Raw genomic sequence first — 113105 nt, forward strand, 5'->3', positions numbered from 1 at the left:
CCCTTGGCACTGATTATCAACTACCCATCCAACCCGACGGCACATGTGGCGTCTCTGGATTTCTACAAGGACGTGATCGCTTTTGCGAAGAAGCACGATCTGATCGTGCTGTCCGACCTTGCCTATTCGGAAATCTATTTCGATGAGAAGAACCCGCCGCCATCTGTCCTGGAAGTGCCCGGTGCCATGGATGTATCGGTGGAATTCACCTCCATGTCGAAGACCTTCTCGATGCCTGGCTGGCGTATGGGCTTTGCGGTCGGCAACGAACGTTTGATCGCCGCACTGACACGCGTAAAGTCCTATCTCGATTACGGCGCCTTCACGCCGATCCAGGTTGCGGCCACGCACGCGCTGAACGGCGACGGCTCTGATATTGCAGAAGTGCGCAATGTCTATCGCCGCCGTCGCGACGTCATGGTCGATACATTCGGCAAGGCCGGCTTCGAGGTTCCACCTCCGGCTGCTACCATGTTCGCTTGGGCGAAAATTCCGGAGAAATTCCGTCACCTCGGTTCGCTTGAATTTTCCAAGCTGTTGATCGAGAAGGCCGACATTGCGGTTGCTCCGGGTGTCGGCTTCGGCGAGATGGGTGACGATTATGTTCGCCTCGCGCTCGTCGAGAACGAGCACAGAATTCGCCAGGCCGCGCGCAATCTCAAGCGCTTCCTGTCGACTGCGGATGATACGTTGCACAACGTCGTCTCGCTCAACGCCCACAGATAAGGGCAACCCGCCAAGGTGGCCGGTTCCGGCCACCTCTTTCATTAAAGCAAATCAGGAATATACCCATGGCAGATTCATTGAGAATCGGCATAGCGGGACTCGGCACTGTCGGCTCTTCGCTCGTGCGCATCCTCCAGCAGAGAAGCAACGAACTTGCGATTACCTGCGGACGCGCAATTGAGATTATTGCTGTTTCCGCGCGCGACCGTTCGCGCGACCGCGGCATTGATATCTCGGGTATTACCTGGTTCGATACGCCGGAAGACATGGCGGAGAAGGCCGACATCGATGTCTTCGTCGAACTGGTCGGTGGCGCCTCAGGCGCTGCGGAAAAAGCCGTTCGGGCGGCTCTCTCACGCGGTCTCCATGTCGTGACAGCTAACAAGGCGTTGCTGGCAAAGCACGGCGTGGAACTGGCAAAGATGGCGGAAGAAAAGGGCGCTCTGCTCAACTTCGAAGCGGCTGTCGCCGGCGGTATCCCCATCATCAAGGCGCTGCGTGAATCGCTGACCGGCAACCACGTGTCGCGCATCTACGGCATCATGAACGGCACCTGCAACTACATCCTGACCAAGATGGAGAAGGAAGGCCTGTCCTTCGAAGCCTGCCTGAAGGAAGCGCAGCGGCTTGGCTACGCGGAGGCGGACCCGGCTTTCGATATCGAAGGCAACGACACGGCGCATAAGCTTGCGATCCTGACGACGCTCGCCTTCGGCTCCAAGATCGCGGCCGATGATATCTATCTCGAAGGCATCACCAATATTTCGATCGAAGATATTCAGGCAGCCGCTGATCTCGGCTATCGCATCAAGCTTCTTGGTGTCGCGCAACTGACCGAGTCCGGCATCGAGCAGCGCGTCCACCCGACCATGGTACCGCTCGATTCCGTCATCGCTCAGGTTGATGGCGTCACCAATGCGGTTGCTGTGGAATCCGATATTCTCGGTGAATTGCTGATGGTTGGTCCAGGGGCCGGCGGTAATGCGACGGCGTCCGCGGTGCTGGGCGATGTTGCCGATATCGCCAAGAGCCGCCCAGGTGCCCAGCAGGTGCCGGTTCTCGGTCGACCAGCCAAGTCACTGACGGATTATCGTCGTGCCAAGATGAAGAGCCACGAAGGCGGCTACTTCATCCGTCTGACGGTCAAGGACAAGGCCGGCGTGTTTGCCTCCATCGCGACCCGCATGGCAGAAAACAATATCTCGCTCGAATCGATCGTTCAGCGCTCTCAGGTGCCGACGGAGGAGGGCGCTCAGACCATCATCCTCGTCACCCATGCGACTATGGAAGATGCGATCCGCAAGGCGGTCAAAGCGATCAAGAGCGAAAAGTATCTGGTCAGCGAACCGCAGGTGATCCGCATTGAGCGCACGTGAGGCTTAGCGCCTTGGCTTGGCTAAGGTTGTGTCGGTAATACAGACATTTTGATAAAAAGCCCGGGTGCATGTGCTCCCCGGGCTTTTTCTATTTCATACAAGTTGCTTCGGAGGATGAGAAAAGCGCACACGCCTGCGCCTTGTCGCTCAGCTATGAAGATGTCGATCAAAAAGCTCTTGGCGAAATTTGATCGCCAAGATCGATTCAGGTCAGCGTCGCCGTCTGCTTACGACGCGTAGGCTGGAGCGCGATAGCTTGGGTCCGACGCAATCGGGTATGTTCCGCGGCTGGGGTCTGCCTCATCATCCAAAGCGATGCTCTGGTTTGCGACACGACCCTGGGAGAGGGTTCCTCCCTCGATCAGAGCCATCTGAATGAGATAGGTGAGAAACGTGCTCTCCTTCGGCGTGGCAAGCAAGGCTGCGCGCAAATGGTCCATCACGATATTGGTGTCACTCATAGTCTGCCCTCATATGTCTTAACGCGCTAAAATTAGCGCATCATCGTGATTGCAGCGTGAATCAACCAAGGGTGTCAGGGATATCTGGGCTTACACGGGAATAGTGTCGATCAATCGGATGCGCCGCATCGTGGTGACAGGATAATCGTCGTCGAGAAAACGAGCTGGCGTAAAGTCTGGCTCAAGCAACCGCAACTGTTCGATCGCTCGTGCCGCATGCGCCGTCATCCCCTTTTGGATGTAGAGGGCAATCAGGTAGCGCAGAGGCGCGCGGAAGGCAGGTCGCAGAATGAGCGCGGCCTCCGCATGGCCGATGGCTGCATCATAGTCACTGACAGCAGCGGCTGACATGCAGCAAAAGAACTCGACGAATGCGCGATGTTCCCCACCTCCGGTCAATTCCAGCGCCTTTGTTGCAGACCTGCGGCTTGCCTTCAACTTGTCGAGAACGAGTTCGGCATTGGACAGGATCGCCATGTTGATCGGGTTGAGCGGATCAAGCTCAGCGGCCCGCTCAGCGAGCCTCAGAGATCCGCGGCTGGATCCTCCACCCAGATACTCCAGGTGTGCACCGATACTGAGGATGCCTGGGCTATTGCCGTCCTGGCGCAATGCCTCCTGTACCAGTTCCGTGGAAGTGATTTCGTCACCCAGGAATGCCGTGCTGCGATGCTGGAATTGCGCCATGTTGCGCAGGAAAGCCCGCCACGCGACATATTGCGGACGAGGGTCGCGCTCATAGGCATAGCTCAGATGCCTGTCCGCCTCAGACAGGCTTTGACGGTCGAAGCGGAAGATGAGGTTGCGAGCGTTGCTTGCCAGGAGCGCTGCGCAGTTCGAAATGGCGAGGTCATCTTTCCTTTCACGCAAGGTGATGAGAATGGCCTGAACCAACGTTCCGCACCAATGGTGCAACGCCTCTTCCGAGGAACTGACGAGCTTTTCAGTACGGGAAGCATAGAGCCTGCCGGTCTCCGCATGGCTGATCGTGAAGGTGATATGGCTATGCCGCCCCATCGTCGCGGTCCGGATGGAGACGGCAAGACCGCTGACAGGCTGACGCGCAACAGCCGGCGATGCATGCGGGATATGGGGAAAAATTTGAAAGTCGTCCAAGTCATGAAGCGACGCCGTCGTCAGCGTCATCATGCGGGCGTTGATCAACTCGCTCGCCGACTGATTGTCGGAGTGAAACTGAAAGAAGATGGCTGGCTTCGGCGGTGCTGATTGACGCGGCGCCTCAAAAGCGCTGACTTTGGCCTTTTCAGCAAGTGACGATCGCGTATCGCGAATCCATTCCTCGAACTCCGGATCAGGGACGTCGATATCGGCGAAGGCGTCCTGCTCGTCACTCCAATCGCCCGGTGACTCGACAAGGCGGTAACTGACTTTGAACCGTGACGAGTCGAGCGCGACCTTTTCGCGGTCGGCCTGCAAGATGTCTTGATAGGGCCCGAACGCCTTTCGAATTTCGACAAGCGTTTGACGCAGGCTGTCCGAACCCTTTTTGGCGTCGCGATCGCTCCACAACTTGTCCTGCAGCGATACACGGCTTCTGGAGTGATGCGGCGCCGTCGCCAGGAGAATGAGGAGGCCGCGAGCCTTGGCCGATCGCGGACCCCGGTCATTCCCATCCGGATCAGCGATCCGGAATCGACCAAAGACGTTTAACGACAGCATAGGCGCGCCCTCCGAAGGCAAATCACACCTATGCATATCAGGTCATATTAGCGAAGGAAAAGCCTTCCCGTTGGATCCTGCTCATTTTCGTCCGGCCGTGCGGTGTTGGCATCTGCTGGTGCCAACAGGCGCGCTTCAGCCGGCTTGAACGGGTAGGGCGTGACATCGGTCGTCGACGCAGCGTGATCGGGGAAATCGGTCTTCACCCAGTTGCGAAATGCCGCAATTCCCTTTGAGACCTGCAGCACGTAGTCGAGCGACTGGGTGTTCGCGACCGGCGAGTTCGTTCCAATGTTGCGGAAGTAGGCGGCAATGGCCGCGTCGTCGTAAGGGTTGGCGGGCACATCAGGCAAAAGTGCTGCCGCTTGGGTCGCTTCAGGCGTATCCGGCAGCACGGCCGTGCCCCAGTCATTGGCACGCTGGTGGCAGGTGATGCATGCCGAGGTGGGATTATCGACAGGGCCATTTGCGCGACCGAAGAGGCCGAGGTTCTGGCGGGGAAGCGCATAGAACATGGAGGCGACATCCGGATTGACCCAGCTTTCCTTTGGGGTCGCTGCCTGCTCAAGATAAGCCTTGGCGTTGAGCCCTGGGTCGCTACCCCAAATGAGACCGACAGGCACCAATCGCTCATAAGGCGTGTTGCCCGGCTGCATGGCGTTGTACATGAAGGTCCCGAAGAACCAGCCGTTCGGCGAGCGCTTGTCCTTGACCGAAAGGTCCAGCTGGAGAAGGCGCATGGTCATCACCCCGCCATCCTTCTGCCCGGCAACATCCCATTCTTTTGAGCCCGCAAGATAAGGAACGCTGGAAGGTGTGGCGGTGGTGAACAGCATTTTCGCCGACACCGCACCTTCCGCAAATGCAAAATCCCGGGTCTTGGGGAAGGCGGGATCACCCCAAATCTGACCGAAGCCATAGCACGCCACGTCATTATAAATGCCGACCGCAAAATTGCGCTCCCAGTCCATTTGTAGCGCGTGAAGTTCCTTCGGCCGGGACCACCGCTCGGTCGTCATCCCACGCAACGGCTCGCGCAACATGAAGAACCACGGCGCATCACACCACTGCTCTTCCTTATTGTCCTCGATCCGCCAATCCACATCCGGCCGCGCATTGACCTTGATGACGTAGTTGAGGATCGACTGCATATAGTCCGCAGGATTCTTAAACGGATCTACCGTCAACCAGGGGAGCTTACTGTTGTCGGGCAAGGTCTTGGGAAAATCATAATGGATTTGAAACTTGCGATCCGTCTCGTGCCCCTTCAGCGGCAGGCTGCTGGAACAGTCGAACTTCGCTTTGGCGGCCGCCGCAAAACTAGCGTCGGCAGGCGTCGGACAGTCAGCCAACGCGAAGGAGGCCGGGAAGAAAAGAAGAGCGAAACTAAGGAGGCGTGCTTTCATCATTGAGTCTCCAGCGGACGGACGGGAGGTTGATGTAAGGTGAAGAATTTGGGATTGTAAATACGCAACCTGAAACACGTTTTGCGAGTATTGTGGAGTGTTCTGGTGATGAAAAGTGGGACCAGGATCAGATGTCAGATCTGCTGGATGGTCTCAGTGCCAACCAAATATGCGGCTTCAGACAGGCTTGAAAGCGAAGCTCCACTGTGTCCTGATAGATGGCCGGTTGGTCAAAAAGGCCGACGTTAAGCCTCACCTATGGACGACTTCCATTATGACTCCTCGATACCGAAGAAGCCCAAAGAGGACAGTCATTGTCTCTGAAGTAGCTGATTTTTATGGAAGATTAATGGTGAGAGCGCAGGGATTCGAACCCTGGACCTACTGATTAAAAGTCAGTTGCTCTACCGGCTGAGCTACGCTCTCCCAAATGGGGGCGAAGCGCCCCTCGGAAGTGGGCGGAACATAGGTAGAGGCACGTTTGCGGTCAACCCAAAAAAACAGGATTATATCATCTTTCCGCGTTTTTTTGCCGCAACCGCAAAAAGGTGATTGGTGGCAAGGGTTTGGTGGGGCTACAAGGCATCGTGAACCGTCCGGAGTGCCGCATTGTCCATCGCCGATATTTCCCTCCTCACAGCGCTTTTCGCCGGTGCTTTGTCGTTCCTGTCTCCTTGCGTGCTGCCGCTCGTGCCGCCGTATCTTTGCTACATGGCGGGCATCTCGGTGGAGCAGTTCAGGGATGAGCGCTTCGAGGCAAAGCCGCAGGTTCGCAAGGCGGTGCTTCTGGCGGCGCTGTTTTTCACGTTGGGTTTTGCGACGGTCTTCGTGGCGCTTGGTGCCGGTGCGTCCACCATTGGAATGGTGCTGCGCCAAAATCTCGACATTCTCGCCAAAATCGGCGGTCTGATCATCATCCTGATGGGACTGAACTTCCTCGGCGTTTTCCGGATTGGCGTCTTCTCGCGCGAGGCGCGTTTCCAAAGCGGCGGCAAGCCCGCCACGCTTTCCGGCGCCTATGTTATGGGATTGGCTTTCGCCTTTGGCTGGACGCCATGCATCGGTCCCGTACTTGGTGCCATCTTGGGCGTTGCGGCCTCGCGCAACACGGTCGGCGAGGGCGCGATGCTGCTTGCGGTCTATTCCGCGGGCCTTGCCATCCCCTTCTGGATAGCAGCTGCCTTTTCCGGCAGTTTCATGCGCTTTCTCGCTCGTTTTCGCCGCCATCTGGGGCTTGTTGAAAAGGTCATGGGCGTCCTGCTGATCCTGACTGGTATCGCCTTCATGTCCGGCTTCATCACCAATGTGGCGATCTGGTTTCAGGAGAGCTTTCCAATCCTGATGAAAATCGGCTAGACCCTCTTAGGAGGACGAGCTGCACGGCGAGGGGGCCATGGCTGAAATCGCCGGATTGCTGTTTCCGTTTTTCGGGCTGATCCTGATCGGCTATGTGGCGGCGCGGGTCACGCGCCAGCCCGCCGAAGCACTCGGTTGGCTGAACACCTTCATCATTTATGCCGCGCTTCCGGCACTCTTCTTCAAGCTTGTTGCCCGCACACCGGTCGATCAACTGGCGCGGATGGATTTTGTCGTGCTCAGCCTCGCCGCCACCTACACGATCTTTCTCTGCCTCTTTCTCATCGGCTACTATGTACGGCGCAACAGTTTTGCCGATTGCACCATACAGAGCTTCGCAGGCGCCTATGGCAATATTGGATACATGGGCCCGGGGCTTGCTTTGCTGGCACTTGGAGAGCGCGCGGCTGTTCCTGTCGCCCTCATTGTCTGCCTCGAAAACGCCGCGCATTTCATCGCCGCACCGGCTCTGATGGCCATTGCCGGCGGCGATAAGCGATCCCGCTTGAAACTTGCAGGCGATGTCGCCCGCAAGGTGCTGACGCACCCTTTCATCATCTCGGTAATCGTCGGTTTCGTCGCTGCCGTGCTTTCCTGGCGGCCACCTCAGCCTGTGCAGCAACTGGTGGATTATCTGGCACAATCGGCAGCACCCTGCGCACTCTTCGCCATGGGCGTGACGTTGGCGCTCCGGCCGCTCAAGCGGGTACCGATAGAGATCAGCTATATCGTGCCGGCCAAGCTGATCCTGCATCCGCTGCTGGCTTACGTTCTGATGTCATCTTTTGGCAACTTCGACCCCATCTGGGTGTCGACGGCGGTTCTTCTGGCAGCACTGCCGACGGCCACGAATGTCTTCGTCATCGGCCAGCATTATCAGGTCTGGCAGGAACGCGCATCGGCGACCATTCTGATCTCCACCGTGCTCTCCGTCTTCACGGTCTCGCTCGTGCTTTATGTCATTCGCGCAACGAGCGTCTGAGGCTTCCCATAATCAGCGAGGGCAGGGCCTTGATACCGCGGCCTGGCTCGATGCCCTCGCGCATCACGAGACCGCGGAGCGGCCCGACATTGCCAAGAACGTGAAGTCCCGCCGCACGGGCCATCTGCATCGGCAGCATGCCGGACAGAAGTGACCGGTTGAGAAGATCGACACTGAGCGTGCGGCTGAAAACGTCGGCGCGGCGTCGGCGATCGAATGTCGCGCCGGCGTCTGCCGGGATCGCGCCACCGGTCAATGTGCCGAGCATGTCGGTCAAGACGATGATGTCGCGAAGGCTGAGATTGAGCCCCTGCGCGCCGATCGGCGGAAAGCCGTGCCCAGCCTCGCCAATGAGCGCCACGCGTCCCTTGCCGAAGGCGCGGGCCGTCATGCTGGAAAGCGGCCATGTCTGCACGCCCTCTTCAACGGAAACCGTGCCGAGCATGGACTGCATGCGCTCTTCAACGCGCTTGCTTAACGTTTCCAGCGGCAGCGCTTCAAGTTCTGCTGCCTGCTCTGGTTTGACCACCCATACAAGGCTGGATCGATCGCCGGGTAGCGGAACCTGCGTGAAGGGTCCCGTCGGGGTATGAAACTCTGTTGAGATATTGCCGTGCGGGCGGGTGTGCGAGAAATTGAGAACGACGGCAGTTTGCGGATAGGACCAGCTTCGAACTCCGATCCCTGCCGCCTCGCGAACCTTGGAATGTCTGCCATCCGCGCCGATGACAAAGCTGCTCGAAACCGTCTCTCCGTTTGTCAGCATGAGTGAGACGTCATGAGATCCGACTTCCACCGTATCGACGCTGGCATCGACGAGGGTGATGTTGTTTTCCTGCGCAACAGCTTGCGAAAGAACGCTGAGCAATGCGCTATTCGGCATGTTCCAGCCGAAGGCGGCAAGCCCGATCTCCGACGAGCGGAAGGCGACCGTCGGCGCGCGCAGCAAACGGTCGGTGCCATCGATGATCTGCATCGTAGAGAGCCGCGCAGCGGATGGTTCGATTTTGGACCAAACCCCAAGCCGGTCAAGAAAGCGGATGGACTGATCCATCAGAGCCGTCGTGCGGCGGTCGGTTCTCTCGGATTGAGGCGCAATGAGCGCGACGTTTCGGCCAGCGCGTGCAATGGCAAGAGCTGCGATTTGTCCTGCAAGTCCAGCGCCGACAACGGCAACTTCGAAGTTCTTCATCGTCCTGTTCCATTCCTGCAGTCGAGGCTCAACACATAGTGGCTTTGCGCCGTCGAATCCAGAAGCCATCTGGTCAGAGATTGCCATATCGGCGCAGCCGGATACTGATTAAGTTCGAGGATAAGCATTCCCGCATGGTTGCAAAGAGCGGTGAATGGTCGCATATCGGATAGAGAGAATGAATAAGAGCGGGGCCGTTACGCTGTCATGAAGATCTTCAACTACAGACGCGTACCCTATGCCGAAATCCGGGCGTTCTCCGTTCACATCCTGACAGCCTCCGGTTCCTTTCTTGCCTTCCTTGGTGTCGTCGCCGCCGCTGAACATCGTTTTGTCGACATGTTCTGGTGGCTCGGCCTCGCGCTTCTCGTCGATGGCATCGACGGGCCGATCGCCCGCAAGGTGCAGGTCAAGGAAGTCCTTCCCAACTGGTCCGGTGACACGCTGGATAACATCATCGACTACGTCACCTATGTGTTGCTTCCTGCCTTTGCTCTCTATCAAAGTGGCATGATCGGGGAGCCATGGTCCTTCGTCGCCGCCGGCATGATCGTGGTCTCCAGCGCGATCTATTATGCCGATATGGGCATGAAAACCGACGAGTACTTCTTCTCGGGCTTCCCGGTTGTCTGGAATATGGTGGTGTTCACGCTCTTCGTCATCGATGCAAGCGCCACCACGGCCATGATCATCGTGACGGTATCGGTGATCCTGACTTTCCTGCCGATCAACTTCCTGCATCCAGTCAGAGTGAAGCGGCTCCGGTGGCTGAACATGGCGGTTTTCCTGCTCTGGTGCGTGCTGAGCGGATACTCGCTTCTCCTGCATTTTCAGTCGCCTGATTGGCTTGTTGCCGGGGTCGTCATCACCGGCATCTATCTCTATTGCATTGGCGGTATTATGCAGTTCGCTCCGTCTCTTGGGGCGAAAACCCGCTGAGAAAAACAGTGGTTTAAAACCATCCCTGGATCGTTGTTTTTCAGTTGTACAGCGTCACAAAAAAGGATTTAGTACGCATAAAGAGCAGTGCTCAATTTTAGTGCAAGGGTGTCGATCCGCTCGTTAAGCCTCATAGAAGTGCGGCGATCGGTGAAAAGGGGAACAGGTGACGGAAACGGTTGCGTCTGGGGCTTCGCCCCTCTTGTCCGTGCGCCAGCTGACCAAGCTGTTTGGAACATTCGCCGCATGCAATGCGATCGATCTCGATATTGCACCTGGCGAGATTCACGCTCTTCTCGGTGAGAACGGTGCCGGAAAATCCACCCTCGTCAAAATGCTCTTTGGCGTGCTGGAACCCTCCAGCGGAGAGATCGTCTGGAACGGAAATTCTGTTCGGATCGGTTCACCGGGTGAAGCCCGCAAGCTGGGCATTGGCATGGTATTCCAGCATTTCTCCCTCTTCGAAGCGCTGACCGTCGCTGAAAACATCGCGCTCTCGCTCGATCCCAAGATTTCTCTGAAGGAAATTGCGCGGGAAGCTGAAACACTCTCCAAGGCATACGGTCTGCCGCTCGACCCTTACGCCCATGTTGCTGATCTTTCGGTGGGCGAGCGCCAGCGCATCGAGATCGTTCGCGCTCTTTTGCAGAACCCAAGGCTTATCATTCTGGATGAACCGACCTCTGTGCTGACACCCCAGGAGGCGGACCGCCTGTTCGAGACGCTGGAGAAGCTGAAAGCCGAAGGGCGTTCGGTGCTTTACATCAGCCATCGTCTGGAAGAGGTACAGCGCATCTGCGATCGCGCCACTGTATTGCGCCACGGCAAGGTCACGGGGGCCTGCGACCCACGCCAGGAAACGCCCGCCTCTCTGGCGCGCATGATGGTCGGTTCCGATGTTGCAGGCATTCAGCGCGACGACGAATGCACCATCGGTGACGTGGCCGTTGAAATCATCGGTCTCTCTGTTCCGGCACGCACGCCCTTTGCCGTGTCACTCAAAAATATCGCCATGAAGGTGCGCGCGGGCGAGGTGCTTGCCATCGCGGGTATTGCCGGCAATGGACAGGGCGAGTTGTTCGACGCGCTATCCGGTGAATATCCCGTCTCGAAGGACGACGCGATCTTCCTGCGTGGCAAGCCCGTCGGTCGCATGGGCATCAATGGCCGCCGGTTGCTGGGGGCAGGCTTCGTCCCGGAAGAGCGCCACGGCCATGCCGCCGTGCCGAATATGAGCCTCTCCGACAATCTTCTCCTGGCGCGCTGTCGATCCGACAAGAAGGCATTCCTTAGCGGCGGTTTCCTGAAAGTCGTCCGTCATTCGGTGATCAAGAACGCCGCCAAACGCATCTCCGAACACATGGATGTGCGCAAGAGCGGCGAAGACCCACTCGCCGGTTCGCTCTCCGGCGGCAATCTGCAGAAATTCATCGTCGGTCGCGAGCTCGATCGACAGCCATCGGTTCTCGTCGTCAATCAGCCGACATGGGGTGTGGATGCAGGGGCGGCAAGCCGTATTCGCCAGGCGCTCGTGGACATGGCGAAGGGCGGATCGGCTGTCATCGTGATCAGCCAGGATCTCGACGAGATCTTCGAGGTTGCGTCAAGCATTGCCGTTATTTCCGACGGGCAACTGTCCAGCGCCTATCCGGCAAAGGAAATGACGCGTGAGAAGATCGGCCTGTTGATGGGTGGCGTGCACGCAGGCAGCACAGGGCAGGCAGGGCATACGGAGCAGGTCGTTCATGCGCATTGAACTGGAAAAACGCGCAGGGGTCTCCAAGCTCTTTGCCATTCTCTCGCCGCTCCTGGCTCTGGTGCTGACGCTTATCGTTGGTGCCATCATCTTCGCAGCGCTCGGCAAAGAACCCGTCGGCGCACTCTACAGCTTCTTCATCGAGCCTTTGCTGGAAGTCTGGTCCCTGCATGAACTTGCGGTCAAGGCCGCGCCGCTGATCCTGATCGCGGTCGGGCTTGCCATTTGTTATCGGTCGAACAACTGGAATATCGGCGCGGAAGGTCAGTTCACCATCGGCGCAATCACCGGCTCCATCCTGCCCGTGTTGAACCCCGATTGGCAGTCGCCAATGATCCTGCCGCTGATGCTTGTCATGGGGGCCGCAGGCGGCGCGCTTTACGCCGGTATCCCAGCGCTCTTGAAGACGCGGTTCAACACCAACGAGATCCTGACCAGCCTCATGCTGGTCTATGTCGCACAGCTCTTTCTCGACTGGCTGGTGCGCGGGGCCTGGCGCGATCCGCAGGGCTACAACTTCCCGCAGACCAAGCCTTTCAACGAAAGCGCCGTCTTGCCTGAACTACTGGATTCGGGGCGTGCCCATTGGGGCGTCGTCTTTGCGCTCGTCGCCGCCGTCGCGCTCTGGTTCATGATGCGCTACATGCTGAAGGGCTTCGAAGTCACCGTGCTCGGCCAATCGGCGCGGGCAGGGCGGTTTGCCGGATTTTCCTCTCGCGGCATGGTGTGGTTTTCGCTGCTCCTGTCCGGCGCACTGGCAGGCCTTGCCGGGATTTCGGAAGTCTCCGGCTCCATCGGTCATCTGCAGCCCTCGATTTCGCCGGGCTACGGCTTCACCGCCATCATCGTTGCCTTTCTCGGCAGATTGAACCCACTCGGCATCATTGCCTCAGGGCTGGTTCTCTCGCTGACTTATCTTGGCGGTGAGGCGGTGCAGATGTCGCTGCAGATTTCAGACAAGGTCGTGCGGGTCTTCCAGGGGCTGCTGCTCTTCTTCGTCCTGTCCTGCGATACGCTGATCCTCTACAAAATCCGCATCCGCTGGTCGCGCAGCGCTGCCCGTGAAGGAGCCGCATGATGGATATGTTTCAGGCGATCCTCCTCACCGTCATTACCGCCGCAACGCCTCTGGTCATTGCAGCGCTTGGCGAACTCGTCACTGAGCGCGCCGGCGTCCTCAATCTCGGTGTCGAAGGCATGATCGTCATCGGTGCGGTCTGCGCCTTCGCCGCCTCGCATCTGAGTGGTTCGCCCTATATCGGCATTCTCGCCGGGATCGCGGCAGGTGCGCTGTTCTCGCTGCTCTTTGGTTTCCTGACGCTCACGCTTGTCACCAACCAGGTGGCGACCGGCCTCGCGCTCACCATTCTCGGTCTCGGCGTCTCCGGCATGTTGGGAGAAAGCTTCGTTGGCGTGCCCGGCGTCAAGCTGCCGAACATCGTCTTTCCTGTGCTCTCGGATATTCCATTTATCGGCCCGATCCTCTTCCGCCAGGATTTGATCTTCTACATCTCGATTGCGCTCGTCTTCGGTATCAGCTGGTTCCTGTTCAAAAGCCGCACCGGCCTGAAGATTCGCGCGATCGGTGACAGCCATTCGTCAGCCCACGCGCTTGGCGTAAACGTCATCCGCACGCGCTATTTTGCCGTGATGTTTGGCGGCGCATGTGCGGGTCTCGCGGGCGCGCAGCTCTCGCTCGTCTATACGCCGCAATGGGTGGAAAACATGTCTGCCGGTCGTGGCTGGATTGCGCTGGCGCTCGTCGTCTTCGCGTCCTGGCGGCCATGGCGGGTGCTGGCGGGCGGCTATCTCTTCGGCGCAGTGACGATCGGCCAGTTGCATGCGCAGGCCTTCGGCATTGGAGTGCCGTCACAGCTACTTTCAGCGCTTCCTTATGTAGCAACTATTGTAGTGTTGATTATCATCTCCCATAATCGGCGCACGACGCTGATCAATACACCGGCATCGCTCGGCAAACCGTTCGTGCCGGATCGCTAAAAATCCAAAAGTCATGCCTAACCAAGCAGGGGTAAAAATGAAAAGACTCATCATCGCATTGGCCGCGTCCGCTGCGGCCATCATCGGCGTCGTTCCGGCCGCGCAAGCTGCCGACGCCAAGAAAGTCTGCTTCGTCTATGTCGGTACGCGCACGGATGGCGGCTGGACACAGGCGCATGATATCGGCCGTCAGGAATTGCAGAAGCATTTCGGCGACAAGATCGAGACGCCGTTCCTCGAAAGCGTTCCGGAAGGCCCTGATGCCGAACGCGCCATCGAGCGCATGGCCCGTTCCGGCTGCGACCTGATCTTCACCACGTCGTTTGGCTTCATGGATGCCACGGTCAAGGTTGCTCAGAAGTTCCCGAAGGTGAAGTTCGAACATGCGACCGGCTTCAAGACGGCGGCAAACCTCGCAACCTATAACTCTCGTTTCTATGAAGGCCGTTACATTCAAGGCCAGATCGCTGCGAAGATGTCGCAGAAGGGTGTGGCCGGCTACATCGCCTCCTTCCCGATCCCGGAAGTAGTGATGGGCATCGACGCCTTCCTGCTCGGCGCACGTTCCGTCAATCCGGACTTCAAGGTCAAGGTCGTCTGGGCCAACACCTGGTTCGACCCCGGCAAGGAAGCCGATGCCGCCAAGGCTCTGATCGACCAGGGCGTCGACATCCTGACGCAGCACACCGACACGACGGCACCAATGCAGGTTGCTGCAGAACGCGGCATCAAGGCGTTCGGCCAGGCCTCCGACATGATCAAGGCTGGCCCCAAGACACAGCTGACCGCGATCGTCGACACCTGGGGCGCCTATTACATCAAGCGCACGCAGGCGCTTCTTGATGGCACCTGGAAGTCGGAGTCGGTTTGGGACGGTCTGAAAGACGGCATCCTGACGATGGCGCCTTACACCAACATGCCGGATGATGTGAAAAAGATGGCTGAGGACACCGAGGCGAAGATCAAGTCCGGCGAGCTTCACCCTTTCACCGGTCCTGTGAAGAAGCAGGATGGAACGGAGTGGCTTAAGGCTGGCGAGAAGGCTGAAGACGGCGTTCTGCTCGGTCTGAACTTCTACGTTGAAGGCGTAGACGACAAGCTGCCGCAGTAAGTCGAAGTGTTTACACGAGAAAGGGCGCGCAATCCGTTTTGCGCGCCCTTTCTTATTGAGGCGTCTTCCTCGAAGCTCATGCCGAAAAGCAAAAGCCCGCCGATGGAGCGACGGGCTTTTTCAAGTCTTTACCGCGCATATGGATGCTGCGGATCGGACAAAATCGTTATCAGAAGACTGCGAGATACTTCAGCAGCGAGATAATACCGATGATGATCACGATGACCTGAGCGATCTGCTTTGCACTGCCGCCAACCGGCAGGCGTGCGATAAGCCACAGCACCAGTACGATGACCAGAAAGGTGATCAGAATGCTGACTAGCGTCGAGGTAACCATATGTCCCAGCTCCTATTTCCGTTTCGATGAACGGCCCGATCACCGTTGCGTGAGTAAAAGCCGCAATTTAGAATTTGGTTCCATTGTGCAAAATGAATTTGCGGGAAATGAAGATTGAGAGCACGTCGCACAAAAGTTCCGCGCGGTCTTTCGATACCAACATGCGACAGAACACAGGCGGAAGCGGTGGAAGCGAATCTGAAAGATCGTAACACCGCATAAGGAGGATGATGTGAGCGAGCTACGGGTTAAGAAGCGGGACGTCGGTGCGACAGCGCTTTTGGGACGCAATGGTCATCCGCAAATAGCAACACCGACCGGCGGAAATCTCTCAGTGGTGACGGCCGCGTCGGAGCCTGGCTTCAATCCGCTCGACCTTCTCTATTCCTCGCTCGCCGCTTGCTTGGCCTTGAGCGCGCGCATTGCAGCAAGCCGCATGGGCGTTCTCGATAGGTTCGAGGCGGTCGAGGCGAAGGTGACGGGAGAAAAGTCTGAGGGTGAACCCGCCCGCATTCTCCGCTTCGACATGCGGCTGACGATCAGCGGTGATTTTGACGAGCCGACGAAGCAGGCAATTGCCCATGAAGCGGAGAGAATTTGCACCGTCAGCAATACGCTGCGCGGCGAGGCGTACTTTCATCTGTCTATCGCCTGATACCGCTCCGAACTGCGCTGGCCGTCAATCAGCGCTGCGTCTTTTCCCATTTGCGGATCAGCCGGTCGCGCTTGAGCTTTGATAGGCGCTTGATCCAGAAGATGCCGTCAAGCTGATCGATCTCGTGCTGAATGCAGACGGCGTGAAAACCATCCGCGATTTCTTCATGTTCAGCGCCCGTCAAATCCTGAAACCGCAACGTCACCTGCCGGGGACGTTCCAGTTCCTCTGTGATGCCCGGCATGGAAACGCTGCCCTCGACATGGCGCATCGTCTCTGTCGAACTCTTGATGATCTCAGGATTGACGTAGGTCAGGATCTTGCCGGGCTCAAGCTCCAGCACGAAAACCCTCTGAAAGACGCCGATATGTGCCGCCGTGATCCCAACACCGGGCGCCGCGCGCATGGTGTCGACAAGGTCCTGCTGTAGGATGACGAGGTCGGGGCCAAACGTCGCGACCGGCTCGCATGGGGTGGCAAGGGCAGGGGCTGGGTATCGGACGATGGTACGAACGGTCATGACGTCTCGGAACTCAAAGATGAAGCCTTCGAAGTGGTGGTCGCAAGCGCTTTCGCCATTTCCGTCAGCTCTACGAAGGTCCGCTGTGTTCGGGCTTCGCGGCGAATGATATGGAGCAGTGTGCCGGAGAGCGCGCTGATCTCCCGTAACACCAAAGCATGGGCAATACCAAGTTTGTTTGAAAGGCTGCGACTGTCACTGCCAAGACCGATATGAACCGCGACAATGAGCGCAGCGCCTGTCGGTTGAAGTCCAGCGGGCGCGACCTGGAGCAGTTCGTCCACCGCGGCCATGAAGCGCGTTGCGGTGTCTTCCTCGTCCATTATGCCGCCGCGGCCTCGCCCCGCAGTCGCACCGACACCAGCACGGATTTGGAGGTTGGGGTGAAGCTGCCTTCGCCATAACTATGTAGCGGCACGAGAACGTTGAGCTCGGGATAGTAACCGCCGACGCTGCCCTGGGGTATGTCATAGGGCACCAGACGGAAATCCTTCGCGATCCGTTCGACGCCATCGCCATATTCGCCGATCACATCGACCCGCTGTTTGGCGTGGGCGCCAAGCGTCTCCATATCCTTCGGGTTCATAAAGATCACCTGACGTTCGCCGTAAACACCGCGGTATCGGTCATCAAGGCCGTAGATGGTGGTGTTATATTGATCGTGGCTGCGGAAAGTCTGGAGCACGAAAAGACCGTCTTTCGACAATGCCGCCTGATGCTCCGTCATTTCCGGCAGGGCGCCGGTAAAGAAGACCGCTTTCTTTTCCGGTGTTTGCCATTCACGCTCAGCTGCCGCGTTGCGCAGATGGAAGCCGCGCGGCACCCGCACGCGCTCATTGAATTCGTGGAAGCCTGGAATGACCCGCTCGATCATGTCTCGAATCAGATCGTAATCATCGGCAAGGGCGTTCCAGTTGACGCGATCACTGCCAAGCGTGGCTTCAGCGATACCGGCAATGATGGCAACTTCGGAACGCAGTTCAGGCGATGCCGGCTCATTTATGCCGCCAGAACCATGGACCATGCTCATGGAATCCTCGACCGTGACGATCTGCGGCAGGCCTTCGGAATTGCGATCGATCTCGGTGCGGCCAAGACATGGCAGGATGAACGAGGTTTCTCCCGGCACAAGATGCGAATGGTTGAGCTTGGTCGCGATGTTGACGGTCAGCTTCTGCTTTTTGAAGGCCTCGATGATCAGCGGGCTGTCGGGCGTGGCACGCAGGAAATTGCCACCGAGCGCGATGAAGGCCTGCGCCTTGCCATCCAGCATGGCGCTGATCGCTTCGACCGTGTTGTGCCCACGGTTGCGCGGCATCGTCACGCCGAGTTCCTTTTCAAGCGCATCAAGCAGGGCAGGCGGTGCCTTCTCGTCGATACCAACGGTGCGATCGCCCTGCACGTTCGAATGGCCGCGAACAGGGCAGAGGCCAGCACCGGGGCGGCCGACATTGCCCCGCAGCAGCATCAGATTGGTGATCTCGCGAACGATAGCGACGGAGTGCTTGTGCTGAGTGACGCCCATCGCCCAGGTGGCGATGACGGAACTGGCACTCATGTAGATGGAGGCCGCTTCCTCGATCGCCTCGCGTGTCAGACCAGACTGATCGAGAATGGTCTCCCAACGCGTTGCATCCACGGCAGCGCGGTATGCCTCGAACTCCACGGCATGGTCAGTCAGGAAGTCGTAATCGATGATGGCTGGTTGACCCGCGGCACGCGCCGCCTCATCGGCCGCGAACACCACCTTGCTGATACCGCGAATAGCGGCCATGTCACCGCCCTGGCGTGGCTGATAGTAATTGGTGGCAATCTTGGTGTTACTGCCGGTGATCATCTCCAGCTTGTCCTGCGGATCACTGAAGCGCTGCAGACCCTTTTCCTTGATCGGATTGAAAACGGCAATGCGCGCACCGCGAAGTGCCGCTCGCCTCAGATCACCCAGCATGCGGGGATGGTTGGTGCCGGGATTCTGGCCGATGACGAAGATCGCATCGGTCTTCTCGAAATCCTCCAGAAGCACGGTCCCCTTGCCGACACCGATCGAGGCCTTCAGACCGACGCCGCTCGCTTCATGACACATGTTGGAGCAGTCGGGAAAATTGTTGGTGCCGTAAAGTCGGACCATCAACTGATAAAGGAAGGCGGCTTCATTGGAGGCCCGACCGGATGTGTAGAACTCGGCGCGATCCGGGCTGTCGAGGCCGCGCAAGATGGTCCCGATCTCGCGAAATGCATCGTCCCAGGACACGGGCACGTATCGGTCTGAGGAACGATCGTAACGCAGAGGGTTCGTCAGGCGGCCTTGTTTCTCTAGTTCGTAATCCGACCATTGGCTCAGAGCGGAGACCGTATGGACGGCGAAAAACTCCGGCGGAACGCGTGCCTCCGTGGCTTCCCAGGACACGGCCTTCACACCGTTTTCACAAAATTCGAAGGATGAGCCATGCTCCGGGTCGCCCCAGGCGCAGCCGGGGCAATCGAAGCCATCGGGCTGATTGGTCTTAAGAAGCGCCTTCGCATTGGACAAGGGTGCTCCGGATTCCAGCAGGCGCTTGCCAACGCTTTTCAGCGCACCCCAGCCGCCGGCCGCGGATGAGGGCTTGCCGATGAAATCCATCTTGCCCATTATAACGTCTCTCCTTGAAGGCTTCGTCTCGATCGGTGCCACGACAGACTCACCCGATCCTTAGTTTGCACTGCAGCATAACAGTTCAGATAGGCGCTTACCTAGCATATATCAATTCTCTGCGTTGCACGGATGCGCGTTTCGTTTTCCCATTAGCGACACCCTGTCCGTGTGTTGACGACATGGAGCCAACCGTCGCTGCGGCGCGATGACGGGGAGGAAGAAGATGAAACCAGTTCTTGCCTAACGGGTTGTTGACATTGTTGTTCTAAACGACAATCTCCAGCCCGTTTGCAAAGCAGGCCAATGACCGGAGAAGGGGGCGCAAGTTGACACAAGCCGACCACGATCATCCCGCAACGGAAGAGGCCAAGCGTCCAGAAGTGATGGCCGACATCTATGCCGACGACGGCTCGATCCGGTCAGACTTTCTCGCCATGGTCGGTGCTGCGATCGCCGATCGCGACGTGCTTTTCCTGCGCGAAAACGTCGCCCGCCTGCATGAATCCGAACTGGGCGACCTGCTGGAATCGATCCAGCCGGAGCAGCGCCACGCCCTCGTGCGCCTGCTGGGCACCGACTTCGACATGACGGCACTGACCGAGGTGGATGAAGCAATCCGCCTCGATATCGTCGAGCAGATGCCGAACGAGCAGATTGCTGCCGGTATCGGCGAACTCGATTCGGACGACGCCGTCTACATTCTGGAAGACCTCGACCGCGAGGACCGCGAAGACATTCTCTCGCAGATGCCGTTCACCGAACGTGTCAGGCTCATGCGGGCGCTGGACTATCCGGAAAGCTCTGCCGGTCGCCGTATGCAGACCGAGTTCGTCGCCGTGCCGCCATTCTGGACGGTCGGCCAGACGATCGATTACCTGCGAGAAGAGGAGGAGTTGCCCGAATCCTTCTCCCAGATTTTCGTTGTCGATCCCACCTTCAAGCTCGTCGGCGCGCTCGATCTCGATCGGCTGCTGCGCTCAAAGCGGCAGGTGAAGATCGAAACCATCATGCACGAAACAAACCATCCCATTCCAGCGGAGATGGACCAGGAAGAGGCAGCCCAGCTCTTCGAGCAATATGACCTTCTGTCTGCGGCGGTCGTGGACAGCAACGGTCGCCTCGTCGGCGTGCTCACCATCGATGACGTGGTGGACGTGATCCAGGAAGAGGCGGAGGAAGACTTGCTTCGCCTCGGCGGTGTCGGCGATGAAGAGTTGTCCGACAGTATCGCGAGCACGTCCAAATCGCGTGTGCCCTGGCTTGGCATCAATCTTATGACGGCTTTCCTGGCAGCCTCGGTGATCGAACTCTTCGACGCCACCATCCAGCAGGTCGTGGCACTTGCCATCCTGATGCCGATCGTCGCAGGGATGGGCGGAAATGCCGGCTCGCAGACGATGACCGTTTCGGTGCGCGCTCTCGCCACCAAAAACCTCGATATCCATAATGCGGCGCGCATCATCCGACGTGAGGCAGGTGTGGGCCTGTTGAACGGCGCGCTCTTCGGCTGCGCGATCGGCATTATTGCCGGCATCTGGTTCCATGACGTGAATATTGGCGGCATCATCGCAACAGCCATGCTGATCAACATGCTTGCAGCAGCTTTGGCCGGTATCCTTATTCCGCTGTTCCTCGATAAGTTTGGCGCCGATCCGGCCGTTTCTTCCGCCGTTTTCGTCACGGCAGTGACCGATATTGTCGGCTTTTTCTCATTTCTCGGCCTGGCAACCTGGTGGTTCGGCATATCAGGATGATGATCGAAAATTGACTTTTACGTGAAGGTCAAACATAATGTCCGGCAGCCAGAATCGGACAAAGCCTTGAATAAGTATTATAGCATTACGGAACTGACGCGCGAATTCGGTGTATCCACCCGCACTCTTCGTTTTTACGAGGATGAGGGCCTGATCCATCCGGAGCGCCGTGGCCGTACGCGCTTGTTCCGCGCCGCCGATCGCAGGCTCATTCAGGAAATCCTCCGTGGCCGCCGCATCGGCTTTACGATCGCCGAAATTCGCGAAATCATCCAGGTTTACAAGGAGCCGCCGGGTGAATCCGGCCAGCTCGAGCTTCTGATGAAGAAGGTCGATGAGAAGCGCGCCGACCTTCGCCAGAAGCGCCGCGACATTGAAGAGACGCTTGCCGAGCTCGACAATGTTGAGGAAGCCTGCCTTACACGATTGGCAGAAATCGGCGTCGGAACCTGACGGACCGCTTCGCCTTTTGCTGTTGAGAGTTGGGCACTGAAATCTGTCAGTAGCGCCAATCTGGCGCCCAACTTCATTCTAGCTTCATGCTCCCCATCGTCGTAATTTAATCCTTTGCTAACCACGCTTGAAGACCCTTTGGAACGGTTAAGTCATGTAACTGTTTTATAGCGTTAGTTTTAAATCGGATCTTCAAGCCCGGGCATGATGCTCGCAATGGTGACTGCAACCGACTGTGTATGTCGGTTCTCGTGACGCAGGGCTGATAAAAAATGTTTCCCTGATCAACGGCGACGCCGCGCCATTATCGTGCGTGGCATGGGTATATAGATTTATGTTGGACGAGCATGCGCGTATTTCCGCGCTTAAGAATATGCGCTTACTCGATACTATGCCGAGCGAGCACTTCGATCGTATCACGCGACTGGTGGCAAATTACTTTGGTTTGCCGATTGCAGCCATCTCGTTGACGGACACGGACCGCCAATGGTTCAAGTCGAAAGTGGGCGTCGACCACAACGAGATACCTCGACACAAGGCGCCTTGTTCGCAGGTAGCGGAACACAAGCGTCCTGTGGTCGTGAAGGATTTGCAAAAAGACGATTACTATGCCGACAGCACGCTAGGTCAGGCCGGAATTCGTTTCTATTGCGGCGTTCCACTTGTAACACCGGATGGCTACGGCCTTGGTGCACTCTGTGTCTTGGGGATCGAGCCTTTCGAAGTCACCGATGAACAGATGGCGACCCTCTCCGATCTTGCTGCTATGGTCATGGATCAGATTGAGTTGCACCATTCGATGGGACGGATTGATCCGTCGAGCGGATTGCCGAACCGTCACCAGTTGATGAGTGATCTCTCTGACCTTGCTCTTCACGAAAAAGGTTCAGAGCAGATCATCAGCCTGATTGACCTTGCCCAGACAACGCAGTTCGACCGAATGATGCGCGTCGTCGGCATTTCCTATCTCGATGGTCTGATGACCAAGGTGGCGCGCATTCTAAGGGAGCATCTGGATGGGGGAACATTCGCCTATCATATCGGCCCGACGCAATTCGCATTCATTGTCTCCAGGGGTACGAAGGTCGAAGACTATCGACCGTTCCTGGAGCAGATCATGCGTGCGCTTTATAACGAGGTCGAGTTCCAGATCACCATGACGCCGTCCATCGGCTCGATGGTTTTCCGCCCTGGCGAGACCAGTGCCGAGGAAATTTTACGGTCGTTGCAAAGTGCAGTGCAGGACGCGCGTATTCATCCATCGAAAATCGCCTTTTTTTGCCCCTCTCTCGATGTACAGCATCAGCGCAACTTCATGATCCAGCGCGAGTTTCCACGGGCGATCATCGACGACGCGCAGCTGTCGCTCGTATTTCAGCCGCGGGTGGACGCCGCCAGTGGCCTTTTCAAGAGTGCGGAAGTTCTGTTGCGCTGGACCCATCCAGAGCTTGGCCCAATTTCGCCTGCCGAATTCATCCCGGTTATCGAAGCGTCAGCCTATGCTCGTGAATTGACCATGTGGGTCATCGCGACATCCCTCCAGCAACTTTCCGAATGGAATTCCACAGGTTTTCCCATCAAGCTTTCCATCAACCTGTCAGCCACCAATCTTCAGGAGGCTGACTTCTGGGATCGGCTGAGCGTCGATCTGGCTCGCTTCGGCGTCGATCATGACCAGATCGAATTCGAAATAACCGAGACGGCGATGATGATGGAGACGAAAGGGTCGCAGGACCTGCTCGAAACGCTTGCCGCATCGGGCATTCAGCTATCAATTGACGACTTCGGCACTGGTTACAGCAGCCTATCCTATCTGCAAAAGCTGCCGGTCAAAACCGTCAAGATTGATCGCAGCTTCATCAACGATATGCAGGAAGGCAATCGAGAGCGCGTCCTCGTCCAGTCCATGATCACGCTCTGCCACTCGCTCGGTTACGAGGTCGTGGCGGAAGGTGTGGAGACGCGCGAGCAAGCCGAACTGCTGACCGTCATGGGATGCGATGAGCTCCAGGGCTACTGGTTGTCAAAGCCGATTGCTCCGGACGCTCTCATCCGTTGGATGTCGGAGTGTCACACTGCCCAGCATTACCGTCTTGAAGCGATCAGCGCCTGACTGCGACCTCAAGCTCACCCCGGATTATTGAACCTCCGCCGAGCACTGGGCTGCGACATCCCTAATCTTGCTCTGCTGCTCGATACTGGCTGTATTCGCCATCATCGCGTCGAAGACATTCTCGCTGTGCAGTTTCTCCAGGGTGCAGCCACAAAAGCTTTGGCAGAGATCGAGGTTGTTTTGGGTCTGCATGCAGCTCGCTTCGCAGCTCTTCTTGTAAGCCTCCACCTGATCCACCGGCGGGGGCGGGAAAGTGATCGATCCCAAATAGACCAGCGCGATCAGCACCGGCTGGTGAATGAGGTAGAAGGACAGGCTGTGGCGGCCGAAGAAGGCAAGCAGATTGCGCTTGCCGCTGGGCTTGCGATACCGATCCAGCCACCCGCGCGGCACGGCGATTTGCGCGACACCAAGACCGGCGAGAAACGGCGCCAGGAACGGTAACACCGGCACATAGTCGTTGGAGCGGGGAGGTGCTGTGGCAAATCCGATCCAGGACAGCCAGATTGAGTTGAAGGCATCCGACGAGAAATAGATCGGCGCGAGGAAGGCCAGAACAGCGACGGCCAACGTCACGACCGCAGGCAAGCGCAGAAATATGAGACCGATCAGGCTCGCGACGGCGATATTGTGCAGAATGCCGAAGAAGATCCAGCCACCCGGAACGGCAAAGAATGTCGCAACCGAGATCAGCAACGCTGCACCCGCGACCATCGCAAACCGTTTGCCGAAGGCCGGCCAGTTTATACCCTTTCGATGCGCCAGAAACAGGCTGAAACCTGCGAGAAACAGAAACGAACTGGCAATCGCCCGCGCATAAAGACGCCACAAACCCTCGGTCGGCGTTTCCGGCGGGATATAGCCGAACATCGCGAGATCCCAGGTGAAGTGGTAACTCGCCATGGCGATGAGCGCGATGCCGCGCCATGTGTCGAGAAAGCCGATACGGCCGGACTTGGTAACCGTTGCGGTTGCCTCATTCATTCTGTGATTTCCTTCGCAACGGTGAGGGGGCTTTGCCTGCGCTTCGCCCGCAAAGTGGGGCGATTTCATGACAGGCGATTAATGATCGTCCATGATAGCGAGACGCGCTTCCGAGTAGAACTGGCGTCTCAACAGCGCGACGATGATGATGACGGTCATGACGATGAAGACATAGGCGTTGATAAACCAGCCAAGATAACCGATCGACAAGAAGAAGGTCCTGAGGCCGTCATTGAAATTCTTTGCCGCAATGACATTCATGCGGATGACGTTTTCCGCCGCGCGCTCGGCCGCTTTTCTATCCGCATTTGCCTCATGCATCATCGGCATTCCACCGAAGAGGATGGTGCAATAGTTGAACAGCCGATACGACCAACCGAACTTGAAGAAGGCATAGCCGAAAAGACAGGTCAGCCCGATAACCTTCAGTTCGAAAGCGGTTCGTCCGCCGTAATAGACGAATGGCATGTCCCGAAACACCGATTCGACTCGGTCGGTGGCGCCGAGGAGCGCGAAGCACCCGCCGATCGCGAAAATCGAGGTCGACGCGAAGAAGGCCGTGCCGTTTTGAAGGCCTGCCATGATCTGCGTATCGATCATCTTCAGATCGCGCGAAAGAGAGTTGTATATCCACCGTCTGCGCCGGTCGGCCATGGCTCGATTAAGGCTGGTTCTGCCAAAGGGCGATCGTGCGGTCGTGATATAGGCGTAGGACACCCACAGAACCAGGAATATGACGAGCGCGATGTAGTCCATTGTCGTCATGTCGGTCCCGCCCGTAACCCGCTTCTCGCCTTTTCCGCCAGGCAATGACCTGGAGTGTTTTCGAAGGTTGTCATACCAAGAAATGATTGCAAGGCAATCGAGACATGCTCGCAGAAAAATCCGATCCATTTTAGCGGGCGCTAACCATCCGGTAAGCTTATACCATTAGACAGATCGGCGGGGCTCCGGAGCAGGTATTGAGTACCGGGCCTCTTCTTCTCATTTCCGTTCATTCCATGAGCGGAAAACCCTTGGTCGGAGCATTCTTCATCCGCTTTGTCTGGCTGGTCCTATGTGGGATGAGATTAAAGCACTGCTTAGCGAAGGCGCCTGGCGAGTTCACTCTACAATTCCATCTGTTGTATTTCGATTGAGGACCGCGGGTAGTGCGTCTCTAATGTTTATTGCTGCTTGGACGAACTTCTCGAACTCGTTCATATCAAAGGGAAAGTATTGATGGCTTCCAGGCGCGTTGGCTGCCAGAACCACATACTCACCGCCGCCATCGCGCTTGAGACGGAAGGACATTACGCACGTTCCGTTCATGATAGGAACGTCAGAGCGCCGTATTATCTCTCCTGTCAGCACCCTCTTTATGGACCTAAATATCCCTGCCTTCTCCACCTGCCAAATCCAAGCTGGGGCCACAGAGCAAACTGCATCCCTTGTGCATTCCCGCTGAGAATACCGAAGGGTTCCTACCAAATGCAACGGCATAGAAAAGGAAGGAGTAAAAACCTTTCGTTGCGGATGGCTTTGACACAGCCGGGACTTATCGTTCATCACGGTCCAAAGAGACATCAAATTTGACAAGAGCCGCATCGCATCCTACCTTCATTTCAGCGATCCGACGCTTTCCCCATGAGAGCCGATGTCGACTTGACCGCGCAGCGCGGACGGGCATCAGTCTTTTATGACGGTTACCGCGACGATCCAGCATGATCGACCGGGAGAACGCCTCCATATCTACGAATCGTTCTCTTTTCATGTCTGGCGCCTCAAGGCTTTCGGCACAGTCCGAACTGGCGGTCGGATCGCTCTCAATTTTTCTCCCTGCAGGTTCTGAATGAGCGACATATCTCGTGCCATGCTGGTGCTCGGCGGCGCACGCTCGGGCAAGTCCGCTTTTGCTGAACGGCTGGTGCTCTCGTCTGAGGGTGTCGCTCATTATGTGGCAACGGGCCGCGCCTGGGATGAGGAAATGAAATCTCGTATCGCCAGCCATCGTCTTCAGCGCGGGGATCAATGGATCACGCATGAGGAACCGTTGCATCTGGTCGACACGCTGGAACGACTGGATGACGCGTCCAACACCATCCTCGTTGATTGCTTGACCCTTTGGGTCACGAACCTGATGATGGAGGAGGGGCTGGACGTTGAGGCGGCTTTTCCTCCACTCGTTGAACATGTGGCAAAAGCCAAAGCGAAGATCGTCTTCGTTTCGAACGAGGTAGGCCTCGGCATCGTGCCCGAGAATCGCATGGCGCGAGACTTTCGCGATCACGCTGGTCGGCTGCATCAGAGGATCGCTGCTGTGGCCTCGGAAGTCTATTTCATCGCGGCTGGCTTGCCTTTGAAGATGAAAGGCTAGGTCGCCTATCGCACGCCCGGATTTGCCTCGGCGCGGCCCTCCAACTCTTTAAATCTACGCGTCGTGCTGATCCGAACATCGAGTTCTGTTTTCGGCCCTATGCTGTGGTATCTCTCTCAGCCTCCCACAAATCCGCCACAGAGGCATCGTGATTTGCTGCGTCTGCATCGTTTTGATGCCGACTGCTTGATGCGATTTTATCCAATCAAATCGATCCGGAGCCAGCAGCAAATGTCATCCTCCGCCTTCAAAGCCCTTCTCTGCGGCCTAGCCGTCTCCATCTCCGGGCAAGCCCTTGCCGCGCAAGCAAGTTGGCCGGACACGCCTGTCGGCCGTCTCGCGGCGCTGGCCACCATTCAGGATCTGAGCGTCCAGCTGCTCAGTCAGGACAGCGCGACATTGACACTGGAGCATTGGTGCGCCGACCATAAGCTCGCCGAACACGCGAAAATCTCGGCGGTCCGCCTCAAGGACACGAAGACAGCGCCGGATGAGGTGCGCCACCAATTGAACGTTACCGCCTCCGACCCGCTCGGCTACCGGCACGTTTTGCTGAAATGCGGCGATCTGGTGCTTTCGGAAGCGGATAACTGGTATGTGCCGGATCGGTTGACGACGGACATGAACCAGACGCTGGATACCACGGATACGCCCTTCGGCAAGGTCGTGCTACCACTTCATTTCCAGCGCCACACCGTGTCCTCCCAGCTAATCTGGCAGCCTCTTCCAGAGCATTGGCAAATGGGACAGGCAATTCCCGCCGGCCACAGCACCGCACTGGATATCCCCCAAACTCTGATCACCAATGAAGCCGTTCTCACAAAGCCGGATGGGACCCCGATCAGCTTCGTCATCGAGAACTATAAGGCCGCGCTCCTGAGCTTCCCGCCGCCCGCTATCGCTCGTTGATCGGGTGACCTCGCGGCCGTCCTTTGAGGCTGCGGTCTTGATTTGGATCAAGGTCGCTTGCCGTTGCGGGTGGCAAAGCTGCAAACGACGCGAAAGCATGTTTGCCGCTGTGATTCCGGTTCCTTCGCTCCGCGTCATATCTGATGTGACGTTGGGGGAAGCCAACAATGAACTCTACTTTAGGAATAGCGATGGTGGCCGTAGGGGCCTTCCTCGCTTTGCTCGGGGCGGCCTTCGCTCACGACAATCTTTTCGCCGCCCATATGTGGGTGCTGTTCTTCGTGCTCCTTGTCGGCACGGTCGTGATGCTGCGCCGTGTCTCCTTCGCGCCTGTCGATCCGGCAGTCCAGGCACGCAGGAAGACCGAATATTTCGATGACGTGATCCGCTATGGGGTGATCGCCACGGTCTTCTGGGGCGTCGTCGGTTTTCTGGTGGGCGTGATCGTTGCGCTTCAGCTTGCCTATCCGGACCTGAACATCCAGCCATGGTTCAATTTCGGCCGCGTCCGTCCGCTACATACCTCCGCCGTCATCTTTGCCTTTGGTGGCAATGCGCTGATCGCAACCTCCTTTTACGTGGTGCAGCGCACCTGTCGCGCCAGACTGTTCGGCGGCGACCTCGGCTGGTTCGTCTTCTGGGGCTACAATCTCTTCATCGTCATGGCAGCGACCGGTTACCTGCTCGGCATCACGCAGGGCAGGGAATATGCCGAGCCTGAATGGTATGTCGATATCTGGCTAACCATCGTCTGGGTGGCCTATCTGATTACCTTCCTTGGCACCATCTTCGTGCGCAAGGAACCGCATATCTATGTAGCGAACTGGTTCTACCTTTCCTTCATCGTTACCATCGCGATGCTCCACATCGTCAACAATCTGGCGGTGCCGGTGTCGTTCCTTGGCGTGAAGAGCTATTCGGTCTTCTCGGGCGTCCAGGACGCGTTGACGCAGTGGTGGTACGGCCACAATGCCGTCGGCTTTTTCCTGACCGCCGGCTTCTTAGGGATGATGTACTACTTCATTCCCAAGCAGGTGAACCGCCCGGTCTATTCCTATCGCCTGTCGATCATCCACTTCTGGGCGCTGATCTTCATGTATATCTGGGCTGGTCCGCACCACCTGCATTACACAGCGCTTCCCGACTGGGCACAGACGCTCGGCATGGTGTTCTCGATCATGCTTTGGATGCCCTCATGGGGCGGCATGATCAACGGTCTGATGACGCTCTCTGGCGCATGGGACAAGCTGCGCACCGACCCGATCCTGCGCATGATGATCATGGCCGTTGCCTTCTACGGCATGGCGACGTTCGAAGGGCCGATGATGTCGATCAAGGCCGTCAATTCTCTCAGCCACTATACGGACTGGACCATCGGCCACGTGCATTCAGGTGCGCTTGGATGGAACGGCATGATCACCTTCGGAGCGGTCTATTTCCTCGTCCCGAAACTGTGGCATCGCGAACGGCTCTACAGCCTGGTGCTGGTCAACTGGCACTTCTGGCTGGCCACGCTCGGTATCGTCGTCTACGCCGCCTCCATGTGGGTTGCCGGCATCCAGCAGGGCCTGATGTGGCGTGAGTATGATGCGCAGGGTTTCCTCGTCTATTCCTTCGCTGAAACCGTCGCTGCCATGTTCCCATACTATTTGCTGCGCGCAATGGGCGGCCTGCTGTTCCTCAGTGGCGCAATCGTCATGGCCTACAACATCACCAGAACCATTCTCGGCCATATGCGCGAAGAGAATACCGGCACGGCTGCAGCGCCCAAGCTACAACCGGCCGAGTAAGGAGATCGATCATGTCTATTCTGGACAAACACGGCATTATCGAGCGCAACGCGACCTTGCTTCTCGTCGGATCTCTGGCGGTCGTCTCGATTGGCGGCATCGTGGAGATCGCGCCGCTTTTCTATCTCGAAAACACGATCGAAAAGGTAGAGGGCATGCGGCCTTATTCGCCGCTGGAGCTTATGGGGCGCAACATCTACATCCGCGAAGGTTGCTATGTCTGCCATAGCCAGATGATCCGCCCCTTCCGCGATGAGGTGGAACGCTACGGCCATTACAGCCTTGCTGCAGAAAGCATGTACGACCATCCGTTCCAGTGGGGATCGAAAAGAACCGGACCGGATCTCGCGCGCGTGGGGGATCGCTATTCGAACGAATGGCATGTCCAGCATTTGAGCGCGCCGCGCTCCGTCGTGCCGGAATCGGTCATGCCAAGCTACGCCTTCCTGAAGACGACACCTCTGCAGGTGTCGAATGTGGCGATGGAGCTGAAAGCCAACCGAGCTGTCGGCGTGCCCTATAGCGACGACATGCTGCAGAACGCCGAGGCCGACATGAAGGCGCAGGCGGATCCGAACGCCGACACGACGGCCCTGGAGGCGCGTTATCCCAAGGCAAAGATCGGAGATTTCGACGGTGATCCGACGAAGTTGACCGAAATGGACGCGCTGGTCGCCTATTTGCAGATGCTCGGCACGTTGGTCGATTTTTCGACCTACGACGACGCCGCCGGCTACCGATAGGAGGAGCACGAGATGGAAACCTACACCGCCATGCGCCACTTCGCCGATAGCTGGGGCCTGCTCGTCATGACGCTCTTCTTCCTCTGCGTCGTCCTTTTCACCTTGCGTCCCGGTGGCGGAAAGGCCGCCAGCGACGCCGCCAAGATTCCTCTCAAGGAGGATTGATACCATGTCGGACAAACAGATAGACCAGATCAGCGGCGTCGAAACCACCGGCCACGAGTGGGACGGCATTCGCGAGCTGAACAACCCCATGCCCCGCTGGTGGGTGTGGACGTTTTACGCCACCATCATCTGGGCCATCGGCTACACCATTGCCTTTCCCGCCTGGCCGCTGATCAGCGGTGCGACGCATGGCGTTCTTGGCTGGAGTAGCCGCGCCACTGTGGCAACCGAGATGGCCAATGCCAAGGCAGGCCAGAACGCCTACCTCGACAAGATCGCATCCTTGTCACTGGAAGATATCCAGTCCGACAGCGAACTCATGCAGTTTGCCGTTGCCGGTGGCGCAGCGGCCTTCAAGGTCAACTGCATCCAGTGCCACGGCTCTGGTGCTGAGGGCGGCAACGGCTATCCCAACCTCAACGATGATGACTGGCTGTGGGGTGGTAAGGCAGAGGATGTCTACACGACCATCACCCACGGCATACGCTTCACCGAGGATCCGGAAACACGCGTGTCGGAAATGCCGGCTTTTGCCGACGTGCTGAAGAGCGATGAAATCCGTGCCGTCGCGGCCTATGTCGTCAGCCTGACAGGAACGCCGCATGATCCGGCCATGATTGATGCGGGCAAGCAGATATTCGCCGACAACTGCGCCTCGTGTCACGGTGATGATGCCAGGGGCAACCGCGATATGGGCGCCCCGAACCTCGCTGACGCAATCTGGCTGAAGGCACACGGCGAAGAGGGCATCGTCGCTCAAATCCGGGCACCCAAGCATGGTGTCATGCCCGCCTGGGGCGAGCGTCTGGGAGATACCACGGTCAAGCAACTGGCGCTCTTCGTCCACTCGCTGGGTGGTGGTGAATAGCGCGACTTAAAAGGCAATAGGGGCCGCGTCGTGCGGCCCTTTTCATTGATGCTCCAGAAGGCCCTTCAAAGTCTTCAGATCCGCCAACACGGCGGCGGCATCCCGGTCGTGATCCTCTTCCGTCATGCCCGGCAGTCGTAAAACGGTAAAGGCGATTTCCGCCCCGTCACCATTCGGTGTCACCCGAAGCGCATTGTAGACTTGCATCCCATCCGGCAGCGTCACCGTGTGGTCGATGACGCCAAAATCATTCGGGTCAGCAAAGCGCACGCAGACGTCTCCCAGCGGCCCCGAGGCGATCCAGTCTTTACCATCCTGTCGCAATCCACTTGCCAGACCCGCCGCCCAGCGCGGCATCCTGTTGGGATCTGAGGCGAGGGCATAGACCTCCCGCCATGGCCGATCGATTGTCATGTGCACGATCCGTGAGATCATCGTTGCCATCATTCTTCTTCCGTTCACAGCGCCTGCGCCACATTGTCCCGACTTGACCTAAGTCAAGGATGATGGACCCCCAAGATGTCAAAACGCAAGGACAGAAACGGACCTTGCGATTATGAACCTTTATACCCCCCGCGACCCCGGCAATGGCTCCGAGCCTGTCGAGAGATTGAATGCCGAACCGGTCAATTCTGCGAAAAACAGGAAGCCGCTTTACGAGGCGCGCAAGAAGATCTTCCCGAAGCGGGCGGAGGGACAGTTTCGTCGTTTCAAATGGATCGTGATGCTGATCACGCTCGGCATCTATTATCTGACGCCCTGGATCCGATGGGACCGTGGTCCCTATGCGCCTGATCAGGCGGTGCTCGTCGATATTGCCAGCAGGCGTTTCTACTTCTTCTTCATCGAGATATGGCCGCAGGAATTCTACTATGTTGCCGGGCTTCTGGTCATGGCAGGTTTCGGCCTCTTCCTCATCACGTCAGCAATAGGCCGCGCCTGGTGCGGCTATACCTGTCCTCAAACGGTGTGGGTCGATCTCTTCCTCGTGGTAGAGCGCGCCATCGAGGGCGACCGAAACGCGCGCATGAGGCTCGAGGCCGCTGCGTGGAGCTTGGACAAGCTGCGAAAGCGCGTCTCCAAGCATCTCGTCTGGCTGGCGATCGGTGTGATGACGGGCGGTGCCTGGATATTCTACTTCGCCGATGCTCCGACACTGCTGAAGCAGTTCATGACGGGCGAGGCGCCGATGGTCGCCTATTACACCGTGGCGATCCTGACGGCGACGACGTACGTCTTTGGCGGTCTGATGCGCGAGCAGGTGTGCACCTATATGTGCCCCTGGCCCCGCATCCAGGGTGCGATGCTGGACGAGCATTCGCTGGTTGTCACCTATAACGACTGGCGCGGCGAACCCCGCTCGCGTCACGCCAAAAAGGCGGTTGCCGCAGGTGAGCCGGTGGGCGACTGCGTGGACTGCAATGCCTGTGTTGCCGTCTGTCCGATGGGGATCGATATCCGCGACGGGCAGCAGATGGAGTGCATCACCTGCGCCCTTTGCATCGATGCCTGCGATGGCGTCATGGACAAGGTCGGTAAGTCGCGCGGCCTGATCGCCTATGCCACGCTTCAGGAATACGATGCAAACATGGCCCTGGCGACCGGCAATGGCGCGCATGACATTCAGCCGAGTGCGGTCCGCAATCCAGATGGCAGCTTCGTCAATGCCGTACGCCATTTCAATTGGCGGATCATTTTGCGTCCACGTACGATCTTTTACATGACAGTCTGGTGTCTGGTCGGTGTCGTCATGCTGGTGACGCTGGCCACCCGCGAGCGCCTTGCGGTCAACGTCATTCACGATCGCAATCCGCAATATGTGCTGGAATCGGATGGCTCGATCCGCAACGGATATACCGTCCGGCTTCTCAACATGATCGCGCAGCCGCGCACCATCACCTTGTCACTGGAAGGGTTGCCAGGCGCCGTGATGAAGATCAACGGTCTGGTCGATCAGCCTGCGCGAAGCTTCGACATCAAGGTCAAGCCGGACGAAGTCACAAGCCTCAAGCTCTTCGTCACCACGCCCGCCGGTGCCAGCAAAACAGCAAGCGATTTCACCTTCCTCGCGTCGGACGCTGAAAACTCAGAGACCGCACACTACAAGGCCGTCTTCAATGGACCGGGAGTAAAGAAATGACGATCGAGCGACAGGAAAAGCCAGGCTTTATCTTCACCGGCTGGCACATGCTCACCATCATGGTGCTGTTCTTCGGCACGGTGATTGCGGTCAATGTCACCATGGCGTGGAACGCGGTTTCGAGTTGGAGCGGGCTTGTGGTGCAAAACACCTATGTTGCCAGCCAACAGTTCAACGGCAAGGCGGAAGCCGCCAAGGCGCGTGCGGCAAGCGGCATCGTCGGCAAGCTCAAACTCGATGGCGATACCATCGCTTACGAGGTGACCCACCCCACCAAGGGGCCTGTCGAGACCGACGCCGTGACGCTCAATTTCCGCCGCCCGGTCGGAGAGAAACAGGATTTCTCTCTGGTTCTGGACAAACGATCGGTGAATGGGTTTGCGGCCCATCACCAGTTGGCGCCAGGAGACTGGATCGTCGAGGCTGTCGCCGTGAAGGATGGCAAGATCATCGTTCATGAAGGCAAACGCATCGATATTGCCGGGGGCGTCAGATGAGCTGCTGCGCACCAGGCACCGAAAGTGCTCTCGACCATGCGGGATTGAGAAAGGCTTTGCCGTCGTCGGAGGAGATGATGCTCGCCAGTCGCGATCTCGGGCAGGGGTTACGACAGATCGATCTCTCGGTGCCCGGCGTCTATTGCGGCACCTGCATCACCACGATCGAAACCTGTTTGAAAAGACTGCCCGAGGTGGAGCGCGCCCGCGTCAACCTGTCCTCGAAACGCGTTTCCATCGTTTGGCGGGAGGAAGTCGCCGACGTCCGCACCGATCCGGGCATCCTTGCCAGGGCAGTCGCCTCGACGGGATACGACACCCATCTTTTTACCAGTGCCGAAGAAGCCTCCGACGAACTCAGGAACCAGTTGATCCGGGCCGTCGGTCTAACGGGTTTTGCAGCCGCAAACATCATGCTGCTGTCCGTGTCGGTTTGGTCCGGCGCGGATGCTTCCACACGCGACATGTTTCACTGGATATCCGCCCTGATCGCGGCACCTGCGCTGATCTATGGTGGCCGGTTCTTCTATCAGTCTGCCTATCGCGCTCTGAAGCACGGCCGGACCAATATGGATGTGCCGATCGCTCTTGCAATCACGCTGTCCTATGCCGTCTCAGTCTGGGAAACGATGCATAGCGGCAGCCATGCCTGGTTCGATGCGACCGTCTCGCTGCTGTTCTTTCTGCTGATCGGCCGCACGCTCGATCACGTCATGCGCGACCGCGCCCGGTCAGCCGTTGCCGGTCTTGCCAGACTGTCACCGCGCGGTGCTATGGTTCTCCTCAACGGTGGAAAGCGCGAATACCGGGCAATTGCCGAGTTGGTTCCGGAAGATACCATCCTTATTGCAGCGGGCGAAAGGGTGCCGGTGGATGGCGTGACCATAGCGGGCACCAGCGACCTGGACATGTCCATCGTCAACGGTGAGAGCGCCACCCGCATTGTCCAGCCAGGCGAGAGTATTCAGGCGGGTACCCTGAACCTCACCGGTCCACTGACCATCAGGGCAACGGCGCTTGCGCGTGAGTCCTTCCTGGCGGAGATCATTGGCTTGATGGAAGCGGCCGAAGGGGGCAGGGCGCGTTATCGGCGCCTGGCAGATCGCGCTGCGCAATACTATTCGCCTGTGGTTCACCTCCTGGCGCTCATATCCTTCGTTGCCTGGGGCATATTTGGCGGCGACTGGAAACAGGCGATGCTGATTGCAATTGCCGTTCTGATCATCACCTGCCCGTGTGCCCTTGGCCTCGCTGTTCCTGTCGTGCAGGTTGTTGCAGCGGGAGAACTGTTCAAGAATGGAGTCATGATCAAGGATGGCTCGGCCATGGAGCGGCTTGCCGAGGCCGATACCGTGCTCTTCGACAAGACCGGTACATTGACGCTCGGCGAGCCCCGCTTGCTCGGTATGGCGGATGTGCCGGACGATGCCCTGCGGCTTGCCGCAGGCCTTGCCGCCAATTCTCGTCACCCTCTTTCCCAGGCGCTCTACGGCTCGGTTCGAGGCGCGCTCCCAGTGTTCGATGCTGTCAGCGAGACACCCGGATGCGGCGTGGAGGCGAAGACAGACAAAGGCATCTACCGGCTCGGCAACAGACGCTTTTGCTGCCCGACCGAGGTGCCGCGAAGTGATGCAGAAACCGCGTCGGAGGTGGTGTTGTCACTGGAGGGTGAAGAAGTTGCGTGCTTCCGCTTCGAGGATCAGACGAGGCCCGGCACGTGCGAGACGATCAAAACCTTGCAGGGTTTCGGGTTCAGCGCAGAGATCGTCTCCGGAGACAGACCAACCGCCGTAGAGGCGTTGGCAGGCAAGCTCGGGCTCGAACGTTGGCACGGCGGCTTCGCTCCGGCGGACAAGGCGCGGCGCTGCGAGGAGCTTGCCGCCGAAGGTCGTAAGGTGCTGATGGTGGGCGACGGGATCAACGACGCCCCGGCGCTGGCCGCAGCCCATGTGTCCATTGCTCCGGCATCGGCAGCTGACATTGGCCGGCAGGCCGCAGACTTCGTCTTCGTCCGAGAGGATCTAAGGTCCGTGGCCTTCGCTGTCGATATTTCGCGACGGGCAGGGCGGCTCATCCGGCAGAATTTTGCGCTGGCGATTGGCTATAACGTCATCGCTGTTCCGATTGCGCTTGCAGGTCTCGCCACGCCCATGATTGCAGCCATTGCCATGTCGACGTCCTCGATCATCGTGGTCACCAACGCGCTTCGCCTCAGTGGCTTCGAACGGAAAGCGACACGAAGGCTTGAGCAGCGGGCCGCCGAAATTGGGATGGCAACTGGAGCGCAGATCGCATGAACATGTTGGTGTTCCTGATTCCCGTCGCGTTGCTTCTCGGCGGGCTCGGTCTGTCCGCGTTCCTCTGGTCGCTGAAAAGCGGTCAGTATGAGGACATGGACGGCTCCGCCTGGCGGGCGCTGGAGGATGGTGACGACAAACCTTCCGCGTGACGGTTTTGGGGACGGCGACACCAAAGGTGACCGCTGTCATCAAAATTTAACCGTTTCAATTGGGTCTCACCTTGCCGTTTGAAGGCTGGAGTGCCAAAACAGGCGCCATCAAATGCAAAATGGAGACACATCCGTGGAACAGGCAGAAATCGGTTTGATCGGTCTTGGCGTCATGGGCTCGAACCTGGCGCTCAACATCGCGGAAAAAGGCAACAAGATTGCCGTTTTCAACCGAACCCCGGAAGCGACGAAGAAATTTTACGCCGACGCCGGCGAATTGCAGGGACAGATCATCCCTTGCGAAACTATTGAAGACTTCGTTGCAGCCATCCGCCCGCCGCGCCCGATCATCATCATGATCAAGGCCGGCGATCCCGTCGATCAGCAGATGGAAATTCTCAAGCCCTATCTGGAAAACGGCGACATCATGATCGATGCGGGCAACGCCAATTTCCGTGACACGATCCGTCGTTTCGACACTCTCAAAGACAGCGGCCTGACCTTCATTGGCATGGGTGTTTCCGGTGGTGAAGAGGGCGCTCGCCATGGTCCGTCCATCATGGTCGGCGGCACCGAAGAGAGCTGGAAGCGCGTCGAAAAGGTGCTGACATCGATCTCGGCCAAATATGATAACGACCCTTGCGTTGCCTGGCTAGGCAATGATGGCGCCGGACACTTCGTCAAGACCATCCATAACGGCATCGAGTATGCCGATATGCAGATGATCGCCGAAATCTACGGCATCTTGCGCGATGGTCTGAAGCTCAGCGCCGGCGAAATTGCCGATGTCTTCGGCACGTGGAACAAGGGCCGCCTGAATTCCTATCTGATCGAGATCACCGAGAAGGTGCTACGCGCCGCCGATCCGGTCACCGGCAAGCCGATGGTGGATCTGATCCTCGACAAGGCAGGTCAGAAGGGCACTGGCAAGTGGTCCGTCATCGAGGCCCAGAACATGGGCGTCGCGGCAACGGCTATCGAAGCTGCCGTCGCTGCCCGTATTCTTTCGTCGCAGAAGGACGAGCGCGAAGCCGCTGAGAAGATCTTCGGCGTTCCGAAGGCGCTTGCCGCACCCGCCGACAAGCAGGCCTTCATCGACGATCTGGAAAACGCACTTCTTGCTGCAAAGATCGGCGCCTATGCGCAAGGCTTTGCCGTGATGGCTGCGGCTTCCAAGGAGTTCAACTGGGACCTGCCGATGCCCACCATCGCCCGCATCTGGCGCGCTGGCTGCATCATCCGCTCGCAGTTCCTGGATGAAATCACCTCGGCCTTCACCAAAGATCCGCATGTGGCAAACCTGATCGTGACGCCTGCCTTCTCCAAGATGGTTCAGGACACCGACGCACCGTTGCGCCACGTCGTTTCGCACGCCATCCTGTCTGGCCTGCCTGTTCCGGCTCTTGCCTCCGCACTCGGTTATTTCGACGCCTACCGCCGTGGTCGTGGCACAGCCAACCTCATACAGGCGCAGCGCGACTTCTTCGGCGCGCATGGTTTTGAGCGGACCGATGGCGTCGACAAACCACACGGCCCGTGGGGTAGCGGCCTCGATATCTTCTCGAAGTAACGAACAAAGGCTCGCTTCGGCGGGCCTTTCTTTTTCGGGGCGATGTAGATCTACGTGGACTCAGGCATCATGGCCGAGGTTGACCCGACCATTGGTCTTTCAACGGATTGCCAGTCCCGACACGCGGCCGAGAATTTAGGCTGTCTCACTCTTTGGAAGCGACCGACAACGCGCTGCACTGACGTAGCGCGGCGCGTGCTAACGGCAAATTCAATGTGCGGCCTTGCCCTGGCTGGCTGCCAGCATTCTCGATGCGCTGATCACGAGTTTGCGCTCTGCTCGCTCCTGTTGCGGCGTGCGGTTATAGATTTCGCGATAACACTTGGAAAAGTGCGAGGCCGAGACGAAGCCACAGGCGACCGCGACTTCCACGACCGGCATGGCCGATTGTACCAGAAGGTGACGCGCCCGGTCCAGCCTGATCTCAAGATAGTAGCGCGCGGGTGATCGGCCCATTTCCTGGCGGAACAATCGCTCCACCTGCCTGCGGGAAAGATCGGCACCTTCGGCAATATCGAGAAGCGAAAGAGGCTCAGAGAGGTTGCTTTCCATCAGCTCGATGATCGAGAGAACCTTGTCGTTCTGCACGCCAAGACGGGCGCGGAGCGGCAGGCGTTGGCGATCGTGTGGATTGCGCACGCGGTCCGTCAACTGCTGCTCGCACACGCGGTTCACGAGGTTTTCGCCGAAATCCTGACCGATCAGGTTCAGCATCATGTCGAGCGAAGCCGTTCCGCCGGCGCAGGTATAAATATTGCCGTCCACTTCGTAGAGATCGGCATAGACTTCGACTTGCGGAAAAGCCTCGGAAAAACCTGGGAGATTTTCCCAGTGGATCGCACAGCGCTTGCCATTCAGCAGTCCCGCCTGGGCAAGCACATGTGCGCCCGTACAGAGACTACCGACAGCAATGCCGCGATTGTTGACTTCACGCAGCCAGGCATTGACCGACTTGTTCACATATTGATCGATGTCGATCCCGGAACAGACCAGCACCATGCTTGGGCGGTTCTCGCCGCCGATGCATTTGCGCTCTTCAGCAAGAGAGGTGTTTGCCTCGAGCGCAATACCGCTGGAGGAGGTCACCTTGAGGCCGTCAATGGAAGCAAGGCGCCATTCATAGGCGTCGTAACCGAGCATACGGTTGGCGATACGCAACGTTTCCACCGCCGCCGTAAACGGAAGCATGGTGAACTGAGGAACCATAAAAAATACGATTGAACGTTTCTTGGGAGTTTTGCTCATGACGACCATGCCCCATTTTGCGGAAAAGCAATTTCTTGCTTGGAAACTATCATCTGTATGTTCTGAATGCGACGGCCTGAAGGAGAAATACGACGCGGGTTCGTCCACGTCAAAAAAACAATCCGTGAGACTGGCTTGACAAACGGCAATATCTAATTTGCGACATGCCGTTTCGAGATATTTTGCATTTTATTAATATTGTTTTCAATTTTGTCCCGCATGCTCTCATCAATGTCGCCGAATTGCGCGTTCTGTTGAAAAGATGGAATGGCGGACGTCGAAGCCACCGCCACCCATCGGGTGCCACAGCACGTGAACCGCCAAGTCTTGTGTCTGGCGGTCAAGGCTTAAAGCGGAGTATTGCGTATGCAGGAAGCTGGCGTGACGGTATTGGTTGTCGAAGACGAACCAATCATTCGATTTGCCCTCGTGGATGCCCTGGAAGAGAAGGGCTACCGCGTTTTGGAAGCATCCAATGTGCTGGAAGCCGTGGGTGTGATCGGCAAGAACGAGCAGATCGCTGCCGTGGTGACGGATATCGACATGCCGGGCGGTTTGTCCGGCCTTGATCTCGTCGAGACACTAGACAAGTCTCAACATCACATTGCAGTCGTCGTCACCTCCGGGGGACATGCATCTGAAAGCTTGGACCTTCCGGCAGATGCCCGCTTCTTCAGCAAGCCCTATCATTTCGACGACATTCTCTTCGCCGTGCGCTCTGCTATCGCCGCCAAGGCGAAGCTGTTGAAGAAGCGCCGCGGCTTGCGCCTCGTCGGCGCCGCGGCACGCTGACCCTTGAAGGTGCCGCGCCGGTCGGTGAACGACCGGTTCCGCGCATATAGAAAAAGCCGGAGGGTCACTCCGGCTTTCATTCTGAAATCAGACTCTGTGATCGATGATTACGCGGCGCGCAGCAAGACCAGGCTGCGGGCTTCCATCGTATAGTTCTGCGCGTTGGCAATCTGGTTGCCGGTCACGGTTGGGTCGGCTGTGGTCAGCTCCGTCGTCCAGCCATGCTCGACTTCGGGAAGCTTGAACTCGACATCGCCCTCATGCGGATTGAAGAGAATGAGGACATCATTCCATTCGTCGCCTTCCGTGCCGCCTTCTCGGGTCATCCTCAGGCCAAGCGATGTGCTTCCCGCGTCCGCCCAATGTTCCGGCGTCTGCTCTCCACCGCCCGGGTTCAGCCAGGTAACATGCGTGCCGTCATGCCAGCTGTCGCGACGAAGCACGGAATGGGTCTGCCTTAGTTCGATCAGACGGCGGGTGAACTCGCGCAACGTCTCGGCACTTTCCGGCAGCCCTTCCCAGTGCACCCAGCTCAGATCGCTATCCTGGCAATAGCCGTTATTGTTGCCCATCTGGCTGCGGCCGAACTCGTCGCCGGCAAGAATCATTGGCGTGCCGTGAGAAAGCAGAAGGGTTGCGAGAAAATTGCGCTTCTGGCGATCACGAACGGCGGTGATGCCTTCGTCATCCGTCGGGCCTTCGACGCCGTAGTTGAAGCTGCGATTGTCGCTGTGACCGTCCTTGTTGTCTTCGCCATTCGCCTCGTTGTGCTTCTCGTTGTAGGAAACGAGGTCGTTCAGTGTGAAGCCGTCATGCGCAGTGATAAAGTTTACACTTGCCCAGGTCTTGCGGCCGCGAAGATCATAGACGTCGCCGGAACCGAGAACGCGCGCGGCAAAATCGCCGGCCGTGCCATCCTCATCTTTCCAGTATTCGCGCACCGTGTCGCGGTACTTGTCGTTCCATTCCGCCCAGCCGGGCGGGAAGCCGCCGACCTGATAACCGCCAGGGCCGATGTCCCAGGGCTCACCCACGAGCTTCAAGCGAGACAGCACCGGATCCTGGCCGACAGCATCGAAGAAGCCGCTGCGCTGATCGAACCCTTCCGGCTCGCGACCCAGAATAGTGCCAAGGTCGAAGCGGAAGCCGTCGACATGCATATCTTCGGCCCAGTAGCGCAGCGAGTCCGTCACCATCTGCAGCACGCGCGGGTGAGAGGTATTGACGGTGTTTCCCGTTCCCGTGTCGTTAATGTAATAACGGGGCTGATCGGGCAGGGTGCGGTAATAGGAGAAGTTGTCGATCCCCTTGAAGGAGAGGGTCGGTCCAAGCTCATTGCCTTCTGCCGTATGGTTATAGACCACGTCGAGAATGACTTCGATGCCGCCATCGTGGAAGGCCCGCACCATATCACGGAAGCCTGCCATGGCACGCGGGCCGTAGTAACGCGATGCCGGTGCAAAGAAGGCAAGGGAGTTGTATCCCCAGAAGTTCTTCAGTCCCTTGTCGAGCAGATGGGAATCGTCGGGGAAGTAGTGGATCGGAAGAAGCTCGATCGACGTGATGCCGAGGCTTTTGATGTAAGAAACGACATCCTTGTGGCCGAGCCCTTCATAGGTGCCCTTGAGCTCCTCGGGCAGGGCAGGGTGAAGCTTGGTGAATCCCTTGACGTGCGTTTCGTAGAAGATGGTCTTTGACCACGGAATGTTCGGACGCTTGTCGCCGCTCCAGTCATAATCCTTGGGATCGATCACGCGGCACTTGGGCATCTTGGAGGCGCTGTCGGCCTCGTTATAGGACAGATCCTTGTCTTCGCTGTTCAGGTCGTAGCCGAACTGCTCCTGGCCCCATTGGATGTCGCCCACCAGTTCGCGCGCGTAAGGGTCGACCAGCAGCTTGTTGGGGTTGAAGCGGTGGCCGTTTTCCGGATCGTAGGGGCCGTGGACGCGATATCCATAAAGGGCACCGGGCTTCAATCCCGGAACATAGCCGTGCCAGATTTCGTTGGTAAACTCAGGCAGAGTGATGCGCTCGATTTCGGTGTTGCCCGTCTCATCGAAAAGACAAAGTTCGACCCGTTGTGCACATGCGCTGAAGATTGCAAAATTTACGCCGTCGCCATCGAAATTGGCGCCCAGACGCGTGAAATCGCCGGGCTGAATGCTAGAGCCGAACTTAGACATGGGTTTCCTCTTGATGAAGTGACCGAGTGAAACTGGCTTGTCTGTGGTTTGTTCCGCAGCGCAAAAAAATGGCCCGCCGGAATATCCTGGCGAGCCATTTACTCATTTATCTCGACGCAGCGTCGGCAGCATTTGGTCACTTGCGGATGGTGTCGTTGGCAGGCCATCCAATGTCCTTCAATGTGTCTGCGGGCAGGCTCTCGAGAATGCGCAGGTTGCGTCTGCGTTGCCAGGAAGCACGAAGCTCGAATCCAGCGGTGACCACGCGGGATATCCAGGACGGCGGGCGTAGCCGAAGCCAGCTACCGGTCTCCTCATGCGGGATTATCATAGTCATTTTTAACGCTCCTTCCTTTTTGTTTCAGCGTCTGTCGTGAATGCGACACGACACCTATGCGCTTGCCAAAATCATCAATCAATCGAATGACAGTGATGGCATCCATGACATTTTGTGTTGCTTTATTCCGATTGCAGGTGCGATCGTTTCTGCATGTGAGGAAGAATGGACGTCACTTGACATTCAATCAAACGAAATGATATCGATCTATCATTCAGAAAAATTGACGGACACGGTCATGACTGTTTCATTTCGCCAGCCTCTTCCCTTGCTCGATAACGATATCCTCCGCACCTTCGTCGCGATCGCCGAGACGGGCAATTTTTCGACGGCTGCCGAGGCGGTTTTTCGAACGCCCTCCGCAGTGTCCATGCAGATCAAGAAACTCGAAGAGCAGTTGAAGACGACGCTCTTCCTGCGTGATGCACGTTCAGTGACGCTGACCGCACATGGCGAGACCCTGCTGACCTATGCCAGACGAATGATCGCGCTGTCGAACGAGGCCGTGTCTCGCTTCGTCATGCCGGAGCTGTCCGGCGTCGTGAAGCTGGGTGCGCCAGATGATCTCGGTCAGCGCGGATTGCTGCCCGGAATCCTCAAGCGCTTCGCAGAAGCCTTTCCTGCAATCATGGTGGACGTCACGATCGACTCCAGTTCGCAACTCTACAAGCGCATCGATGAGCAGCGGCTTGATCTGGCGCTGGTCAATTGCGCCTCCCATCCTCTACGCGATACCGGCGAAGTCTTGATGCGGGAACGGCTGGTCTGGGCGGGTGCGAAATGCGGCACCGCGCATTTGCGCGATCCATTGCCGATCTCGATCTGGGAGGATGGCTGCATCTGGCGCTCAGAGGCGATCAACGCGCTGGACAAGCGCAATCGTCCGTATCGGGTTGCCTATCTCAGCGGTCACACGATGGCGCAAAGAGCGGCAATCGAAGCCGATCTGGCGATTGCGCCGCTTCCGCGCTCCTATGTTCATAACGACATGGTCATTCTTGGAGAGAAGGAGGGACTGCCGCCGCTTGGCAGTTTCGATATCCGCCTGATCATGACCGACAAAGTGTCCCGTCCAATCCAGGCCGTTGCAGACAGTATTCGCAATGCGTTTCGCGATGTCGCACAGGTCGGCGCAGATCGTGGGTGAAATAGGTTGCGCCCTCACGTTTTTTTGAAAACGCGTGGAACCTGAACAAGTTTGCAGCGTTTTTCGTGCGTCACGGATCACGCCTGCAGGTGCAGGCTCAAGGGGAGTTTTGAAATATGACGACACGTGCACTCGCAACCGTTGCTGCCATTCTCGTTACGGTCGCTAGCCTTAGCTCTTGCGGCAACACAATTCGCGGCGTCGGCCGTGACACAGCGAATGCCGTGGATGCAACGCAGGATGCAGGACGCAGCGTGGACCGCGCAGCGCGCCGTTGACACGATCATGGCACCGCCGCGTGCCGTATAGGTTGACGAAAATGATGAAGCCGACGAGCAATCGTCGGCTTTTCTGTTTTCAACAAGTGCCAAACTGGCTTTTCAAGCGTGTCGCGATCTTTCAGATTCGCTCCTCACGCTTTCGATCCCTGTATTGTCGCATGTCGTTATCGCAAAACCGCTTCGCACTCTTGCGCGACTTGCTTCAGGCCGCTTTCTTAGCCGGCTTCGAAGCGACGGCCTTTGCACCCGCAGCCTTGGCGGATTTGGCCGCAACGGTCTTTGCAGGCACGAGACTTAGGACCTCGAGAGCAAGCGCCTGCGCATTCTCACACGCCTTGTCCAGGTTGCTGACGCGCTCCGGATTCATCATATGCGGAGCACCGCCGGTCACGAACATATCGCGATAGGCAGCGCGTTCTACCAGAGGCGTTCCCATCACGTGCACCATCTTCTCCGCCAGCAACGACTTCACAGCCTGCATGGAGCGGGTGGTGATGATTGGGCTGATGCGCGTCAGAATGACCGAATGCGGAATATGGATGTTACAACGCTCGGCGAGGTCCTTCAGAAGACCGAGAACTTCGGCGCCGCCCACAGCATCCATGGCGCAGCCCTGGACAGGAATAAGCACGTGGTTGGCAAAGCCAATGGCCTTCGCCATGAGTGGTGACCGCCCGCCGGGAAGATCGACGATAACATAACCGCCGCGCTTCTTGCTGCCCTTGATATGGCCTTCGATGGTATCATCGCTCACGTCCGAAATGACGGAAAGGTTTTTCTGGGCTTTCGTCAGCCCGTACCACCTGGACGTCCACTGTTGCGGATCCGCATCCAGCAACGTGACGCGGTGTCCCAGTCGGGCAAGTTCGCTGGCAATGATGACGGCAGCCGTCGTTTTTCCCGCTCCGCCTTTGGTATTTGCAAATGTAATGACTGGCACTGTCTGAACCCCTGATCCTGTGTTCGAGCCGTATCATCGCCCGCAATCGACAACCGCTTCATCATAAAACGGAACGTGTTTTCTTGTTTGATTGTAGTGCTGCGGCCTCAATTCAGGCGGAAAGTCCGTCTGGAAAGAAGGTGGCCTCGTCTCAGATCTTTTGAATCTTGCTTATGCGGCGCACCGGCGCCCACCCAATAGAAACGATGATTCTTTACTTCCGCCAAGGGAAAATATGCGCCGCTTTGTAATATATTTTTTGTCATTGCTTCTTGCAACACAAGCACGCGGTAGTGAATTACCTTCCTACTGTCTCAGAATGGAACACGCCGGCGCGGCTTATACGGTTTGCAGCTTTGACCCGAGCAAAGCCGATATCCGGCTTTTTAGCCGTGACGACGTCACGGGCGCCTCCTATGGCGGCTTTGCTGCATTGTCGTCGGCCCTGTGGCGGCAGCATCAATTCATCGTCTTCGCCATGAATGGCGGCATGTACCACCGCGATCTCTCGCCAGTCGGGCTCTACATAGACAACAAGATCGAGAAGACACCGATCAGCTCTGCCGGGGGCTGGGGCAATTTCCACATGCAGCCGAATGGCGTTTTCTTCATTGCCGACGGGAAAGCTGGCGTGCGCGAAACCAGCGCTTACCTGAATGCCAATCTCAAACCCGATCTTGCCACGCAATCAGGCCCGATGCTCGTCATCGATGGAAAACTCCATCCGCGCTTCCTTGCCGACAGCGACAGTTTCAAACGCCGAAACGGCGTTGGCGTCTCATCCGACGGCATCGTTCATTTCGTCATCTCGGAAGACCCGGTGCGCTTCTATGATTTCGCCACGCTGTTCCGCGACAGATTGAAGACCGACAACGCTCTCTATCTGGATGGCACGATCTCCAGCGTCGATATTCCCGCAGCGGGCAGGCGCGATAGTCTTTTCCCTATGGGCCCGATCATCGCTGTCGTGGAACGGGTACCGGACTTATAGAGGTGACTTGGGATAGGCTTTTTCAAGCCCGCCAGATTTGGCGAGCCCGCTTTTAAACGCATTATAGGCGGGGTGCTGGCTGCTCTTGGCGACCTCGTGAAGGCGGATCTGCAGGCGCGCAGGGGCATTGTCACCAAACCATCTGCCGCATTTTTCCAGCTTCAGAGCATTGAGAAAGCGCGACTGAGATTCCCTGTCTAAAAAGACGAGAAGGCCTTCCAGCAGCGCTTCGTCCTGCTTTGGATTTTCTAAGAGAAGTCTCAACCAGGCCTCGTCGTCCGCGCTCAGCGTCGAAATCTTCGAGGCCACGGTATCCCGGTCTGGAAAGGCTGATGAAGCGCTCTGCATGATTCCCCGCTCTGCTTGAGTGTCCTTCCGGTAGTGCAGAGATAGATGCTTTTCAAGCAGTCTTTGCGGCCTCGTGCAGTGCGCCAAGCCGAGCGCCTCTTTAACGAAAGATCAGTTTCCAACGTAAGGCGTGTCTTGCAGTGTTTACACTCGTGTCCGAATTGAGGTCACAAAGCTGACTGCATCCCGATGGCCATCGCCTATTAAGCGCTTGTTTTTTCATATACCTATGCGCTGGACGTATGGCAGGTCACAGGATTCGCCTTGGTTTAGCCTCTTTTTGCATTTGCGTTCGTCATACATTTTTAATAAATGGTTGCGCCATGGGACGCGCTGCAAGAGCCGCCCGAAGAGTGAACACGCTGGAGTCATCATGGAAGAAACCGCTCAGAAATCCTGCTGGGGTGTTACGTTACGCGCACTTGCAGGCTTCGCTGCTTTTCTCGCATTGACCTATCTTTTTGGTACACCGTAAGCATCTCACTTTTTAAAAAGTTTTTTCGCAAAACAGCGCGGCCTCTCCCAAGAGCCGCGTTGTTTTCGTCTGGCGATACCGCTTGAGCGCCGTGCGTCCCTTTGGACGCACAGAGGACGCTTCATCGTTTTAGACTCCACGCATCGCGCTTTCCCGAAACCGGTCCCGATTCCGGGTCGATGCCGTCGTTGCCACAGCGCTACCGACACAGTTTTGGCCGCTTTTTGATATGGCTCGTGCCGTGCGCTTCCGATAGAGTCGCGCCAATAGGTCTATACATAGGGCATCCCAGAATGTTTCTTTCCGTCTTCGACGTGTTCAAAATCGGCATCGGACCTTCTAGCTCCCACACAATGGGACCCATGTCGGCTGCCAACCGCTTTCTTGAACTGATCCTGTCGGATGACTGGCCCAGGCCTTCAGGCGCAGCAGTATCTGCCATAAAGGTCAGCCTGCACGGCTCGCTTGCCTTCACGGGCATCGGCCATGGATCGGGCAAGGCTGTTGTCTTGGGCCTGACGGGCGAGAAGCCGGATCAGGTCGATCCGGATGCCATGGACGGGATTATCGCTGAGGTGGAGCGCACGGGCCTTGTGAAGCCGGCAGGTCATCCGTCCTATGCCTTTCGTCCGAACGAAGATCTCGTATTCGACAAGAAGAACCCGCTTCCCGGCCACGCCAATGGCATGACCTTCTCTGCCTATGACAATCAGGGCAGGATGCTTTTGAAGCGCATCTATTACTCCGTCGGTGGCGGCTTCGTTGTCACGGACACCGAACTCGACGCCATGCGCCAGCGCGGAAAGACGGTCGATAACGGCCCCAAGGTGCCTTATCCCTTTGCCACCGCGAAGGAGATGCTGGACATGGCAGCGCGCTCTGGCCGCACCATCGCCCAGATGAAGCGCGCCAATGAAGAGACGGTTATGAGCCGCGACGTGCTGAATAGCCGGCTTGACCAGATCTGGGATGCCATGAACGGCTGTATCGAACGCGGCCTGAAGGGCGAAGGCATCATGCCGGGCGGGCTCAAGGTTCGTCGCCGCGCGCGTTCTATCCACGACAAACTGAATGCCGAGTGGCGCAGCAACCGGTTAAATCCCGTTCTCGCCAACGACTGGCTGAGCGTTTACGCCATGGCGGTGAATGAAGAGAACGCAGTCGGCGGTCGTGTCGTGACCGCTCCGACCAATGGAGCGGCAGGTGTCGTGCCCGCCACTGTTCGCTATTTCCGCCACTTCCATGAGGATGCCTCGGTCGACGACGTTCGTGACTTCCTGCTGACGGCAGCGGCGATCGGAGGGATCATCAAGCACAATGCGTCGATTTCCGGCGCCGAAGTCGGCTGTCAGGGGGAGGTGGGCTCCGCGGCGGCTATGGCGGCGGCGGGTCTTGCTGCGGTGATGGGCGGCTCGCCGGCACAGGTGGAAAACGCTGCGGAGATCGCGCTTGAGCACCATCTTGGCATGACGTGCGATCCGGTTGCAGGTCTGGTGCAGGTGCCCTGCATCGAACGCAACGCGCTTGGCGCAGTGAAAGCCGTGACGGCTGCCTCGCTCGCGTTGAAGGGGGATGGAGAACATTTCGTGCCGCTCGACGCCTGTATCGAAACCATGCGCCAGACCGGCAATGACATGAGCGAGAAATACAAGGAAACCTCCACCGGTGGCCTCGCCGTCAATGTCGTGGAATGTTGATATTTGATGACGCGATTGTTTGACGGGCGCTTGACGCGTCCGTCGAAACGGCATTGATAGCGGCATGGCTCTACATTTGATCAAGCTCTGCGTCGGCGCGGATTCCATCGAGGATCTGCGCGAATGGGTATCCCAACGTTCGCTAACCGCTATGGCGGCTGGCCTGGAACCGCACAGCGTCCACACCACTCGCATGATCCCGAAGCGCATGGAAGAGCTGCTCGACGGTGGCTCTCTCTATTGGGTGATCAAGGGACAGGTACAGGCGCGCCAAAAGCTTCTCGATATCCGTTCCTTCACCGGTGGCGATGGCATCACGCGGTGTGATCTGGTTCTGGGACCGGAAGTCATCGAGACCTCGCCTGCACCAAAGCGTCCCTTCCAGGGCTGGCGTTATCTTAAAGACGAGGAAGCTCCACGCGATCTGGGCGGCTCAGGCCTTGCGGACGACATGCCCTCCGATCTCCGACGGGAACTCGCGGAACTCGGACTTCTTTAGCACGACCCTCGCAGTTCTTAAGCGCCGGCACATGTCAAAATAGAAAAACCGGCTCCGGGGGCAACGGAACCGGTTCTGCGGCAGGATCGACACGGGGTAAAGCGACCTGCCTAAACCTTGGAAGCACTTGCGACGAACGTCTTTGCCGTCACGACTTCCGCTTATTAAACTGCACCGGGCTGCGGGGAGGCGTTCCGTCGCTCTGTCCCTTGCAATCAGTTCTTGATGCCGGCGACGGCGCTGACGTTGCGGCCGTCCTGAACCTTGACCCAGCGGCCTGGATTGTTCGAATCCTGGCGCTTGAGATAGGTGTATTCGGTATCCGACCAGTCCATGACCTTGTTGCGGAGGTTGTCGAGAATAAAGTCGCCGCGGTCGGTCCGCACCGTCAGCACCGCATGGCCCGAGCCGTTCGGCTGCAGCACGACGGTGATCAACAGGTTGGAGGCGGAGATGCCTTTGTTCATCAGCATCTTACGCTTCAAGAGCACGAAGTCTTCACAGTCGCCTGCTGTCGTCGGATAGGCCCAGCGCTCTTCGACGCCGTAAATCTCCATATCGGTCGCTGGCGTGATGGTGGTGTTGACCGTGTAGTTCACGTCCAGCATCGTCTTCCAGGTTTCTTCCGTCAACCGAAGCGGGCCCATATCGGCCGAGGTTGGCTGGCATTCGCTCTGGTAGGTCTGGCAGAACTCATAATGCCCGATCGGAGGATTGGCCTTTCCGATGATGCGCATTGCTGCTCCTGGCGATGCTTCTGCCTGCGGGGCGAATGCGCCAATTGCCAGTGCTGCTATGATCAGTCCCAAACGGCTGTGTTTTTTCATTTCTTGTCTCCCCGTTGTGAGGAGGACAATGCCAGCGACACTTTGATCGCACGCAAAAAAGCGCGCTCAAATTCGAGCTTAAATTAAGCAAAAACAACAGCTTATTTGATTCATGTTTGAATGGAATTTGAATAGAATTTTATCGATCCGATTAGCTCGTCAGTCGACCGAAGGCTGCAAACCGCCCACATTCCGGCACCCTGTGAATGGAGTAGGGTTAACGAGCACGGTGATTTCAGCCAGTGTTGAGCAACACTCAACCATTCATTCACTTTGTTTTGGAGGTGAAAGCCCGCTCAAAACGGCTGAAAGCGGCGAAAATTCCTGTTCTGATTGCAGAAAAAATCGTACTTCAACCGTCTTTTTCTGCGCTTTTTTCAGAAATTTCTTTTGAGTCCCACTTTGGAGCAGGTTGATCCCAACCTTTGGAAGGCCTTTGGCCAAGCATACTTACGCAGCATGGAGGGAGTTCGACCGATAAATCGTTGGAACAAGGCTCGGGACTCACGAGCGCTCTCGAGATGGTGACGGCCTGTCGCACCTTATGCGCAAGATCTGCAGCGGAAACTAACGATCGAAAGGCAAGAAAAAACCGGCAAACGCTGGGCGTCGCCGGTCCTTAAATTCGATCGTGAAAAAGTCTCAGAGAAACTCGATCAGTGCGTCCTTGGACTGAACACTGTCGAACTCGATCGCAACGCCTTCCATGAAATGGCGAACGATGCGCCCCCCCATATTGCCGAGGCGGACGGTGGTGCCGAGCGCTGGCCGAGGTTCGATCTCGATAGCGGCACCGGAGAGCGAAAGGTCGATGATGCGGCAGCCGACCGTATTGCCGTCATTCAGGAGAAGCGAGGCATTTGGGTTGCGCGGAGTCAGACGATCATGCCGCCGGTCCTCAGGCAGGCCGAGCGCCTGGCGCTTTGCAATCCACGCCAGTTGAGCGGCGAGTTTCTCGCGCTTGCGTTCTGTCGCTGCAATAGCGATCGAAAAACCGTCGCCAGTGAGATGTGTGACCTTGCCTTCGACGCGACCGATATGCTGCAGATAGATGATGATCCGGTCATTCCGGTTCGGTCTGGCAAAGCACGTCAGCCGCGCACTTTCCGCCGTCATTTCTGTGGCAGTACAGTCAAACTCATCTTCAGTCGGCAACATAAGACGTCCGGAAAGACCGACGGTAACCGGCGGTTCGGCGGTGTCGACTGACTTCGAAACGTGGGCGTGTGCGAGATGTGATGAAAACATGGCCTGCGCTATGTTGCATGAAGAAAAGGACAAGCCCTATTTACTACGCGCGGGTTAACAGACTGTTTTGTCGTACAGCAATATTTGAGGAGAATTACGCGATATCAGCGAAAGCTTCTGCTCCACTGTCTCATTGTGAAGCAAAACTGTTGTAGGCGGAAAATATGCCGGTTTTCATCGTCTCCTTGGCGGGTCTGACGATTTTGAAAAAGAGCCTTATCGACCGTGTTGGCACCTCGCGGCTGCTTTTATTTGGTCGACCCTTCCTATATGGCTGAAACTGGGTCGAACGATATGAAATGGAAATGAAATGACGCATCATGACGGCGGTGAATTGCAAGAGCCGCGAGACGATCGCCCCCCGCCGCAGAAGCAACCGGTGTTCAACCTTCCCTTTATCATCGTCGCTGTCCTTGGTTTCATGATCGCCATCCAGTTAGGTTTGGCCTACCTGATGTCGGACATGACTTATGAGGCCTTCCTCTTCACCTTCGGCTTCATCCCTGCGCGCTATACTATTCCCCTGGCGCAGCAAGGCCTTGAATGGCTCTGGACGCCAGTGACCTATTCCTTCCTGCATGGTGGTATTGAGCACATCCTGTTCAACGGGCTATGGCTGATGGCGTTTGGTGCGCCCGTGGCGCGCCGCATCGGCACACCACGATTTATTCTCTTCTGGATAATTTCTTCGGCGATTTCTGCTTTCGGCCATGCGGCGCTTGATTGGAGCAGCATCACGGTTCTGATTGGTGCGTCCGGCGTCGTCTCAGCCCTGATGGGTGCAGCTTGCCGCTTCGCCTTTCCGCGCCGCGGGCAGCGTTATCATCCTTCCTTCGGCCACCTTCTTCCGCGCCAGGGAATTGTCCAGGCGCTGACCAATAAAACGGTTTTGATCTTCACGATCGCGTGGCTCGCGGGTAATGCGCTGATTGCCGTGGGCTTCCCGCTATTCGGTGATGTCGGAGGCGAGGTGGCGTGGGACGCTCACATCTTCGGCTTCTTCTTCGGCTTCCTTTTCTTCGGCCTGTTCGATCCCAAAATCGCGTCGGGAGAGAAGGCTGCCTCAATCGATTGAAGTTTGATCGAACCTCAAATCCTGTTGCTTTCCCTGTCGAGGGAGCGCAAAAATTTGAAGACGGTGCTTCGTTCTCAGGGAGGAGACTTGGGTGCGATAGCCGGGCTGCAACGGATAAGGGAGGTACGCATGCCGATTTTTGTAAAGGAAATTCTCGATATCAAGGGTAGAGAGGTCGTGACGGTCGATCCCGGCATGTCGATTGCCGATGCTGCCGTGACGCTCTACGAGCATCGGATTGGTGCTGTTGTCGTGACCGACCATATGGACGCAGTCCTGGGCATCTTTACAGAGCGCGATCTCGTGCGTGCCGTGGCCGCAAAAGGCTCCGCAGCCTTGGAGACCAAGGTCTCCGACGTGATGACCAAGAGTGTGACCCGCTGCAACGAGGAAACCACGACAGACGACCTTATGGAGATCATGACCGGCGGCAGGTTCCGTCATTTGCCGGTAGAGGCCAATGGGCGCCTTGCGGGTATCATTTCCATCGGTGACGTGGTCAAGGCCCGCATCAGCGAGATCGAGACGGAAGCCGAGCACATCAAGGCCTATATTGCCGGCTGATCGGCGGTCCGCCTTGAGCAGGTAGGAGGGCAGGCACCCAGCCTGCCTTTCATGGTATCAGGGTTGAAACACCTGCTGCATGCGCTTCAATTCCGGAATTCGAGACCGTGTTTCCTCATAGCCCTGGTCGATCGCCTCGGCCGCCCGGTGAAATTCCGAGAGGCCGATATGGCTGATGCGCGGATGCAGGGTCAGATCCGGCGGATCGCCCGCCAGTCTTGCGCGCGAAATGCGGTCCTGAATAATGTTGAATGCCTGAACCATCACACCTGGCAGCCCCATGCGCGATGTGGCCTTGATCGGCGTTTCGGCTTCGCTCTTGCTGCCGGCACCCGCACCGTGCTTGACCACGGCCGAGCGACCGAAAATATCGTAGTTGAGGTTTACCGCAACGACCAGAGCCTGCTCATAGGCGCGGCAAACCGACACCGGTACCGGATTGACAAGAGCCCCATCGATCAGCGTCCTGCCGTTGCAGCGCACCGGCTCGAAAATGCCGGGCAGGGCATAGGACGAGCGCAGCGCCGTGATCAGATTGCCCTGGTGAACCCAGACCTCGTGGCCGGTGCGCAGTTCGGTCGCAACCGCGATGAACGGATGCTCGAGATCTTCGATGTTGAGACCTTCAAGATGCTCCTGCATGCGCTTGGTTAGACGCATGCCGCCGAACAGGCCGCTACCGCCAATCGTCAGGTCCAAAAGTCCGGCAATGCGGCGCATCGTCAGTGAGCGGGCAAACTCTTCCAGCTCGTTGAGCTTGCCTGCGAGATAGCAGCCGCCGACAAGAGCGCCGATCGACGTCCCGGCAATCATGCCGATCTTGACGCCGGCTTCGTCGAGCGCTCGTAAAACCCCAATATGCGCCCAGCCACGAGCCGCACCTCCGCCAAGCGCAAGCGCGATGCGGTTCGGTGGGAGCTGCGGTTTGGGCGAGGGCGCGATTTTCTCCAGGGTGCCAAGTGTCGTCGCGGACGATGGATTATCGCGGTTCATTCCCCATCCAAGCATTCGACGTCTCCCACTTGCATCTCCCGAGAACCGTGAGTCTCCTCAAGGCTTCGTCGCATGATCGTAGCAAAAGGCAAAGAAATCGAAAAGATTGAGCTCTTCATCAAGGCGAAGAGGATGAGCCATAGGTGGTTTCGGGGTCGAAATGCCGCGTGTCGTCGGTGATGGTATTAACCGCTTTGCCGTCTTCCATCGTCACGGTGCGATAGAAGCAGGAACGACGGCCGGTGTGGCAGGTGGCATCATGTCCGGCGACGGAGACTTTGAGCCACACGGCATCCTGATCGCAATCGGTGCGAAACTCGCGAACCGTCTGGAGATTGCCGGAGGTTTCCCCCTTCTTCCAGATCTTGTCTCGCGAGCGGCTGTAGTAGTGCGCAATGCCCGTTTCAAGCGTGAGCTTCAGCGCCTCCGCATTCATATGCGCCACCATCAGCAATTCACCGTCCTTGATGTCGGTGACGACTGCAGTCACGAGACCGTTCGCGTCGAACTTAGGCGTGAACGGTCCAGATGCTTCCAGCGCCGTCTTATCGGATGGCGCGACCGGGAAAATGGCGGACATGAGATCCCCTGGGTGAGAGGGAGGCAGCCGGTTCAGCGGCTGCGCACCATGGACATGAAGCGGGCCTGCTCGGCAGGGTCCTTCTTGAACGCGCCGGTGAAGCTCGTCGTCAACGTCGTTGAGCCCTGCTTTTGCACACCGCGCATGGACATGCACATATGTTCGGCGTCGATCATCACGGCAACGCCGCGTGGCTTCAACGTGGTTTCGATAGCGGAGGCGATCTGCGCCGTCATGGTTTCCTGGGTCTGCAGGCGACGACCGAAGATCTCGACGACGCGAGCGATCTTGGACAGGCCGAGAACGCGTCCATTCGGCAGATAGGCAACATGCGCCTTGCCGATGATCGGCACCATATGGTGTTCGCAATGGGAGAAGAACGGAATATCGCGCACGAGAATGATGTCGTCATAGCCGCCGACCTCTTCGAAGAAGGTGCCGAGGACGTCCTTGGCATCAAGGTCATAGCCGGAGAAGAGTTCACGATAGGCTTTGGCCACGCGCTTCGGCGTATCGAGCAGACCTTCACGGGTTGGATCGTCGCCAGCCCAACTCAGAAGGACGCGCACGGCATCCTCGGCTTCAGCCTGCGTTGGCCGTGCCTTTGTCACATCGTCCGTCGCGCCTGCGCCAGGAAAATTCTTCACGATTGCATCCATTTTCTATCTCCCGGTATGGTTCAAGGCCACACCTGAACACGCCCTGCAACGACGCTTGCGCGCCACGTTGCTGCTATCTGGTTGTTTTTCCGAATTTTGGCAAGAGTTTGCGCGTCTCGCCTCCATTATTTTATCAAACCTTGATGTACGGTTAATGAGTTAACATATTACAGTGGCCAAATGCAGGAAAGCTTTTCCCAGAGCGACACATCGTTTAGAAAATGATGACAGCGCTGGGAACCTCACGCCCGCGCCTTTACCTGGAATATCGACCATGGACGACATCTATAATAACCGCATCCTGGAATTTGCCGGCAATATTCCGCTCGCTGGCGGCATGGCAGATGCCGATGCGCAAGCGGAAAAGCACTCCAAGCTCTGCGGTTCCAAGGTCAAGGTCTACATCAAGATGGATGGCGACCAGGTCTGCGACTTCTCGCACGAAGTGCGCGCATGTGCGCTCGGTCAGGCATCCTCCTCGATCATGGCGCATCATGTGGTGGGCGCCAGCCGGGCAGAAATCCGCAAGGCGCGCCAGGACATGATCAACATGCTGACGGCGAACGGCGAGGGGCCTGAGGGACGCTTCGAGGATATGCGGGTTCTAAAGCCGGTCAAGGATTACAAGGCCCGCCATGCCTCCACTCTGCTCACCTTCGAGGCGGTCTGTGATTGCCTGGATCAGTTGGAGGCGAAGCAGCCTCTGTCCGCAGCGAGTTGATCTCATGTGCGGACAACCCGGTTGTCATCATAAATCGGACAAGCCTGTAAGCCGCTCCCGCAATTGGGCTGGCCCGTTTCGAAAGACCCCGGGCAGACTACTCGGCATGGGCCTTGTTCGGCTCTATCAACTGACGCTTTCCGGCTTTATCGGAAATTCTTGCCGTCACATTCCGACCTGTTCGGAATATGGATATGAAGCGATTGCCCGTCATGGCCTGTGGTCTGGCGGTTGGCTGAGCCTGTTCCGCGTCGCACGTTGCGGACCGGGTGGAACGAGCGGGTATGATGGCGTGCCAGAAAGTCTCCGATCAGTCCGTTCCTGGCAGCTCTGGAAACTCTGGACTGTCGGAAAGCACAAAGGGTGATGCGGGTTTATGACGGTACCCCAGGAATACATTCAGGCATCGCGAGATTTCGAAGCCGTCCTTGTCGATATTCGCGACAAAGCCTTGGTCAGCACGACGCACCGTGCCTTCACGACGCTTGAGGCGGTGCTTCGTGTTTTCCGGCGGCGTCTGACGGCGGATCAAAGCCTGGCGTTCGCCGGGTTGCTGAAAACGGGCGTGCGAGCGCTTTTCGTCGCTGACTGGACGATGGACGAGCCCGTCGTTCCTTTCGCCGCCAGGCCCAAGATGCAAGAGGAGGTCATGTCGTTCAGGCGAGACCATAATCTTTCACCAGACACGGCTATCCGCGATGTGACGGAAGCGTTGCGTCTCCACATGGACGAGGAGAAGTTGAAGAGCTTTCTCAAATCCGTTTCACCGGATGCGCTCTCTTTCTGGGGTTTTTCGACCGAAATTGAATAGACTTTACTGAACAGGCAAATTTCAGTATCCACGCGCTGCATTGTCAGTCCTTTCGGCTGACCGTTACCCCACCCGCATTCGTTGGCGGGACTGGACAGGAGAATTCAAAGTGTCAGACGCCGTTTCCCTTACATTTCCAGATGGCTCCGTTCGTCAGTATCCCGCGGGTACGACCGGACGTGATGTTGCCGAATCCATTTCCAAGTCGCTTGCAAAGAAAGCCGTCGCCATCGCGCTGGACGGCCAATTGCGCGACCTTTCCGATACGATTGCCAATGGCGCAATCGAGATCGTCACCCGTGATGACAAGCGTGCGCTTGAGCTTATCCGCCACGATGCCGCTCACGTCATGGCCGAAGCCGTGCAGGAACTGTGGCCCGGCACCCAGGTGACCATCGGTCCTGTGATCGAAAACGGCTTCTATTACGACTTCGCCAAGAACGAGCCTTTCACCCCGGACGATCTGCCAAAGATCGAAAAGAAGATGAAAGAGATCATCGGCCGCTCGAAGCCCTTTACGCGCGAAATCTGGTCGCGAGAGAAGGCCAAGCAAGTCTTTGCCGCCAAGGGCGAGAACTACAAGGTCGAGCTCGTCGATGCGATTCCTGAAGGTCAGGACCTCAAGATCTATTATCAGGGCGACTGGTTCGACCTTTGCCGCGGCCCGCACATGGCCAATACGGGGCAGATCGGTACGGCCTTCAAGCTTATGAAGGTTGCCGGTGCATACTGGCGTGGTGATAGCAACAACCCCATGCTGACCCGCATCTACGGCACCGCCTGGGCCACGCAGGAACAACTGGATCAGTATCTGCACATCCTGGCGGAAGCCGAGAAGCGCGACCACCGCCGCCTTGGCCGCGAAATGGACCTGTTTCATTTCCAGGAAGAAGGTCCGGGCGTGGTGTTCTGGCACGGCAAGGGCTGGCGCATGTTCCAGACGCTGACCGCCTATATGCGCCGCCATCTGGAAGGCACCTATCAGGAAGTGAACGCACCGCAGGTTCTGGATGCTTCGCTGTGGGAGACCTCCGGTCACTGGGGCTGGTACCAGGAAAACATGTTCGCGGTAAAATCCGCCTATGCCTTCACCCATCCGGAGGACAAGGAAGCGGACAATCGCGTCTTCGCCCTGAAGCCGATGAACTGCCCTGGTCACGTTCAGATCTTCAAGCATGGGTTGAAGTCTTACCGAGAACTGCCTGTTCGACTTGCAGAGTTCGGTACTGTCCACCGCTATGAAGCGTCGGGTGCTCTCCACGGCCTGATGCGCGTTCGTGGCTTTACCCAGGATGACGCCCACGTCTTTTGCACTGAAGAGCAGATGGCAGCGGAATGCCTGCGCATCAACGATCTGATCCTGTCGGTCTATCAGGATTTCGGCTTCGACGAGATTGTGGTCAAGCTGTCCACGCGCCCTGAAAAGCGCGTCGGTTCGGACGACCTTTGGGATCGCGCCGAGAGCGTGATGACCGAGGTCTTGAAGACCATCGAGGATCAATCTGGCGGACGTATCAAGACCGGCATTCTGCCGGGCGAGGGCGCTTTCTACGGTCCGAAGTTCGAATACACCCTGAAGGATGCGATCGGCCGCGAATGGCAGTGCGGCACCACCCAGGTGGACTTCAATCTGCCGGAACGTTTCGGTGCCTTCTATATCGACCAGGCGTCTGAAAAGCGCCAACCGGTGATGATCCACCGCGCGATCTGTGGTTCGATGGAACGCTTCCTCGGCATTCTGATCGAGAACTTCGCTGGCCACATGCCGCTGTGGTTCGCGCCGCTACAGGTTGTCGTTGCCACGATCACCTCAGATGCCGACGATTATGGTCGTGAAGTTGCCGAGGCGCTTCGGGAGGCCGGTCTCTCGGTGGAAACCGATTTCCGCAACGAGAAGATCAACTACAAGATCCGGGAGCATTCGGTCACCAAGGTTCCGGTGATCGTCGTCTGCGGCAAAAAGGAAGCCGAAGAGCGCACGGTCAACATCCGCCGCCTCGGTTCGCAGGCCCAGACCTCGTTTGCTCTGGATGAGGCGATTGCCAATCTGGTTGACGAGGCGACGCCGCCTGACGTCAAGCGCAAGCGCGCTGCAAAGGCGAAAGCCAAGCTTGCTTGATCTCAAAGAAAACGGCGCCTTCGGGCGCCGTTTTCATAAGATGCTGCTGTGGGGCTTGTTGGGGACTACCGCAGCGGAGCGGATCTGTGGGGAGACGGCTATTCGAAATCGCCCGTAGCGTCTTCCGGTGCCTGGTCCTTCATCAGCACTTCGACATCGGAATCCTGTCCGGCCTTCACCCTGAAATTGCGCTGGTACACCTTGTCCTTGTTACGGGCGATCGCGGTGTACTCGCCATCGGCCAGCACCATGGTGGAAAAGGCGCTGACGCTCTCATTCACCACGTCGCCGGCGCCCGTCAGCACAGACCAGGCCGTATCGGCGATCGCCTCGCCGCCATGCTCGGAGACGAGTTTCAGCGTCACTTGTGCCGCATGGTGCTGCAGCGTTGCTTCGGTCAGCTTGCCGGCTTCCACCTGGATATCGGCGCGCACCACCGCATTGACCGACCCGTATTCCGATACGACATGGTAGGTTCCGGCATTGAGACGGACGATAGTGTTCGGCTTCACATCGGTCATCACCAGCTTCCGCTCTCCGTTTTCGGAGGCTTCAGAGGCGTAGATGGAAAACTTCAACTGATTGGCGGAAATGGTCTTGTCGTTGCCGGCAACGGCATTGAGGACGAAGCCGCCAGCATCGAGAATGAGGACCTGCTTGTCGATCTTACCGGTTTCGGGAACGCTGAGCTTCTTGGTGACACCGGCGCGACCGAAGGCGACGTTGACGAAGTAATCTCCCGGCTCAAGGTGAAACTCGGCTGAACCGCCTTCGGAACTCGCCAGCATCGGCAGCTTGCCATCGGCGCCCGGAATAGGGCTGAAGACCCGCCAGGCAAGCCCCTCCATCATCGGCTCGCCTTGCTGGGTCAGCTTTGCTTCCAGCACAATATCACGGGATTTGGCCGGCTCCGGCTCGCTGGGCGAGGGAACGGCGAACGCGTTCAGCTTCGGCATTTTAGGCGTGCCGCCAAGCTGCTTGAATTCCTTGAAGGCATCCTGCGAGATGGCAATACCGGGTAGCGCGCTAGCCGAGACGAGCGCGATGCACAGACCTACTCCGATTTTGGTAAACGTCATTTCTCTCGACCGGATTGACTTCTTGTTTTTGTGGGACCACTTCAATCCGAACCGCAAGGCTATTTCAAGGCCTGTCTTTACATTGCATGCGAATGGAACGGTGCGACCATGACAACTGACATCAAGCTCATCGACTATCTGAATGTACGACGCTCGACCCCCGCCCCACAATTGACGGAGCCGGGCCCGAGCCGTGAGGAACTCGAGGAGATTCTTCGCCTGACGGTCCGCGTTCCAGACCATGGCAAGATTGCACCCTGGCGCTTCATCGTGATCCGAGGCGAAGAAAGGGTGAGATTGGGCGAAGCCGCATTGGCACTCGCTCTGAAAAAGAACCCTGACTTGAGCGCCGACTTCCAATCGGTGGAAAGAACCCGCTTCACCAGAGCACCGGTCGTCATCGCCGTGGTCAGCAAGGCTGGTCCTCACGTGAAAATCCCGGAATGGGAACAGGTGATGTCGGCAGGCGCCGTATGCCTCAACCTGCTGATGGCATCGAACGCGCTTGGTTATGCCGCCAACTGGCTGACGGAATGGGTGTCCTACGATCCTGAGTTTCTACCTGAGTTGGGCGTGAAGGATGGAGAGAAGGTGGCTGGGCTTATCTATATCGGATCGACGACGTTCCCGCCTGTCGAGCGTCCGCGCCCGGAACTGGCCGAGGTTGTGACCTGGGTCGGTGAAGCGTGATGTTCTACACCACAGACACGAACCAGCATGGCATGGCGCACGATCCCTTCAAGGCGATCGTCGCGCCGCGACCCATCGGTTGGATCGGTTCCAAGGGAAGCGATGGAACGCTGAACCTCGCCCCTTATTCTTTCTTCAACGCCATCGCGGACAAGCCCAAACTGGTGATGTTCTCATCGAGCGGACAGAAGGACAGCCTGCGCAATGTTCGCGAAAGCGGTGTCTTCACCGCAAGCCTCGTCAGCCGCCATCTCGTGGACCGAATGAATGCCTCGTCGGCACCTGTCGATTACGCCGTCAACGAGTTTGCTCTGGCTGGCCTGACCGCACGTGCGGGCGAGGTGGTCGATGCGCCCTATGTGGCGGAGGCTCTTGCCGCGCTGGAGTGCCGCGTCACGCAGATCGTGCAGCCGCATGATATCGACGGCAAGGCGGCCGACTCCTGGGTGGTCTTCGGGCAGGTGATGGGCATTCATATCGATAAATCGATCATCCGCGATGGCCGGATCGATATGGGCCTTGCGCGGCCCGTAGCCCGGATGGGCTATATGGACTACGCCGACGGCGGCGCGGATGTCTTCCAGCTGGCCCGCCCGAAGGCCTAATAGCCTCCATTTACGCCATGGTTAAGGAGCATGGTGAACCAATCGTAAACCTTTTCCCCCTAGGTTTCACCCATGGGAGGTGATCGCCGGCTCGGTAGCGAGTCGCGATAACCTCCGCGGGGTCATAAGAACATTTCTTGGGGTGCAGGGTGGTCGTAGAGGCGTTTCTCAGCTGGACGGATAAGGCGCGTGCTGGCGATAGAGCCAAGGCTGCGAAGGCCTTGGGGGCAGCCTATGTCACCTCATCCTTGCCCAAAGACAAACAGGCAGGCGCCTATATGGCGATGTCCTACCTTCTGGACGATCCATCGCCCAAAGTCCGCCAGGCGCTTGCAGACGCGCTTGCCTGCTCTGACGATGCTCCTCGTCCTATCATTATCGCACTCGCTGAAGACCAGGCCGAGATTGCCTGTCCGGTGATCATCAATTCCCCCGTGCTTCGGGAATCGGATCTTGTCGATCTGATCGGTCGAGGATCGTCGACCACCAGAGCGCTGATTGCGGCACGTGCTGAACTGAGCGCCGGCGTTTGCGCCGCCATGGCGGAAATCGGCAGCGAATGTGAAGTGATGATCATGCTGGAAAACCTATCAGCCCAGATCACACCCTTCACACTGCGGCGTGTCTCGGAGCGTTTCGGAGAAGAGTCCGAAATCCGCAATCTCCTACTGGATCGCAACGATCTCCCAGCCGATGTCCGCCACACCCTCGTCCTTCTGGTTGGAGAGGCGCTGGCCTCTGCTGGAATCGTGGGTCAGGTCATCACCGTGGCACGCGCCCGTCAGATCGTTCAGGATGCATCGGACGCAGCTGTTACGCTGATTGCCGGCGAGGCATCCGGTCAGGAAAGATCATATCTGGTCGAGCATCTGCGCCAGCACCGACAGTTGACGCCTTCCTTTCTTCTGCAGCTTCTTTGCACCGGAAAGCTCGACTTCTTCTCCGAGGCCATGTCCAACCTCTCCGGGCTTGAGGAGCGACGTGTCCGCTCGATCCTTGCAACAGGCAGAAACCATGCGGTCAAGGCGCTCTATCAGTCGACCGGTCTGTCCGGCCGCGCCCTTGAGGTTTTTATCGAGGCGACTCGTCTGTGGCGCCAGGCGGCCGAGATGCCCTATGGTGGAGCGGTCCAGCGGGTCGCCGAAAGGCTTCTCGATACGTTCTCGAATAGTGAGAGCGATCCAAGCGTCTACGAAATGATGTCGATGATTGAAAAGCTTCTGATCGTCGATCAACGTCAGAGAGCACGCTCCTTCGCCGAGGAACTGATCGCCGAGGCCGCCTGATCTTCGGAACAGACAGCTATGACGCATAAAGCGTGTTGCGATCTTTCAGATTCGTTCATACGCTTCATGCCCTTGGTTTATCACATGTGGTTATCGCAAAACCGCTCCACGCGTTTGCATGACATGCTGTCGTCCAACGGCCGCGTGGCAAGCCTTATTTGGATAGGCGTCTGGCAATCCAGGAATAGCTGTCTTCGACCATGCGCACTGGTTTGCCCAGAACCTCCCTTACACCTTCCGTCGAGGGAAGGATTTTTCGTACGCGGCCAATCGCTCGCTGCGCAAGGTTCTCCTCCTCTTGCTCCTCGGTTTGCGGCGTTTGCTTCGGAGTATCCTGCCCGGTGGTTGCCTGCTCGACGGGCGCGTCCGGCATCTGACACACGGCAACGACGACCGGATAAGAGACATTGGTGAATTGGCCAAGCTGCTTTTCCGACTCGGCGTCGCAGAGTTCAACGCTCGTCCAACGCTGTTGCATTGTCGCGATGTAGCGGCAATCGGATGCTGTGTCGTCGCAGCCGAGGATTGTCATCAAGACGAGCGCGGTTCGCATTTCACTTTTCTCCGGACGAAAGAGCTGGTTTACTCAGCGTGTCATTCAATATGATTGCAGTCTTATTGCGGCTGAAGCCGCCCAATTATTATGGAAATAGCATGCCAGTTGAAATCAATCCGGAATCACCCCGTCAGCCAGAAATCGCCCGCCTCATGGATTTGTCGAATGCCTACATGGCATCGCTCTATCCCGCTGAAAGCAACCACCTTGTCGATCTCGAGGCGCTTGAAAAACCCACTGTCTCATTCCTGGTTGCGCGAAATGACGGAGCCATTGTCGGTTGTTGTGCGCTGGTGGAGGCTGGAGACGGCACGGCGGAGATCAAGCGCATGTTCGTCGATCCCGAAGCGAGAGGCCTTCAGATCGGCAAACGCATGATGGCGGCGCTGATTGAACGCGCACAGGCGCTAAAGCTCTCAGCCATTCGCCTCGAAACCGGCATCAGTCAGCCGGAGGCGATCGGCCTTTATCGCAAGGCCGGATTTGTCGAGATCGAGCCATTCCCGCCTTACAAGCCGGATCCGCTCAGCATGTTCATGGAACTTCGTCTTTAAGCGGGGCGCCTAAACGGAGCTGGCGGCCTTCCGCGGCCTTGGAGGTTCCTCCACCAGCTCTATCTCCTCCTCAAGAACGTCATGGACGATCACGGGTTCGCCCGCCGATATTTCGGCTTCGCGCACCCACTCGCGCCAGACGGCAACCAGCAGCGCCATCAGCACGGGACCGATGAAGAGACCAAGGAAACCCATGGTCTTCACGCCGCCGACAAGGCCGAAGAAGGTTGGTAGGAAAGGAAGCTTGATAGGGCCGCCAACAAGGCGCGGACGGATCGTCTTGTCGACGATGAAGAGCTCGACCGAGCCCCAGATAAAGAGGCCGATACCAGCCGCGGGCGAGCCGCTTGCGAGAAGGTAGAGCGAGACCAGCGTGAAGGAAAGCGGCGCGCCACCTGGAATGAGTGCCATGACGCCCGTCAACACACCAAGCGTGACCGGGGAGGGGACGCCGGCGATCCAGTAGGCGATACCGAGAATGATGCCTTCGCCGATCGCGATCAGCGTCATGCCTGTCACGGTGGAGCTGATCGTCGCAGGAACGACGCGTGAGATGCGCTCCCAGCGGTTTGGCAAAATGCGTTCGCCGACAAGGTCGACCTGGCGGGCAAAGCCCACACCGTTGCGATAGACGAAAAACAGCGCGATCAGCATAAAGAGCAGCGTCAGGACAAGGTGGAATGCTCCGTTACCTGCCGCCACGATCGCGCGATAGATGTTGCCGATATTGGCGCCGCTGACGAGCTGGATCACTTCGCCGATCGCGCCAGGTGTGCCGACATAGCGTGTCCACTGTTCGCTCATCCAGACGCCGACACCCGGAAGCGCTGCAATCCACTGTGGAACGGGCGCGCCCGTCTTGTTGACCTCGACGGCCCAGCCGAACCATTCGCGAATCTCACCGGCCGTATAGGACGCAGCAATCACGATCGGCACGATGAGGAAGGTGATAATCAGCAGGATTGCGACCGTCGCCCCGATCGTATTGTTGCCGCCCACACGGGTCAGCAGGCGCCGATAGATCGGCCAGCTTGCAAAGCCGATGACGAGAGCGGCAAGAACCGGAACGAGAAAGCCGTAGAAGAAGTAGATCCCGGCTGCGACAATCAAAAGCAGAAGCCAGCGCGCCGCCGAAATAGAGGGGACCAAGGCAATGCGGGCGTGGGTAGCAGCACCCAGCCACCGGTGTTCTCCATCCGGATGATGATTGTCGGCTTTATTCACTCTAGTCTCTTTCGCATTCCCGGAGCAGCGGGTCACACTGTCACAGGTGAGATATGGGGTGCAATCTATTCCCCCGTTATTTCGCTTTTATGTTGTCGCAAAACATATTGAACGAATTTGGTAAAAATTGAGCAACAAGCTTGGACTTCTGACATGAATGTGAGAATGAGCAGGCACTTTTACAACCTCTGAGGTTTCCTGCTCCGTTCTGGGCTATTCATCATGCTGCGCCGATTCTTTGCTTACTACCGCCCATATCGGGGGCTCTTCATTCTCGACTTCTCCTGCGCCGTGCTCTCGGGTCTTCTCGAACTCGGTTTTCCCATGGCGGTGAAGCTTCTCGTTGATGTCCTGCTGCCATCATCGAACTGGCCGGTGATCATGGCCGCATCCTTCGGCCTGCTGGTGATCTATGTCTTCAATACCGGCCTGATGGCGACCGTCACCTACTGGGGACATATGCTCGGCATCAACATCGAAACCGATATGCGCCGTGCCGCTTTCGACCATTTGCAGAAACTCCCCTTCCGCTTTTTCGATAATCAGAAGACCGGCCATCTTGTCGGTCGCCTGACGAAGGATCTGGAGGAGATCGGTGAGGTTGCGCATCACGGACCGGAAGATCTTTTCATCGCGATCATGACCTTCATCGGCGCTTTCCTGCTGATGCTTTGGGTCAATGTGCCTCTCGCGCTGATCACAGCTGTGATCGTGCCGCTGACGGCCTGGGTCACCAGCCGGTATGGCACGCGCATGACCAACAATTTCCGCTCGCTCTACAATCGCGTCGGCGCCTTCAATGCCCGCATCGAGGAGAATGTCGGCGGCATGCGCGTGGTTCAGGCTTTCGCCAATGAGGATCACGAGCGCGCTTTGTTCGAAAAGGACAATCAGCGCTATCGCCGCACCAAGCTCGACGCCTACAAGATCATGACTGCCAGTACGTCGCTCAGCTATATGAGCATGCGCCTGACGCAGATGGTGATCATGATCTGCGGCGCGTGGCTCGTCCTGCACGGCGATCTGACCAATGGTGGCTTCGTCAGCTTCCTCTTGCTGGTCAACGTCTTCTTCCGCCCGATCGAGAAGATCAATTCCGTGATCGAAACCTACCCCAAGGGCATCGCCGGGTTCCGTCGTTTTACCGAGTTGATCGATACCGAGCCGGATATCGCCGACGCGCCGGACGCGATCACGGCTCCGTCGCTTCGTGGAGACATCGCCTACAAGAACGTCAGCTTTGGCTATGCCGACGGCAAGAGCGTCTTGTCCAACATTGATCTGACGATTGATGCCGGCGAAACCGTCGCCTTCGTCGGGCCTTCGGGTGCCGGAAAGACGACCCTTTGCTCGCTGTTGCCGCGTTTCTACGAGGTCACGGACGGCGCCATTACCATCGACGGCATCGATATTCGCAACATGACGCTGGCATCGCTGCGCAGTCAGATCGGCATCGTGCAACAGGACGTCTTCATGTTCGGTGGTACCGTGCGCGAGAACATCGAGTACGGCCGTCTTGGCGCGAGCGATGAGGATATCTGGATTGCAGCGCGGCGCGCGCGGCTCGATCAGGTCATCGAAGCCATGCCAGACGGCATGGAGACGGTCATTGGCGAGCGTGGCGTCAAGCTCTCCGGTGGCCAGAAGCAGCGTCTCGCGATTGCCCGCATGTTCCTGAAGAACCCGCCAATCCTCATTCTCGATGAGGCGACATCCGCACTCGACACCGAAACCGAACGCGCCATTCAGCAATCGCTTGGTGAACTTGCCGAAGGCCGCACGACGCTCATCATCGCCCATCGTCTGGCGACGATCCGTGACGCTTCGCGCATTGTCGTAGTCGATGCCAACGGCATCGTCGAAAGCGGAAACCATCAGGAGCTTCTTGCCGCGAAAGGACCATACAGCCGGCTTTATGAAGCACAGTTTGGCGCAGGCCTTATCGCGTAGTAGATCGAACATGTGGCTGAGGGCTGTGCCCTCAACCATGCACCTTACGCGGCCGATGCGCCTGCATGCACAGCAAAACGCTGAGAACAACAGAGACGATCGCGACGCTTTCGATCAGCGTCGGTCCACGGCCTTCCCATAGAAAGCCATAGAGCAGGGCGAACAGCGTTTCGAATAGGATCATCTGCCCTACCATTGTTAGTGGCAGGAGTCGGCTCATGCGGTTCCAAAGCGCGTTGCCGAAAATCGATGCCGAAATGCCAAGACCGACGGCAACCATGGTAAACTGCATCCAGTCCGAAGCGGGATGGGCAACACCGCCAAAGGCGAAAGCGGGGACAGCAAGAACAAGCGCGATGCCGCCGGTGACGACACCGGTCATCAGGTTCCATTCATCCGCACTGACAGCATGCAAGCGAACGAGCCAGCGCGCGTTGCCGACCGCGAATGCCGTCCACGATGCCAGCGCGCCGATCGCGGCTGCAAGCCCTATGAGCTTGCGAGCATCCATTGGTGTTCCGTCATGCATCAGCGACTGCCATGAAATGCCGATGATACCGACGGCGCCAAAAAACAGGGATGGCCAGAGCCGCTTCAACGAGACGGCGCCATGGTCCATGCTGCCGATAATGGTGACGGCGACCGGCAGAAAGCCGATGATGATGGAGGTGAAGGCGACCCCACTCAATTGAACGGCGGTCGAGATGAACACATAGTAGAGCAGGTTGCCAACAAGGCTAAGCCACAGGAGGGCTATCCACTCTGCACGGCCGAACTGCGCCGAGACACGTTTGATCTTCGGCGCAATCAGCACAAGCGCGATAACGCCAAAGGTCAGATAGCGGGCGGTGGAGAGTTGCAACGGTGTGAAGCCTGCCGGGATGAGCTTCGGTGCAAGAAAAATCCCGCCCCACAGCGCCCCCGCCAGCATTCCGTAAAATAGCCCCAACCCGGTCTTGTTCATGTCATGTCCTTGCGTCTATGGCGGGCTACGCATCGTGCTTTTCCGAAAATCNTTCGGAAAAGCACGATGCGTAGATTCAAAAAGATTGAGCGTCCTCTGCGCGGCCAAGAAGCCGCGCGGCGCTCTATGTGCCATGCACAAGAAATGCCTGTCTTGACATAAACTCTTACGGTTCAGGAAATGGCGTTGCGCCGATAGGCGGCAGGCGTGGTGCCGAGCGACTTCTTCATTGCGCGCGTCAAGGCTGTCTGATCGGAGAAGCCCGCCCGTGTCGCAATCTCGGCAATCGGCAAGGGCGAGCCTGAAAGAAGCGCGCAGATTTTCTTCATCCGGACATCGGCAAGCAGAGCGTGCGGCGTGGCATCAAAGTAATCGAGAAACAGAGCGTGCAGACGGCTGGTGCTGATCTCCACCTCGGATGCCATGCGCTCCACCGTCCAAGGTTGGAACGGATCGATCTCGATCAGTGCCTTGAGCGTCAGCAGTCGAGACGCGATGTCGGCCCTTTCGTCCGTGAAGCTTCCGACCAGAAGCTCTGCCCACAACCTCGTTGAGGATGAGTTGTCTTCGCCATCGTGAATGGATCGTCGCATATGGCGCGCGATAGAAGACGATCGATTGGTGAGGTCGATGAACGGCCTGTTGCAGAATCTCTCCAGTGTCGCCTCTGGGACGTATCGCTCGTCGAGATCGACGATCAGGGAGCGGTTGTTGTCCGATGTGACAATGCTGTGCTTGATATTGCCGGTAATCAGAACGGCCTTGGAGGTCGAGAGGCGCTGCTGCAACCCGCCAACCTCGATGTCCATGCTGCCTTGCAGTGGCACGACGATCTGGACGAAGGCATGGCGTTCCTCCGGCCATTCCTTTGAATAGGAACGAAGATCGACAGATGCGGCTGGCATGGCGTTCTCCTTCCCTCAAACAAAAAAGTGGCCTCGCGGCCACTTTCTAACATGAAGCATAAAGGACTGAACAGTAGTTCAGGCCTCGGTCTCCTGCTTCACCGTCGATTCGCCGCGCTTGCGCTTGCGCAGAACCGGCTTGTTCTCACGCGCTTCACACTTTGCTACATCGATAAGGTAAGCCAATACCGGCATACTGTTCATCGAGGCGAGTTGCTTGGCGGATTCGAGAAGGTTGATGATGTTGGCAAAGTCGTCCATCGTATCTCTCGGCTGGACCCTAGGTCCGGTTTATGGTTGAAAAACGCGCCAGACACGAAACCGCGCCAAAAATGATCATCTTGGCTCGGTTGCATCTCATGGCTGCAAACAATCTTCTAATTTAATAGCAATCCACCCAGCAGGGTTGCAATAGCGATTTTCTAAGAACTGCTATGCAGGGGTGATGAGGATGATCATCGTCAATGACACTAAAGAAGCCGCCGAAATCATCAAGGGCTCCCGCCGTCTTCTTGTCATGGGGTGCTCCGGCAACGGCAAAAGCACGCTGAGCAACCAGCTGTCCGAACGGCTCGGACTGCCACACATATCATGTGACCGCGACATTTTCTGGCTGCCGGGCTGGAAGCTGAGACCGAGGCCGGAGATTGTTGAGCGCATGACCGCCTTTGCAGCCGAAGACCGCTGGATTATCGATGGCAACAGCCCCGGCACGCTGCCTCTTCGCCTGCCGCGGACGGAGGCTGTCATCTGGTTGCGCTTTCCCCGCTGGATGTCTTTGACCAGCGTCGTCAAGCGCTGGCTTCGTTACCGTGGCAAAGTGCGACCGGAAATGGCCGAAGGGTGCCCGGAAAAGATCGACGCGAAATTTCTCTCCTATATCTGGAATTTCGAAAAGGCTGAGTCGCCTGAGATCGTTCAGCATATCGAGGCTGCCCGGAGGGATTTACCGGTCATCATTCTCACAAGCTACCAGGATACGAATCGCCTGCTCAGTGATCTCGACTCGGCGATTGGCGGTGAACTGAAGCGGTAGAGCGGGGGGCAGGGATGCCGAATTATATTTCTGATATCGTGGAGGCCGCGAGATTATTGGGACGTGCTTCCCGCGTGCTGGTGGTCGGCTCGTCCGGTGGCGGAAAGACAACGCTCTCGCGGCAGGTCGCGCATCACCTTCAAGCCGAATACTTCTCGATCGACCGAGATGTGCGCTGGCTCCCAAATTGGACGCAACGCGAACAAGGAGAGCAGCATCGCATCATCCGAGATATCGTTGCTCATGATCGCTGGGTGTTGGACGGAAGCAATCCCTCCACTTTCGATATTCGCTTGCCCAGGACCGATGTTGTGATCTGGATGCGCCTTTCCCGCCTCACCTGTTTGGCCGGTATTGGGCGTCGTGTCATGCGCAACTATGGGCGCGTTCGACCAGATATGGCTGACGGTTGCGCTGAACCGTTGCCCAATCTCGAATTCCTAACCTATATCTGGACATTCGAGCAACGTCACGCACCGCTTTTCGAACGCAATTTCGATCTTTACGGTCCAGAGGTCCCGATATTTCAGGTGAAATCTCGACGTGAGGCGGACCGCCTCCTTGATCTTATGCGGAGTGCACATTAATTCCGGCTCATGCCGCAATTTGAAACACGCCGCCTTGTCAAACATTCTCCCGACCGGATGTACGATCTCGTCGCCGATGTGGAGAAATATCCGGAATTTCTGCCTCTCTGTGACGGGCTCACCGTGCGCTCCAAGAAAGAGCGTGACGGCAAGACGCTGCTGGTGGCGGATATGACGGTTGGTTACAAGGCCATCCGCGAGACCTTCACCACGCAGGTGCTTTTGAAGCCGGAAGAGCGTGCTATCGATGTCAAATACCTCGACGGGCCGTTCCGCTATCTGGACAATCGTTGGCGCTTCGAGCCGACCGATGATGGCAGATGCTCGGTCTATTTCTTCATCGACTACGAGTTCAAGAACCGCCTTCTCGGCGCTTTGATGGGGTCGATGTTCGATCGTGCGTTCCGCATGTTCGCCGAAGCTTTCGAAGCCCGCGCCGACCGTATCTATGCGGAATGAGATAGTTCCAAAACCATCTCTAAAGCGGTTCTGACGGTTGAAAGACGGACCTGATCGCGGCCAATATCGCCGTAACGCATTTCACGATGAATGAGCCTGCCATCGCGGCTCTTTGCTGCCAGATGCACCAGGCCAACCGGTTTTGCGGCAGAGCCGCCACCGGGGCCGGCAATGCCCGTGACCGCGACCGAGACATGTGCACGGGAGCGAAATAGCGCGCCATGCGCCATCTGGAGCGCAGTTTCTCTGGAGACCGCGCCATAGGCTTTCAAGGTCGGCTCCAAGACGCCCAGCATGTCCATCTTCGCCTCGTTCGTGTAAGTGACGAAGCCGCGGTCGACGACGGCCGAGGAGCCGGAGATCTCGGTGAGGGCGCCTGCGATCAAACCGCCTGTGCAACTTTCCGCCGTCGACACCATATGTCCTGCCTCAGAGAAGCTTGCGATGATGTGACGGGCCCGTTCCTCGATATCCGCTGGGAAGATGCTCATACCGGCCTCTGCTGATAAACCACCGTCGCAGTCGCGATCGCTGCAATGCCTTCACGCCGTCCGACAAAGCCGATCATCTCGTTGGTGGTTGCCTTGACTGAGCAACGGTCGAGCGAGATCCCGAGAATCTCTGCCAGGTTCTCGCGCATGGCCTGGCGATGCGGTCCGATGCGTGGCGCTTCCGCGATCAGCGACACATCCGCATTCATGATCGTGCCGCCATTGCCGCGCACGACCTTTGCCGCGTGTTCGAGGAAAATCCGCGAGGCGGCACCCTTCCATTGCGGGTCCGATGGTGGAAAATGATCGCCAATATCGCCGGCTCCACACGTGGCGAGCAGGGCATCGGTCAGTGCATGAAGCGCCACATCCGCATCGGAATGGCCCTTGAGCTTTTGATCATGGGCAATGAAGATGCCACAAAGCGTCACACCATCGCCGTCTTCCAACTGATGGACATCATACCCATTGCCGGTTCGTACATCCGGAAGTGCGGCAGAAAGTTTTTCGTCAGCCATGGCAATATCCCGCTTCAAAGTAAGTTTGACATTATCGACAGATCCTTCGACGAGGCTGACGGGCAGTCCGGCCCACTCCGCAATCGAGGCGTCGTCAGTGAAATCGTCTCGGCCCGATGAGGCCGCATCACGGTGCGCTGCAAGGATCGCGCTGTATCGAAAGGCCTGTGGGGTCTGGGCGGCAAACAGGCCGCTGCGGGATACGGTCTCCCGCACCAGCGATGCCTCGCCGCGCTTCAACGTGTCTGTGACCGCAAGGGCAGGCAGCACCGCATCGGCTCCGCTTTCGAGACGTGCAGCTACCCGTTCCAGAAGATCGACATCGATGAAGGGGCGGACTGCGTCATGGATCATCACGTGCGTGACGTCATCTGCGCCAAGCGCTTCGAGCCCTGCAAGAACCGATTGCTGGCGGGTTGCACCGCCGGTGACAACGAGCATCCGCTCAGGCGCAGACAGACCAGCCTCGATCGGCTTATAGAGAGCAACATCGTCTCGGTGAATGACGACGGCTATCTTTGCGGCTTTCTGCCAGCCGAGGAACGTCCTTAGCGTGTGCTCGATAACGGGTTTGCCGCCAATCAACCGATACTGTTTCGGACCCTCTTCCGGTGAGCCTGCGCGTTCCCCGCGACCCGCTGCGACAATGACGACACCGATTTTCATATTGGATTTCCGCATTTCCCCTACGCCGTATCTGCTGTTGTTGCAGATTGACATGCGTGATCTAACGTTTCAAAAGCCGAATGACCAGCCGTGATTGGCGCCTGCTATGAGCTGAAACTCGCCTATTGCTTCGTCATTTGAACATGGCTTGCTCTTACGCAACGAAGTTTCATGAAAAAACACGCAAAAAAGCAGCGCGGGTGCTTGGCAAGCGCGAAAACGCTGTCTAAAAATAATGCAACTTTTCTATCTGCATGAAAGATCGCCAATTGCATCTCCCGGCGCTGTCAGACTCATTTCAGATCGGTAGTGTGGCTGTTCGTAACCGGGCAGTGCTTGCCCCTATGTCCGGGGTAACCGATCTTCCTTTCCGTCAACTGGCTTGGCGCTTTGGTGCAGGCCTCGTCGTGACCGAGATGGTCGCAAGCCGTGAGCTTGTCGCAAACAAGGGCGAGTCCTGGGCTCGTCTCAAGAATGCGGGCATGACGCCGCATATGGTTCAGCTTGCCGGACGCGAAGCCCACTGGATGGCTGAGGCTGCAAAAATCGCCGCCGATAACGGCGCCGATATCATCGACATCAATATGGGGTGTCCAGCAAAGAAGGTGACTGGCGGCTATTCCGGCTCCGCGCTGATGCGCGATCCCGATCATGCTTTGACCCTCATCGAAGCCACCGTGAAGGCGGTCGATGTTCCGGTTACGGTGAAGATGCGGCTGGGTTGGGACGAAAAGTCCCTGAATGCTCCGGACATCGCGGCGCGGGCCGAAGCCGCAGGTGTAAAGCTGATCACCATCCACGGTCGCACCCGCATGCAGTTTTACGAAGGCAAGGCAGATTGGAACGCAATCCGCGCCGTCCGCGACGCCATTTCCATACCGCTGATCGCTAATGGTGACGTGGAAACGCAAAGCGATGTCGCCGAGATATTGCGCCGCTCGGGTGCCGATGCGGTGATGGTGGGACGTGGGGCGCAGGGGCAGCCCTGGTTGCCGGCTGTTCTTGCCGGTCACGCAGCACCTGCGCGGCAGGAGATCGCCAATATCGCTGTTGAACATTACGAGATGATGCTCGACTTTTACGGTCTGGAGGCAGGCCTGCGTCATGCGCGCAAGCATCTCGGCTGGTATCTCGATCGCTTCGCTCCCTCAACCACGGTGGAGGAGAAGGTGCAAATCATGACATCAAAGAACACGAACGAGGTCATCGCTGTGCTGCGCGGCGCACTTGAACGCGGCGCGCAGGACGATGCTTCAAGGAAGGCCGCATGAGCGCTGGAAATTCCTCTGCGTCGGGGGGCAACGCCTTGGCAATGGCCGTTCTGAACGCCGTCCAGAACCCCGTCATTCTGGTGGATGCCGAGGGCTTTGTTGCTTTCGCTAATTGGGAGGCTGAGGCCTTCTTCGGTGCCAGTGCCGCTCATCTGGCGCGCTATCGCATTTCCACCTTCATCCCTTTTGGCAGCCCGCTTTTGGCACTGATCGATCAGGTTCGGGAACGCCGCGCGCCCGTTAATGAGTATCGTGTCGATCTGTCCTCCCCACGCCTTGGCCAAGACAAGCTCGTCGATCTGTATGTCGCTCCCGTTGTCAGCGAGCCGGGCTCGGTCGTCGTGGTGTTCCAGGAACGGTCGATGGCGGACAAGATCGACCGTCAACTGACCCATCGCGCGGCGGCTCGCTCCGTCACGGGCCTTGCGTCAATGCTGGCGCACGAAATCAAAAATCCGCTGTCCGGCATTAGAGGTGCGGCACAGCTGCTTGAATCATCGGTTCCGGATGAGGACAGAGCGCTGACACGCCTGATCTGCGACGAAACCGATCGCATCGTTTCTCTGGTCGACCGCATGGAGATTTTTTCCGACGAGCGTCCAGTGGACCGCTTTCCGGTCAATATCCACTCGGTTCTCGACCATGTCAAAGCCGTTGCCAAGGCCGGTTTTGCCCGCAACATCAAGATCACCGAAAATTACGATCCGTCCCTGCCGCCGGTCTATGCCAACCGCGATCAGCTGGTGCAGGTCTTTCTCAATCTGGTGAAGAACGCGGCCGAAGCAGTCGGTAACCAGACGGACGGCGAGATTATTCTGACCACAGCCTATCGTCCGGGCATTCGCCTTTCGGTGGCGGGCAGCCGAGAGCGCATCTCTCTGCCGCTCGAATTCTGCGTCCACGATAATGGCCCGGGTGTGCCATCCGATCTTCTGCCGCATCTCTTCGATCCCTTCATTACCACCAAGACCAATGGTTCCGGCCTGGGGCTGGCGCTGGTGGCGAAGCTGATCGGCGCGCATGGCGGCATCGTTGAGTGCGACAGCCAGAACCATCGCACAACATTTCGCGTCCTGATGCCGGTTTCGCCTGAAGTTGCACCGGACGACAGCATTATACCGAACACAGGGTCCAATCCATGACAGCAACGATTCTCGTGGCCGATGATGATGCGGCTATCCGCACCGTTCTGAACCAGGCGCTGAGCCGCGCCGGTTACGATGTGCGCATCACGTCCAATGCCGCAACGCTGTGGCGCTGGGTCTCGGCGGGGGAGGGTGACCTTGTCATCACCGATGTAGTCATGCCGGATGAGAACGCCTTCGATCTTCTGCCGCGCATCAAGAAGGCTCGTCCCGAGCTTCCAGTTCTCGTGATGAGCGCGCAAAACACCTTCATGACCGCCATCAAGGCATCGGAAAAGGGCGCTTACGACTACCTGCCCAAGCCCTTCGATCTGACGGAATTGATTGCCATCATCGGGCGCGCTCTGTCGGAGCCGAAGCGCAAGCCTGCCAAGCTCGATGACGACATGCAGGATGGCATGCCGCTCGTCGGCCGTTCCGCTGCAATGCAGGAAATTTACCGCGTGTTGGCGCGTCTCATGCAAACCGACCTGACGCTGATGATCACCGGCGAGTCCGGTACCGGCAAGGAACTGGTGGCTCGCGCGCTGCATGATTATGGCAAGCGCCGCAACGGTCCCTTCGTTGCCATCAACATGGCCGCCATTCCACGCGATCTGATCGAATCGGAACTCTTCGGCCACGAGAAGGGGGCCTTCACAGGCGCACAGAACCGCTCGACCGGTCGTTTCGAACAGGCAGAAGGCGGCACGCTTTTCCTTGACGAAATCGGCGACATGCCGATGGATGCACAGACCCGTTTGCTGCGCGTCCTGCAGCAGGGCGAATACACGACTGTGGGCGGCCGCACGCCGATCCGTACCGATGTCCGCATCGTCGCTGCGACGAACAAGGATTTGAAGCAGTCGATCAATCAGGGTCTTTTCCGCGAAGACCTCTATTATCGTTTGAACGTTGTTCCACTGCGCCTGCCACCGCTTCGTGACCGAGCAGAAGACATTCCCGATCTTGTCCGTCACTTCATCCAGACGGGTGAGAAGGAAGGTCTTGAGGGCAAGCGCTTTGAGGGTGAGGCGCTGGAGTTGATGAAGGCTTACGCTTGGCCTGGCAACGTCCGCGAACTTGAGAACCTGATCCGCCGCCTGATGGCGCTTTATCCACAGGAAGTCATTACCCGCGAGATCATCGAGCAGGAACTCCAGTCGGATGTTCCAGACAGCCCAATCGACCGGACGACCGTTCGCAGCGGCAACCTGACGATCTCGCAGGCGGTGGAGGAGAACATGCGGGAGTATTTCTCGAGCTTCGGCGAGAACCTGCCGCCACCCGGCCTCTATGATCGCGTACTTCACGAAATGGAGTATCCGTTGATCCTTGCAGCATTGACCGCCACGCGCGGCAATCAGATCAAGGCGGCAGATCTGCTCGGCCTCAATCGTAATACGCTCAGGAAAAAGATCCGCGAACTCGGCGTTTCCGTGTATCGCAGCTCTCGTACCACCTGAGGATATTGACAATACGAAGATCGTCGTTGCATTTTCGCCACAAACTGTTGCTTGAAAAACACTGTGACGTCATAGATTCGCAATCCGCGACGAATGACGTTTGGCTGTGGCGTCTCTGCCTATCATGGCGGCTTGGGAATGATGATCGATGCGTAAACCTGTCGTCGAAGGAAAAGCCGACGAGCAAGCGGCGGGCATGTTGATTGCCGACCGCCGCATGTCGTTTGCGCTGCCAGGTCTCGTTCTCGCTGGCGTAGCGTTGATCTGCGCCATCGTGACGCTGATTGTGCTCCTCGGGCTGACGCCGATCGCGCCGACCTCCAACGTCGTCATCGCTTCGGTCGTCATCAACTCCATCTTCGTCATTGGCCTGATGTATCTCATCGGCCGGGAAATCAGCCGTCTGTTGAAGGCCCGCCGCAAGGGAAGGGCCGCGGCTCGGCTGCATGTGCGCATTGTCGTGCTGTTTTCGATCGTCGCGATCACCCCGGCTGTGCTTGTGGCGATTTTCGCCAGTTTGACGCTGAATGTCGGACTGGACCGCTGGTTCGCACTGCGTACCCAGGCGATCGTTGATTCCTCCAGCAATATCGCCCAGGCCTATATGCTGGAAAATGCCGGTTATCTGCAGGGCCAGACGCTCTCCATGGCGACCGACCTCGACCGCAACCGCGCGCTCTTCTATCTCGACCGCACCGGCTTCGTCGATCTGATGACGCGCCAGGCCAAAGGTCGTGGCATGCTTGGCGCCTTCCTCGTCCAGGCGGATGGTGACGCGGTCGTGCAGGCCGATATCGCCACGGAACGCCCGCTACCGGCAATCCCGGCAGATGCGCTTGAAAAGGCCGCGGCAGGCCAGCCAACGCTCATTCCGCCGGGCGTGACCAACCTTGTGGGCGCCATCATCAAGCTTGAGGGGATTGGCGGAACGTTCCTCTACACGGTGCGCGCCGTCGATCCCAAGGTCATGTCGGCCATGCGGCTGATGGAGGAGAACCGCGCAGAATACAAGGCAATGGAATCCGGCCGTGCGCCGCTTCAGATTGCCTTTGCCATTCTCTATCTCGGCTTCGCGCTGATTGTGCTTCTCGCCGCAATCTGGACGGCGATCGCGGTCGCCGACCGTATCGTTCGCCCGATCCGTTTGCTGATCAGCGCCGCTGACAGTGTGGCAACCGGCAACCTGCATGTGCTGGTACCGGTGCGCGCCATCGACGGCGACGTCGGTCGCCTGTCGCGAACCTTCAACAAGATGATTTCCGAAATCCGCAGCCAGCAGGAAGAGATCATCGAGGCGAAGGACGATATCGATGATCGCCGTCGCTTTATCGAAGCGGTGCTCTCAGGTGTCACGGCCGCTGTCATCGGCGTCGATGAGAACCGGGTGATCACCATCGTAAATCCGTCGGCAGAAGAGTTTCTTGCTCTTCCGTCTTCCGATCTTGTCGGTGCGCCGCTCTCTGTCGCAGCACCCGAGATCGAGCATGTGCTGGCGGAAGCGTCGGCATCCGGTCGCGCAGATTTTCGTCAGCAGATCAACATTATGCGCCGCGGCAAGGAGCGCACCTTGAGCGTTCAGGTCACGCGCGAGGATGCCCGCGATGGCCGCGAGTCCCATGTCATCACGCTCGACGATATCACCGATCTTGTCATTGCCCAGCGCTCCACCGCTTGGTCGGACGTGGCACGACGTATTGCACATGAAATCAAGAACCCGTTGACCCCGATCCAGCTCTCGGCAGAGCGCCTCAAGCGCCGCTTCGGCAAGCAGATCGATGACAGCGATCGCGCGGTTTTCGATCAGTGTACCGACACGATCGTTCGGCAGGTCGGCGATATTGGCCGTATGGTGGATGAGTTTTCCGCCTTCGCCCGCATGCCGAAGCCGACCAAGGAACGCTCCGATCTGCGCACCGTCCTCAAAGATGCCACCTTCCTCAGGGAGATGGGTGCAAGCCATGTGAGCTTCAAAACCGAGCTCGGCGATAAGCCGCTGGAAGGCATGTTCGATGCCCGCATGCTCGGCCAGGCATTCGGCAACCTTATCAAGAATGCCACCGAGGCAATCGAATCGGTCGATCCTGCAGAGGGTCGCGAGGGCCGTATCCTGGTCCGTGCGGATTTTGACGAATCGAACAACCGGTTCGTGGTGGATGTCATCGACAATGGCAGAGGTCTGCCGGTCGAAAACCGTCACCGCATCCTCGAGCCCTACATGACGATGCGCGATAAGGGCACTGGGCTTGGTCTCGCCATCGTCAAGAAGATCATTGAAGAACACGGCGGTCATCTCGAATTGCATGATGCGCCCGCCGATTTCGATCATGGCCACGGTGCCATGATCAGGGTGCTGCTCCCGCGTGTCGAAGTGGTTGGCAGCGAAACTGACAAGGAAGTTGCATATGGCATCTGATATTCTGGTCGTCGACGACGAGGCCGACATCCGTGAGATCGTTGCGGGCATTCTGTCTGATGAGGGTCACGAGACGCGCATGGCGCATGACAGCGACAGCGCGTTGGCTGCCATCTCGGAGCGCGTGCCGCGGCTGATCTTTCTCGATATCTGGATGCAGGGAAGCAAGTTGGATGGTCTGGCGCTTCTCGATGAAATCAAGAACCGTCACCCTGACTTGCCGGTCGTGATGATATCCGGTCACGGCAACATCGAGACAGCGGTCAACGCCATCAAACGCGGCGCCTTCGACTTCATCGAAAAGCCGTTCAAGGCTGACCGTCTTATCCTGATTGCCGAACGTGCGCTGGAAAACTCCAAGCTGAAGCGCGAGGTTCAGGAGTTGAAGAAGCGGACTGGCGACGCTGTCGAACTCATCGGCGCGTCTCTCGCCGTTTCACAGCTTCGTCAGACGATCGACCGCGTAGCACCAACCAATAGCCGCATCATGATCCTTGGCCCCTCCGGCTCCGGCAAGGAGCTTGTGGCGCGCATGATCCACAAGAAGTCGTCGCGCGCTACTGGGCCTTTTGTTGCGCTGAATGCGGCCACGATTACACCGGAACGCATGGAGATCGCGCTTTTCGGCACCGAGGGGCTACCGGGGCAGCCACGCAAGGTTGGTGCACTGGAAGAGGCGCATCGCGGCGTCCTCTATCTCGATGAGGTCGGCGAAATGCCGCGCGAGACGCAGAACAAGATCCTGCGCGTGCTCGTCGACCAGCAGTTCGAGCGTGTGGGCGGCGGCAAGCGGGTGAAGGTCGATGTCCGCATCATCTCCTCCACGGCGCTCAATCTTGAGAACCTGATTTCCGAGGGGCTTTTTCGCGAGGATCTCTACCACCGTCTGGCCGTTGTCCCGGTCAAGGTTCCGGCACTCTCCGAGCGCCGAGAGGATATCCCCTTCCTGGTGGACATGTTCATCCGCCAGATTTCGGAACAGGCTGGCATTCGTCCGCGCAAGATCGGCGATGACGCCATGGCCGTCCTGCAGACGCATGATTGGCCGGGCAACATCCGCCAGCTTCGCAACAATATCGAACGCTTGATGATCCTGACCCGTCCGGAAGGCGGCGACACGTCTATTACCGCCGACATGCTGCCCTCCGATATTGGCGACATGCTGCCGAAGATTGCCGCACAGGGCGATCAACACATCATGACGCTTCCGCTTCGCGAGGCGCGCGAAATGTTCGAGCGCGATTACCTCGTGGCACAGATCAACCGCTTTGGCGGCAATATCTCCCGCACGGCTGAATTCGTCGGCATGGAACGCTCCGCGCTCCACCGCAAGCTCAAATCTCTCGGCGTCTGATGGGCATGCGCTCGGCAGGGTTTAGAAATAGGCTCGGAGAGGGCGCATGAGGGTTATCATTTGTGGCGCGGGGCAGGTGGGTTACGGCATCGCCGAACAACTGTCGCGCGAAGACAACGAGGTTTCGGTGATCGATACCTCAGCAGCCCTGATTTCGGCGATCACCGAAACGCTCGACGTGCGCGGCTATGTCGGCCACGGCTCGCACCCGGACGTGCTGGCAAAGGCTGGTGCCGATCAGGCCGACATGATCATTGCCGTCACGCTCTATGACGAGATCAACATCGTCGCCTGTGAAGTGGCGCATGCCTTGTTCAGCGTGCCGACCAAGATCGCCCGGATCCGCGATCAAAGCTACCTGGCGCCCGAATATGGTGACCTGTTCAGCCGCGAGAACATGTCGATCGATGTGACGATCTCTCCAGAGATCGAAGTCGGCAAGATGGTGCTTCGTCGCATTGCTTTCCCGGGCGCCACCGATGTGGTGCGCTTTGCCGATGACAATGTCTCGATGCTGGCAATCGAATGCATGGAGGACTGCCCGGTCGTCAATACGCCGCTGCAGCAGTTGAGCCAGCTCTTTCCCGATCTGGTGGCGACTGTGGTCGGTGTTTTCCGCAACGGCCACCTGAAGTCGGTCGATTCCTCAGAACAATTGCGCACCGGCGACCTCGCCTATGTCATATGTCAACGCCAGCACGCTCGCCGCACGCTTGGGCTCTTCGGTCACGTGGAGAAAGAGGCGAGCCGGATCGTGATCGCCGGTGGTGGCAATATCGGCCAGTATGTCGCGCGTTCCATCGAGGAATTGCAGCCGAAGACCCGGGTCAAGATCATCGAATTCGATCGCGACAAAGCGATCGCGGCCTCGGAGAATTTGAATTCAACGATCGTGCTGCACGGGTCGGTTCTCGACCAGAAAATCCTTCATCAGGCCGACATCCAGGACGCCGACCTGATTGTGACGCTGACCAACAACGACCAGACCAATATTCTGGGCGCGGTGATGGCAAAGCAGATGGGCTGCAAGTCGAACCTCGCTTTGCTGAATGCTACGTCCTTCCACGATGCGGCGAAGTCACTGGCACTGGACGCCTATATCAACCCGCGGGCCGTGACGATTTCACGCGTGTTGCAGCATGTACGCAAGGGCCGCATTCGCTCCGTCTATGCGGTACAGCGCGGCAATGGCGAAATCATCGAGGCGGAAGCGCTGGAAACCTCCCCGCTCGTCGGGCAAGCGCTTCGCGAGATCGATCTTCCCGAGGGGATCCGCATCGGCGCAGTCTATCGCGACAAGACCGTTTTGCGCCCGGATGGTAGCATGAAGATCAAGGCGAAGGACCGGGTCATTCTCTTCGCCTCGGCGGACTCCGTGCGCGATGTAGAACAACTTTTCAGGGTGTCGTTGCAATATTTCTAATTTATCGACAAGCGCACTATGTCGGGAGGCCGGCAAAAAGTAGCATGAGTTTTTCGACATTGCGGAACAGAGCGTGATTTGATACCAGAGTTTCACCCATTGGCAGGGGGCACGGCCAGCGGGATTGCATTATTGATAGTTTGATTTCCCGGTCTCCCATCCGGGCAAAAAAGAAAGAAGCGGCGCCATGGCGGAACGTTCTCAAAACCTACAGGATCTCTTTCTCAACACCGTTCGTAAGCAAAAGATTTCGTTGACGATTTTCCTCATCAACGGTGTCAAGCTGACCGGTGTCGTCACGTCTTTCGACAACTTCTGCGTGCTCCTGCGCCGCGATGGACATTCGCAGCTCGTCTACAAGCACGCGATCTCCACCATCATGCCCGGCCAGCCCATGCAGATGTTCGAGACCGAAGAAGGCGCGGCCTGATTCACCGCTTCTGAGACGGACCCAATCTCCCGGTCCTGCAGCGATCGACAACGGAACTCACGATCGAGCTCCGTTGTTTTTGTCGTGTAGCTGCCTATATTTTAAACTGGCACCAGCAATTGAAAGGGCCAGCACATTTCTACACGCGATACGTCGAACGAATCCATCATTCCCGAGCTCGAAAAGCGGCGCGACGACATGCGCGCCGTCGTCCTCGTCCCGCAGTTGAAGCAGCAGCGTGACCATCGCGAGGCGACGGCGACAGCACCTCTGCGGTCGATGGAGGCAAAGCTCGAAGAAGCCAAAGGTCTGGCTCTCGCCATTGACCTCACCGTCACACAAGGCCTGATCGTCCCCGTCAGCCAGCCGCGTCCAGCGACCCTGTTCGGCACCGGTAAGATCGAAGAAATCGGTCATCTGCTCGATGAAACGGATGCGGGTCTCGTGATCGTCGATCACCCTTTGACGCCGGTTCAGCAACGCAATCTCGAAAAGCAGTGGAACTCCAAGGTCATCGACCGGACCGGTCTTATCCTTGAGATCTTCGGACGCCGCGCCTCCACAAAGGAAGGCACACTGCAGGTCGATCTTGCCCATCTCAATTACCAGAAGGGCCGCCTCGTCAGAAGCTGGACCCACCTTGAGCGTCAGCGCGGTGGTGCGGGCTTCATGGGTGGTCCGGGTGAAACGCAGATCGAAGCGGATAGACGTCTTCTCCAAGACCGTATCGTGCGTCTCGAGCGCGAGTTGGAGCAGGTGGTGCGGACCCGCCAACTGCACCGCGCCAAACGCCGTAAGGTGCCTCATCCGATCGTAGCGCTGGTTGGCTACACCAACGCCGGTAAATCGACGCTGTTCAACCGCATCACTGGCGCGGGCGTTCTGGCAGAAGACATGCTGTTTGCCACGCTCGATCCCACGCTTCGCCGTATGAAGCTGCCGCATGGGCGCACCGTTATCCTCTCGGACACGGTCGGTTTCATCTCCGATCTGCCGACCCACCTGGTCGCCGCCTTCCGCGCAACGCTGGAAGAGGTCCTCGAAGCCGATCTCGTTTTGCATGTGCGCGATATGTCGGATCCCGACAATGCCGCACAGGCGGGCGATGTCATGCGCATTCTTGGCGATCTTGGCATTGACGAAAAGGTTGCCGAGGAACGGATCATCGAGGTCTGGAACAAGGTGGACCGGCTCGAGCCGGAAGCACATGACGCCATCATGCAGAAGGCAGAGGGAAGGGCGAATGTCCGTGCTGTCTCCGCACTGACAGGCGAGGGTGTCGATGCGCTGATGGACGATGTTTCTGTTCGTCTGTCGGGCGTCCTGACGGAAACCACAATCGTGTTGAGCGTCGATCAGCTGCAGCTGCTCTCATGGGTTTACGACAATGCCATCGTCGATGGCCGCGAAGACCGCGAAGACGGTTCGGTTGCGCTCGACATTCGGCTTTCGGGAGAGCAGGGGGCAGCCCTTGAGCGGAAGCTCGGTCTCGGTGCCAAGACGCAGTCGGAAGACTGGGAACGGTGACGGCGATATCTCGCCGAAACCGGTCCCATAAAGTGTGACGCCACTATGCGATGGGGGAGCAGGGCGAAACAACAACTTGAAGCGTGGACGTGAACATGAAGGATCGCGGCACGTTTTAGAATCGATAGCAGCATCGCATATCAACTATGTCCTCAGTCACGGTCGCCTCTTGCGAGGCCTTAAGGTTGGGAATGTCCATTAGCTGATAATCGCGTGGCGAATATGATGTGAGCGGATATTGATGTTGCCGGAATTAGATCTTCCAACTGTCCTCATTCTCCACAAGCTTTCCTTTGTCGTTGCCGGCCTTTGCTTCATCTACGTTCGCTCTCAATCCCGCGAAAGCGTCGGTCTTGGCCTTTTGGCGGTGGGCTTCTTTCTTGTTGCGCTGGCGTCGATCCTTGTTGGAGCTGGATCGCTTGTGCAGGCGCGCGCTTATGTTTTCGCAATGGCGGGGATGCTTGCGGGCCTTGTCGGATACGCCGTCTTCTGGATTGGCATGTGCCGCATCAGCAGGCAGAGGAAGAGAAATCGTGAATGGCTGGTTCTGGCTCTGCCGGTCGTCATCTGCCTGTTGATAATCGCCGCAGGCCTGTACGATTTGCCACATAGCAGAACGATCGCGTTCCAGACTACGGCCGCAGCCTTGCTTTTCGCCTCTGCACTTACGGTTCGCGCCGACAACCTTACAGAGCCGCTCCCCGTCAGAAAGCCCCTGGCGATATCGATCCTCATCGCCGCTGTTCTTACACTGCTCGTAGCGGTCGGGATCGCCTTTCCTCTGAAAGCGATGAACATCGCAAGAAACGCATTTTTCGCCTCCATCATTTGCCATTTCGCCATTGCGTTCTTCGTCATGGCGCTCGTCAAGGAACGCACCGAAGAGCGGTTGAGAGGCTTGGTCGGGCTCGATGTTCTGACGGGCGTGCCGAACCGGCACTCCTTCCGTTCGCGGCTTCCAGAGACCGTTCGCTATGGCGATGCGATCGTGATGATCGACATCGACCATTTCAAGCGGATCAATGATACGTTCGGCCATCTCGCCGGCGATGAGATCCTCGCGCGTGTGGCAAGAGAACTCTTCACCCGCATCCGTCCGGTGGACAGCTTTGCCCGCTTTGGCGGCGAAGAGTTCATCCTTTATCAGCCGGATATTGGCAAGGAAGAGGCGCTGGCCTTTGCTGATTCGCTCCAGAAGGTCGTAAGCTCGATCACGCACGTGATGGACGATCAAACCGTGACGGCGACTTTAAGCATGGGCATCGCGGTGGGCGATGAGAAGACGAGCACCGCAATGTCGCTTCTCAAGAAGGCAGACATGGCGCTCTACGCATCAAAAGCCGCCGGCCGTAACCGTTTGACGCTCTATCGCGCCGAAGACTTCGTCAATGAGCAGTTTATGCGGAGAAACAACGACACCTGAAGCATCAGTGTGACGTTCATCCGAGCTGTCGCTCGATCGCTTTCGCCGCCTGCCACAACTCCTCCATTCGCTCTAGGCTTGCTGCCTCAAGCGTTTCCCCGGAGTCGGCAAGCGAGGTTTCAATGTGACGAAACCGGCGGCGAAATTTGGTGTTGGTGCCGCGCAGTGCGTTTTCGGCGTCGACTTTGACATGCCGACCGATATTGACCATAGCGAAGATCAGATCGCCCAACTCATCGCTGATACTCTCGGACCTGCCTTCGGCAAGCGCCTGTCTCAGTTCCCGGATCTCTTCTTCGATCTTGTCGAGGATCGGCTCTGCCGCTGACCAGTCGAAACCCACGCGCGCCGCCTGTTCCTGAAGCTTGAGCGCCTCTGTCAGCGCCGGCTGGCTGCGCTGAATCGAGCCCAGAAAACCTGCCTTCGGATCGTTGCTCACGCCACGCGAGGCCCGTCTTTCTAGCCGCTCCCGCTTCTCGGCAGCCTTGATCTGATCCCATTGCAGCTTCACCGATTCCGGCGTGTCGGCGTCGGAAACAGCAAAGACATGCGGATGACGGCGGATCATCTTCGAGGTCACGGCTTGGACGACATCGCCAAAGGAGAATGCTCCCATCTCCTCGGCGATACGCGAATGGAAGACGACCTGCAGCAGGAGATCTCCAAGCTCTTCGCAAAGATCGTCCATGTCGTTGCGCTCGATCGCATCCGCCACCTCATAGGCTTCCTCGATCGTATAGGGTTTGATCGTCTCGAACGTCTGGACGATATCCCAAGGACATCCTGTCTCAGGCGCTCGCAACGCCTCCATGATCTCGATGAGACGGGAGATATCTGTCGAGGCTTCCATGGCGATGCTTTCCGGACTGTCAGTTCAAGGGGATATTGTTGTCGGACTTGCCCGACTGGTAGCTGTTGGAGAGGTTGTTATAGACCGCTTTGATCCGCGCCGTCTGCTCCTGCAGCTTCGTTTTCAACGGTTCGTCCTCCGCTGCTACCAGATCGGCAATGAAGTATGAGTGCCAGAAGGCGTTGCTGCGCCGATAGCCGCCAGGCTCCAGACCGAAGACTTCCTTCAGAATCTTCAGATCGTGCGGAATGGCGAAAGCGTCGCGGGAATCTTCATGGCTGAAGAAGGAGTAGAAATTGTCGAAGCCCGCCCAGGTGATCGCCGACATGCACATGGTGCAGGGTTCATGTGTGGAAAGGAAGATCAGGTCTTTCGTGTCCGGCTTTTCGCCCAGTTCGTAGAAACGTTTCAGGGTGTGAACCTCGCCGTGCCACAAAGGATTCTCGAGCTCATTATTGGTTTCGGCGACCACCAGCGACAGATCGGACTTGCGCAGAATGGCCGCTCCGAACACCTTGTTTCCCAGCGCAACACCGCGGCTCGTGAGTGGCAAAATGTCATGTTCGATCACGTCGAGAAGGCGGGAGGCCAAAGATTGCTCTGTCAAGATATGCACCCTTATTCTGTGGCAGTCAGGTTCATGGCTGATTACAGCCAGAAACCACGGAGAAATATAGAATTTTGATAGAAAATACCATCCTTTAGAGACGGTGTGGCCGCTTGGTCCCTACGGTTGCTTTTCCTCAAAAACGTCGCTTGCCGAGAAATAATAATCTACGGCATTATGATGTTGGAATTTTCGTGCCTTCAACCTTTTTAATCGATCGGCGATATTGCGAACATGTTTGAGACAACCGCTTCCCGCACCGAAAACCGTCTGACGACCTTCCCCGCCTTCTTCAAGGTTGAGGGCAAGCACGTTGCTGTCTTCGGCAATGGCGACGAGGCTTACGCCAAGGCGCGGCTTCTTTCAAATACCAATGCGCTGATCGTTGCCTTCTCTGACGATCCACAGTCCGACTACGCCGCCTTCCTCGTTAAAGAGCAGATCAAGGTGGTCGCAGAAGCATTCGCAGTGCATCAGGTGGAGGGCATGACGCTGGTCTTTGCTGCCACGGGCGATGAAGCGCTTGACCGTCAGATCGTGGATGCGGCGCGCGCAAAGTCCATTCCCGCCAATGCCGTCGACCAGCCGGGTTACTGCGATTTCTACACGCCGGGCCTCGTATCGCGCGCACCTCTTGCCGTCGCGATTTGCACGGAAGGCGCGGGACCTGTGCTCGGCCAGATCGTTCGTGCACGCATCGATCAGATGCTGGCGCCGTCGCTCGGTCGTCTAGCACGGCTCGCTGTTGAATATCGCGATGCTGCCGAGGCGAGCATTCCTAAAGGCGCGCTCCGCCGCAATTTCTGGCGTCGCTTCTTCTCCGGCAGCGTGGCAGATGCTGTCGCACTGAACGACGTCGATGGCGCTCACGCCGCAGCCGAAAAGCTTCTTCTCTCCCCTGAAAGCCCGGAAGGCTATGTCTGGTTGGTGGGTGCAGGGCCGGGTGCGGAAGATCTGCTGACGCTGCGGGCGCAACGCGTTCTGATGCAGGCAGATGTGATCGTCTACGACGCGCTTGTGCCGCAGGAAATCGTCAATATGGGCCGTAGGGACGCCGAGCGTCTCTCGGTCGGCAAGCGCAAGGGCTGTCATTCCAAGTCGCAGGAAGATATCAACAAGCTGTTGGTGTCTCTAGGCCAGGAAGGCAAGCGCGTCGTTCGTCTGAAATCTGGCGATCCACTGGTCTATGGCCGCGCGGCCGAAGAAATGGCGGCACTGCGTGAAGCGGGAATCGGGTACGAGATCGTGCCTGGCATCACCTCGGCCTTTGCTGCGGCGGCCGACTTCGAGTTACCGTTGACACTACGCGGTGTTGCATCGTCGCTGATCTTCACCACCGGCCATGATCTTGCGGGCGATATCTTGCCGGACTGGGCTCGTCTTGCGGTCTCAGGTGCGACCATTGCCGTCTATATGGGCCGTAGCGTCGCGGCGTCGGTGGCAACAAGACTGATGAGTGCTGGCCTGAACGCCGACACGACGGTTGCCGTCATTGAGAACGCCAGCCGTAGCTATCGCCGCCTGATGCACGGTACATTGAAGGATTTGCCGGATCTCGAGCATCGCGATGAGTTGACCGGTCCGGTTATGGTGATCATCGGCGATGCGGTCGCCGGTGCGAATTTCGAAAGGTCCGAAGCGCTGGCGGTTTCGCCGCTCAGCGCCCCGATCGGACAGGAGTATGCAAATGGTTGATAAGGTACTGACCGCCAATCGTCTGAGCGATGGCATTGCTGTCTGGCTCGACGCGAACGGACAATGGAACGAGGATCTGCAGTCGTCGCTTGTCGCGCGTCATGCGGAAGCCGTCGCGTCGCTGGAAGAAATCGGCAAGCGAGATTTCTCCGCCAACAAGGTCGTGGACGTCAACATCATCGACGTGGCTGAAGAAGACGGCCGCCTGTGGCCGACGCGCCTTCGCGAGCGCATCCGTGCGGCAGGCCCCACCATCGAATACGCCACGGGCTACAAGCCTGCTGACGCAGCATTTATCGCAGTCTGAGGAAGATCATGTACCGTTATGACGAGTTCGACCACGCTTTCGTAAAGGGTCGCGTGGAGCAGTTTCGCGATCAGGTGGAGCGCCGCCTGTCCGGTGAGCTGGCCGAAGATGCGTTCAAGCCATTGCGTCTAATGAACGGCGTTTATCTCCAGCTGCATGCCTACATGCTGCGCGTTGCAATCCCCTATGGAACGCTGAACTCGAAGCAGATGCGGATGCTGGCTCATATTGCCCGCAAGTACGATCGTGGCTATGGCCACTTCACCACGCGCCAGAACATCCAGTACAACTGGCCACGCCTTGCCGATACGCCTGCTATCCTGGAAGAACTGGCAAGCGTGGAGATGCACGCGCTACAGACCTCCGGAAATTGCATTCGCAACGTCACCGCCGACCACTTTGCAGGTGCTGCGGCAGACGAAGTGGCCGATCCACGCCCCTATGCGGAAATCCTGCGCCAATGGTCGTCGGTGCATCCGGAATTCTCTTTCCTGCCACGCAAGTTCAAGATTGCCGTAACGGGTGCAGAGCGCGATCGCGCTGCGATCCAGGTTCACGATATCGGTCTGCATCTCAAAAAGAACGACAAGGGCGACATCGGCTTTGCGGTCTATGTCGGAGGCGGGCAGGGCAGAACGCCTATGATCGCCAAGAAGATCCGCGACTTCCTGCCAGAAGAGGACCTTCTGTCCTACACCACCGCCATCATGCGCGTGTACAACCTTCATGGTCGTCGCGACAACAAGTACAAGGCGCGCATCAAGATCCTCGTGCATGAAACGGGTGCGGAAGAACTGGCGCGGCAGGTCGAGGCGGAGTTCGTTCACCTGAAAAACGGCGAACTGAAACTTCCCGACGCGGATATCGCTGCGATCACCACTTACTTCGCGCCGCCGCAGTTGAAGGACCGTCCAGAAAGCTGGGAAAGCCTTGCGCGCTGGAAGAAGGCGGATGCGGATTTCGCGCGCTGGGTGGATCAGAACGTCCAGCCACACAAGCACCCCGACTACGGCATGGTGACAATCTCGCTGAAGCCGATCGGCGGCATTCCGGGCGATGCATCTGACGGGCAGATGGATGTTGTCGCAGATATCGCCGCAGAATATGCCTTCGATGAAATCCGCATCAGCCATGAGCAAAATATTATCCTGCCGCATGTCGCACTTGCGGATATGGAGCCGGTCTATCGGGCGCTCCAGGGCGCAGGCCTTGCAACTGCCAATGCTGGTCTCATCACCGATATCATTGCCTGTCCTGGCTTGGACTACTGCGCGCTCGCCAATGCGCGCTCCATACCGGTCTCGCAGGAGATCTCCAGACGTTTCGGTTCTCCAGAGCGTCAGGCTGAAATCGGTGAGCTGAAGATCAAGATCTCCGGCTGCATCAACGCCTGCGGTCACCACCATGTTGGCCATATCGGCCTGCTGGGCGTAGAGAAGAAGGGTGCCGAACTTTACCAGATCACGCTGGGTGGTTCGGGTGATGAGAATTCATCGATCGGCGAAATCATCGGTCGCGGCTTCGAGCCGGAGAAGGTGACGGATGCGGTGGAGACGATTGTCGACACCTATCTTGGCCTGCGCTTAACGAAGGAAGAAAGTTTCCTCGAAGCCTACCGCCGTGTTGGACCGCAGCCTTTCAAGGATGCCCTTTATCCTGCAGCCGCAGAAGCTGCCTGAGGACTATGGAAATGACGAAAATCTGGAGCGAACAAGGCTTCGTCGAGAACGATCCCTGGGTCATCGAGAGCGACGACGTCAAGGCAGGCGAGGGGCAGAATGCGGTCCTGTCGCTCGATGCCTTTCTGACGCGAGCAGCTGAGAGCAATGATGTCGGTCTCGGCGTTCTCATCACGCCGGCGGACGATGTGACGAAACTGGCCCCCTTTATCGATCGCATCGCGCTTGTTGCTGTCAGCTTCCCCGCCTTCAACGACGGGCGAGGCTTCAGCCATGCGTCACTCCTGCGCACGCGCTTGAACTACCAGGGCGAGTTGCGGGCTGTCGGTGACGTCTTGATCGACCAGGTGCCATTGATGCTGAGAACCGGTTTCACCAGCTTCGCAGTCACGAACGAGACGGCGATCCGCCGCCTGTCGGAAAACCGTTTGCCGGGCATCGACGTCTATTACCAGCCGACGGCCAAACCTGCTGCGGAGGGTGAGACCTATAGCTGGCGGCGCCGTGCTGCAGTTTGAAGTCTTGCGCCGAAACATGAGTTATTGATACATATTTCTACCTGCATAGCTCCAATGACGTTCCTGTACCTTCAAAAGGCAGTGCGGATGGTGTATTTCCCCGCCTCAAGAATGTCTGGCTTTTTGTGAAATGGACGGAAGAAGAATGAACGCTCCTGCCAAAACGGAAGAATTTGCGGTCAAGATCCCGGACGGCGTCTACGCCGAAACGGTTCTTTCGGTTGAGCATTACACCGACCACCTGTTCCGCTTCCGTATGACGCGCCCGGCTGGCTTCCGCTTCCGCTCCGGAGAGTTCGCGATGATCGGGCTGATGGTCGGCGACAAGCCGATTTATCGCGCTTATTCGATCGCCAGCCCGGCCTGGGATGAAGAGCTTGAATTCTTCTCCATCAAGGTTCCGGATGGTCCGCTGACCTCCCACCTGCAGGCGATCAAGCCCGGCGATACCGTGCTGATGCGCAAGAAGCCGACAGGGACGCTGGTACTCGACGCGCTGACCCCTGGCAAGCGCCTCTATATGTTCTCGACCGGCACGGGCATTGCGCCTTTCGCAAGCCTCATTCGTGATCCCGAGACCTACGAAAAATTCGAGGAGGTTATCCTCACCCACACCTGCCGCGACGTCGCCGAACTGAAATACGGCTTCGACCTTGTGGAGGAGATCAAGAACCACGAATTCCTCAGTGAGATTGCCGGCGACAAGCTGAAGCATTATGCGACAGTGACGCGTGAGGAATATCCCTTCAAGGGCCGTATCACCGATCTGATTGCCAATGGAAAGATCTTCTCCGACCTTGGTGTTCCAGCTCTCGATCCGGCGATTGACCGCGGAATGATCTGCGGCTCGTCGGCCATGCTGAAAGACACCAAGGAGCTTCTGGAGAAGGCTGGCCTGACCGAAGGCGCCAACAACAAGCCCGCTGAATTCGTCATCGAGCGTGCCTTCGTCGGCTGATACCGTTTTGATATCTAGAGAAAAAGGAGGCCACGTGCCTCCTTTTTTGGCTTCAGCGCTGTCTGGACTCAGGCGTCCTCGGGCTCATTATCGGGAACGATGTCTCGCCGGTAGAAAATAAAGAGCAGAATGGCAATTGCCGCGACACCACCGCCGACCAGATGCGAGAGCGCAAACCCGCCCTCAGTCGTCAGCCATCCGGCCACACCGTTGCTGAGCGACGCACCGATACCCTGAACTGTCATCACGCTTGCCAGGCCGACATTGAAGCGTCCGGTGCCCTTCAGAATTCGCTCCACAGCAACCGGCGTCGCAATGCCAAGAAGGCCAGCACCGATGCCATCCAGGAGCTGGACTGGATAGACGACCCAGAACTGTTCGAAGGACGCTGCCAGCAGTCCGCGTATGGGTAGGGCCGCGAGTGCGATCAGGAACACGGCAGAAAGCCCGAAGCGGCGGATCAGCCATGGGGCGAGCGCTGCTACAAAGATCATGGCGAACTGGGCCACGCCCGTGATGATCGCCGTTGTCTTGAAGGGCGAGTTGAGTTCGACGGCAAAATCCTGAGCAATCAATCGGCCCATCGGGGCATTGCCGAAATGGAAGATCAGCAAAATGATGGCAAGCAGGATAAGCCCGCGCTCGTGCCACAACACGCCAAATCCGGAAGGCCCGGGCTCACCCTCATCGTGACCTAGACCACGCGCCACCTTGTGGTCGATCTGGTTGGGGTCGATTGCCGTGATCGCAATCAGCGTTCCGATGGCGGTAATGACCATCAGGCCAATAACGCCGGAAATGCCGAAATAGGAGACAGCGACATAGGTGGCAAACAACGAGGCAAAATTGCCGCCATGGTTCCAGAATTCATTGCGTGAGATTTGCTTGGAGAACAGCTTCTCTCCAACGAGGCCGAGCGTCAAACCAGCAAGCGCTGGACCGACAGTCGCGCCGACAACCGCCGTCATGATCTGACCACCCCAAACGATGGTCTCAGTCGGAAAGAGCAATGTCAAAAGTGCGCCCGCGGTCACAAGAATGACCGGCCCGGCAATGAGCGCCCGCTTCCAGGTGGTTCCATCGACCAGCGCACCGCAAAGTGGTGTTGCGGCAAGGCCAACAAGGCCGCCAACGGTTGCAATGATCCCCAACTGCATCGGCGACCAGCCATTGGTTGCCAGAAACGCGTCGAGGAACGGGCCTAACCCGTCGCGCGCATCTGCCAGGAAGAAATTCAAAATGGCGAGGGCGAATAATGTGCGGTCGCTGATACCGCTGGACCGGCCAAGAGAGGCTCGGTCCGGGGCAGAAGAGGTGAGGGATGTCATCGGCGCGTTTCCGGATGGAGATGAAGCGAGCCCAGAACGCACGAAAACGTTATTGGTTGCTATGGCCCATAACGATCTAAATTAGGAACTCTATGGACGTCTTCGCCGTTCGCATTCCTTGATAGGGAGCGATCACCATGAAACTAAAGACAGCCGGCCTTTTTGCCTTGGCGGCCATGATCTCCACACCCGCCGCAGCGGACGAAACCTCGTTTCTATCCTCGCTTGGCGGAAGCTGGAAAGGCAGCGGCACTGTCACGACGCGCATCGGCTCTCGCCCGGTCAATGTCAACTGCACCTTCCAGACGACAGCATCCGGACCATCGCTACAGATGAACGGCACCTGCCGTGGTTTCGTCGTCGTGCGCCGTGCAATCTCCGCCGACTTGACGGCTCGTGGCACGCGATACAGCGGAAACTATGTCGGCCCGTCGGGGCGCCCATCTGCCCTCAGCGGCAGCCGGCGAGGCGACAACATCAACCTGACTGTCCGCTGGAACCGTGACATCAACGGCGATCGCGTGGCCGGCATGACCATCAGCAAGCTTGGGCGCGACGGCTTGAGGCTGCGCACGACGGATAAGGACGGCGCTAATGGGCCGACCGTCACCACTGCGGATATCAGGCTGACGCGATAAAGTACGGCGGGACATGCTACAGGGTAGCGAGAGCCTCAGGCGGCTTCGTCGAGATCCGCGACCGTGGTGTTTCTGCCGGCATCCTTCGATGCATAGAGGGCAGCGTCCGCGCGCGCATAAGCCTGATGAAAGCTTTCATCTGGCTTTAGCCGCACGACACCAAAGCTCGCCGTCACCGGAGACTCTAGATCAATATCTGGGTAAAGAGAAGACACACCCATGCGCAGGCGCTCAACGCGCTCGAGCGCCTCTCTCCCGTCGCCGGAAGCAATGAAAAGCGCGAACTCTTCACCGCCCATTCTGCCGGTAAGATCGTGATTGCCTGCCGCGTCCTGCAGATGGCGGGCAAAGCGACGGATGACCTCGTCGCCGGCTGCGTGACCGAGTCTGTCGTTGATGGATTTGAAACGATCGAGATCGGTTGCCACGATAAAGCCGGTTTCATTCGATGCCAAGCGCTGGGAAGCGAGCCGCTCCTCAAAGCCCCGTCGGTTGAGCAGATCGGACATGTAGTCGTACTGTGCTTGCTTCTGCAGCTCTCCCGCGAGATCCGCCGCCAGTATAAAAAGCGTCAAGATTCCCGTCGCCATCATGCCCGTCGGCGTGCCGAGCGATAGGACAATGATGAAAGACGCCTCGGCTATTTCACCATTCGGTCTGGCCATCCAAGCCGCAATGCCGACCGACAGGATGTAGAGCCCAAAGAATGCCAGCGCCAAGCGAACCGGTGAAGACAGGCCTTTTGCATGCCTGGGCAGGAAGACGATCAATCCAACGAAGAGCGCATCGGCCGCTGACGTCATCATCCGCGACGCCATGCGCCACTCGAATGGCTGCTCGCTCCAGAACACCACAATGGCGACAGCAGACAATGCCCATAGCAGTGAGATCAAACGATGATCGAGATTGGCACGGGAACGGAACCCGATCGCCAGAAGCGCGAAACTGCCGATCGAAGCCTGACAGGCGAGCATCGCCATGACGCTCTGATAATCCGGCCAGACCACGCCAAACACCCGGACGCCATGTCCGGCCGCCGAAAACATGAAGGACAACGCCCAGAACGCAGCGTGGAATTGCACTCCAAAACGCCGCCATGCCACGAGCAGGGCAGTGCCGAAAAACAGGCTGACGAAGACAATGCTGAGCGATGTGGCGATAGGAGAGAGCATAGCTAAATTTTTAAAGAAACAGATGTCGACTGCTTCTATACGTCCTATGGCGTGATCCGCACAACGGCTATGCCCGACATGTTGAAACGACGGCTATCAAATCGTGAATCATGGCGGGCTCTAACGAAAGAAGCCCGGATCGCTCCGGGCTTCGTCAGTCGATTTTACTCCGCTGCTTCCTGATACTCGCTCATTGGTGGGCATGTGCAGACGAGGTTGCGGTCTCCATAGACATTGTCGATACGGTTGACCGGCGACCAGTACTTGTCCACGCGGAAGGAGCCAGGCGGGAAGCAACCCTGTTCGCGGCCGTAGGGACGATCCCATTCGCCGACAAGGTCTTCGACCGTATGCGGGGCGTTCTTCAACGGGTTGTTGAGCTTGTCAGCACGGCCTTCCTCGATGTCGCGGGCTTCCTGACGGATCGTCAGCATGGCGTCGCAGAAGCGGTCGATTTCAGCCTTGGTCTCGGATTCCGTCGGCTCAATCATCAGCGTACCAGCGACCGGCCAGCTCATGGTCGGCGCGTGGAAGCCGCAGTCGATGAGGCGCTTTGCCACATCATCCACGGTGACGCCGCAGCTGTCATTGAGCGGGCGCGTGTCGATGATGCACTCATGAGCGACGCGGCCAGCCTCTGACTTGTAGAGTACGTCATAGGCGCCCTTCAGACGCGCAGCGATATAGTTGGCGTTGAGGATCGCCACCTTGGTCGCCTGCGTCAGCCCTTCGCCACCCATCATCAGGCAGTAGCTCCAGGAGATCGGCAGGATCGACGGGGAGCCAAACGGCGCGGCGGAGACTGCACCAGCACGACCGTCGCTTGCCGGGTGACCGGGAAGGTAAGGCGCAAGGTGCGCCTTGACGCCGATCGGTCCCATGCCGGGGCCACCACCACCATGCGGAATGCAGAAGGTCTTGTGCAGGTTGAGGTGGCTGACGTCGGAACCGATGTCACCAGGACGGGAAAGCCCGACCATTGCGTTCATGTTGGCGCCGTCCAGATAGACCTGTCCGCCATGCTTGTGCACGATGTCGCAGATTTCGCGAACCGTTTCTTCAAACACGCCGTGGGTGGACGGATAGGTGATCATGCAGCACGAGAGGTTTTCTGCATACTGCTCTGCTTTTGCACGGAAATCGTCGATATCGACGTCACCGTTTTCCTTCGCCTTGACCGGAACGACTTTCATGCCGACCATCTGTGCGGAGGCAGGGTTGGTGCCATGTGCCGACGTTGGGATAAGGCAGACATCGCGATGCGCGTCGCCACGAGCCAGATGGTAATTGCGGATCGTCAGCAGGCCGGCATACTCACCCTGCGCGCCGGAATTCGGCTGCATGGAGAAAGCGTCGTATCCGGTCACAGCGCAGAGCTTCGCGGAGAGATCGTCGATCATTTCCTTGTAGCCCAAAGCCTGATCGGCCGGGACGAAAGGATGGATGTCGGAGAATTCCGGCCAGGTGATCGGCAACATTTCCGCTGTGGCATTGAGTTTCATGGTGCAGGAACCGAGCGGGATCATCGCCCGGTCGAGCGCCAGATCACGGTCCGAAAGACGACGGATGTAACGCGTCATTTCGCTTTCGGCGCGGTTCATGTGGAAGATCGGATGCGTCATGTAAGCACTTGTACGCAATAGATCTTTCGGCAACCGATAATCCGGCTCGAAGTCGGAAATCGAGAAGTTGCCGCCAAAGGCGCGCCAGACCGCTTCCAGCGTTGCCGGGCGGGTACGCTCATCAAGGCTCATGCCGATCTTGGTGGAGCTCACCTTGCGAAGGTTCACACCTTCGGCAACCGCGGCCCGCAGGATCAGCGCCTGCATGTGGCCGACCTCGACCGTGATCGTGTCGAAGAAGGTATCCGGCTCTATCTTGTAGCCAAGCTTCTCCAGACCCTTGGCCATCAGCACCGCCTTCTGGTGCGTCTGCTGGGCGATTGCCTTGATGCCCTGCGGACCGTGGAAGACGCCATACATCGATGCCATGACGGCAAGCAGCACCTGGGCAGTGCAGATGTTGGAGGTCGCCTTCTCGCGGCGGATGTGCTGCTCACGGGTTTGCAGCGACAGGCGATAGGCACGGTTGCCTCGGGCGTCGACAGACACGCCGACAAGGCGACCAGGCATCGAGCGCTTGTGGGCATCCTTGACCGCCATGAAGGCCGCATGCGGCCCGCCGTAACCGACCGGAACGCCGAAGCGCTGCGAAGAGCCGATCGCGATATCGGCGCCCATCTCACCCGGAGACTTTACAAGCGTCAACGCCAGCAGGTCGCAGGCAACGGCGGCGATCGCACCTGTCTGGTGCAGGCGGGAGATCAGGCCTGAGAAATCGCTCACATGGCCATGCGTGCCGGGATACTGGAAGATCGCGCCGAAGACATCGACCGGATCGAGATCTGTGAACGGATTGCCGATGACGACTTTCCAGCCAAGCGGCGCGGCGCGCGTTTCGATCAGCGCGATGGTCTGCGGGTGGCAATTGGCATCGACGAAGAATGCGTTCGCCTTGGACTTCGCCACGCGCTGGCACATGGACATGGCTTCGGCAGCAGCCGTTGCTTCATCGAGAAGCGAGGCGTTGGCAACATCGAGGCCGGTCAGGTCGGAGATCATCGTCTGGAAGTTGAGAAGCGCTTCGAGACGGCCCTGCGAGATTTCCGGCTGGTAGGGCGTGTAGGCCGTGTACCAGGCGGGGTTCTCCAGAATGTTGCGCTGGATGACGGGCGGCGTGATCGTGCCGTAGTAGCCCTGGCCGATCAGCGAGGTCAGAACCTTGTTCTTGTTCGCCGTCTCGCGCATGCGGTCGAGTGCTTCGCGTTCGGTCAGCGCGGCACCCCAGGCAAGCGGTTCCTTCTGACGGATGGAGGAGGGCACGGTCGCGTCGATGAGCGCATCGAGGCTCTTGTAACCGACGACGTTGAGCATCTCCTCCATTTCCGCCGGCGACGGACCGATATGACGACGATTGGCGAAGTCATAGGGCTGGTAGTCGGTGAAATGAAATTCAGTGGGCGTGTTCATTACGCGACCAGCTCCTTGTAGGCGGCTTCATCGAGCAGCGCATCGGCATCGGCGGTGTTGGAAAGCTTCAGCTTGAAGAACCAGCCGGCACCCTGCGGGTCGGAGTTGACGAGCGACGGATCATCGACAATCGCCTGGTTGATCTCGACGATCTCGCCGTCCAGCGGACAATAGACATCCGACGCGGCCTTGACGCTCTCGACGGTTGCGGCTTCGCCGTTCTTGGAGAATGTCGCGCCGACTTCGGGCAGTTCAACGAAAACCAGATCGCCGAGTTGTTCTGCGGCGTGCGTGGTAATCCCGACGGTGGCGACATCGCCTTCGATCTTCAGCCACTCGTGTTCCTGGGTAAATTTCAGCATGGGTTTCTCCGCAAATTAGCGCTTATAGGTGGGTGTGATGAAGGGCAGGGCGGCGACGGTGACCGGCAGGTACTTGCCGCGCACCTCGGCGAAGATCGCCGTTCCAGGTGTCGTGTAGTCGGTGGGCACGTAGCCCATGGCAACGGGGCCTTCCACAGTGGGGCCGAAGCCGCCAGAGGTAACCTCACCGATCTCAGTCTTGCCTTCAGCATCGGCAAACAGCTTGGAATGACCGCGCACCGGCGCCTTGCCTTCGGGCTTCAGACCGACGCGGCGACGGCTCGTGCCGTTGCCAAGTTCGCCAAGAATGCGATCGGCACCTGGAAAGCCGCCTTCGCGGTCACCGCCGGCACGACGCGCCTTCTGGATGGCCCATTCCAACGATGCTTCGATCGGTGACGTTGTGGTGTCGATGTCGTTGCCATAGAGGCAAAGACCGGCTTCGAGCCGAAGACTGTCGCGCGCACCGAGGCCGATGGCCTCACAGTCGGGATGTTCGAGCATGGCTTTGGCAATCTCCTCGGCCTTGTCAGCAGGAACGGAGATTTCGAAACCGTCCTCACCCGAGTAACCCGAGCGTGACACGATGCAGGGAACGTCATGCAGCGGAATTTCGCGCACATCCATGAACTTCATGTCGGAGACGCCCGCCCAGAGTTCCGCGAGAACAGCTTCCGCGCGCGGACCTTGAAGCGCGATCAATGCACGATCGTCCAGCAACGTGATCTCGCAGCTGTCGGAAAGATGCGTCTTCATATGGGCAAGATCGGCATCCTTGCAGGAGGCATTGACGACAACGAACACATGCTCGCCGAGATTGGTGATCATCAGGTCGTCGAGGATGCAGCCATTCTCATCGGTGAAGAAGCCATAGCGCTGGCGACCAGCCTTGAGGTTGAGGATATCGACCGGCACCAGCCTCTCCAAAGCAAGGGCGGCATCGTCCACCTTGCCGGACTTAGCCTTCACGATGACCTGGCCCATGTGGGAGACATCGAAGAGACCGGCCGACGCACGGGTATGAAGATGTTCCTTCAGAACGCCCGCCGGATATTGCACAGGCATGTCATAGCCCGCAAAGGGCACCATGCGGGCACCAAGGGACAGATGCAGGGAATGGAGTGGGGTGACTTTCAGCTCGGCTGTATCGGCCAAGGACGCCTCCGGGGTAGCGCGTTCGCGCGGGCTCATGTTCGTGACACTCTGCGAGCGTCGGGTTCAAGAGCCCCCTCTGTCCTTGTCGCCTGAGATTGTTATCCCTTCGGCGAGCCTGCCCTTATAAGTGCAAGGAGGCTTCTCTCCAGAGTTCCGTTCGACCGTTGGTCCTTTTGCCTGAGAGTTTCCGGGGCGGTTGCTCCTTCGGCACCGCATCGAAGCGGTTTCTCCCAACGGTATGGAAGCTCATTATCTGTGAAGCTCTCAGATTGGCAAGGACGAAATGACGCAGGTGAACAGTTTTTTGTTCAACCTGCGTCATTTGCTTGTCATCCGGTCGACCACGCCGTTTCTCGAAGCGGGCCGAAACTTAAGCGTCCTTTTTCTCCGGGAGCTTCTTGCGATTCGTCGAGGCCATATCTTCAAGTTCTTTTTCTGTCATGGACTTAGCCATGCTTTTTGAAGAACCTTGTAAACGGGATTTCGGCATGTCGCCGCGCTTTGCTGCAAGGGCCGCGCCTGCGGCTTTCTGCTGGGCTTTGGATTTTGCTGGCATGTTTCAACTCCTCGGTGATGCGTTGCGTTCTGCAGATAAAACGCCAGCCTTGGGGAGCTGTTCCGCGACACGCCGAGTGGCTCTTTGATTTTGGATCAAAGCGCGGTATCGGAATGACCATGAGGGTGTTCGCAAGAAACAGGGTAAAGACAATCGAGTCTGTGCTGCGCATGGTCTGCGCCGTACTGATGCTGTCTCTCGGCTTCGCGCATAAGCCGGTTCAGGCTGCGCCTGTCGCCGCACTTGATGAAGCCTACCGGTTGCCGGATGGCACCTTTGCCGAGATCTGCTCCGAGCATCTGCCGCAAAATCAATCGCAGCATGGCAAGCACGAAGGTGGTGCGATCCTCTTTTGCGAGGCTTGCCTGCTGGCATCCTCCATTCTTCTGCCAACGCCACTTGCAGATGATGGCCTCAATCCCAATCCGGCGTCGCTCGAAAATACGCTTCCGCAACAGCAAGAAGCGCTCACTCTTTCAGAACTGCGCACCAACCGTGCCCGCGGACCGCCATCCTCAGCTTTCTGATCCCTTCGCAAACAACGCCGCAGCGCGGCACTTCTAAAAAACGGACTGCCAGATAAAGCAGCCGCAAGGATCGAAAGATGACAACCATCAAGCACGCAGCATTCACAGCATTCGCAGCCGCCCTCTCGACCACCTCTGCCTTCGCCCATACGAGCTTCGTCAACGGCACGGCGGAGGAAGACAGCACCATCGTCGCGGCCCTTCAGGTGCCGCACGGCTGTGAAGGCGGTCTTGCGACGACAGAGGTTCAGGTCGTTTTGCCCGAGGGCTTCATCTCCGCCAAACCGCAGCCGAAAGCCGGCTGGGAGCTGGAGATCATCAAGGGCGACTACCAGAAGACCTACAAGAACCACGGAAAAGAGGTGACGAGCGGGCCAGTCGAAATTCGCTGGAAGAGCGGCAACCTGCCGGATGATTATTATGACACCTTCAACATCCAGGGGAAGATCGCAGGTGTTGCGCCAGGCAAGACGCTTCCCTTCAAGGTAAAGCAGCTTTGCGGCGACAAGGGCACCGCAAGCTGGGATCAGATAGCGGCAGAGGGCCAGGATCCTCATTCACTGGACAATCCCGCACCGGTCATCCGCATCACGGCCAAGCAGAATGGTGAAGGCGAGGGGCATGCGCACCATGATCACGGCGCCATGGCAGATACGAGCGCGTCCGCTGGCGTGGTCAAGGTCGGGGAACTGGAACTGTCTCAAGCATCCACCAAAGCCATGTTGCCCGGACAGCCAGTCGGCGGCGGCTTTGTCACCATCCGCAACACGGGCACCTCTGACGATCGGCTTGTTTCGGTCTCGTCACCCCTGGCAGGTCGCGCCGAAATTCACGAAATGGCCATGGCCAATGACGTCATGAAGATGCGCAAGCTGAATGACGGTATCGTCGTGCCGGCCGGTCAGACGGTGGAGCTTTCGCCGGGCGGTCTCCATTTCATGTTCTTCAACGTCAAGAAGCCGTTTGCCGAAGGCGACAAGGTTCCCGTGACACTGACTTTCGAGAAGGCCGGAGAGGTCTCGATCGAGCTTCCGGTCGGACCCGCCAATCCGGGTGAGGCGAAGCACAATCATAATTGACGGCTCTCAAACGATGGCCGCCGGGATGCATCGGCATCTCGACGGCCATCGACGCGCAAATCGTTCTTACTTCGTAACCGTGAGCTTCGCCTGCATTCCGGCCTCGTAGTGACCTTTGATATTGCAAAAGAGCAGGTAGGTGCCGGGCGTCAGCTTGGCTTTCAACTGGCCGTCCTTGCCGGGTTTCAGATCCGCCACTTCGCCAAGGCTCTTCAGCTTCTTTTCATCGATGCGATGTTTTGCTGTGTTGAGCGGGATCGCCTCGTCGGGCGACTTCAGCTTGACGAGAACCATCTCGTGATCTTCCGAGACGGCGTCGTTGTGAACCATGAAGACGGCTTCTCCAGCTTTGACGCTGGGCTTATCGAGTGTCAGCGTCATCGGCTGCCCGCCTTCGCCGCCTTCATGAACCATGATGGCGGTTGCGGCAAATGCCGGAGCTGCGAGGGTAAAGGCAGCGACCGCTGCCATCGTCAATTTTGCTAGGGTCTTCATGATCAACCTCTGTTTCAGTGATTACGAAAAGAGGTTGGGTGATTTGCCTGACAGGAATCTGAACGTCGTTACGAAGGCCGAAGCTTAAAGCATTGCCCTGAAGCATAGGACTGAATCTGAAAGATCGCGACAGCCTTTAGTCGGAGGTGTCCCAATCTTCCTCATAGGCATGGCGAGCCTGCTCCAATGTCGCCTGAGGGTTTTGCCGCCCGGATGTGAAGAGGGAAAGCGAGGGCGCCGCGGCTGTCAAATTCATCAATGTATGTTCCGACCCATCGTTGCGCGTGATCTGCTTCAATTCCTTGGCAGCCTTTTCGACCTCCGCTTTGCGCGAAGCGCGCTGCGGAGATTTTGCGCCCTCAGACGCATACGCCGCGATATTCGCGGAAACCGACCAAACCTGCCACATTGCCAGACCTCGATAGTAATAATGGACAGCAATGTAACAGGGCGAGATTTATCTTCGGCTAAACCTTCAGGTTGAATTTGATGTGCATTTTAATCATCAACGGAGCCGGACGATTGTCGCCAGCATATTTCTAAATCCATCGCCATGACTTAAAGCTGACGGGTCATCAGCGTTTAGCATTAGGACCGGAGCGTCTTTGCATGTCGAACATTCTTCTCGTCGCAATCGGCGGGGCCATCGGCTCAGTCGGCCGCTATCTGGTCGGGCTTTGGGCGACGCGTCTTGCCGGGCCGAATTTCCCTTGGGGCACGCTGACTGTGAACGTCGTTGGCGCATTTGCGATCGGCCTTCTGGTCGAAATGGTCGCGCGCCGCTTCGACGCTTCCAATGAGATGCGAGCCTTCATCGTCACCGGTATTCTTGGAGGCTTCACCACATGGTCGTCCTTCACGCTGGACACGATGGTGCTGTTCGAGCGTGGCGAAGTCGGCCTATCAGCGCTCTATCTGCTGGCCAGCCTACTGGTTTCTTTTGCTGCGATCTTCGCCGGGCTGGCCTTGGGCCGCGCTTTGTTTTAAAGGCAAGGCAAAGGCCGCACAGGAACGAGGCGGCAGATCAGAAAAGAAAGACTGGAATTGCCATGGCAGGTATCGAGCACATCAAGGTAGAGGCCGACGAGGCCGGAATGCGTCTCGACCGCTGGTTCAAGATCCACTATCCGGGACTGGGGTTCGGCCAGCTGCAGAAGCTGATGCGATCCGGCCAGGTTCGTGTGGATGGTGGACGGGTCAAGACCGATGCTCGGGTTCAACCGGGGCAGATGGTCCGCGTGCCGCCGCTTGATGTCGATGCCAAGGTCAAGAGCGGTCCCATCGGCTCCAAGGATTTGAAGCATTCGGAAGACGGCGATCTTCTCAAGCGCATGTTGCTGCATGAAGACGACAAGGTCTTTGTCTTCAACAAGCCAGCCGGCATCGCAGTGCAGGGCGGCTCGGGCGTAAACCGCCACATCGACGGTCTTCTGGAAGCCTGGACGAGCCAGAAGGGCGAAAAGCCCCGTCTCGTGCATCGCCTCGACCGCGATACGTCGGGCGTTCTCGTCGTCGCACGTACACGCGGCGCAGCACAGAAACTGACTGCGGCCTTTCGTGAGCGCGATACCAAGAAGACCTATTGGTCGTTGGTCAAAGGCGTGCCGCGCAAACACCAGGACAAGATCTCAAGCTGGCTGGTGAAAGAGCAAACGCCGGATGGCGACCGCATGCGCATTGCCAAACACGGCGAGGAGGGTGCCGACCACGCCATCTCCTATTACCGGGTGATCGATACCGCAGCGCAGAACCTCGCCTGGCTGGAGATGGAGCCCTATACCGGCCGTACCCACCAGTTGCGCGTCCACGCGCTGCATATGGGCCATCCGATTATCGGCGATCCCAAATACTATATCGAAGATCCGAACTGGGATTTTCCCGGCGGCATCCAGAAACGCCTGCATCTGCACGCGCGACACATCGACATTCCCCATCCGTCAGGCGGACGCCTCCGCGTCAGCGCGCCTTTGCCGCCGCATATGGTGCAGACGTGGAATCTTCTCGGCCTCGACGTTGCCGATGGTGACAGGGACGATCAATGAAGCTTGTTCTTTTCGATTGCGATGGCACGCTGGTCGATAGTGTTGGTCTCATCCATGAAGTCATGGCGCGCACCTTTGTGCATTTTGGATATCCACGCCCTGAGGTGTCGCTGACGAAGTCCATCATCGGCCTGACGCTCGACATCGCGATTGCCCGGATGCAGGGCAAGACGCATGTGGATGACGAGGCGACGGCCATGACGGCGCATTATAAGGCGATCTTTGCGGAGACGCGCGCTGAAGCTGGCTTTCAGGAACCGGTCTTCGACGGCATCATGGCGATGATCGCGAAGCTCTCCGAGCGGGAAGAACTCTTGATGGGAGCTGTGACCGGCAAATCCCGGCGCGGCCTCAACCTCATCATGGACACGCACGGCTTTCGCAAACATTTCATCGTGTCGCGCACGGCCGATGACTGCCCCTCGAAGCCCCATCCGGCCATGGTCAGCGAATGCTGCAACGAGACCGGGATGGTTCCGGCCGATACGATCGTCATCGGCGATGCGATCTACGATATGCAGATGGCAAAAGCCGCCGGTGCCAAGGCAATCGGAGTTGCCTGGGGCTATGCCTCCGTCGACGCGCTCTGGGCTGCAGGTGCAGATGCGATCGTCAGCCATCCAAGCGAAATTCCCGGCCACATACCGGGCTGATAAGGACAGAAGATGCGTGATTTGCTGAACGATCTTTCGGAGGGCTTGAGCCATCCAGACCCGATCCGCCGGGCGCAGATCCAGATGCAGAAGCCGCTACCCAAGCGTTTCTACAAGGATGTCACCGTTGAGGAGCTGGACGACGGAACATTTACAATCCGTCTCGACGGCAAGACGCTACGCACGCCAGCGAAACATGCACTTTCCGTACCGACGAAAGCGCTTGCCGTCTTGATGCGCGATGAGTGGGATTTGCAGGCCGACGTCGTAGACCCGGCGACCATGCCGGTCTCCCGTCACATCAATACGGCGATTGATGGCATTGCCAATGATCCACAGGCAGTCTTCGAAGATATCCTTCGCTTCTCTTCCACCGACCTCCTGTGCTACCGCGCGGGCGAGCCGGAAGCCCTTGTCGAACGACAGAGCGAGCAGTGGGACCAAGTCATCGACTGGGCTGCGAACACGCTCGGAGCACGCTTCATCCTGATCGAAGGCGTGATGCACCAGGAGCAACCGCGTGAGGCCGTGGCGGCCTTTGCCGTCACTCTGCGCAAATACGATACGCCGATCGAGCTTGCGGCTCTCCACACCATGACCACGCTCACCGGATCGGCGCTCCTTGCGCTCGCCGTGGCCGAAGGGGAGAAATCCCTCGAAGAGGTCTGGGCACTCGCTCATCTGGATGAGGACTGGACTGCCGAACAGTGGGGCGAGGACGAAGAGGCACAGCAACGCCGCGCCGTGCGCTTCACCGACATGCGCGCAGCGGCGCGTGTCCTCGCTGCAGCGCGGTAAAGGTCGTCGTCACGACTTAGAGCATTTTTAACCACGATGGATGAAGATGCACCCTGAGGGTTACCTTAGGGGAGGCGTCTTTCTTGTATCGGCAACTGAAGCGTTTCGGCATGGTTTTGCTGGCGTCGCTCGCACTCATGTCTTTCAGGCTTGGACCTGAAACGGGCGAGCGAGACCGGCTGATCTATGACGTGCGGGGCGCTTTCGTTGCCGCCCGGCCGGATGTCTCGCCGGAGCTTATGCAGTCGATCCATTATCAGGTCGCCAATGCTATCAACGACACGGTGAGGGTGCGTGCGCGACCCCGCGTCGTGCTGACCATCCGGCTCGAATCCTATACCAAAGGCTCCTTGCTTCTAGGCCAACGTGCCTCGGTGAAGGCCGTAGTGCGCGCAGCGGCGGTGCAGACGGGCGAAGTCATCGCCGAGGCGAAATTTACCGTCACGGCAATTGGTATCGATGCCTCGTCGATAGAGCGGGATCTGGCCTTCGGCGTGGCGGAGCGAGTGATATCCGAGTTCAAGCTGAACCGAACCGCACCATCGACACTTGCCACCGCTTTGTTTCCCGGGAGCCGGTAAGCCCACCACGGCGCGCGTCACACGGTGACGCCAACGACCGGCAACTCGTGTCTTCTGATGGCGATCTCGGCAAGAACGAGTGAAGACAGTCCCGCTGCAAAGAATCCGGCTGCGAGGTAAGTGGTGTCGCCGCTGTAAAAGCTGCCGAAACCAACTGCAAACAGTGTGGCAACGAGGCTTGACCCCGACGCGATCAGGGATGCCCCAAACCCCGCCACGTTTCCAAGCGTCTGCATTGCCAATGCATTGAGATTGCCGAACAGGATACCGATCGCAAAGAAGGCGAGGGATAGCAGCGTCAAGAATACCGCGAAGGGCAACACACCCTCTGCGCCCAAAGTCGCAATCATCATCAACAGAGACACCGCCGTTAAACCAATAAAACCGGCACGCGCCATCGTGACCACGCCAAGGCGCTGGACCAGCCTCGCATTGATGAAAGAGGCAAGGCCCACCGCGAGAGCGAGCGCTGCGAAGTACAGCGGGAAGCTCTCAGTCACGCCGTAAGCTTCAAAGAAGAGATCCGCAGCCGTGCTGAGATAGAGGAGCTGCGCCCCGAAAACCAGTCCGGTGGCGATGATCAGCAACGTTACTCTAGGGCTGGAGACAATGCGCCGCGCGTTCAGGAACAGCAGGCGCGGCCGAAATGGAATACGCCGTACCAAAGGCAGCGTTTCGGGATGCCGAGCAGCAACCCACGCTCCGAGCACCACGGCGATGACGAAATAGGCGACAAACACACTGCGCCATCCAGCTATAGCGATAAGTCCCTGCGCCAGAGCGGGAGCCAGCATTGGGACCAGGATAAACAGCGTGAACATGAAGGACATGACACGCGCCATGGCATCGCCCTCGAACTGGTCACGGATCATGGCGCGGGTCGCAATCTTCGGACCGGAGACGCCCACACCTTGCAGGAACCGGCCAATGAGCACCATTTCCAGAGACTGGGCAAAAAGCGCGACGACTGTTCCGAGGAGATAGACGCAAAGCCCGCCGAGGAGTGCTTGCTTGCGCCCGAATGCATCCGAAAGAGGGCCGATGACAAGTTCGCCAAAGGCCATGCCGAAGATGAACAGCGAGATCACGTGATGGGTGGAGAGTGGCGGCGCCACGCCGAGCTCCAGTCCGATCTGCCTCAGACCCGGCAGCAAAGCATCGATGCTGAGCGAGGTGAGGGAGGTCAGCAAGGCGTAGAAAATCAGGCGGCTGCGGAATGTCATCGGATCGAGTAGCGTTCTATAAGGTAATGGGAGGCCACCATAGCGTGCTTGGCCAGTGGAGCAACGCCACTATCCCGGAGAATTGTTCGGCGGACATAAGCGACGGTAGAAGCAGCAACGGCCGCTTTTGACCTGTGGCCAGGTTTGGCAAGGGCCCGTCACGAGGCGGACGTCGGATCTCCGATAAAGGCCGTCGGCGTCATCGATGTGACCTGCCGGAAGGCGGCCGAAAATGCCGCAGTGCTGGCAAAGCCGGCCTGTGTTGCTACGCGCGCAATCGACTCACCACGAGAAAGCTGCTCCATCGCCCAGACGATCCGGACCCGTTGTCGCCACGCCTTGAGCGTCATCCCTGTTTCCGTTGGAAAGAGCCTGCTTGCAGAGCGCACAGAGGTCGCAGCGCGCGATGCCAGGTCGCTCAGATCAAGAGCGTTGCGATGGTCAGCGATCGCAATCTCAGCCAGCCGCCGACCCAGAGTACTTTGTGGAAGAGGCAAGAAGGTCGGGGCATCCTGCATCGCGGTCAGTTCATACAATATCAGCCTGACGACGAGCTCGGCCTTGTCCGACGCCGGATCGATAGCGACGGCCTCATCAAGCAAGGCGCGAAGCAAAGGTGCGATCCGCGAAACGAAGGCGCGATCGGGGAAAGACGAGGGCGCCCAATCCTGCAATGCCTGCTTATGCAATAGCACCAACCAAAGCTCTGCATCGCTCAGGATGTCGAGCCGATGAGAGACACCCCCAGGGATCCACCCGACAAGCTGCGGCGGCACCAACCAAACACCCCGTTCCGTATGCACCTGCACCATGCCGGAGGCAGCAAAGATCAGTTGCGCTTCGTCATGCGTATGAAGCGGCAAGCCAGCGCCTCTTGGCTTTGAAGCACGGTGAATCGTGAAGAGCTGCTGCACGTCTGTTTGGCCTTTGCGCGATGCCATTTGGCGCCACATCGAAGAAGAAGTTGGCTAACATGAGGAATACAAGGCAATCAAGGCAAGGTTTGATAGATGGAAATGAAAACTGTCCTGATCCGGGAATACGGCTCCAACGATGTCGTAGAGGTCATAGACGTTCTCCGGCCAGAACCGGGGGTGCGCGAAGTGTTGGTCAAAGTACACGCTGCGGGCGTCAATCCGATCGACTGGAAAATCCGCGGTGGCGCCGGTGAACGGATGGGAATGACGCTACCCATACGGCTAGGCAGCGAAGTCGTTGGCACGATAGAAACCTGCGGTGCCGGCGTCAGTCAATTTCAAAAAGGTGATGCAGTATTCGGCATGGTACCATCTGGCGCATTTTCGCAATACGCTGTCATCAACGCAGATCATCTGGTGCTCAAACCGAAAAACTTGAGCGTCGTCGAAGCCGCAGCGATCCCGCTGGCCGGGACAACCGCCTGGCAAGCACTGTTCGACGAGGCGAAACTCTCGGCAGGCCAACGGCTGCTGATCACCAACAGCTCCGGTGGCGTCGGCTCTCTCGCCATTCAATTTGCCAAGGCTCGCGGCGCTCACGTCACCGCAGTCGCCTCTGGCCGCAACGAAAAATTCGTGCGTGACTTGGGCGCCGATCACTTCATCGACTATACACGCCAGGCTTTCGAAGACATTGCCACCGACATGGATGTCGTTCTCGACACGATGGGCGGTAAGGTTTACCATCGGGCATTACAAACCCTGAGGAAGGGCGGCAAGATGATCACGGTCGTGGCATTTCCTCAGGACGAGGCCGAGCAATACGGCGTCAGTGCTAAACGATCCTTCACCGTTCCAAACGCTCTAAGTCTGAAAGAAATTGCCCGCTTGGTCGAGGCAGGGAAAGTCACGCCATATATTGATGCGGTCTTGCCTTTTGCGGACGTTCGAGACGCATTTGCAATATCGGAGGCCGGTCGCACCCGCGGCAAGATCGTTCTTACAGTCCCGGAGTAACCGCTTTCGTCTCGTGTGTTGGCGCTTGAGTTCGATCCGATTCCGCCCATTTTACCATGGGCGAACTGGGCGGCACACGATATGGTCGTCGATATAGTCTGAAGATTTTTGTGCCGCGGGACCCATGCCAAGTTTAATTGTCATTATTGCTGCATTGGCGGGCGTGTCATTGCTGTGCTTGTTTGGCGTTGTTGGCCTTGCCGCATACTCTGCGGCGCAATCTCAGTGCCCCGATGGAAACGACTGTTACGACGCAAAGTTTGCGATGGTCGTCGCAGGAGTTATGGCGACGATCGGACTCCTCTTGGCGATCCCGCTCTGCAGAACCATCTGGCGTGCGCTGCGCCAATCTTGAGCAATCGCGGCGCTCGCTTGCTATGCCCCGCCTTGGAAACGCTGCAGGGCTTCCTAGATAAGTCTGATGCTGAACAAGAGGAGCATCAGATGACTTCTGCACGCCGTATCGTTCTCGCAAGCAGACCCGCTCGGCAACCAGGATCTGATAATTTCCGCACCGAGGCGTTCGAACTTCCCGAGGCAGGCGAGGGCGACGTCACCGTCAAGGCTCTCTATCTCTCCCTCGATCCCTATATGCGTGGTCGCATGAGCGACGCGAAATCCTATGCAGCACCGGTTCCCGTCGGCGGCGTCATGGAGGGAGAGGCGATCTCCGAGGTGGTCAAATCCAGACACAACGACTTTTCACCGGGAGACATCGTCCGCGGCAGGACAGGCTGGAGCAGTCACGCGGTCATCAATGGCGACCAACTCCGTCGCGTCGAAACCCACGGCGCGCCGATCACCACATCGCTTGGCGCACTCGGTATGCCAGGCTTCACCGCATGGGCCGGACTGAAGTTCATTGGCCAGCCCAAGGCAGGTGAAACGGTCGCAGTTGCTGCAGCGTCGGGACCGGTGGGCTCGATGGTAGGACAATTGGCAAAGCTCGCCGGCGCCCGCGCCATCGGTATCGCTGGCGGCAAGGAGAAGTGCGCATTCGTGAAAAACGAGCTTGGGTTTGACGCTGTCGTCGATCACCGCTCGGAGAACTTCGAATCGGACCTGAAAGCCGCTTGCCCCGATGGCATCGATGTCTATTTCGAAAATGTCGGCGGTCGTGTCTGGGATGGCGTGCTTCCGCTTCTCAACCAGTTTGCGCGCGTTCCCGTCTGCGGGCTCGTCGCACACTATAATGGCGCCGGCGCTGGCGATAAGGATCGCCTCCCGGCGACAATGTCGACCATCCTTCGCCAGAGCATCCTCGTGCGTGGCTTCATTCAGATCGAATTCGCAAAGGACCATTTCGACGAGTTTCTGGCGGAGATCGGTCCTCGTGTGGCCGCTGGCGAAATCCATTACCGTGAAGACATTGTGGAGGGCCTGGAGAAGGCGCCCGAAGCCTTTATCGCCATGCTTTCCGGAGGCAATTTTGGCAAGCTGCTGGTCAAGATTGCCGAATGACAGCCCGTTCTGGCACCGCGTGCCGAGGCGCACGGTGCCAGAACACCTTAGTCCCATGGCAGCCCTGCGCTTTGCGCCGCATCACTATTTGCTTGCACGGGCCTTTCAGATCATGTGACAAGATTTCGGAGGATCAAAGATGAAGCACCTCCCAAATCGTCAAGATAGTTTGCCAGCGAAGCGGTTGAAGGTGGGCTTTGTCCTGGCCAAATCCTTCACGCTTTCACCATTTGCCTTGTTCATCGACACGTTGCGGCTGGCAAGTGACGAAACGGACCATTCGGGCCGCGTGTTTGCCGACTGGCACGTGCTCGGGAGTACCAGGCATCTCATCACCTCAAGCTGCGGTGTCCAGATCGCACCGACAAGTGACTTCATCGACCCGTCCAACTTTGATTACATCGTCGTGGTGGGCGGCTTGCTACGCGTGCCCGAACCCGTCGATCACGCCACCATGACCTTCCTGAAATCTGCAGCAGCCAAGGGCGTGAGAATGATCGGTGTTTGCACCGGCTCTTTCATTCTGGCCGAAGCAGGGCTGCTTGACGGCCACGAAGTCTGCGTAAGCTGGCTCCATTATCAGGCCTTTCAGGAGCGTTTCCCGCATCTCGTCGTACGACCCGATCGCTTGTTTCATCTTGAAGGTCGAAGAGGGTCTTGTGCTGGCGGTAGCAGTTCCGCGGATCTTGCAAACGTCATCGTCGAGCGTCACATCGGTCGCGACGCCGCCCGCAATGCGCTGGAAGTTCTCCAGATGGATAGGGTGCGAAGCTCAAACGCGCCGCAATCTCGTCAGCCCCTGAAGATGCAGGTCAAGGAGCCGCGTGTCCTCGCCTCGCTGATTACGATGGAGCAACACCTTTCCGGCGATATAAACACCGAACGGCTCGCCAAGTCCGTCGGTCTCTCCCGCAGACAGTTGGAACGTCTCTTTGAAATAACGATAGGAATGCCACCAGCAGCGGCTTACCGCCAACTGCGCCTCGAGCGAGCCTTTGAGCTTCTGACGAATACCGACCGCGAAATCACCGAGGTCGCCTTCGACGTCGGATACGTCAACCCGTCGCATTTCACCAAGTCTTTCAAACTCGCGTTCGGCGAGACGCCATCGAGTGCCAGGGCGAGGCGAGGGGCGAAAGGTTTGGAGCAGGGTAACTGAAGAGCAAATTGTAAGACTAGGAATTGATCTCGAGACCGAAGCCCGAGGCTACGTTAGATCCCGTGATTGCCGCTGAATCCCAGTTCTAAACTACAACAGACCCGGTGATGGTCCGATACGAGCTAAACGGAGTCACCTTTTTCCTGGGCATCGATAAAGCTCACGATAGGAAATCTATGTCTAAAGGCGTGCTACGGTTCTTCTTCGATTATGGTGCTGGTGGCTGTCTGTGGGCTGGTGATGAAGCGACACTTGCTCGTCTAGATGTAGGGCCAGTTGATGCCTCAACTTTCGACCTCGAAGGAAGAGTTAGTGTACGTCCGCCGCTAGAGCTTTCGGACGTCGCTCAAACTCTTCGGGATCGGTTGGACTTCCAGCACTCCCGCTACCTCAACCCTATATATCCGCCTTATCCAAGCTTGTGGAGCCAAGCGCTTTGTGACCGATTTAATGATGACGTGGACCGCTTACTAGCGATCCTGCGCGTCGAACTCGACAATCAATACGAGATACGTGACGAGCAAATCAGGTACGTGGAAGACCCAGAACTTGGCGAATATCTGACGCAAAATCCCACTCTGTCACCAATCACCGAAATTGAGTCCCGATCGCATAAAGAGAAGAGTTGGTCGACGTGAGTGAGAGGGGACTATTGCATTTCTGTCCGGCCCAACTGTCGCATTACCAAGATGGGCGCTACACACGAAGATCGCATAATATAGATTATGGAACTAAAACAATTCTTTAGTGGCTGCTGAGGCAGATAGCCCCTTGAACCGCCTTGAAATCGAGCGTGGATCATCTGATCATACTTATCGGAATTGGCGTCAAGGCTATGGGGTTTGTATTGGAACGCTTCGAATTACGGCGATTGCGTGCGGCGGATGCACCAGCGTTTCGGCATATCCGTTTACAGGCACTGTACAAGCATCCCGAAGCGTTTGGCGCTTCGTGGGCGGATGAAAATGAATTTGATGAACCGCACTTCGCCAAAAGACTGGAAAGCGGCTATGTTATCGGCGGGTTCTCTGATCAACAGACTATTGTTGGCACAATTGGTATCAAGTCCTCTCAAGCTGAGAAGACGCGACACATAGCTTCTATTTGGGGCATGTATGTCAGCCCTTCAGCGCGTAGTCGTGGGTTGGGGCGGCTTTTACTCATGGCGGCGATATCCGAACTGGAGCACTCCGTTAAATCGATAAGGCTCTGCGTGGAAGCCAACAACGGAGCGGCGATAAACCTCTATGAGTCTGTCGGTTTCAGACGTTGGGCTCTTGAGGCCGAAGCACTCAAGGTTGGAGATACGTATCACGATGAGATTTTGATGCGTTTGGATGTCACCTAGAAACGGTCTTCAACATCTGTCATCCGACTACTCCTCAAATCTCACCCGAAGCCTCGCGGCGTCGCATCTCCAGTTCTTCGCTGTAGCGGCGTAACGTGTGGCTTTCAGTCAACAGTCCCACCGGCCGGTTTTCCACCTTGTCATTGACGACGGCCAGCGCTTCGCTTTCGGTGTTGTCGAAAGCGGCAGCGGCTTGGCGCGCGTTCATGGTCGGAAGCAGCACGTCGTTCTTGTAATGCAGATATGTTTCAAGTCCGATCTTCGAAGCGTCGCGCTCCATCGGGTCGGCGTAGATTTCCGGCACCAGAATCATGCCTGCATAGCGACCGTCGTCGTGGGTCATGATGACGCGCTGGGTCGAGCCGAGCGGAAACTTTTCCTTGAAGGCTTCAAGGCCCATGCTGAGGTTGGCTTTGCGGATATCGGCACGCATCATCTTGCCAACGGTCAGGTCGCGGATCCAGCCGATGTCATGCGCGCTACGGATGCTTTCTCCGCGC

113 protein-coding genes, 1 tRNA gene and 1 riboswitch (2 of these 115 only partly in view) are annotated in these 113105 nt (G+C 57.8%); of the genes, 71 read left to right on the top strand and 43 right to left on the bottom strand.

From position 1 onward, the window contains the following. A protein-coding gene (locus tag ACTJKV_RS10105; protein WP_062425410.1) for an LL-diaminopimelate aminotransferase crosses the window boundary here: on the top strand, positions 1 to 726 show its 3' portion. 495 nt of this gene lie to the left of the window's left edge; only the last 726 of its 1221 coding nucleotides appear in the window; its start codon lies beyond the left edge, outside the window; its stop codon occupies positions 724 to 726. A gap of 65 nt (positions 727 to 791) precedes the next feature. Then, a complete protein-coding gene (locus ACTJKV_RS10110; protein ID WP_274104140.1) occupies positions 792 to 2102 on the top strand; it encodes a homoserine dehydrogenase in 1311 nt (436 codons plus the stop codon). Positions 2103 to 2329: 227 nt separating this feature from the next. On the opposite strand, the gene ACTJKV_RS10115 is transcribed toward ACTJKV_RS10110, so the two are convergent. From ACTJKV_RS10115 to ACTJKV_RS10130, 4 genes are all read right to left on the bottom strand, one after another. Further along, on the bottom strand, positions 2330 to 2563 hold the full coding sequence (locus ACTJKV_RS10115) for a hypothetical protein (RefSeq protein WP_062425408.1): 234 nt from the start codon (positions 2561 to 2563) through the stop codon (positions 2330 to 2332). 90 nt (positions 2564 to 2653) lie between these two features. Further along, positions 2654 to 4243 (bottom strand): hypothetical protein, encoded by a 1590-nt coding sequence (locus tag ACTJKV_RS10120; protein WP_440598637.1) that lies wholly within the window; start codon positions 4241 to 4243, stop codon positions 2654 to 2656. A 47-nt stretch (positions 4244 to 4290) separates the two neighbouring features. Then, the gene (locus tag ACTJKV_RS10125) at positions 4291 to 5652 is read right to left on the bottom strand and encodes a hypothetical protein (protein WP_274104138.1); all 1362 of its coding nucleotides are present in this window, start codon (positions 5650 to 5652) and stop codon (positions 4291 to 4293) included. A gap of 347 nt (positions 5653 to 5999) precedes the next feature. Beyond that, positions 6000 to 6075, bottom strand: a tRNA-Lys gene (locus ACTJKV_RS10130). A gap of 183 nt (positions 6076 to 6258) precedes the next feature. Between ACTJKV_RS10130 and ACTJKV_RS10135 the strand changes: the two genes are divergently transcribed. Continuing rightward, positions 6259 to 7005, top strand: a complete 747-nt coding sequence (locus ACTJKV_RS10135; RefSeq protein ID WP_111850599.1) for a cytochrome c biogenesis CcdA family protein — start codon at positions 6259 to 6261, stop codon at positions 7003 to 7005. Between the two features lie 37 nt (positions 7006 to 7042). Beyond that, positions 7043 to 7987 carry an AEC family transporter gene (locus ACTJKV_RS10140; protein ID WP_274104137.1) on the top strand — a complete coding sequence of 315 codons (945 nt, stop codon included), beginning with the start codon at positions 7043 to 7045 and terminating at the stop codon, positions 7985 to 7987. Here ACTJKV_RS10140 and ACTJKV_RS10145 read toward each other — a convergent pair. Further along, the gene (locus tag ACTJKV_RS10145; RefSeq protein WP_274104136.1) at positions 7965 to 9179 is read right to left on the bottom strand and encodes a UbiH/UbiF family hydroxylase; all 1215 of its coding nucleotides are present in this window, start codon (positions 9177 to 9179) and stop codon (positions 7965 to 7967) included. The genes ACTJKV_RS10140 and ACTJKV_RS10145 overlap by 23 nt on opposite strands. 207 nt (positions 9180 to 9386) lie before the next feature. Between ACTJKV_RS10145 and pcsA the strand changes: the two genes are divergently transcribed. From pcsA to ACTJKV_RS10170, 5 genes are all read left to right on the top strand, one after another. Next, complete coding sequence (gene pcsA, locus ACTJKV_RS10150; RefSeq protein ID WP_062598080.1) at positions 9387 to 10118, top strand: phosphatidylcholine synthase; 732 nt, start codon at positions 9387 to 9389, stop codon at positions 10116 to 10118. Between the two features lie 166 nt (positions 10119 to 10284). Continuing rightward, complete coding sequence (locus ACTJKV_RS10155; protein ID WP_274104135.1) at positions 10285 to 11874, top strand: ABC transporter ATP-binding protein; 1590 nt, start codon at positions 10285 to 10287, stop codon at positions 11872 to 11874. Then, the gene (locus tag ACTJKV_RS10160) at positions 11864 to 12952 is read left to right on the top strand and encodes an ABC transporter permease (protein WP_113225606.1); all 1089 of its coding nucleotides are present in this window, start codon (positions 11864 to 11866) and stop codon (positions 12950 to 12952) included. The genes ACTJKV_RS10155 and ACTJKV_RS10160 overlap by 11 nt, the downstream gene beginning before the upstream one ends. Beyond that, a complete protein-coding gene (locus ACTJKV_RS10165; RefSeq protein WP_274104134.1) occupies positions 12952 to 13872 on the top strand; it encodes an ABC transporter permease in 921 nt (306 codons plus the stop codon). Before ACTJKV_RS10160 ends, ACTJKV_RS10165 begins: the two co-directional genes overlap by 1 nt. A gap of 37 nt (positions 13873 to 13909) precedes the next feature. Then, a complete protein-coding gene (locus ACTJKV_RS10170; RefSeq protein WP_062425400.1) occupies positions 13910 to 14983 on the top strand; it encodes a BMP family ABC transporter substrate-binding protein in 1074 nt (357 codons plus the stop codon). A 169-nt stretch (positions 14984 to 15152) separates the two neighbouring features. Here the strand turns inward: ACTJKV_RS10170 and ACTJKV_RS10175 are convergent, their stop codons facing one another. Continuing rightward, complete coding sequence (locus ACTJKV_RS10175) at positions 15153 to 15320, bottom strand: Thivi_2564 family membrane protein (protein ID WP_111850603.1); 168 nt, start codon at positions 15318 to 15320, stop codon at positions 15153 to 15155. A 232-nt stretch (positions 15321 to 15552) separates the two neighbouring features. Here ACTJKV_RS10175 and ACTJKV_RS10180 point away from each other — a divergent pair, with 232 nt between their 5' ends. Next, a complete protein-coding gene (locus tag ACTJKV_RS10180; protein ID WP_274104133.1) occupies positions 15553 to 15975 on the top strand; it encodes an OsmC family protein in 423 nt (140 codons plus the stop codon). A gap of 28 nt (positions 15976 to 16003) precedes the next feature. Here ACTJKV_RS10180 and ACTJKV_RS10185 read toward each other — a convergent pair whose 3' ends face one another. The 3 genes from ACTJKV_RS10185 to ACTJKV_RS10195 are packed head-to-tail and all read right to left on the bottom strand — an operon-like array spanning position 16004 to position 19124. Beyond that, positions 16004 to 16495: a peptide deformylase gene (locus ACTJKV_RS10185; protein WP_274104132.1), complete on the bottom strand. Its 492-nt coding sequence runs from the start codon at positions 16493 to 16495 to the stop codon at positions 16004 to 16006. Further along, positions 16492 to 16818 (bottom strand): hypothetical protein, encoded by a 327-nt coding sequence (locus tag ACTJKV_RS10190; RefSeq protein ID WP_274104131.1) that lies wholly within the window; start codon positions 16816 to 16818, stop codon positions 16492 to 16494. Before ACTJKV_RS10190 ends, ACTJKV_RS10185 begins: the two co-directional genes overlap by 4 nt. Continuing rightward, positions 16818 to 19124 (bottom strand): FdhF/YdeP family oxidoreductase, encoded by a 2307-nt coding sequence (locus ACTJKV_RS10195; protein ID WP_274104130.1) that lies wholly within the window; start codon positions 19122 to 19124, stop codon positions 16818 to 16820. Before ACTJKV_RS10195 ends, ACTJKV_RS10190 begins: the two co-directional genes overlap by 1 nt. 386 nt (positions 19125 to 19510) lie before the next feature. Here ACTJKV_RS10195 and mgtE point away from each other — a divergent pair, with 386 nt between their 5' ends. From mgtE to ACTJKV_RS10210, 3 genes are all read left to right on the top strand, one after another. Next, the gene (mgtE, locus tag ACTJKV_RS10200; protein WP_112519267.1) at positions 19511 to 20881 is read left to right on the top strand and encodes a magnesium transporter; all 1371 of its coding nucleotides are present in this window, start codon (positions 19511 to 19513) and stop codon (positions 20879 to 20881) included. 66 nt (positions 20882 to 20947) lie between these two features. Further along, complete coding sequence (locus ACTJKV_RS10205; protein ID WP_062426111.1) at positions 20948 to 21334, top strand: MerR family transcriptional regulator; 387 nt, start codon at positions 20948 to 20950, stop codon at positions 21332 to 21334. A 334-nt stretch (positions 21335 to 21668) separates the two neighbouring features. After that, entirely contained in the window at positions 21669 to 23447 is a 1779-nt protein-coding gene (locus ACTJKV_RS10210; protein ID WP_274104129.1) for a bifunctional diguanylate cyclase/phosphodiesterase, read from the top strand. Between the two features lie 24 nt (positions 23448 to 23471). On the opposite strand, the gene ACTJKV_RS10215 is transcribed toward ACTJKV_RS10210, so the two are convergent. Both ACTJKV_RS10215 and ACTJKV_RS10220 read right to left on the bottom strand, forming a co-directional pair. Beyond that, the gene (locus ACTJKV_RS10215) at positions 23472 to 24431 is read right to left on the bottom strand and encodes a DUF1624 domain-containing protein (protein WP_062425393.1); all 960 of its coding nucleotides are present in this window, start codon (positions 24429 to 24431) and stop codon (positions 23472 to 23474) included. Between the two features lie 78 nt (positions 24432 to 24509). Beyond that, positions 24510 to 25196 carry a DUF599 domain-containing protein gene (locus ACTJKV_RS10220; protein ID WP_274104128.1) on the bottom strand — a complete coding sequence of 229 codons (687 nt, stop codon included), beginning with the start codon at positions 25194 to 25196 and terminating at the stop codon, positions 24510 to 24512. Positions 25197 to 26262: 1066 nt separating this feature from the next. Here ACTJKV_RS10220 and cobU point away from each other — a divergent pair. The 6 genes from cobU to ccoP all read left to right on the top strand — a co-directional run bounded on the left by cobU (position 26263) and on the right by ccoP (position 31262). After that, the gene (gene cobU / locus ACTJKV_RS10225; protein WP_113179605.1) at positions 26263 to 26787 is read left to right on the top strand and encodes a bifunctional adenosylcobinamide kinase/adenosylcobinamide-phosphate guanylyltransferase; all 525 of its coding nucleotides are present in this window, start codon (positions 26263 to 26265) and stop codon (positions 26785 to 26787) included. A 231-nt stretch (positions 26788 to 27018) separates the two neighbouring features. After that, complete coding sequence (locus tag ACTJKV_RS10230; RefSeq protein ID WP_274104127.1) at positions 27019 to 27696, top strand: hypothetical protein; 678 nt, start codon at positions 27019 to 27021, stop codon at positions 27694 to 27696. A gap of 167 nt (positions 27697 to 27863) precedes the next feature. After that, a complete protein-coding gene (ccoN, locus tag ACTJKV_RS10235) occupies positions 27864 to 29486 on the top strand; it encodes a cytochrome-c oxidase, cbb3-type subunit I (protein ID WP_113176213.1) in 1623 nt (540 codons plus the stop codon). Positions 29487 to 29497: 11 nt separating this feature from the next. Then, on the top strand, positions 29498 to 30229 hold the full coding sequence (gene ccoO / locus ACTJKV_RS10240) for a cytochrome-c oxidase, cbb3-type subunit II (protein ID WP_062437571.1): 732 nt from the start codon (positions 29498 to 29500) through the stop codon (positions 30227 to 30229). Positions 30230 to 30241: 12 nt separating this feature from the next. Further along, entirely contained in the window at positions 30242 to 30394 is a 153-nt protein-coding gene (locus tag ACTJKV_RS10245) for a CcoQ/FixQ family Cbb3-type cytochrome c oxidase assembly chaperone (RefSeq protein ID WP_062425388.1), read from the top strand. A gap of 4 nt (positions 30395 to 30398) precedes the next feature. After that, complete coding sequence (ccoP, locus tag ACTJKV_RS10250) at positions 30399 to 31262, top strand: cytochrome-c oxidase, cbb3-type subunit III (protein WP_274104126.1); 864 nt, start codon at positions 30399 to 30401, stop codon at positions 31260 to 31262. Between the two features lie 42 nt (positions 31263 to 31304). On the opposite strand, the gene ACTJKV_RS10255 is transcribed toward ccoP, so the two are convergent. Then, positions 31305 to 31706, bottom strand: coding sequence for an SRPBCC family protein (locus ACTJKV_RS10255; RefSeq protein WP_112952697.1), 402 nt, complete (start codon positions 31704 to 31706; stop codon positions 31305 to 31307). Positions 31707 to 31818: 112 nt separating this feature from the next. Here ACTJKV_RS10255 and ccoG point away from each other — a divergent pair, with 112 nt between their 5' ends. From ccoG to gndA, 5 genes are all read left to right on the top strand, one after another. Beyond that, the gene (gene ccoG / locus ACTJKV_RS10260; RefSeq protein ID WP_274104125.1) at positions 31819 to 33402 is read left to right on the top strand and encodes a cytochrome c oxidase accessory protein CcoG; all 1584 of its coding nucleotides are present in this window, start codon (positions 31819 to 31821) and stop codon (positions 33400 to 33402) included. Further along, entirely contained in the window at positions 33399 to 33899 is a 501-nt protein-coding gene (locus tag ACTJKV_RS10265) for a FixH family protein (RefSeq protein ID WP_274104124.1), read from the top strand. Before ccoG ends, ACTJKV_RS10265 begins: the two co-directional genes overlap by 4 nt. Next, the gene (locus ACTJKV_RS10270) at positions 33896 to 36196 is read left to right on the top strand and encodes a cation-translocating P-type ATPase (RefSeq protein WP_274104123.1); all 2301 of its coding nucleotides are present in this window, start codon (positions 33896 to 33898) and stop codon (positions 36194 to 36196) included. The genes ACTJKV_RS10265 and ACTJKV_RS10270 overlap by 4 nt, the downstream gene beginning before the upstream one ends. Then, entirely contained in the window at positions 36193 to 36348 is a 156-nt protein-coding gene (gene ccoS / locus ACTJKV_RS10275; protein WP_113227305.1) for a cbb3-type cytochrome oxidase assembly protein CcoS, read from the top strand. Before ACTJKV_RS10270 ends, ccoS begins: the two co-directional genes overlap by 4 nt. Before the next feature lie 133 nt (positions 36349 to 36481). Then, complete coding sequence (gene gndA, locus ACTJKV_RS10280; RefSeq protein WP_116493860.1) at positions 36482 to 37918, top strand: NADP-dependent phosphogluconate dehydrogenase; 1437 nt, start codon at positions 36482 to 36484, stop codon at positions 37916 to 37918. Positions 37919 to 38128: 210 nt separating this feature from the next. Here gndA and ACTJKV_RS10285 read toward each other — a convergent pair whose 3' ends face one another. Further along, the gene (locus tag ACTJKV_RS10285) at positions 38129 to 39163 is read right to left on the bottom strand and encodes a GlxA family transcriptional regulator (RefSeq protein ID WP_062426109.1); all 1035 of its coding nucleotides are present in this window, start codon (positions 39161 to 39163) and stop codon (positions 38129 to 38131) included. A 381-nt stretch (positions 39164 to 39544) separates the two neighbouring features. Here ACTJKV_RS10285 and ACTJKV_RS10290 point away from each other — a divergent pair, with 381 nt between their 5' ends. Then, a complete protein-coding gene (locus tag ACTJKV_RS10290) occupies positions 39545 to 39955 on the top strand; it encodes a response regulator (RefSeq protein ID WP_246666337.1) in 411 nt (136 codons plus the stop codon). A 107-nt stretch (positions 39956 to 40062) separates the two neighbouring features. Here the strand turns inward: ACTJKV_RS10290 and glgX are convergent, their stop codons facing one another. Then, entirely contained in the window at positions 40063 to 42138 is a 2076-nt protein-coding gene (glgX, locus tag ACTJKV_RS10295; protein WP_274104122.1) for a glycogen debranching protein GlgX, read from the bottom strand. Positions 42139 to 42274: 136 nt separating this feature from the next. Then, complete coding sequence (locus ACTJKV_RS10300) at positions 42275 to 42475, bottom strand: hypothetical protein (RefSeq protein WP_274104121.1); 201 nt, start codon at positions 42473 to 42475, stop codon at positions 42275 to 42277. Positions 42476 to 42671: 196 nt separating this feature from the next. Between ACTJKV_RS10300 and ACTJKV_RS10305 the strand changes: the two genes are divergently transcribed. Further along, positions 42672 to 43622: a LysR family transcriptional regulator gene (locus tag ACTJKV_RS10305; protein WP_186330186.1), complete on the top strand. Its 951-nt coding sequence runs from the start codon at positions 42672 to 42674 to the stop codon at positions 43620 to 43622. 116 nt (positions 43623 to 43738) lie between these two features. After that, a complete protein-coding gene (locus ACTJKV_RS10310; protein ID WP_062425379.1) occupies positions 43739 to 43900 on the top strand; it encodes an entericidin A/B family lipoprotein in 162 nt (53 codons plus the stop codon). Positions 43901 to 44105: 205 nt separating this feature from the next. On the opposite strand, the gene ACTJKV_RS10315 is transcribed toward ACTJKV_RS10310, so the two are convergent. Beyond that, positions 44106 to 44843, bottom strand: a complete 738-nt coding sequence (locus tag ACTJKV_RS10315; RefSeq protein ID WP_274104120.1) for a ParA family protein — start codon at positions 44841 to 44843, stop codon at positions 44106 to 44108. Between the two features lie 235 nt (positions 44844 to 45078). Here ACTJKV_RS10315 and ACTJKV_RS10320 point away from each other — a divergent pair, with 235 nt between their 5' ends. Then, a complete protein-coding gene (locus ACTJKV_RS10320) occupies positions 45079 to 45834 on the top strand; it encodes a phosphodiester glycosidase family protein (protein WP_274104119.1) in 756 nt (251 codons plus the stop codon). Here the strand turns inward: ACTJKV_RS10320 and ACTJKV_RS10325 are convergent. After that, on the bottom strand, positions 45829 to 46182 hold the full coding sequence (locus tag ACTJKV_RS10325; RefSeq protein ID WP_062598976.1) for a hypothetical protein: 354 nt from the start codon (positions 46180 to 46182) through the stop codon (positions 45829 to 45831). The genes ACTJKV_RS10320 and ACTJKV_RS10325 overlap by 6 nt on opposite strands. Positions 46183 to 46950: 768 nt before the next feature. On the opposite strand from ACTJKV_RS10325, the gene ACTJKV_RS10330 reads away from it, so the two are divergent. Both ACTJKV_RS10330 and ACTJKV_RS10335 read left to right on the top strand, forming a co-directional pair. Next, positions 46951 to 48354 (top strand): L-serine ammonia-lyase, encoded by a 1404-nt coding sequence (locus ACTJKV_RS10330; RefSeq protein WP_062425376.1) that lies wholly within the window; start codon positions 46951 to 46953, stop codon positions 48352 to 48354. Between the two features lie 64 nt (positions 48355 to 48418). Then, positions 48419 to 48853, top strand: coding sequence for a DUF1489 family protein (locus ACTJKV_RS10335; protein WP_062437550.1), 435 nt, complete (start codon positions 48419 to 48421; stop codon positions 48851 to 48853). Positions 48854 to 49068: 215 nt separating this feature from the next. On the opposite strand, the gene ACTJKV_RS10340 is transcribed toward ACTJKV_RS10335, so the two are convergent. Together ACTJKV_RS10340 and ACTJKV_RS10345 are read right to left on the bottom strand one after the other, a co-directional pair. Next, a complete protein-coding gene (locus ACTJKV_RS10340; RefSeq protein ID WP_062425374.1) occupies positions 49069 to 49680 on the bottom strand; it encodes a transglutaminase-like cysteine peptidase in 612 nt (203 codons plus the stop codon). Between the two features lie 642 nt (positions 49681 to 50322). Continuing rightward, a complete protein-coding gene (locus ACTJKV_RS10345) occupies positions 50323 to 50928 on the bottom strand; it encodes a PilZ domain-containing protein (protein WP_062425373.1) in 606 nt (201 codons plus the stop codon). Between the two features lie 310 nt (positions 50929 to 51238). Between ACTJKV_RS10345 and ACTJKV_RS10350 the strand changes: the two genes are divergently transcribed. Continuing rightward, positions 51239 to 52003: a rhomboid family intramembrane serine protease gene (locus tag ACTJKV_RS10350; RefSeq protein ID WP_274104118.1), complete on the top strand. Its 765-nt coding sequence runs from the start codon at positions 51239 to 51241 to the stop codon at positions 52001 to 52003. A 129-nt stretch (positions 52004 to 52132) separates the two neighbouring features. Beyond that, the gene (locus ACTJKV_RS10355; RefSeq protein WP_274104117.1) at positions 52133 to 52567 is read left to right on the top strand and encodes a CBS domain-containing protein; all 435 of its coding nucleotides are present in this window, start codon (positions 52133 to 52135) and stop codon (positions 52565 to 52567) included. 57 nt (positions 52568 to 52624) lie between these two features. On the opposite strand, the gene ACTJKV_RS10360 is transcribed toward ACTJKV_RS10355, so the two are convergent. The 3 genes from ACTJKV_RS10360 to folE form a co-directional block, all read right to left on the bottom strand. Further along, the gene (locus ACTJKV_RS10360; protein ID WP_113274066.1) at positions 52625 to 53575 is read right to left on the bottom strand and encodes a patatin-like phospholipase family protein; all 951 of its coding nucleotides are present in this window, start codon (positions 53573 to 53575) and stop codon (positions 52625 to 52627) included. A gap of 103 nt (positions 53576 to 53678) precedes the next feature. After that, a complete protein-coding gene (hisI, locus tag ACTJKV_RS10365; RefSeq protein ID WP_116493712.1) occupies positions 53679 to 54140 on the bottom strand; it encodes a phosphoribosyl-AMP cyclohydrolase in 462 nt (153 codons plus the stop codon). 32 nt (positions 54141 to 54172) lie between these two features. Continuing rightward, positions 54173 to 54799 carry a GTP cyclohydrolase I FolE gene (gene folE / locus ACTJKV_RS10370; RefSeq protein ID WP_062425368.1) on the bottom strand — a complete coding sequence of 209 codons (627 nt, stop codon included), beginning with the start codon at positions 54797 to 54799 and terminating at the stop codon, positions 54173 to 54175. A gap of 274 nt (positions 54800 to 55073) precedes the next feature. On the opposite strand from folE, the gene ACTJKV_RS10375 reads away from it, so the two are divergent. From ACTJKV_RS10375 to thrS, 4 genes are all read left to right on the top strand, one after another. Next, positions 55074 to 55520 carry an iron-sulfur cluster assembly scaffold protein gene (locus ACTJKV_RS10375; protein ID WP_274104116.1) on the top strand — a complete coding sequence of 149 codons (447 nt, stop codon included), beginning with the start codon at positions 55074 to 55076 and terminating at the stop codon, positions 55518 to 55520. Between the two features lie 4 nt (positions 55521 to 55524). After that, positions 55525 to 55887 (top strand): membrane protein insertion efficiency factor YidD, encoded by a 363-nt coding sequence (yidD, locus tag ACTJKV_RS10380; RefSeq protein ID WP_113260634.1) that lies wholly within the window; start codon positions 55525 to 55527, stop codon positions 55885 to 55887. A gap of 9 nt (positions 55888 to 55896) precedes the next feature. Beyond that, positions 55897 to 56331, top strand: a complete 435-nt coding sequence (locus ACTJKV_RS10385; RefSeq protein ID WP_274104115.1) for a DUF2267 domain-containing protein — start codon at positions 55897 to 55899, stop codon at positions 56329 to 56331. Between the two features lie 109 nt (positions 56332 to 56440). Continuing rightward, a complete protein-coding gene (gene thrS, locus ACTJKV_RS10390) occupies positions 56441 to 58450 on the top strand; it encodes a threonine--tRNA ligase (RefSeq protein ID WP_062425364.1) in 2010 nt (669 codons plus the stop codon). Between the two features lie 98 nt (positions 58451 to 58548). Here the strand turns inward: thrS and ACTJKV_RS10395 are convergent, their stop codons facing one another. After that, positions 58549 to 59529, bottom strand: a complete 981-nt coding sequence (locus ACTJKV_RS10395) for a hypothetical protein (RefSeq protein WP_274104114.1) — start codon at positions 59527 to 59529, stop codon at positions 58549 to 58551. A gap of 108 nt (positions 59530 to 59637) precedes the next feature. On the opposite strand from ACTJKV_RS10395, the gene ACTJKV_RS10400 reads away from it, so the two are divergent. The 3 genes from ACTJKV_RS10400 to ACTJKV_RS10410 all read left to right on the top strand — a co-directional run bounded on the left by ACTJKV_RS10400 (position 59638) and on the right by ACTJKV_RS10410 (position 62110). Further along, a complete protein-coding gene (locus ACTJKV_RS10400) occupies positions 59638 to 60219 on the top strand; it encodes a nitroreductase family protein (protein WP_274104113.1) in 582 nt (193 codons plus the stop codon). Further along, positions 60219 to 60824, top strand: coding sequence for a flavin reductase family protein (locus ACTJKV_RS10405; protein ID WP_274104112.1), 606 nt, complete (start codon positions 60219 to 60221; stop codon positions 60822 to 60824). The genes ACTJKV_RS10400 and ACTJKV_RS10405 overlap by 1 nt, the downstream gene beginning before the upstream one ends. A 137-nt stretch (positions 60825 to 60961) precedes the next feature. Further along, positions 60962 to 62110, top strand: coding sequence for a DUF2336 domain-containing protein (locus ACTJKV_RS10410; protein ID WP_440598638.1), 1149 nt, complete (start codon positions 60962 to 60964; stop codon positions 62108 to 62110). Between the two features lie 154 nt (positions 62111 to 62264). Here the strand turns inward: ACTJKV_RS10410 and ACTJKV_RS10415 are convergent, their stop codons facing one another. Then, positions 62265 to 62663, bottom strand: a complete 399-nt coding sequence (locus tag ACTJKV_RS10415; RefSeq protein WP_111850632.1) for a hypothetical protein — start codon at positions 62661 to 62663, stop codon at positions 62265 to 62267. Positions 62664 to 62764: 101 nt separating this feature from the next. On the opposite strand from ACTJKV_RS10415, the gene ACTJKV_RS10420 reads away from it, so the two are divergent. Beyond that, a complete protein-coding gene (locus tag ACTJKV_RS10420; RefSeq protein WP_062438880.1) occupies positions 62765 to 63220 on the top strand; it encodes a GNAT family N-acetyltransferase in 456 nt (151 codons plus the stop codon). 9 nt (positions 63221 to 63229) lie between these two features. On the opposite strand, the gene ACTJKV_RS10425 is transcribed toward ACTJKV_RS10420, so the two are convergent. After that, on the bottom strand, positions 63230 to 64444 hold the full coding sequence (locus ACTJKV_RS10425; protein WP_440598639.1) for an AI-2E family transporter: 1215 nt from the start codon (positions 64442 to 64444) through the stop codon (positions 63230 to 63232). 222 nt (positions 64445 to 64666) lie between these two features. Here ACTJKV_RS10425 and ACTJKV_RS10430 point away from each other — a divergent pair, with 222 nt between their 5' ends. Next, positions 64667 to 66394, top strand: coding sequence for an ABC transporter ATP-binding protein (locus ACTJKV_RS10430; protein WP_274104110.1), 1728 nt, complete (start codon positions 64667 to 64669; stop codon positions 66392 to 66394). A gap of 31 nt (positions 66395 to 66425) precedes the next feature. On the opposite strand, the gene ACTJKV_RS10435 is transcribed toward ACTJKV_RS10430, so the two are convergent. The 3 genes from ACTJKV_RS10435 to ACTJKV_RS10445 all read right to left on the bottom strand — a co-directional run bounded on the left by ACTJKV_RS10435 (position 66426) and on the right by ACTJKV_RS10445 (position 68524). Continuing rightward, on the bottom strand, positions 66426 to 67358 hold the full coding sequence (locus ACTJKV_RS10435; RefSeq protein WP_062425357.1) for a DMT family transporter: 933 nt from the start codon (positions 67356 to 67358) through the stop codon (positions 66426 to 66428). 173 nt (positions 67359 to 67531) lie between these two features. Next, positions 67532 to 68263 carry an AraC family transcriptional regulator gene (locus ACTJKV_RS10440; RefSeq protein WP_274102288.1) on the bottom strand — a complete coding sequence of 244 codons (732 nt, stop codon included), beginning with the start codon at positions 68261 to 68263 and terminating at the stop codon, positions 67532 to 67534. A gap of 78 nt (positions 68264 to 68341) precedes the next feature. Beyond that, the gene (locus ACTJKV_RS10445; RefSeq protein WP_062425355.1) at positions 68342 to 68524 is read right to left on the bottom strand and encodes a hypothetical protein; all 183 of its coding nucleotides are present in this window, start codon (positions 68522 to 68524) and stop codon (positions 68342 to 68344) included. A 190-nt stretch (positions 68525 to 68714) separates the two neighbouring features. On the opposite strand from ACTJKV_RS10445, the gene ACTJKV_RS10450 reads away from it, so the two are divergent. Genes ACTJKV_RS10450 through ACTJKV_RS10460 form a run of 3 tightly spaced genes read left to right on the top strand, consistent with a single transcriptional unit; the run spans position 68715 to position 70345 of the window. Then, positions 68715 to 69299: an AAA family ATPase gene (locus ACTJKV_RS10450; protein ID WP_274102289.1), complete on the top strand. Its 585-nt coding sequence runs from the start codon at positions 68715 to 68717 to the stop codon at positions 69297 to 69299. Between the two features lie 14 nt (positions 69300 to 69313). Further along, a complete protein-coding gene (locus tag ACTJKV_RS10455; protein ID WP_274102290.1) occupies positions 69314 to 69886 on the top strand; it encodes an AAA family ATPase in 573 nt (190 codons plus the stop codon). A gap of 9 nt (positions 69887 to 69895) precedes the next feature. After that, the gene (locus ACTJKV_RS10460; RefSeq protein WP_274102291.1) at positions 69896 to 70345 is read left to right on the top strand and encodes a type II toxin-antitoxin system RatA family toxin; all 450 of its coding nucleotides are present in this window, start codon (positions 69896 to 69898) and stop codon (positions 70343 to 70345) included. Here the strand turns inward: ACTJKV_RS10460 and ACTJKV_RS10465 are convergent. Then, a complete protein-coding gene (locus ACTJKV_RS10465; protein WP_274102292.1) occupies positions 70333 to 70836 on the bottom strand; it encodes a CinA family protein in 504 nt (167 codons plus the stop codon). The genes ACTJKV_RS10460 and ACTJKV_RS10465 overlap by 13 nt on opposite strands. Beyond that, on the bottom strand, positions 70833 to 72020 hold the full coding sequence (locus ACTJKV_RS10470) for a bifunctional 2-C-methyl-D-erythritol 4-phosphate cytidylyltransferase/2-C-methyl-D-erythritol 2,4-cyclodiphosphate synthase (RefSeq protein WP_274102293.1): 1188 nt from the start codon (positions 72018 to 72020) through the stop codon (positions 70833 to 70835). Before ACTJKV_RS10470 ends, ACTJKV_RS10465 begins: the two co-directional genes overlap by 4 nt. 254 nt (positions 72021 to 72274) lie before the next feature. On the opposite strand from ACTJKV_RS10470, the gene dusB reads away from it, so the two are divergent. From dusB to ACTJKV_RS10515, 9 genes are all read left to right on the top strand, one after another. Next, a complete protein-coding gene (dusB, locus tag ACTJKV_RS10475) occupies positions 72275 to 73291 on the top strand; it encodes a tRNA dihydrouridine synthase DusB (RefSeq protein ID WP_274102294.1) in 1017 nt (338 codons plus the stop codon). Next, positions 73288 to 74433: a two-component system sensor histidine kinase NtrB gene (locus tag ACTJKV_RS10480; protein ID WP_274102295.1), complete on the top strand. Its 1146-nt coding sequence runs from the start codon at positions 73288 to 73290 to the stop codon at positions 74431 to 74433. Before dusB ends, ACTJKV_RS10480 begins: the two co-directional genes overlap by 4 nt. Continuing rightward, a complete protein-coding gene (ntrC, locus tag ACTJKV_RS10485; RefSeq protein WP_062425347.1) occupies positions 74430 to 75881 on the top strand; it encodes a nitrogen regulation protein NR(I) in 1452 nt (483 codons plus the stop codon). The genes ACTJKV_RS10480 and ntrC overlap by 4 nt, the downstream gene beginning before the upstream one ends. A 148-nt stretch (positions 75882 to 76029) precedes the next feature. After that, the gene (locus tag ACTJKV_RS10490) at positions 76030 to 78294 is read left to right on the top strand and encodes a sensor histidine kinase NtrY-like (RefSeq protein WP_274102296.1); all 2265 of its coding nucleotides are present in this window, start codon (positions 76030 to 76032) and stop codon (positions 78292 to 78294) included. Next, on the top strand, positions 78284 to 79648 hold the full coding sequence (ntrX, locus tag ACTJKV_RS10495; RefSeq protein ID WP_062425345.1) for a nitrogen assimilation response regulator NtrX: 1365 nt from the start codon (positions 78284 to 78286) through the stop codon (positions 79646 to 79648). The genes ACTJKV_RS10490 and ntrX overlap by 11 nt, the downstream gene beginning before the upstream one ends. 46 nt (positions 79649 to 79694) lie before the next feature. Further along, positions 79695 to 81071, top strand: a complete 1377-nt coding sequence (trkA, locus tag ACTJKV_RS10500) for a Trk system potassium transporter TrkA (RefSeq protein ID WP_274102297.1) — start codon at positions 79695 to 79697, stop codon at positions 81069 to 81071. 187 nt (positions 81072 to 81258) lie between these two features. Continuing rightward, positions 81259 to 81501 (top strand): RNA chaperone Hfq, encoded by a 243-nt coding sequence (hfq, locus tag ACTJKV_RS10505; RefSeq protein ID WP_027673217.1) that lies wholly within the window; start codon positions 81259 to 81261, stop codon positions 81499 to 81501. Positions 81502 to 81699: 198 nt separating this feature from the next. Further along, positions 81700 to 83028, top strand: coding sequence for a GTPase HflX (gene hflX, locus ACTJKV_RS10510; protein ID WP_062425343.1), 1329 nt, complete (start codon positions 81700 to 81702; stop codon positions 83026 to 83028). Positions 83029 to 83269: 241 nt separating this feature from the next. After that, complete coding sequence (locus ACTJKV_RS10515) at positions 83270 to 84451, top strand: GGDEF domain-containing protein (protein ID WP_113226133.1); 1182 nt, start codon at positions 83270 to 83272, stop codon at positions 84449 to 84451. A 16-nt stretch (positions 84452 to 84467) separates the two neighbouring features. On the opposite strand, the gene mazG is transcribed toward ACTJKV_RS10515, so the two are convergent. Together mazG and ACTJKV_RS10525 are read right to left on the bottom strand one after the other, a co-directional pair. After that, positions 84468 to 85301, bottom strand: coding sequence for a nucleoside triphosphate pyrophosphohydrolase (gene mazG, locus ACTJKV_RS10520; RefSeq protein ID WP_274102299.1), 834 nt, complete (start codon positions 85299 to 85301; stop codon positions 84468 to 84470). A gap of 19 nt (positions 85302 to 85320) precedes the next feature. Further along, positions 85321 to 85908: a deaminase gene (locus ACTJKV_RS10525; RefSeq protein WP_111850677.1), complete on the bottom strand. Its 588-nt coding sequence runs from the start codon at positions 85906 to 85908 to the stop codon at positions 85321 to 85323. Between the two features lie 234 nt (positions 85909 to 86142). Here ACTJKV_RS10525 and cysG point away from each other — a divergent pair, with 234 nt between their 5' ends. The 5 genes from cysG to ACTJKV_RS10550 all read left to right on the top strand — a co-directional run bounded on the left by cysG (position 86143) and on the right by ACTJKV_RS10550 (position 91065). After that, entirely contained in the window at positions 86143 to 87603 is a 1461-nt protein-coding gene (gene cysG, locus ACTJKV_RS10530) for a siroheme synthase CysG (protein ID WP_274102300.1), read from the top strand. After that, the gene (locus ACTJKV_RS10535) at positions 87596 to 87910 is read left to right on the top strand and encodes a DUF2849 domain-containing protein (protein WP_062437505.1); all 315 of its coding nucleotides are present in this window, start codon (positions 87596 to 87598) and stop codon (positions 87908 to 87910) included. The genes cysG and ACTJKV_RS10535 overlap by 8 nt, the downstream gene beginning before the upstream one ends. An 8-nt stretch (positions 87911 to 87918) precedes the next feature. Beyond that, positions 87919 to 89589, top strand: a complete 1671-nt coding sequence (locus tag ACTJKV_RS10540; protein WP_274102301.1) for a nitrite/sulfite reductase — start codon at positions 87919 to 87921, stop codon at positions 89587 to 89589. An 11-nt stretch (positions 89590 to 89600) separates the two neighbouring features. Beyond that, positions 89601 to 90107: a DUF934 domain-containing protein gene (locus ACTJKV_RS10545; protein ID WP_116493863.1), complete on the top strand. Its 507-nt coding sequence runs from the start codon at positions 89601 to 89603 to the stop codon at positions 90105 to 90107. A gap of 145 nt (positions 90108 to 90252) precedes the next feature. After that, entirely contained in the window at positions 90253 to 91065 is an 813-nt protein-coding gene (locus ACTJKV_RS10550; protein WP_274102302.1) for a ferredoxin--NADP reductase, read from the top strand. Between the two features lie 68 nt (positions 91066 to 91133). Here the strand turns inward: ACTJKV_RS10550 and ACTJKV_RS10555 are convergent, their stop codons facing one another. Next, complete coding sequence (locus ACTJKV_RS10555; protein ID WP_113327125.1) at positions 91134 to 92393, bottom strand: MFS transporter; 1260 nt, start codon at positions 92391 to 92393, stop codon at positions 91134 to 91136. A gap of 137 nt (positions 92394 to 92530) precedes the next feature. Between ACTJKV_RS10555 and ACTJKV_RS10560 the strand changes: the two genes are divergently transcribed. Then, the gene (locus tag ACTJKV_RS10560; protein ID WP_274102303.1) at positions 92531 to 93031 is read left to right on the top strand and encodes a hypothetical protein; all 501 of its coding nucleotides are present in this window, start codon (positions 92531 to 92533) and stop codon (positions 93029 to 93031) included. Between the two features lie 35 nt (positions 93032 to 93066). Here the strand turns inward: ACTJKV_RS10560 and ACTJKV_RS10565 are convergent, their stop codons facing one another. The 5 genes from ACTJKV_RS10565 to ACTJKV_RS10585 form a co-directional block, all read right to left on the bottom strand. Next, the gene (locus ACTJKV_RS10565; protein WP_274102304.1) at positions 93067 to 94203 is read right to left on the bottom strand and encodes a GGDEF domain-containing protein; all 1137 of its coding nucleotides are present in this window, start codon (positions 94201 to 94203) and stop codon (positions 93067 to 93069) included. A 164-nt stretch (positions 94204 to 94367) separates the two neighbouring features. Continuing rightward, positions 94368 to 97232: an aminomethyl-transferring glycine dehydrogenase gene (gcvP, locus tag ACTJKV_RS10570; protein WP_274102305.1), complete on the bottom strand. Its 2865-nt coding sequence runs from the start codon at positions 97230 to 97232 to the stop codon at positions 94368 to 94370. Beyond that, entirely contained in the window at positions 97232 to 97594 is a 363-nt protein-coding gene (gene gcvH / locus ACTJKV_RS10575) for a glycine cleavage system protein GcvH (protein WP_112952526.1), read from the bottom strand. The genes gcvP and gcvH overlap by 1 nt, the downstream gene beginning before the upstream one ends. A 15-nt stretch (positions 97595 to 97609) precedes the next feature. Beyond that, positions 97610 to 98749, bottom strand: coding sequence for a glycine cleavage system aminomethyltransferase GcvT (gene gcvT / locus ACTJKV_RS10580; protein WP_440598640.1), 1140 nt, complete (start codon positions 98747 to 98749; stop codon positions 97610 to 97612). A 155-nt stretch (positions 98750 to 98904) separates the two neighbouring features. Then, positions 98905 to 98992: riboswitch (glycine riboswitch) on the bottom strand. A gap of 127 nt (positions 98993 to 99119) precedes the next feature. Next, positions 99120 to 99305 carry a DUF3008 family protein gene (locus tag ACTJKV_RS10585; protein WP_274102307.1) on the bottom strand — a complete coding sequence of 62 codons (186 nt, stop codon included), beginning with the start codon at positions 99303 to 99305 and terminating at the stop codon, positions 99120 to 99122. A gap of 119 nt (positions 99306 to 99424) precedes the next feature. Here ACTJKV_RS10585 and ACTJKV_RS10590 point away from each other — a divergent pair, with 119 nt between their 5' ends. Together ACTJKV_RS10590 and ACTJKV_RS10595 are read left to right on the top strand one after the other, a co-directional pair. Further along, a complete protein-coding gene (locus ACTJKV_RS10590; protein ID WP_274102308.1) occupies positions 99425 to 99832 on the top strand; it encodes a hypothetical protein in 408 nt (135 codons plus the stop codon). 77 nt (positions 99833 to 99909) lie between these two features. Further along, positions 99910 to 100911, top strand: coding sequence for a copper chaperone PCu(A)C (locus ACTJKV_RS10595; RefSeq protein ID WP_274102309.1), 1002 nt, complete (start codon positions 99910 to 99912; stop codon positions 100909 to 100911). A gap of 66 nt (positions 100912 to 100977) precedes the next feature. Here the strand turns inward: ACTJKV_RS10595 and ACTJKV_RS10600 are convergent, their stop codons facing one another. Together ACTJKV_RS10600 and ACTJKV_RS10605 are read right to left on the bottom strand one after the other, a co-directional pair. Beyond that, on the bottom strand, positions 100978 to 101406 hold the full coding sequence (locus ACTJKV_RS10600; RefSeq protein ID WP_113265805.1) for a plastocyanin/azurin family copper-binding protein: 429 nt from the start codon (positions 101404 to 101406) through the stop codon (positions 100978 to 100980). Between the two features lie 136 nt (positions 101407 to 101542). Beyond that, positions 101543 to 101815 (bottom strand): hypothetical protein, encoded by a 273-nt coding sequence (locus ACTJKV_RS10605; protein WP_062425330.1) that lies wholly within the window; start codon positions 101813 to 101815, stop codon positions 101543 to 101545. Between the two features lie 200 nt (positions 101816 to 102015). Here ACTJKV_RS10605 and crcB point away from each other — a divergent pair, with 200 nt between their 5' ends. The 5 genes from crcB (at position 102016) to ACTJKV_RS10630 (ending at position 105480) form a co-directional block, all read left to right on the top strand. Continuing rightward, positions 102016 to 102393, top strand: coding sequence for a fluoride efflux transporter CrcB (crcB, locus tag ACTJKV_RS10610; RefSeq protein WP_062598390.1), 378 nt, complete (start codon positions 102016 to 102018; stop codon positions 102391 to 102393). Positions 102394 to 102455: 62 nt separating this feature from the next. Beyond that, positions 102456 to 103448, top strand: a complete 993-nt coding sequence (locus tag ACTJKV_RS10615) for an RluA family pseudouridine synthase (RefSeq protein ID WP_062425328.1) — start codon at positions 102456 to 102458, stop codon at positions 103446 to 103448. After that, on the top strand, positions 103445 to 104101 hold the full coding sequence (locus tag ACTJKV_RS10620; RefSeq protein ID WP_274102312.1) for an HAD-IA family hydrolase: 657 nt from the start codon (positions 103445 to 103447) through the stop codon (positions 104099 to 104101). The genes ACTJKV_RS10615 and ACTJKV_RS10620 overlap by 4 nt, the downstream gene beginning before the upstream one ends. Positions 104102 to 104113: 12 nt before the next feature. Beyond that, complete coding sequence (locus ACTJKV_RS10625) at positions 104114 to 104899, top strand: ATP12 family chaperone protein (protein WP_274102313.1); 786 nt, start codon at positions 104114 to 104116, stop codon at positions 104897 to 104899. An 83-nt stretch (positions 104900 to 104982) separates the two neighbouring features. Beyond that, positions 104983 to 105480 carry a hypothetical protein gene (locus ACTJKV_RS10630; RefSeq protein ID WP_112358342.1) on the top strand — a complete coding sequence of 166 codons (498 nt, stop codon included), beginning with the start codon at positions 104983 to 104985 and terminating at the stop codon, positions 105478 to 105480. A gap of 17 nt (positions 105481 to 105497) precedes the next feature. On the opposite strand, the gene ACTJKV_RS10635 is transcribed toward ACTJKV_RS10630, so the two are convergent. Further along, entirely contained in the window at positions 105498 to 106703 is a 1206-nt protein-coding gene (locus tag ACTJKV_RS10635) for an MFS transporter (protein WP_274102314.1), read from the bottom strand. A gap of 158 nt (positions 106704 to 106861) precedes the next feature. Further along, positions 106862 to 107566: a helix-turn-helix domain-containing protein gene (locus ACTJKV_RS10640; RefSeq protein ID WP_274102315.1), complete on the bottom strand. Its 705-nt coding sequence runs from the start codon at positions 107564 to 107566 to the stop codon at positions 106862 to 106864. Positions 107567 to 107713: 147 nt separating this feature from the next. Here ACTJKV_RS10640 and ACTJKV_RS10645 point away from each other — a divergent pair, with 147 nt between their 5' ends. From ACTJKV_RS10645 to ACTJKV_RS10665, 5 genes are all read left to right on the top strand, one after another. Then, positions 107714 to 108637 carry an NADP-dependent oxidoreductase gene (locus ACTJKV_RS10645; protein ID WP_274102316.1) on the top strand — a complete coding sequence of 308 codons (924 nt, stop codon included), beginning with the start codon at positions 107714 to 107716 and terminating at the stop codon, positions 108635 to 108637. Positions 108638 to 109081: 444 nt separating this feature from the next. Next, entirely contained in the window at positions 109082 to 110098 is a 1017-nt protein-coding gene (locus ACTJKV_RS10650) for an NADP-dependent oxidoreductase (RefSeq protein WP_274102317.1), read from the top strand. A gap of 139 nt (positions 110099 to 110237) precedes the next feature. After that, positions 110238 to 111257 (top strand): GlxA family transcriptional regulator, encoded by a 1020-nt coding sequence (locus tag ACTJKV_RS10655; RefSeq protein WP_440598641.1) that lies wholly within the window; start codon positions 110238 to 110240, stop codon positions 111255 to 111257. A gap of 176 nt (positions 111258 to 111433) precedes the next feature. Then, complete coding sequence (locus tag ACTJKV_RS10660) at positions 111434 to 111895, top strand: hypothetical protein (protein WP_274102319.1); 462 nt, start codon at positions 111434 to 111436, stop codon at positions 111893 to 111895. Between the two features lie 155 nt (positions 111896 to 112050). Continuing rightward, the gene (locus ACTJKV_RS10665) at positions 112051 to 112605 is read left to right on the top strand and encodes a GNAT family N-acetyltransferase (RefSeq protein ID WP_274102387.1); all 555 of its coding nucleotides are present in this window, start codon (positions 112051 to 112053) and stop codon (positions 112603 to 112605) included. A 34-nt stretch (positions 112606 to 112639) separates the two neighbouring features. Here ACTJKV_RS10665 and ACTJKV_RS10670 read toward each other — a convergent pair whose 3' ends face one another. Then, on the bottom strand, positions 112640 to 113105 hold the end of the coding sequence (locus ACTJKV_RS10670; protein WP_274102389.1) for a chloride channel protein. It continues 1316 nt past the right edge of the window; only the last 466 of its 1782 coding nucleotides appear in the window; the start codon falls outside the window, past its right edge; its stop codon occupies positions 112640 to 112642.

Origin of the sequence: Agrobacterium sp. 22117 (assembly GCF_052045735.1) — a bacterium.
Classification (GTDB): domain Bacteria; phylum Pseudomonadota; class Alphaproteobacteria; order Rhizobiales; family Rhizobiaceae; genus Agrobacterium; species Agrobacterium cavarae.

Coding starts and splice junctions, on each gene's coding strand:
- ACTJKV_RS10110 (WP_274104140.1), top strand. CDS start 792: ATGGCAGATTCATTGAGAATCGGCATAGCGGGACTCGGCACTGTCGGC.
- ACTJKV_RS10115 (WP_062425408.1), bottom strand. CDS start 2,563: ATGAGTGACACCAATATCGTGATGGACCATTTGCGCGCAGCCTTGCTT.
- ACTJKV_RS10120 (WP_440598637.1), bottom strand. CDS start 4,243: ATGCTGTCGTTAAACGTCTTTGGTCGATTCCGGATCGCTGATCCGGAT.
- ACTJKV_RS10125 (WP_274104138.1), bottom strand. CDS start 5,652: ATGATGAAAGCACGCCTCCTTAGTTTCGCTCTTCTTTTCTTCCCGGCC.
- ACTJKV_RS10140 (WP_274104137.1), top strand. CDS start 7,043: ATGGCTGAAATCGCCGGATTGCTGTTTCCGTTTTTCGGGCTGATCCTG.
- ACTJKV_RS10145 (WP_274104136.1), bottom strand. CDS start 9,179: ATGAAGAACTTCGAAGTTGCCGTTGTCGGCGCTGGACTTGCAGGACAA.
- pcsA (WP_062598080.1), top strand. CDS start 9,387: ATGAAGATCTTCAACTACAGACGCGTACCCTATGCCGAAATCCGGGCG.
- ACTJKV_RS10160 (WP_113225606.1), top strand. CDS start 11,864: ATGCGCATTGAACTGGAAAAACGCGCAGGGGTCTCCAAGCTCTTTGCC.
- ACTJKV_RS10165 (WP_274104134.1), top strand. CDS start 12,952: ATGGATATGTTTCAGGCGATCCTCCTCACCGTCATTACCGCCGCAACG.
- ACTJKV_RS10170 (WP_062425400.1), top strand. CDS start 13,910: ATGAAAAGACTCATCATCGCATTGGCCGCGTCCGCTGCGGCCATCATC.
- ACTJKV_RS10175 (WP_111850603.1), bottom strand. CDS start 15,320: ATGGTTACCTCGACGCTAGTCAGCATTCTGATCACCTTTCTGGTCATC.
- ACTJKV_RS10185 (WP_274104132.1), bottom strand. CDS start 16,495: ATGACCGTTCGTACCATCGTCCGATACCCAGCCCCTGCCCTTGCCACC.
- ACTJKV_RS10190 (WP_274104131.1), bottom strand. CDS start 16,818: ATGGACGAGGAAGACACCGCAACGCGCTTCATGGCCGCGGTGGACGAA.
- ACTJKV_RS10195 (WP_274104130.1), bottom strand. CDS start 19,124: ATGGGCAAGATGGATTTCATCGGCAAGCCCTCATCCGCGGCCGGCGGC.
- mgtE (WP_112519267.1), top strand. CDS start 19,511: ATGGCCGACATCTATGCCGACGACGGCTCGATCCGGTCAGACTTTCTC.
- ACTJKV_RS10210 (WP_274104129.1), top strand. CDS start 21,669: ATGTTGGACGAGCATGCGCGTATTTCCGCGCTTAAGAATATGCGCTTA.
- ACTJKV_RS10215 (WP_062425393.1), bottom strand. CDS start 24,431: ATGAATGAGGCAACCGCAACGGTTACCAAGTCCGGCCGTATCGGCTTT.
- ACTJKV_RS10220 (WP_274104128.1), bottom strand. CDS start 25,196: ATGACGACAATGGACTACATCGCGCTCGTCATATTCCTGGTTCTGTGG.
- cobU (WP_113179605.1), top strand. CDS start 26,263: ATGAGCGACATATCTCGTGCCATGCTGGTGCTCGGCGGCGCACGCTCG.
- ACTJKV_RS10230 (WP_274104127.1), top strand. CDS start 27,019: ATGTCATCCTCCGCCTTCAAAGCCCTTCTCTGCGGCCTAGCCGTCTCC.
- ccoN (WP_113176213.1), top strand. CDS start 27,864: ATGAACTCTACTTTAGGAATAGCGATGGTGGCCGTAGGGGCCTTCCTC.
- ccoO (WP_062437571.1), top strand. CDS start 29,498: ATGTCTATTCTGGACAAACACGGCATTATCGAGCGCAACGCGACCTTG.
- ACTJKV_RS10245 (WP_062425388.1), top strand. CDS start 30,242: ATGGAAACCTACACCGCCATGCGCCACTTCGCCGATAGCTGGGGCCTG.
- ccoP (WP_274104126.1), top strand. CDS start 30,399: ATGTCGGACAAACAGATAGACCAGATCAGCGGCGTCGAAACCACCGGC.
- ACTJKV_RS10255 (WP_112952697.1), bottom strand. CDS start 31,706: ATGGCAACGATGATCTCACGGATCGTGCACATGACAATCGATCGGCCA.
- ccoG (WP_274104125.1), top strand. CDS start 31,819: ATGAACCTTTATACCCCCCGCGACCCCGGCAATGGCTCCGAGCCTGTC.
- ACTJKV_RS10265 (WP_274104124.1), top strand. CDS start 33,399: ATGACGATCGAGCGACAGGAAAAGCCAGGCTTTATCTTCACCGGCTGG.
- ACTJKV_RS10270 (WP_274104123.1), top strand. CDS start 33,896: ATGAGCTGCTGCGCACCAGGCACCGAAAGTGCTCTCGACCATGCGGGA.
- ccoS (WP_113227305.1), top strand. CDS start 36,193: ATGAACATGTTGGTGTTCCTGATTCCCGTCGCGTTGCTTCTCGGCGGG.
- ACTJKV_RS10285 (WP_062426109.1), bottom strand. CDS start 39,163: ATGAGCAAAACTCCCAAGAAACGTTCAATCGTATTTTTTATGGTTCCT.
- glgX (WP_274104122.1), bottom strand. CDS start 42,138: ATGTCTAAGTTCGGCTCTAGCATTCAGCCCGGCGATTTCACGCGTCTG.
- ACTJKV_RS10300 (WP_274104121.1), bottom strand. CDS start 42,475: ATGACTATGATAATCCCGCATGAGGAGACCGGTAGCTGGCTTCGGCTA.
- ACTJKV_RS10305 (WP_186330186.1), top strand. CDS start 42,672: ATGATATCGATCTATCATTCAGAAAAATTGACGGACACGGTCATGACT.
- ACTJKV_RS10310 (WP_062425379.1), top strand. CDS start 43,739: ATGACGACACGTGCACTCGCAACCGTTGCTGCCATTCTCGTTACGGTC.
- ACTJKV_RS10320 (WP_274104119.1), top strand. CDS start 45,079: ATGCGCCGCTTTGTAATATATTTTTTGTCATTGCTTCTTGCAACACAA.
- ACTJKV_RS10325 (WP_062598976.1), bottom strand. CDS start 46,182: ATGCAGAGCGCTTCATCAGCCTTTCCAGACCGGGATACCGTGGCCTCG.
- ACTJKV_RS10330 (WP_062425376.1), top strand. CDS start 46,951: ATGTTTCTTTCCGTCTTCGACGTGTTCAAAATCGGCATCGGACCTTCT.
- ACTJKV_RS10335 (WP_062437550.1), top strand. CDS start 48,419: ATGGCTCTACATTTGATCAAGCTCTGCGTCGGCGCGGATTCCATCGAG.
- ACTJKV_RS10340 (WP_062425374.1), bottom strand. CDS start 49,680: ATGAAAAAACACAGCCGTTTGGGACTGATCATAGCAGCACTGGCAATT.
- ACTJKV_RS10345 (WP_062425373.1), bottom strand. CDS start 50,928: ATGTTTTCATCACATCTCGCACACGCCCACGTTTCGAAGTCAGTCGAC.
- ACTJKV_RS10350 (WP_274104118.1), top strand. CDS start 51,239: ATGACGCATCATGACGGCGGTGAATTGCAAGAGCCGCGAGACGATCGC.
- ACTJKV_RS10355 (WP_274104117.1), top strand. CDS start 52,133: ATGCCGATTTTTGTAAAGGAAATTCTCGATATCAAGGGTAGAGAGGTC.
- ACTJKV_RS10360 (WP_113274066.1), bottom strand. CDS start 53,575: ATGCTTGGATGGGGAATGAACCGCGATAATCCATCGTCCGCGACGACA.
- hisI (WP_116493712.1), bottom strand. CDS start 54,140: ATGTCCGCCATTTTCCCGGTCGCGCCATCCGATAAGACGGCGCTGGAA.
- folE (WP_062425368.1), bottom strand. CDS start 54,799: ATGGATGCAATCGTGAAGAATTTTCCTGGCGCAGGCGCGACGGACGAT.
- ACTJKV_RS10375 (WP_274104116.1), top strand. CDS start 55,074: ATGGACGACATCTATAATAACCGCATCCTGGAATTTGCCGGCAATATT.
- yidD (WP_113260634.1), top strand. CDS start 55,525: ATGTGCGGACAACCCGGTTGTCATCATAAATCGGACAAGCCTGTAAGC.
- ACTJKV_RS10385 (WP_274104115.1), top strand. CDS start 55,897: ATGACGGTACCCCAGGAATACATTCAGGCATCGCGAGATTTCGAAGCC.
- ACTJKV_RS10395 (WP_274104114.1), bottom strand. CDS start 59,529: ATGACGTTTACCAAAATCGGAGTAGGTCTGTGCATCGCGCTCGTCTCG.
- ACTJKV_RS10400 (WP_274104113.1), top strand. CDS start 59,638: ATGACAACTGACATCAAGCTCATCGACTATCTGAATGTACGACGCTCG.
- ACTJKV_RS10405 (WP_274104112.1), top strand. CDS start 60,219: ATGTTCTACACCACAGACACGAACCAGCATGGCATGGCGCACGATCCC.
- ACTJKV_RS10415 (WP_111850632.1), bottom strand. CDS start 62,663: ATGCGAACCGCGCTCGTCTTGATGACAATCCTCGGCTGCGACGACACA.
- ACTJKV_RS10420 (WP_062438880.1), top strand. CDS start 62,765: ATGCCAGTTGAAATCAATCCGGAATCACCCCGTCAGCCAGAAATCGCC.
- ACTJKV_RS10430 (WP_274104110.1), top strand. CDS start 64,667: ATGCTGCGCCGATTCTTTGCTTACTACCGCCCATATCGGGGGCTCTTC.
- ACTJKV_RS10435 (WP_062425357.1), bottom strand. CDS start 67,358: ATGAACAAGACCGGGTTGGGGCTATTTTACGGAATGCTGGCGGGGGCG.
- ACTJKV_RS10440 (WP_274102288.1), bottom strand. CDS start 68,263: ATGCCAGCCGCATCTGTCGATCTTCGTTCCTATTCAAAGGAATGGCCG.
- ACTJKV_RS10445 (WP_062425355.1), bottom strand. CDS start 68,524: ATGGACGACTTTGCCAACATCATCAACCTTCTCGAATCCGCCAAGCAA.
- ACTJKV_RS10450 (WP_274102289.1), top strand. CDS start 68,715: ATGATCATCGTCAATGACACTAAAGAAGCCGCCGAAATCATCAAGGGC.
- ACTJKV_RS10455 (WP_274102290.1), top strand. CDS start 69,314: ATGCCGAATTATATTTCTGATATCGTGGAGGCCGCGAGATTATTGGGA.
- ACTJKV_RS10460 (WP_274102291.1), top strand. CDS start 69,896: ATGCCGCAATTTGAAACACGCCGCCTTGTCAAACATTCTCCCGACCGG.
- ACTJKV_RS10465 (WP_274102292.1), bottom strand. CDS start 70,836: ATGAGCATCTTCCCAGCGGATATCGAGGAACGGGCCCGTCACATCATC.
- ACTJKV_RS10470 (WP_274102293.1), bottom strand. CDS start 72,020: ATGAAAATCGGTGTCGTCATTGTCGCAGCGGGTCGCGGGGAACGCGCA.
- dusB (WP_274102294.1), top strand. CDS start 72,275: ATGAAAGATCGCCAATTGCATCTCCCGGCGCTGTCAGACTCATTTCAG.
- ACTJKV_RS10480 (WP_274102295.1), top strand. CDS start 73,288: ATGAGCGCTGGAAATTCCTCTGCGTCGGGGGGCAACGCCTTGGCAATG.
- ntrC (WP_062425347.1), top strand. CDS start 74,430: ATGACAGCAACGATTCTCGTGGCCGATGATGATGCGGCTATCCGCACC.
- ACTJKV_RS10490 (WP_274102296.1), top strand. CDS start 76,030: ATGCGTAAACCTGTCGTCGAAGGAAAAGCCGACGAGCAAGCGGCGGGC.
- ntrX (WP_062425345.1), top strand. CDS start 78,284: ATGGCATCTGATATTCTGGTCGTCGACGACGAGGCCGACATCCGTGAG.
- trkA (WP_274102297.1), top strand. CDS start 79,695: ATGAGGGTTATCATTTGTGGCGCGGGGCAGGTGGGTTACGGCATCGCC.
- hfq (WP_027673217.1), top strand. CDS start 81,259: ATGGCGGAACGTTCTCAAAACCTACAGGATCTCTTTCTCAACACCGTT.
- hflX (WP_062425343.1), top strand. CDS start 81,700: ATGCGCGCCGTCGTCCTCGTCCCGCAGTTGAAGCAGCAGCGTGACCAT.
- ACTJKV_RS10515 (WP_113226133.1), top strand. CDS start 83,270: ATGTTGCCGGAATTAGATCTTCCAACTGTCCTCATTCTCCACAAGCTT.
- mazG (WP_274102299.1), bottom strand. CDS start 85,301: ATGGAAGCCTCGACAGATATCTCCCGTCTCATCGAGATCATGGAGGCG.
- cysG (WP_274102300.1), top strand. CDS start 86,143: ATGTTTGAGACAACCGCTTCCCGCACCGAAAACCGTCTGACGACCTTC.
- ACTJKV_RS10535 (WP_062437505.1), top strand. CDS start 87,596: ATGGTTGATAAGGTACTGACCGCCAATCGTCTGAGCGATGGCATTGCT.
- ACTJKV_RS10540 (WP_274102301.1), top strand. CDS start 87,919: ATGTACCGTTATGACGAGTTCGACCACGCTTTCGTAAAGGGTCGCGTG.
- ACTJKV_RS10545 (WP_116493863.1), top strand. CDS start 89,601: ATGACGAAAATCTGGAGCGAACAAGGCTTCGTCGAGAACGATCCCTGG.
- ACTJKV_RS10550 (WP_274102302.1), top strand. CDS start 90,253: ATGAACGCTCCTGCCAAAACGGAAGAATTTGCGGTCAAGATCCCGGAC.
- ACTJKV_RS10555 (WP_113327125.1), bottom strand. CDS start 92,393: ATGACATCCCTCACCTCTTCTGCCCCGGACCGAGCCTCTCTTGGCCGG.
- ACTJKV_RS10560 (WP_274102303.1), top strand. CDS start 92,531: ATGAAACTAAAGACAGCCGGCCTTTTTGCCTTGGCGGCCATGATCTCC.
- ACTJKV_RS10565 (WP_274102304.1), bottom strand. CDS start 94,203: ATGCTCTCTCCTATCGCCACATCGCTCAGCATTGTCTTCGTCAGCCTG.
- gcvP (WP_274102305.1), bottom strand. CDS start 97,232: ATGAACACGCCCACTGAATTTCATTTCACCGACTACCAGCCCTATGAC.
- gcvH (WP_112952526.1), bottom strand. CDS start 97,594: ATGCTGAAATTTACCCAGGAACACGAGTGGCTGAAGATCGAAGGCGAT.
- ACTJKV_RS10585 (WP_274102307.1), bottom strand. CDS start 99,305: ATGCCAGCAAAATCCAAAGCCCAGCAGAAAGCCGCAGGCGCGGCCCTT.
- ACTJKV_RS10590 (WP_274102308.1), top strand. CDS start 99,425: ATGAGGGTGTTCGCAAGAAACAGGGTAAAGACAATCGAGTCTGTGCTG.
- ACTJKV_RS10595 (WP_274102309.1), top strand. CDS start 99,910: ATGACAACCATCAAGCACGCAGCATTCACAGCATTCGCAGCCGCCCTC.
- ACTJKV_RS10600 (WP_113265805.1), bottom strand. CDS start 101,406: ATGAAGACCCTAGCAAAATTGACGATGGCAGCGGTCGCTGCCTTTACC.
- ACTJKV_RS10605 (WP_062425330.1), bottom strand. CDS start 101,815: ATGTGGCAGGTTTGGTCGGTTTCCGCGAATATCGCGGCGTATGCGTCT.
- crcB (WP_062598390.1), top strand. CDS start 102,016: ATGTCGAACATTCTTCTCGTCGCAATCGGCGGGGCCATCGGCTCAGTC.
- ACTJKV_RS10615 (WP_062425328.1), top strand. CDS start 102,456: ATGGCAGGTATCGAGCACATCAAGGTAGAGGCCGACGAGGCCGGAATG.
- ACTJKV_RS10620 (WP_274102312.1), top strand. CDS start 103,445: ATGAAGCTTGTTCTTTTCGATTGCGATGGCACGCTGGTCGATAGTGTT.
- ACTJKV_RS10625 (WP_274102313.1), top strand. CDS start 104,114: ATGCGTGATTTGCTGAACGATCTTTCGGAGGGCTTGAGCCATCCAGAC.
- ACTJKV_RS10635 (WP_274102314.1), bottom strand. CDS start 106,703: ATGACATTCCGCAGCCGCCTGATTTTCTACGCCTTGCTGACCTCCCTC.
- ACTJKV_RS10645 (WP_274102316.1), top strand. CDS start 107,714: ATGGAAATGAAAACTGTCCTGATCCGGGAATACGGCTCCAACGATGTC.
- ACTJKV_RS10650 (WP_274102317.1), top strand. CDS start 109,082: ATGACTTCTGCACGCCGTATCGTTCTCGCAAGCAGACCCGCTCGGCAA.
- ACTJKV_RS10655 (WP_440598641.1), top strand. CDS start 110,238: ATGAAGCACCTCCCAAATCGTCAAGATAGTTTGCCAGCGAAGCGGTTG.
- ACTJKV_RS10660 (WP_274102319.1), top strand. CDS start 111,434: ATGTCTAAAGGCGTGCTACGGTTCTTCTTCGATTATGGTGCTGGTGGC.